Annotated in this window: 105 protein-coding genes (1 of these 105 running past the window's edge); 69 read left to right on the top strand and 36 right to left on the bottom strand. The window is 69.9% G+C overall.

The genetic code is table 11. The features are described 5' to 3' along the window. A protein-coding gene (locus tag ACFYY8_RS00525; RefSeq protein ID WP_390035682.1) for a helix-turn-helix transcriptional regulator crosses the window boundary here: on the bottom strand, positions 1-103 show its 5' end (the start). It extends 815 nt beyond the left edge of the window; 103 of the gene's 918 nt are visible here — the first part of the coding sequence; the start codon lies at positions 101-103; the stop codon falls past the left edge of the window. A 190-nt stretch (positions 104-293) separates the two neighbouring features. Continuing rightward, complete coding sequence (locus ACFYY8_RS00520) at positions 294-1,136, bottom strand: SAM-dependent methyltransferase (protein WP_390035680.1); 843 nt, start codon at positions 1,134-1,136, stop codon at positions 294-296. A gap of 437 nt (positions 1,137-1,573) precedes the next feature. Here ACFYY8_RS00520 and ACFYY8_RS00515 point away from each other — a divergent pair, with 437 nt between their 5' ends. From ACFYY8_RS00515 to ACFYY8_RS00485, 7 genes are all read left to right on the top strand, one after another. Then, positions 1,574-2,884, top strand: a complete 1,311-nt coding sequence (locus tag ACFYY8_RS00515) for an ammonium transporter (protein ID WP_390035678.1) — start codon at positions 1,574-1,576, stop codon at positions 2,882-2,884. Then, a complete protein-coding gene (locus tag ACFYY8_RS00510; protein WP_184713272.1) occupies positions 2,881-3,219 on the top strand; it encodes a P-II family nitrogen regulator in 339 nt (112 codons plus the stop codon). Before ACFYY8_RS00515 ends, ACFYY8_RS00510 begins: the two co-directional genes overlap by 4 nt. Then, entirely contained in the window at positions 3,216-5,477 is a 2,262-nt protein-coding gene (locus tag ACFYY8_RS00505) for a [protein-PII] uridylyltransferase (RefSeq protein ID WP_390035676.1), read from the top strand. Before ACFYY8_RS00510 ends, ACFYY8_RS00505 begins: the two co-directional genes overlap by 4 nt. A 133-nt stretch (positions 5,478-5,610) precedes the next feature. Then, positions 5,611-8,556, top strand: a complete 2,946-nt coding sequence (locus ACFYY8_RS00500) for a nitrate- and nitrite sensing domain-containing protein (RefSeq protein WP_390035674.1) — start codon at positions 5,611-5,613, stop codon at positions 8,554-8,556. Beyond that, entirely contained in the window at positions 8,553-8,972 is a 420-nt protein-coding gene (locus ACFYY8_RS00495; RefSeq protein ID WP_352009561.1) for a roadblock/LC7 domain-containing protein, read from the top strand. The genes ACFYY8_RS00500 and ACFYY8_RS00495 overlap by 4 nt, the downstream gene beginning before the upstream one ends. A 24-nt stretch (positions 8,973-8,996) precedes the next feature. Then, positions 8,997-9,359: a DUF742 domain-containing protein gene (locus tag ACFYY8_RS00490; protein ID WP_352009560.1), complete on the top strand. Its 363-nt coding sequence runs from the start codon at positions 8,997-8,999 to the stop codon at positions 9,357-9,359. After that, positions 9,340-9,927 carry an ATP/GTP-binding protein gene (locus tag ACFYY8_RS00485; RefSeq protein WP_352009559.1) on the top strand — a complete coding sequence of 196 codons (588 nt, stop codon included), beginning with the start codon at positions 9,340-9,342 and terminating at the stop codon, positions 9,925-9,927. The genes ACFYY8_RS00490 and ACFYY8_RS00485 overlap by 20 nt, the downstream gene beginning before the upstream one ends. A gap of 61 nt (positions 9,928-9,988) precedes the next feature. Here the strand turns inward: ACFYY8_RS00485 and ACFYY8_RS00480 are convergent, their stop codons facing one another. From ACFYY8_RS00480 to ACFYY8_RS00465, 4 genes are read right to left on the bottom strand one after another with little or no spacing between them, the layout of a single operon-like run. Continuing rightward, positions 9,989-10,936: an ABC transporter substrate-binding protein gene (locus tag ACFYY8_RS00480; RefSeq protein WP_390035671.1), complete on the bottom strand. Its 948-nt coding sequence runs from the start codon at positions 10,934-10,936 to the stop codon at positions 9,989-9,991. After that, positions 10,933-11,892 (bottom strand): ABC transporter substrate-binding protein, encoded by a 960-nt coding sequence (locus ACFYY8_RS00475; RefSeq protein WP_390035669.1) that lies wholly within the window; start codon positions 11,890-11,892, stop codon positions 10,933-10,935. Before ACFYY8_RS00475 ends, ACFYY8_RS00480 begins: the two co-directional genes overlap by 4 nt. Next, on the bottom strand, positions 11,889-13,814 hold the full coding sequence (locus ACFYY8_RS00470) for an ABC transporter permease (RefSeq protein WP_390035667.1): 1,926 nt from the start codon (positions 13,812-13,814) through the stop codon (positions 11,889-11,891). Before ACFYY8_RS00470 ends, ACFYY8_RS00475 begins: the two co-directional genes overlap by 4 nt. A 23-nt stretch (positions 13,815-13,837) precedes the next feature. Continuing rightward, positions 13,838-14,914 carry a glycine betaine/L-proline ABC transporter ATP-binding protein gene (locus ACFYY8_RS00465; protein WP_390035665.1) on the bottom strand — a complete coding sequence of 359 codons (1,077 nt, stop codon included), beginning with the start codon at positions 14,912-14,914 and terminating at the stop codon, positions 13,838-13,840. A 353-nt stretch (positions 14,915-15,267) separates the two neighbouring features. Between ACFYY8_RS00465 and ACFYY8_RS00460 the strand changes: the two genes are divergently transcribed. Both ACFYY8_RS00460 and ACFYY8_RS00455 read left to right on the top strand, forming a co-directional pair. Continuing rightward, positions 15,268-17,709: a nitrate- and nitrite sensing domain-containing protein gene (locus ACFYY8_RS00460; RefSeq protein ID WP_390035663.1), complete on the top strand. Its 2,442-nt coding sequence runs from the start codon at positions 15,268-15,270 to the stop codon at positions 17,707-17,709. Between the two features lie 3 nt (positions 17,710-17,712). After that, positions 17,713-18,099 (top strand): DUF742 domain-containing protein, encoded by a 387-nt coding sequence (locus tag ACFYY8_RS00455; protein ID WP_352009553.1) that lies wholly within the window; start codon positions 17,713-17,715, stop codon positions 18,097-18,099. A gap of 6 nt (positions 18,100-18,105) precedes the next feature. Here ACFYY8_RS00455 and ACFYY8_RS00450 read toward each other — a convergent pair whose 3' ends face one another. Continuing rightward, entirely contained in the window at positions 18,106-19,077 is a 972-nt protein-coding gene (locus tag ACFYY8_RS00450) for an SIS domain-containing protein (RefSeq protein ID WP_390035661.1), read from the bottom strand. A 168-nt stretch (positions 19,078-19,245) separates the two neighbouring features. Next, positions 19,246-20,166, bottom strand: a complete 921-nt coding sequence (locus tag ACFYY8_RS00445; RefSeq protein ID WP_390035659.1) for a hypothetical protein — start codon at positions 20,164-20,166, stop codon at positions 19,246-19,248. 361 nt (positions 20,167-20,527) lie between these two features. Here ACFYY8_RS00445 and ACFYY8_RS00440 point away from each other — a divergent pair, with 361 nt between their 5' ends. The 4 genes from ACFYY8_RS00440 to ACFYY8_RS00425 are packed head-to-tail and all read left to right on the top strand — an operon-like array spanning position 20,528 to position 24,615. Continuing rightward, positions 20,528-21,655 carry a spermidine/putrescine ABC transporter substrate-binding protein gene (locus ACFYY8_RS00440; protein ID WP_390035657.1) on the top strand — a complete coding sequence of 376 codons (1,128 nt, stop codon included), beginning with the start codon at positions 20,528-20,530 and terminating at the stop codon, positions 21,653-21,655. Beyond that, entirely contained in the window at positions 21,652-22,527 is an 876-nt protein-coding gene (locus tag ACFYY8_RS00435; RefSeq protein WP_390035655.1) for an ABC transporter permease, read from the top strand. Before ACFYY8_RS00440 ends, ACFYY8_RS00435 begins: the two co-directional genes overlap by 4 nt. Then, complete coding sequence (locus ACFYY8_RS00430) at positions 22,520-23,293, top strand: ABC transporter permease (RefSeq protein ID WP_390035653.1); 774 nt, start codon at positions 22,520-22,522, stop codon at positions 23,291-23,293. The genes ACFYY8_RS00435 and ACFYY8_RS00430 overlap by 8 nt, the downstream gene beginning before the upstream one ends. After that, complete coding sequence (locus ACFYY8_RS00425) at positions 23,293-24,615, top strand: ATP-binding cassette domain-containing protein (protein ID WP_390035651.1); 1,323 nt, start codon at positions 23,293-23,295, stop codon at positions 24,613-24,615. The genes ACFYY8_RS00430 and ACFYY8_RS00425 overlap by 1 nt, the downstream gene beginning before the upstream one ends. On the opposite strand, the gene ACFYY8_RS00420 is transcribed toward ACFYY8_RS00425, so the two are convergent. Further along, positions 24,609-25,217: a TetR/AcrR family transcriptional regulator gene (locus ACFYY8_RS00420; RefSeq protein WP_390035649.1), complete on the bottom strand. Its 609-nt coding sequence runs from the start codon at positions 25,215-25,217 to the stop codon at positions 24,609-24,611. The two genes, ACFYY8_RS00425 and ACFYY8_RS00420, sit on opposite strands and share 7 nt — an antisense overlap. A 258-nt stretch (positions 25,218-25,475) precedes the next feature. Here ACFYY8_RS00420 and ACFYY8_RS00415 point away from each other — a divergent pair, with 258 nt between their 5' ends. The 6 genes from ACFYY8_RS00415 to ACFYY8_RS00390 all read left to right on the top strand — a co-directional run bounded on the left by ACFYY8_RS00415 (position 25,476) and on the right by ACFYY8_RS00390 (position 32,614). Further along, entirely contained in the window at positions 25,476-26,615 is a 1,140-nt protein-coding gene (locus ACFYY8_RS00415) for a glycosyltransferase (RefSeq protein ID WP_390035647.1), read from the top strand. 35 nt (positions 26,616-26,650) lie between these two features. Then, positions 26,651-28,057: an aldehyde dehydrogenase family protein gene (locus ACFYY8_RS00410; protein WP_390035645.1), complete on the top strand. Its 1,407-nt coding sequence runs from the start codon at positions 26,651-26,653 to the stop codon at positions 28,055-28,057. Between the two features lie 126 nt (positions 28,058-28,183). Beyond that, positions 28,184-31,240, top strand: a complete 3,057-nt coding sequence (locus ACFYY8_RS00405) for a nitrate- and nitrite sensing domain-containing protein (protein ID WP_390035643.1) — start codon at positions 28,184-28,186, stop codon at positions 31,238-31,240. Further along, positions 31,237-31,659: a roadblock/LC7 domain-containing protein gene (locus tag ACFYY8_RS00400; protein WP_184713289.1), complete on the top strand. Its 423-nt coding sequence runs from the start codon at positions 31,237-31,239 to the stop codon at positions 31,657-31,659. The genes ACFYY8_RS00405 and ACFYY8_RS00400 overlap by 4 nt, the downstream gene beginning before the upstream one ends. Positions 31,660-31,668: 9 nt before the next feature. Then, positions 31,669-32,067 carry a DUF742 domain-containing protein gene (locus ACFYY8_RS00395; protein WP_352009542.1) on the top strand — a complete coding sequence of 133 codons (399 nt, stop codon included), beginning with the start codon at positions 31,669-31,671 and terminating at the stop codon, positions 32,065-32,067. 7 nt (positions 32,068-32,074) lie between these two features. After that, complete coding sequence (locus ACFYY8_RS00390; protein ID WP_184713291.1) at positions 32,075-32,614, top strand: ATP/GTP-binding protein; 540 nt, start codon at positions 32,075-32,077, stop codon at positions 32,612-32,614. A gap of 97 nt (positions 32,615-32,711) precedes the next feature. Here ACFYY8_RS00390 and ACFYY8_RS00385 read toward each other — a convergent pair whose 3' ends face one another. The 5 genes from ACFYY8_RS00385 to ACFYY8_RS00365 form a co-directional block, all read right to left on the bottom strand. Further along, positions 32,712-33,779: a nitrilase-related carbon-nitrogen hydrolase gene (locus ACFYY8_RS00385; protein ID WP_352009541.1), complete on the bottom strand. Its 1,068-nt coding sequence runs from the start codon at positions 33,777-33,779 to the stop codon at positions 32,712-32,714. After that, positions 33,776-34,756, bottom strand: coding sequence for an ABC transporter substrate-binding protein (locus ACFYY8_RS00380; protein ID WP_390035640.1), 981 nt, complete (start codon positions 34,754-34,756; stop codon positions 33,776-33,778). The genes ACFYY8_RS00385 and ACFYY8_RS00380 overlap by 4 nt, the downstream gene beginning before the upstream one ends. Positions 34,757-35,368: 612 nt before the next feature. After that, a complete protein-coding gene (locus tag ACFYY8_RS00375; RefSeq protein ID WP_390035638.1) occupies positions 35,369-36,151 on the bottom strand; it encodes an ABC transporter ATP-binding protein in 783 nt (260 codons plus the stop codon). A gap of 9 nt (positions 36,152-36,160) precedes the next feature. After that, complete coding sequence (locus tag ACFYY8_RS00370; RefSeq protein ID WP_390035636.1) at positions 36,161-36,949, bottom strand: ABC transporter permease; 789 nt, start codon at positions 36,947-36,949, stop codon at positions 36,161-36,163. Continuing rightward, on the bottom strand, positions 36,946-37,737 hold the full coding sequence (locus ACFYY8_RS00365) for an ABC transporter permease (RefSeq protein ID WP_390035634.1): 792 nt from the start codon (positions 37,735-37,737) through the stop codon (positions 36,946-36,948). Before ACFYY8_RS00365 ends, ACFYY8_RS00370 begins: the two co-directional genes overlap by 4 nt. Positions 37,738-38,288: 551 nt before the next feature. On the opposite strand from ACFYY8_RS00365, the gene ACFYY8_RS00360 reads away from it, so the two are divergent. The 16 genes from ACFYY8_RS00360 (at position 38,289) to ACFYY8_RS00285 (ending at position 52,283) form a co-directional block, all read left to right on the top strand. Beyond that, positions 38,289-41,405, top strand: coding sequence for a nitrate- and nitrite sensing domain-containing protein (locus tag ACFYY8_RS00360; protein ID WP_390035631.1), 3,117 nt, complete (start codon positions 38,289-38,291; stop codon positions 41,403-41,405). A gap of 43 nt (positions 41,406-41,448) precedes the next feature. Beyond that, on the top strand, positions 41,449-41,862 hold the full coding sequence (locus ACFYY8_RS00355) for a roadblock/LC7 domain-containing protein (RefSeq protein WP_197048434.1): 414 nt from the start codon (positions 41,449-41,451) through the stop codon (positions 41,860-41,862). A gap of 126 nt (positions 41,863-41,988) precedes the next feature. Continuing rightward, entirely contained in the window at positions 41,989-42,345 is a 357-nt protein-coding gene (locus ACFYY8_RS00350) for a DUF742 domain-containing protein (protein WP_352009535.1), read from the top strand. Beyond that, positions 42,326-42,919 carry an ATP/GTP-binding protein gene (locus tag ACFYY8_RS00345; protein WP_012888558.1) on the top strand — a complete coding sequence of 198 codons (594 nt, stop codon included), beginning with the start codon at positions 42,326-42,328 and terminating at the stop codon, positions 42,917-42,919. Before ACFYY8_RS00350 ends, ACFYY8_RS00345 begins: the two co-directional genes overlap by 20 nt. A 396-nt stretch (positions 42,920-43,315) precedes the next feature. After that, positions 43,316-44,863 carry a signal recognition particle protein gene (gene ffh, locus ACFYY8_RS00340; protein ID WP_352009534.1) on the top strand — a complete coding sequence of 516 codons (1,548 nt, stop codon included), beginning with the start codon at positions 43,316-43,318 and terminating at the stop codon, positions 44,861-44,863. 494 nt (positions 44,864-45,357) lie between these two features. Beyond that, positions 45,358-45,810 (top strand): 30S ribosomal protein S16, encoded by a 453-nt coding sequence (gene rpsP, locus ACFYY8_RS00335; protein ID WP_352009533.1) that lies wholly within the window; start codon positions 45,358-45,360, stop codon positions 45,808-45,810. A gap of 1 nt (position 45,811) precedes the next feature. Beyond that, on the top strand, positions 45,812-46,054 hold the full coding sequence (locus ACFYY8_RS00330; protein ID WP_184713302.1) for an RNA-binding protein: 243 nt from the start codon (positions 45,812-45,814) through the stop codon (positions 46,052-46,054). A gap of 135 nt (positions 46,055-46,189) precedes the next feature. Then, on the top strand, positions 46,190-46,705 hold the full coding sequence (gene rimM / locus ACFYY8_RS00325) for a ribosome maturation factor RimM (protein ID WP_390035628.1): 516 nt from the start codon (positions 46,190-46,192) through the stop codon (positions 46,703-46,705). 1 nt (position 46,706) lies between these two features. After that, a complete protein-coding gene (gene trmD / locus ACFYY8_RS00320; RefSeq protein ID WP_390035626.1) occupies positions 46,707-47,495 on the top strand; it encodes a tRNA (guanosine(37)-N1)-methyltransferase TrmD in 789 nt (262 codons plus the stop codon). A 195-nt stretch (positions 47,496-47,690) separates the two neighbouring features. Then, positions 47,691-48,044, top strand: a complete 354-nt coding sequence (gene rplS / locus ACFYY8_RS00315) for a 50S ribosomal protein L19 (protein ID WP_352009530.1) — start codon at positions 47,691-47,693, stop codon at positions 48,042-48,044. Between the two features lie 153 nt (positions 48,045-48,197). Further along, a complete protein-coding gene (gene lepB, locus ACFYY8_RS00310) occupies positions 48,198-49,088 on the top strand; it encodes a signal peptidase I (RefSeq protein WP_390035624.1) in 891 nt (296 codons plus the stop codon). 9 nt (positions 49,089-49,097) lie between these two features. Further along, a complete protein-coding gene (lepB, locus tag ACFYY8_RS00305; RefSeq protein WP_390035622.1) occupies positions 49,098-49,724 on the top strand; it encodes a signal peptidase I in 627 nt (208 codons plus the stop codon). 64 nt (positions 49,725-49,788) lie between these two features. Next, complete coding sequence (locus tag ACFYY8_RS00300; RefSeq protein ID WP_390035620.1) at positions 49,789-50,475, top strand: ribonuclease HII; 687 nt, start codon at positions 49,789-49,791, stop codon at positions 50,473-50,475. A gap of 39 nt (positions 50,476-50,514) precedes the next feature. After that, a complete protein-coding gene (locus tag ACFYY8_RS00295) occupies positions 50,515-50,838 on the top strand; it encodes a DUF2469 domain-containing protein (protein WP_012888569.1) in 324 nt (107 codons plus the stop codon). Between the two features lie 129 nt (positions 50,839-50,967). Continuing rightward, positions 50,968-51,483 carry a murein hydrolase activator EnvC family protein gene (locus ACFYY8_RS00290; protein WP_390035618.1) on the top strand — a complete coding sequence of 172 codons (516 nt, stop codon included), beginning with the start codon at positions 50,968-50,970 and terminating at the stop codon, positions 51,481-51,483. A 401-nt stretch (positions 51,484-51,884) separates the two neighbouring features. Then, on the top strand, positions 51,885-52,283 hold the full coding sequence (locus tag ACFYY8_RS00285; protein WP_390035616.1) for a RidA family protein: 399 nt from the start codon (positions 51,885-51,887) through the stop codon (positions 52,281-52,283). Positions 52,284-52,514: 231 nt separating this feature from the next. Here ACFYY8_RS00285 and dprA read toward each other — a convergent pair whose 3' ends face one another. From dprA to ACFYY8_RS00270, 3 genes are all read right to left on the bottom strand, one after another. Further along, entirely contained in the window at positions 52,515-53,489 is a 975-nt protein-coding gene (dprA, locus tag ACFYY8_RS00280; RefSeq protein WP_390035614.1) for a DNA-processing protein DprA, read from the bottom strand. A 752-nt stretch (positions 53,490-54,241) separates the two neighbouring features. Further along, positions 54,242-55,813 (bottom strand): YifB family Mg chelatase-like AAA ATPase, encoded by a 1,572-nt coding sequence (locus ACFYY8_RS00275; protein ID WP_390035612.1) that lies wholly within the window; start codon positions 55,811-55,813, stop codon positions 54,242-54,244. A 33-nt stretch (positions 55,814-55,846) separates the two neighbouring features. Then, positions 55,847-56,209: a YraN family protein gene (locus tag ACFYY8_RS00270; RefSeq protein ID WP_352009521.1), complete on the bottom strand. Its 363-nt coding sequence runs from the start codon at positions 56,207-56,209 to the stop codon at positions 55,847-55,849. A 194-nt stretch (positions 56,210-56,403) separates the two neighbouring features. Here ACFYY8_RS00270 and ACFYY8_RS00265 point away from each other — a divergent pair, with 194 nt between their 5' ends. Then, on the top strand, positions 56,404-57,771 hold the full coding sequence (locus ACFYY8_RS00265; protein WP_390035610.1) for a CoA transferase: 1,368 nt from the start codon (positions 56,404-56,406) through the stop codon (positions 57,769-57,771). Between the two features lie 98 nt (positions 57,772-57,869). Next, entirely contained in the window at positions 57,870-59,216 is a 1,347-nt protein-coding gene (locus tag ACFYY8_RS00260) for an APC family permease (RefSeq protein WP_390035608.1), read from the top strand. On the opposite strand, the gene ACFYY8_RS00255 is transcribed toward ACFYY8_RS00260, so the two are convergent. Continuing rightward, positions 59,155-60,393 (bottom strand): MFS transporter, encoded by a 1,239-nt coding sequence (locus ACFYY8_RS00255; protein ID WP_390035606.1) that lies wholly within the window; start codon positions 60,391-60,393, stop codon positions 59,155-59,157. The two genes, ACFYY8_RS00260 and ACFYY8_RS00255, sit on opposite strands and share 62 nt — an antisense overlap. Before the next feature lie 113 nt (positions 60,394-60,506). On the opposite strand from ACFYY8_RS00255, the gene ACFYY8_RS00250 reads away from it, so the two are divergent. From ACFYY8_RS00250 to ACFYY8_RS00225, 6 genes are all read left to right on the top strand, one after another. Further along, on the top strand, positions 60,507-61,109 hold the full coding sequence (locus ACFYY8_RS00250) for an ArsR/SmtB family transcription factor (protein WP_390035604.1): 603 nt from the start codon (positions 60,507-60,509) through the stop codon (positions 61,107-61,109). A gap of 227 nt (positions 61,110-61,336) precedes the next feature. Beyond that, positions 61,337-62,266 carry a 30S ribosomal protein S2 gene (rpsB, locus tag ACFYY8_RS00245; RefSeq protein WP_390035602.1) on the top strand — a complete coding sequence of 310 codons (930 nt, stop codon included), beginning with the start codon at positions 61,337-61,339 and terminating at the stop codon, positions 62,264-62,266. Positions 62,267-62,375: 109 nt separating this feature from the next. Then, positions 62,376-63,209: a translation elongation factor Ts gene (tsf, locus tag ACFYY8_RS00240; protein ID WP_390035600.1), complete on the top strand. Its 834-nt coding sequence runs from the start codon at positions 62,376-62,378 to the stop codon at positions 63,207-63,209. Positions 63,210-63,334: 125 nt separating this feature from the next. Beyond that, a complete protein-coding gene (gene pyrH / locus ACFYY8_RS00235) occupies positions 63,335-64,033 on the top strand; it encodes a UMP kinase (protein WP_390035598.1) in 699 nt (232 codons plus the stop codon). A 305-nt stretch (positions 64,034-64,338) separates the two neighbouring features. Then, a complete protein-coding gene (gene frr / locus ACFYY8_RS00230; RefSeq protein ID WP_352009513.1) occupies positions 64,339-64,896 on the top strand; it encodes a ribosome recycling factor in 558 nt (185 codons plus the stop codon). A gap of 68 nt (positions 64,897-64,964) precedes the next feature. Next, positions 64,965-65,795: a phosphatidate cytidylyltransferase gene (locus ACFYY8_RS00225; protein WP_390035595.1), complete on the top strand. Its 831-nt coding sequence runs from the start codon at positions 64,965-64,967 to the stop codon at positions 65,793-65,795. A gap of 3 nt (positions 65,796-65,798) precedes the next feature. Here ACFYY8_RS00225 and ACFYY8_RS00220 read toward each other — a convergent pair whose 3' ends face one another. Continuing rightward, complete coding sequence (locus ACFYY8_RS00220) at positions 65,799-66,878, bottom strand: suppressor of fused domain protein (protein ID WP_390035593.1); 1,080 nt, start codon at positions 66,876-66,878, stop codon at positions 65,799-65,801. A gap of 75 nt (positions 66,879-66,953) precedes the next feature. Here ACFYY8_RS00220 and rlmN point away from each other — a divergent pair, with 75 nt between their 5' ends. Continuing rightward, positions 66,954-68,084, top strand: a complete 1,131-nt coding sequence (gene rlmN / locus ACFYY8_RS00215) for a 23S rRNA (adenine(2503)-C(2))-methyltransferase RlmN (protein WP_390035590.1) — start codon at positions 66,954-66,956, stop codon at positions 68,082-68,084. Positions 68,085-68,243: 159 nt separating this feature from the next. On the opposite strand, the gene ACFYY8_RS00210 is transcribed toward rlmN, so the two are convergent. The 3 genes from ACFYY8_RS00210 to ACFYY8_RS00200 all read right to left on the bottom strand — a co-directional run bounded on the left by ACFYY8_RS00210 (position 68,244) and on the right by ACFYY8_RS00200 (position 70,331). Further along, on the bottom strand, positions 68,244-68,906 hold the full coding sequence (locus ACFYY8_RS00210) for a hypothetical protein (protein ID WP_390035588.1): 663 nt from the start codon (positions 68,904-68,906) through the stop codon (positions 68,244-68,246). Positions 68,907-69,018: 112 nt separating this feature from the next. Continuing rightward, entirely contained in the window at positions 69,019-69,729 is a 711-nt protein-coding gene (locus ACFYY8_RS00205) for an ATP-binding cassette domain-containing protein (RefSeq protein ID WP_390035586.1), read from the bottom strand. Positions 69,730-69,836: 107 nt separating this feature from the next. After that, on the bottom strand, positions 69,837-70,331 hold the full coding sequence (locus ACFYY8_RS00200) for an Lrp/AsnC family transcriptional regulator (protein WP_352009507.1): 495 nt from the start codon (positions 70,329-70,331) through the stop codon (positions 69,837-69,839). Between the two features lie 197 nt (positions 70,332-70,528). Here ACFYY8_RS00200 and ACFYY8_RS00195 point away from each other — a divergent pair, with 197 nt between their 5' ends. The 10 genes from ACFYY8_RS00195 (at position 70,529) to ACFYY8_RS00150 (ending at position 81,542) form a co-directional block, all read left to right on the top strand. After that, a complete protein-coding gene (locus ACFYY8_RS00195; protein WP_390035584.1) occupies positions 70,529-71,986 on the top strand; it encodes a gamma-aminobutyraldehyde dehydrogenase in 1,458 nt (485 codons plus the stop codon). A 26-nt stretch (positions 71,987-72,012) separates the two neighbouring features. Beyond that, positions 72,013-73,167 carry an ABC transporter ATP-binding protein gene (locus tag ACFYY8_RS00190; RefSeq protein WP_390035582.1) on the top strand — a complete coding sequence of 385 codons (1,155 nt, stop codon included), beginning with the start codon at positions 72,013-72,015 and terminating at the stop codon, positions 73,165-73,167. 14 nt (positions 73,168-73,181) lie between these two features. After that, positions 73,182-74,426 carry a spermidine/putrescine ABC transporter substrate-binding protein gene (locus tag ACFYY8_RS00185; RefSeq protein WP_390036903.1) on the top strand — a complete coding sequence of 415 codons (1,245 nt, stop codon included), beginning with the start codon at positions 73,182-73,184 and terminating at the stop codon, positions 74,424-74,426. 12 nt (positions 74,427-74,438) lie between these two features. Continuing rightward, entirely contained in the window at positions 74,439-75,290 is an 852-nt protein-coding gene (locus ACFYY8_RS00180; protein WP_390035580.1) for an ABC transporter permease, read from the top strand. Next, positions 75,287-76,093, top strand: a complete 807-nt coding sequence (locus ACFYY8_RS00175; RefSeq protein ID WP_390035578.1) for an ABC transporter permease — start codon at positions 75,287-75,289, stop codon at positions 76,091-76,093. The genes ACFYY8_RS00180 and ACFYY8_RS00175 overlap by 4 nt, the downstream gene beginning before the upstream one ends. Positions 76,094-76,264: 171 nt before the next feature. Then, positions 76,265-77,659 (top strand): NAD(P)/FAD-dependent oxidoreductase, encoded by a 1,395-nt coding sequence (locus ACFYY8_RS00170; protein WP_390036901.1) that lies wholly within the window; start codon positions 76,265-76,267, stop codon positions 77,657-77,659. Between the two features lie 71 nt (positions 77,660-77,730). After that, entirely contained in the window at positions 77,731-78,627 is an 897-nt protein-coding gene (locus tag ACFYY8_RS00165; protein ID WP_390035575.1) for an alpha/beta hydrolase, read from the top strand. 128 nt (positions 78,628-78,755) lie between these two features. After that, the gene (locus ACFYY8_RS00160; RefSeq protein WP_390035571.1) at positions 78,756-79,934 is read left to right on the top strand and encodes a DUF418 domain-containing protein; all 1,179 of its coding nucleotides are present in this window, start codon (positions 78,756-78,758) and stop codon (positions 79,932-79,934) included. A gap of 8 nt (positions 79,935-79,942) precedes the next feature. Continuing rightward, positions 79,943-80,248: a hypothetical protein gene (locus ACFYY8_RS00155; RefSeq protein ID WP_390035569.1), complete on the top strand. Its 306-nt coding sequence runs from the start codon at positions 79,943-79,945 to the stop codon at positions 80,246-80,248. A gap of 91 nt (positions 80,249-80,339) precedes the next feature. After that, entirely contained in the window at positions 80,340-81,542 is a 1,203-nt protein-coding gene (locus tag ACFYY8_RS00150; RefSeq protein ID WP_390035567.1) for a cation:proton antiporter, read from the top strand. A 6-nt stretch (positions 81,543-81,548) separates the two neighbouring features. Here the strand turns inward: ACFYY8_RS00150 and ACFYY8_RS00145 are convergent, their stop codons facing one another. Continuing rightward, a complete protein-coding gene (locus ACFYY8_RS00145) occupies positions 81,549-82,484 on the bottom strand; it encodes a carbohydrate kinase (protein WP_390035565.1) in 936 nt (311 codons plus the stop codon). A 76-nt stretch (positions 82,485-82,560) separates the two neighbouring features. Here ACFYY8_RS00145 and ACFYY8_RS00140 point away from each other — a divergent pair, with 76 nt between their 5' ends. Then, positions 82,561-83,493, top strand: a complete 933-nt coding sequence (locus ACFYY8_RS00140) for a phosphotransferase family protein (RefSeq protein ID WP_390035563.1) — start codon at positions 82,561-82,563, stop codon at positions 83,491-83,493. Between the two features lie 5 nt (positions 83,494-83,498). Here ACFYY8_RS00140 and ACFYY8_RS00135 read toward each other — a convergent pair whose 3' ends face one another. Next, positions 83,499-86,177 (bottom strand): PEP/pyruvate-binding domain-containing protein, encoded by a 2,679-nt coding sequence (locus ACFYY8_RS00135; RefSeq protein ID WP_390035561.1) that lies wholly within the window; start codon positions 86,175-86,177, stop codon positions 83,499-83,501. A gap of 165 nt (positions 86,178-86,342) precedes the next feature. Between ACFYY8_RS00135 and ACFYY8_RS00130 the strand changes: the two genes are divergently transcribed. Next, a complete protein-coding gene (locus tag ACFYY8_RS00130) occupies positions 86,343-87,578 on the top strand; it encodes an NAD(P)/FAD-dependent oxidoreductase (RefSeq protein ID WP_390035559.1) in 1,236 nt (411 codons plus the stop codon). 60 nt (positions 87,579-87,638) lie between these two features. Here ACFYY8_RS00130 and ACFYY8_RS00125 read toward each other — a convergent pair whose 3' ends face one another. The 8 genes from ACFYY8_RS00125 to leuE form a co-directional block, all read right to left on the bottom strand. Further along, entirely contained in the window at positions 87,639-88,571 is a 933-nt protein-coding gene (locus ACFYY8_RS00125) for an acyl-ACP desaturase (protein ID WP_390035557.1), read from the bottom strand. Between the two features lie 36 nt (positions 88,572-88,607). Beyond that, complete coding sequence (locus tag ACFYY8_RS00120) at positions 88,608-89,327, bottom strand: DUF998 domain-containing protein (RefSeq protein WP_390035555.1); 720 nt, start codon at positions 89,325-89,327, stop codon at positions 88,608-88,610. Then, positions 89,324-90,532, bottom strand: a complete 1,209-nt coding sequence (locus ACFYY8_RS00115) for a glycosyltransferase (protein ID WP_390035553.1) — start codon at positions 90,530-90,532, stop codon at positions 89,324-89,326. The genes ACFYY8_RS00120 and ACFYY8_RS00115 overlap by 4 nt, the downstream gene beginning before the upstream one ends. 10 nt (positions 90,533-90,542) lie before the next feature. Next, entirely contained in the window at positions 90,543-91,370 is an 828-nt protein-coding gene (locus tag ACFYY8_RS00110) for a DMT family transporter (RefSeq protein ID WP_390035551.1), read from the bottom strand. A 258-nt stretch (positions 91,371-91,628) separates the two neighbouring features. After that, positions 91,629-92,258, bottom strand: a complete 630-nt coding sequence (locus ACFYY8_RS00105; protein ID WP_390035549.1) for a DedA family protein — start codon at positions 92,256-92,258, stop codon at positions 91,629-91,631. Positions 92,259-92,497: 239 nt separating this feature from the next. Next, complete coding sequence (locus ACFYY8_RS00100) at positions 92,498-92,971, bottom strand: TspO/MBR family protein (RefSeq protein ID WP_390035547.1); 474 nt, start codon at positions 92,969-92,971, stop codon at positions 92,498-92,500. A 67-nt stretch (positions 92,972-93,038) separates the two neighbouring features. Then, positions 93,039-93,674, bottom strand: coding sequence for a VC0807 family protein (locus tag ACFYY8_RS00095; protein WP_362909688.1), 636 nt, complete (start codon positions 93,672-93,674; stop codon positions 93,039-93,041). A 128-nt stretch (positions 93,675-93,802) separates the two neighbouring features. Then, positions 93,803-94,477, bottom strand: a complete 675-nt coding sequence (leuE, locus tag ACFYY8_RS00090) for a leucine efflux protein LeuE (RefSeq protein ID WP_390035544.1) — start codon at positions 94,475-94,477, stop codon at positions 93,803-93,805. Positions 94,478-94,612: 135 nt separating this feature from the next. On the opposite strand from leuE, the gene ACFYY8_RS00085 reads away from it, so the two are divergent. After that, positions 94,613-94,771 (top strand): hypothetical protein, encoded by a 159-nt coding sequence (locus ACFYY8_RS00085; protein WP_390035542.1) that lies wholly within the window; start codon positions 94,613-94,615, stop codon positions 94,769-94,771. Beyond that, complete coding sequence (locus ACFYY8_RS00080) at positions 94,771-95,886, top strand: YeiH family protein (RefSeq protein ID WP_390035540.1); 1,116 nt, start codon at positions 94,771-94,773, stop codon at positions 95,884-95,886. The genes ACFYY8_RS00085 and ACFYY8_RS00080 overlap by 1 nt, the downstream gene beginning before the upstream one ends. A 173-nt stretch (positions 95,887-96,059) precedes the next feature. Here ACFYY8_RS00080 and ACFYY8_RS00075 read toward each other — a convergent pair whose 3' ends face one another. Continuing rightward, complete coding sequence (locus tag ACFYY8_RS00075) at positions 96,060-96,542, bottom strand: Lrp/AsnC family transcriptional regulator (protein ID WP_390035538.1); 483 nt, start codon at positions 96,540-96,542, stop codon at positions 96,060-96,062. A gap of 127 nt (positions 96,543-96,669) precedes the next feature. Between ACFYY8_RS00075 and ACFYY8_RS00070 the strand changes: the two genes are divergently transcribed. The 9 genes from ACFYY8_RS00070 to ACFYY8_RS00030 all read left to right on the top strand — a co-directional run bounded on the left by ACFYY8_RS00070 (position 96,670) and on the right by ACFYY8_RS00030 (position 110,562). Continuing rightward, the gene (locus tag ACFYY8_RS00070) at positions 96,670-97,347 is read left to right on the top strand and encodes a nitroreductase family protein (protein WP_390035536.1); all 678 of its coding nucleotides are present in this window, start codon (positions 96,670-96,672) and stop codon (positions 97,345-97,347) included. Between the two features lie 287 nt (positions 97,348-97,634). Further along, complete coding sequence (locus ACFYY8_RS00065) at positions 97,635-98,108, top strand: hypothetical protein (RefSeq protein WP_390035534.1); 474 nt, start codon at positions 97,635-97,637, stop codon at positions 98,106-98,108. A 154-nt stretch (positions 98,109-98,262) separates the two neighbouring features. After that, complete coding sequence (locus ACFYY8_RS00060) at positions 98,263-100,107, top strand: cellulose binding domain-containing protein (protein ID WP_390035532.1); 1,845 nt, start codon at positions 98,263-98,265, stop codon at positions 100,105-100,107. Between the two features lie 137 nt (positions 100,108-100,244). Beyond that, positions 100,245-102,059: a cellulose binding domain-containing protein gene (locus ACFYY8_RS00055; protein ID WP_390035530.1), complete on the top strand. Its 1,815-nt coding sequence runs from the start codon at positions 100,245-100,247 to the stop codon at positions 102,057-102,059. Between the two features lie 99 nt (positions 102,060-102,158). Next, positions 102,159-103,556, top strand: coding sequence for a cellulose binding domain-containing protein (locus ACFYY8_RS00050; protein ID WP_352009479.1), 1,398 nt, complete (start codon positions 102,159-102,161; stop codon positions 103,554-103,556). Beyond that, positions 103,553-105,508, top strand: coding sequence for a fibronectin type III domain-containing protein (locus ACFYY8_RS00045; RefSeq protein ID WP_390035527.1), 1,956 nt, complete (start codon positions 103,553-103,555; stop codon positions 105,506-105,508). The genes ACFYY8_RS00050 and ACFYY8_RS00045 overlap by 4 nt, the downstream gene beginning before the upstream one ends. After that, positions 105,505-107,790 carry a carbohydrate binding domain-containing protein gene (locus ACFYY8_RS00040; protein ID WP_390035525.1) on the top strand — a complete coding sequence of 762 codons (2,286 nt, stop codon included), beginning with the start codon at positions 105,505-105,507 and terminating at the stop codon, positions 107,788-107,790. Before ACFYY8_RS00045 ends, ACFYY8_RS00040 begins: the two co-directional genes overlap by 4 nt. Positions 107,791-108,102: 312 nt before the next feature. Continuing rightward, positions 108,103-109,233 carry a glycoside hydrolase family 19 protein gene (locus ACFYY8_RS00035; protein ID WP_390035523.1) on the top strand — a complete coding sequence of 377 codons (1,131 nt, stop codon included), beginning with the start codon at positions 108,103-108,105 and terminating at the stop codon, positions 109,231-109,233. A gap of 129 nt (positions 109,234-109,362) precedes the next feature. After that, a complete protein-coding gene (locus ACFYY8_RS00030; RefSeq protein WP_390035521.1) occupies positions 109,363-110,562 on the top strand; it encodes a nitrate/nitrite transporter in 1,200 nt (399 codons plus the stop codon). On the opposite strand, the gene ACFYY8_RS00025 is transcribed toward ACFYY8_RS00030, so the two are convergent. Beyond that, complete coding sequence (locus tag ACFYY8_RS00025; protein ID WP_390035519.1) at positions 110,519-110,770, bottom strand: lipopolysaccharide assembly protein LapA domain-containing protein; 252 nt, start codon at positions 110,768-110,770, stop codon at positions 110,519-110,521. The genes ACFYY8_RS00030 and ACFYY8_RS00025 overlap by 44 nt on opposite strands. A 124-nt stretch (positions 110,771-110,894) precedes the next feature. Between ACFYY8_RS00025 and ACFYY8_RS00020 the strand changes: the two genes are divergently transcribed. Then, the gene (locus ACFYY8_RS00020; protein ID WP_390035517.1) at positions 110,895-112,283 is read left to right on the top strand and encodes a hypothetical protein; all 1,389 of its coding nucleotides are present in this window, start codon (positions 110,895-110,897) and stop codon (positions 112,281-112,283) included. A gap of 15 nt (positions 112,284-112,298) precedes the next feature. Further along, positions 112,299-113,066: an arylamine N-acetyltransferase gene (locus tag ACFYY8_RS00015; RefSeq protein WP_390035515.1), complete on the top strand. Its 768-nt coding sequence runs from the start codon at positions 112,299-112,301 to the stop codon at positions 113,064-113,066. On the opposite strand, the gene ACFYY8_RS00010 is transcribed toward ACFYY8_RS00015, so the two are convergent. Both ACFYY8_RS00010 and ACFYY8_RS00005 read right to left on the bottom strand, forming a co-directional pair. Beyond that, positions 113,056-113,718 carry a DUF6597 domain-containing transcriptional factor gene (locus ACFYY8_RS00010; protein ID WP_390035513.1) on the bottom strand — a complete coding sequence of 221 codons (663 nt, stop codon included), beginning with the start codon at positions 113,716-113,718 and terminating at the stop codon, positions 113,056-113,058. The two genes, ACFYY8_RS00015 and ACFYY8_RS00010, sit on opposite strands and share 11 nt — an antisense overlap. 9 nt (positions 113,719-113,727) lie before the next feature. Beyond that, positions 113,728-114,804 (bottom strand): AI-2E family transporter, encoded by a 1,077-nt coding sequence (locus ACFYY8_RS00005; protein ID WP_390035511.1) that lies wholly within the window; start codon positions 114,802-114,804, stop codon positions 113,728-113,730. Between the last annotated feature and the right edge of the window lie 539 nt (positions 114,805-115,343).

The raw sequence follows: 115,343 nt of genomic DNA, 5'->3' as shown, positions 1-115,343 counted from the left end.
GCCGGACGCCCAGCAGCATCCGCAGGACGGTCGGTCCGCTCCCGAAGGGGGAGTCGTCCGTGATCCGGCTGTCGGGCCGGTCCTGCACGGTCTCGATGTTCATGTTCAGTCACTTTCTGGCGACGGTCGCCGACGTCGGACCGCGGCGCGCCGGTCTCGGGAACACCGGAGCACGGCGACCGTCCACCGTCCCGCGCGGGGATCCCGTACGGGGTGGGGGCGGTCACCGTGTGTCCGGGAGAGGCCACCGCGGACCGTCACGGCGCGGTCCGCGCGAGGTGTGGTGGAGAGACCTACCTCTTACGGGCGACGCCGCCCAGCGCGTCCACGTCGGCGACCGGGTCGAGGAGAGGCACCTCGGGCCGCCAGTGTGTGATCGGGACGACACCGGGTTCCAGGAGGTCGAGGCCGTCGAAGAAGCCGGCGAGTTCCTCCGGGCTGCGCAGGTGATAGGGGGCCGCGCCGCTGTCGTTGTACTGCTGCGTGGCCGCGAAGTTCTCCGCGTTGGTGTCGACGCTGTCGTTGAAGGCGAGGAAGCTGCCCGAGGGCAGGGCGTCCATGAGCCGTCTCACGATGGCGTGCGCCTCGCCGGTGTCGCGGACGTGCCCGGTGATCTGCATCAGCACGAGCGCGACGGGCCGGGTGAGGTCCAGCGTCTTGGCCGCGGCGGCCAGGATCGTGTCCGGGTCGTACAGGTCGGCATTGATATAGGTGGTCATGCCCTGGGGGGTGCTGGTGAGCAGCGCGCCCGCGTGCACCAGGACGAGGGGGTCGTTGTCGACGTAGACGATGCGGGAGTCCGGGGCCACCCGCTGGGCCACCTCGTGGGTGTTGTCGACGGTCGGCAGGCCGGTGCCGATGTCGAGGAACTGGCGGACCCCCTCCTCGCCGGCCAGGTGCCGGATCGCGCGGGCGAGGAAGTGCCGGGACGCGCGGGCGAGTCCGGCGATGCCGGGGAAGACCTCGGTGAACTGTTCACCGGCCTCGCGGTCGACCGGATAGTTGTCCTTGCCGCCCAGCCAGTAGTTCCAGATCCGGGCCGAGTGCGGGACGGTGGTGTCGATTTCTGGTTTCTGCTGGGAAAGCTTCCATTCGGAAGGATTCTGCGGGGAGGAAGGTGAATCATCACGTTTCACCACAGGGGAGGGTCTCCTGTCGTACGCGTATTCCGCTGTCGTCACACACGATAAGGTCGGCGATCCCGCTCGTAGTCAGTTATTGATGATCTTGTCGATATTTGCTGACGTTCGTCCGTTTTGTGAGTAAGGGGATGGTGTCACCGTCCCAGCCTGTGGCGATGTGCCGGGCATTCTCTTTCGCGGTCTTTCGTGGGAAAACCGGCCCGTACGGCGGTTGGTTTGGGATGGATCACGGCCTTGGGGGTCTCTGTCCGAAACGTGGCTGAAACACCGTGTCGTGGAGTTTCACAGATCCGAAACACATCGTGCGGCGCCGTGAAACCACCGGGGAACACGCTGGGGCGCATCGTCAGTGCGCACGGTCGACGGAGCCCGGAGGCGTTCACTGCGACCTGAGACAGGCACGCGCCATTCGTAAGGGAGGGTCGCTTCGAATGAAGATCGACAGCGGCACCACTGCCTGGATGCTCACGGCCACCGCGCTGGTGTTGCTGATGACTCCGGGGCTCGCACTGTTCTACGGCGGCATGACCAGGGCCAAGAGCGTCCTGAACATGATGATGATGTCGTTCGCGAGCATCGTCACCGTCACCGTCGCCTGGGTGCTCTACGGGCACTCACTGGCCTTCACCGAGAACGGCAGCGGGATCGTCAACGCCTTCGTCGGCGGGCTGGACGCCCTGGGGCTGCAGAGCCTGGTGGGCACGGCGACCAGGGCCGACGGCACCGGGATGCCGAGCCTGGTCTACTCCGCCTTCCAGCTGACCTTCGCGGTCATCACCGTCGCCCTGATCAGCGGCGCCATCGCCGACCGCGCCAGGTTCGGCGCGTGGGTGCTGTTCACCGCGGTCTGGGCGACCGTGGTCTACCTCCCGGTCGCCCACTGGGTCTGGGGTGGCGGCTGGCTGTTCGACCTGGGTGTCGAGGACTTCGCGGGCGGCACGGTCGTCCACATCAACGCCGGGGCCGCGGCGCTCGCGCTGACCCTCGTGCTCGGCAGGCGCGTGGGCTGGCGCAGGGAGCCGATGCGCCCGCACAACCTGCCCCTGGTGCTGCTCGGCGCGGGCCTGCTGTGGTTCGGCTGGTTCGGCTTCAACGCGGGCTCGGAACTGGCCGTCGACGGGACCGCGGGGCTGGCGTTCATGAACACCCAGATCGCCGCCGCCGTCGGCGCGGGCGCCTGGCTGGTCGTGGAGAAGGCGCGTGACGGCCACGCGACCAGCCTGGGCGTCGCCTCGGGCGCGGTCGCGGGCCTGGTCGCGATCACCCCGGCGTGCGGCTTCGTCGACCCCTGGGGCGCGGTCGTCATCGGCGCCGTCGCGGGCGCGGTCTGTGCCCTCGCCGTGGGCCTGAAGTACCGCCTCGGTTTCGACGACGCGCTCGACGTGGTCGGCGTCCACATGGTCGGCGGCGTGCTCGGCGCGGTCTCGCTCGGCTTCCTGGCCGCCTACCCCCTCCTCGGCCAGCAGGGCAAGGGGCTGCTGTACGGCGGCGGCCTCGGGCAACTGGGACTGCAACTGCTGGGCCCGGCCGTGGTCGCGGCCTACTCGTTCGCCGTCACCTGGGTCATCGCCAAGATCATCGACAGGGCCGTGGGCTTCAGGATCGGCGCCGACGACGAGGTCACCGGAATCGACATCACCTCCCACGCCGAGACCGGCTACGACCTGGGCACCGTGCACGCCTCCGGCGTCACGGTCAGGACCCCGGCGACCGGCGGCGCCGCGAAGAAGGTGGACGCATGAGACTCATCACCGCCGTCATCAAGCCCTTCAAGCTCGACGACGTGAAGGCCGCGCTGGAGCAGTTCGGCGTCAGGGGCATGACGGTCAGCGAGGCCAGCGGGTACGGCCGCCAGCGTGGCCACACCGAGGTCTACCGGGGCGCGGAGTACCAGGTGGACCTGGTGCCCAAGGTCCGGCTTGAGGTGCTCGCCGAGGAGGACGACGCCGACGACGTCATCGACGTCATCGTCAAGGCGGCGCAGACCGGCAAGATCGGGGACGGCAAGGTCTGGTCCGTCCCCGTGGACACGGTCGTGCGGGTCCGCACCGGGGAACGCGGCCCAGAGGCGTTGTGAACCGGCGTTCCTACGCCGCGGCCCGCAGGGAGCGGACCGCGGAGGTCGACCGCTGGCTGGCCGGACTGCTGAGGAGCGCCCGCGGCGCGCCGTACGGGAAGGACGGCGCCGGGAGCGAGGAGCGCGAGACGTCCGGGATCGCGCTCGTCGCGGTCGGCAGCCTGGGCAGGGGCGAGCAGGCGCCGGGCAGCGACCTCGACCTGGTCCTGCTGCACGACGGCAGGCACGACGTGGCGGCCGTCGCCGACCGGCTCTGGTACCCGATCTGGGACTCGGGAGCGGGCCTGGACCACTCGGTGCGGACGGTCGAGGAGGCCGTCGCGGTCGCCGGAGACGATCTGAAGGCGGCGCTCGGGCTGATCCAGGCCCGGCACGTCGCGGGCGACCCGGAGCTGACCAGGGCGGCCAGGGAGGGTGTGCTGGCCGGGTGGCGGGCCGACGCGCGGCGCAGGCTCGCCGAGCTTCGCGAGGCCGCGGGCCTGCGGGCGGCGGCCCGCGGTGAGCTGGCCTTCCTGCTGGAACCCGACCTCAGGGACGCGCGCGGCGGCATTCGCGACGTGCAGGTCATGCAGGCGGTCGCCGCGGCCTGGGTCGCCCCGGCGCCGGGGCCGAGGGTCAGGCAGGCCCACGAACTGCTGCTGGACGTCCGGCACGCCCTCCACCTGGTGACCGGGCGGGGAGGCGACCGGCTGGTGCTTCAGGAGCAGGAGGCGGTCGCGGGTGTTCTCGGCCTGCTCGACGCCGAGGCGCTGATGCGCGCTCTCGCGGAGGCGGGGCGGACCGTCACGCACGCCTTCGACACCACCTGGCGCGCCGTCGACCGGCTGGTCGGCGGCCCCGCGCCCAGAGGGCGCCGCCCGCTCGCCGACGGCGTGGTCGAGCAGGGCGGCGAGGTCGTGCTCGCCCGCGACGCGGACCCGCGCGCCGATCCGGTGCTCGTACTGCGCGCCGCCGCGGCCGCCGCCGAGGCGGGGCTGCCGCTCGCGCAGGCCACCGTGAGCGTGCTCGCCGCCCAGTCGCCGCCGTTGCCCGTCCCCTGGCCCGCCGCGGCGCGCGACGCCCTGGTCGGGCTGCTCGGCGCGGGACGGGCCGCGGTGCCGGTCTGGGAGGAACTGGACCAGGCGGGCGTGGTGGTCGGCCTGCTGCCCGACTGGGAACGTGTACGGCACCGCCCGCAGCGCAACCCCGTGCACCGCCACACCGTGGACCGGCACCTCATCGAGACGGCCGCGGGGGCGGCGTCGTTCACCCGCGAGGTGGCCCGGCCCGACCTGTTGCTCATCGCCGCGCTGCTGCACGACCTCGGCAAGGGATGGCCCGGGGACCACTCGGTGACCGGGGCGGTCGTGGCTCGGGATATCGGCGCCCGGATGGGACTCTCCGCGCCAGATGTGGAGACCCTGGAGCGGGTGGTCCGCCACCACCTGTTGCTGCCGGAGACCGCGACCCGCCGCGACCTCGACGACCCGGTGACGATCTCCAGGGTGGCCGAGGCGGTCGGATCACGCGAGGTCCTGGAGCTGCTGGCCGCGCTCGCCGTCGCCGACGGCCGCGCCACGGGACCCGCCGCGTGGAACTCCTGGAAGGCGTCCCTGGTCGCCGATCTCGTGCGCCGGGTGCGCTCGGTGCTGTCCGGAACCCCCGTCAGGCCGGCCCCGGTGCTCTCCGCGGCCCGGACGTCCCTGGCCAGACACGGTGGCGGCGCCGTACGGGTCAACGGGGGAGCGGTCACCGTCGTCGCCCCGGACAGGGCCGGGCTGCTGTGGAGCGCGGCCGGGGTGCTCGCCGCGCACCGGATGGTCGTCCGCGCCGCCTCGGCCGCCTCCGCGGGGGCGACGGCGGTGATCGAGTTCGCGGTCGTCCCCGAGTACGGCTCGCCGCCCGATCCGGCGACCCTGGAGGCTGACCTGCGGCTCGTTCTCGCCGGACGGCTCGACATCGGGCGGCGCCTGGCTCGAAGGGCCGCCTCGGTCCGGCCGCCCCGGGTGCCGGTCGCGCCACCGCGGGTCACTATTGTTGACGACGCGTCCAACACCGCAACCGTGGTGGAGGTGCGCGCACGGGACCGACCGGGACTATTGTGGCGAATCGGCAGGGCTTTTGGAGACTGTGGTCTTGACGTGCGAGCCGCACGTGTAGAGACTCTCGGCGCAGAGGCGGTGGATGTCTTCTACGTTGTCGATAGAGCCGGGCGTCCTCTGACTGACGAGGCCCAGCGGGCACTGGTGCGGGACCAGGTGCTTGCCGCCTTGCGATAACCATAGGAAATCGTTCTCTCGTCACCTTCGTAACGATTGCGTCCGGTTTGTCGGCTTTGTCGATTGCGTCCCGTGACCATGTGGTCTGATGAGGGCCACCTATGTCGTGATGGTGAGAGGTAGAGCGAGAGCGGTGACGACGGCGACAACCGAGGGCGGCGGTACCGCGGCACACAGCCGCGGCAGGCGCTTCGCCGCCCGGTTCGGTTTGCGGAACTGGCGTGTGCGGACGCGCCTCACCGCCCTGATCCTCGTGCCGACCGTGGTGGGCGTGGTGCTCGCCGGAACGCGCGTGGTCGCCTCCATCGACAGCGTGGCCGGATACCAGCGGACCGCCTCGGCGGCCGAGTACTCCGGATCGCTGCGAGAACTGGCGCAGGCCCTCGGTTTGGAACGTGACCGTGTCGCCTGGGCCGCCTTCCAGCCCTCGAACCAGGGACTGCAGGACGCGGCGGCGGCGCAGGCGAAGACCGTCGACGCCCTGGTCGGCCAGGTCAGGCTCGACCTGCAGAACATCGACGACAGCTACGGCCAGCGCGCCGCGGAGGCGGCCAGGGACGTGGGCTACCAGCTCGCGGGCCTGGGCGAGCTGCGGCAGCTGCCCGGGACGAACCGGGCCGAGCGCTACAGCATCATGATCGCCCCGCTGCTGCAGCTGCACGAGGAACTCACCCTGGTCAGCGACGACCCCGAGATCGTCGGCAACACCCGGGCGCTCAGCGCGCTGGCCCGCGCCAAGGAGGAGGTCTCCCGGCAGCGTTCGCGTCTGCTCGCGGGCTACTACGCCCCCTCGCAGATCACCGCCCAGGAGATCGAGAAGTTCATCGCCTCCAGGTCGCGCATGGAGGAGTACAAGGCCGACTTCACCATCGAGGCGAGCGGCGCCAACCGCCAGCTCCTCGTCAAGGCCCTGATGGACGAGAAGGTCTACCGGGCCGAGCTGACCAAGGCCAGGGCGATCGTGCTGGCCAGCGGCTCGCAGCCGCAGGGGCGCCTGCTGACCGACTTCGCCGCCGTCAAGCAGTGGTTCGCCGACAACACCACGATCCTCGACCGGATGGGGAAGGTCGAGACCCAGGTCGCCACGGCCGTGATCACCCGGGCCAGGGAGCTTGAGGACACCGAGCAGCGCAACGCGATCATCGCCTCCGGGCTGATCCTGCTCCTGCTGATGCTGATCCTCGGACTGACCGTCCTCATCGCCCGCTCGATGGTCCTGCCGCTGCGCCGTCTGCGCTCCGAGGCGCTGGACGTGGCGGGCTTCAAGCTTCCCGAGGTCGTGCGCAACCTACGGGTCTCGGGAGACACCAGGGCGCCGGACATCGCCCCGATCTCCGTCGACTCGAAGGACGAGATCGGAGAGGTCGCCAAGGCCTTCGACGAGGTCCACCAGCAGGCCGTACGACTGGCCGCCGAGGAGTCCGAGCTCCGCTCCAACATCAGCGCGATGTTCGTCAACCTCTCCCGCCGCACTCAGACCCTGGTCGAACGGCAGATCTCGCTGATCGACGGTCTGGAGAAGGGCGAGGAGGACGGCGGACGGCTCGCCGACCTGTTCCGGCTCGACCACCTGGCCACCCGCATGCGCCGCAACTCGGAGAACCTCCTGGTCCTGGCGGGCCACGAGCCCTCCCGCAGGCGCAGCCAGCCGGCCAAGCTCGTCGACGTCGTGCGCGCCTCCCTGTCGGAGGTCGAGGACTACGAGCGGGTCCAGGTCAAGGTGCACCGTACGCTCTCGGTCTCGGGAAGCGCGGCCAACGACGTCGTCCACCTGATCGCCGAGCTGGTGGAGAACGCCATCCAGTTCTCCCCGAGGGCCAGCCAGGTCGTGGTCTCCAGCAGCATGATCGAGGGCGGCGGCGCGCTGCTCGCGGTCAGCGACGCGGGCATCGGCATGACCAACGAGGAGTTGATCGAGACCAACCGGCGGCTGGCGGACCCGCCCGTGGTCGACGTCTCGGTCTCCCGGAGGATGGGCCTGTTCGTGGTCGGCCGCCTGGCCCTGCGCCACGGCGTCCGGGTCCAGCTGCGCCCGCAGGAGTCGGGCGGCCTCATCGCCATGGTCCTGTTCCCCGCCGCGCTCATCGTCGAGACGGTCCAGCCGAGCCAGACCCCGTCGTGGGGCGGGGAGTCGCAGAGCCAGAGTTCCTTCGGGCAGAGTTCCTTCGGACAGAGCTCGTTCGCGGGCACCTCCCTCAGCCGGACCTCCTTCGGGCACACCTCCCTCGGGCAGGGACACCCCTCGTTCCCGCAGGCCGACCCCTTCAGCTCGGTGTCCTTCCCCGACGAGCACCCCATCCCCGCCGACCAGCCCATCGCCTCGGGCTCGCTCGGCGCCCCGTCCGGCACGGCCTACCCGCTGCCCAAGCGGCCGGTCCCCGGGGCGGGCGGTGGCGCGGCGACCGGCGCCCCCGCTCCGCCGAGCGGCTTCTCCGCCTGGGGGCACAGCTCCCACGACGCGCTCGAAGCCCAGGACGACCCGGCGACCGCGTCGATGCCCGCCGTACGGATCTCCCCCCTCGAACCCGAGCAGGAGGAGTTCCTGCCGATCTTCGCCTCCGTCGAGTCCGCCTGGTTCCGCAGGACCGAGGCGGCCGCCGGGCACGGCGAGGCGGCCGACGAACCTCATGAGACCGAGGAACCGGAGGAGGCCGGCCAGACGTCACAGGCCGTCAAGCAGGCCCTCCCCGGACCGGAGACACGTGACGACTCACAGGAGGCCGAGGCCGGCGATCCCGGCCAGGCTCCCGAGCCCGTCGCACGACCGCTCAGGCCGCGGACACCCGCCCGCGAGCCGGAGAACTGGGAGGCAGCGGCCGACGCCGGATGGCGGGCCGCCCAGGCGGCCAGCGACCCGGCCCTCGGCGGGATCACCGCCGCGGGCCTGCCCAAGCGCACCCCGAAGGCCAACCTGGTCCCGGGTGCGGCCGCGGCCGCACCGTCGACTCCGATGCCGCCCCTCTCGCCCGAGCGGGTCCGCAGCCGCCTGTCGAGTTTCCAGCAGGGGGTACGGCGGGGACGGGCCGAACTCAACGAGGACGCCGCCAGGACCCTGGCGGATAAGGAGGAGGGCTCGTGACGACCCTGAGCCACGAGGCAAGCAGGTTCGACTGGCTGATCACCGAGTTCGTCCGGGGCACTCCAGGGGTGGCGCACGCCGTGTGCGTGTCGGCGGACGGGTTGCGGCTGGCCAGCTCGGAGGGTTTCCCCGACGACCGGGCCGACCAGCTCTCCGCCGTCGCGGCGGGCCTGCTCAGCCTCACCGTCGGGGCGTCCCGCGTCTTCGAGGGCGGGGCCGTGACCCAGACGGTGGTCGAGATGGAGCGCGGGCTGCTGCTGGTCATGGCGATCAGTGACGGCTCGGTGCTCGCCGTCCTCGCCTCCCCCGAGTGCGACATGGGACTGGTCGCCTACCAGATGACCCTGCTGGTCGACCGTGCGGGTCAGGTGCTCACCCCCGCTCTGCGGGCCGAACTACAGGCATCCCGGAGATGACGATGAGGTTCACTGGAGGGGGCCGTGCTCGGGAGTGATGGAAGTGGGGACGAGGAACCCCTGTTCCGTCCCTACACGGTCACCGGCGGTCGCGCCGAGCCGCGCTACCACATGGCGATCGAGACCTTGGTCTCCTCCTCGTTCATCATGGACGAGGAGCTGGCCCTGCTCACCCCCGAGCAGGAGGCCATCATCAGGATGTGCCGGGCGTTCCGGTCGGTCGCCGAGATCTCGGCGCTGCTGAGGGTCCCGCTTGGCGTGGCCCGCGTGCTGGTGGCGGACATGGCGGACGAGGGGCTCGTCCGCCTCCACCAGCCGAGCCTCGACAAGGGACAACCGGATCTCAACATGCTCGAAAGGGTTCTCAGTGGACTTCGCAGGCTCTAACCGTGGCGGCCTGACGTCGACGAAGATCGTCGTCGCCGGTGGCTTCGGCGTCGGCAAGACCACGTTCGTGGGTGCCGTCTCCGAGATCCTGCCGCTGACCACGGAGGCGGTGATGACCGACGCCAGCGCCGGCATCGACGACCTCGGCCTCACCCCGAACAAGGCGACCACCACGGTCGCCATGGACTTCGGCAGGCTGTCGCTGGACCAGGAACTGATCCTGTACCTGTTCGGCACGCCGGGTCAGCACCGGTTCTGGTTCATGTGGGACGACCTCGTCAAGGGTGCCATCGGCGCGGTGGTCCTGGTCGACACCCGGCGGCTGGCCGACGGCTTCCCGGCGATCGACTACTTCGAGGAGGCCAAGCTCCCCTTCGTGGTCGGCATCAACGGCTGGGACGGCAGGTTCCTCCACACGGAGGAGGAGGTGCGCGAGGCCCTGGCGCTCGCCCCGCACGTCCCCATCGTGCGCACCGACGCGCGCTCCCGCGACTCCGTCAAGGGCACGCTCATCACGCTGGTCGAGCACGTCCTGCGGGTCCGCGCCGCCTACGGCATGCCGGTCTGAGACCGCGGGGCACGGCGCGCGGGAGGACCCCCTCCCGCGCTGCTCTCTCCCGTACGACCGGTCAGGCGGGGATCCAGTCCTTCCAGACGATCGCGTTCTCCCTGACCCACTTCTCCGCGGCCTTCTCCGGGGTCATGTTCGCGTTGACGATGTCGTCGGCCACCGCGTTCTGGTCGTCGTTGCTCCAGGTGAAGTTGCGCACCAGCTCGTAGGCCCTGCCGCCGGTCTCGGCGAACCTCGTGCTCACGACCTTGTCCAGCAGGTAGGGCGGGTAGTCACAGGCCACCTTCTTGGGGTCGGCGTCGCAGCCGATCGCGTAGGGGGGAAGGTTGATCTTGACCAGTTTGAGCCGGGTGAACAGCCACTGCGGCTCGTAGAAGTACATCAGCAGCGGGGTCCGCCGTTCCGTGGCGACCTCCGCGGCGTTGATCAACGCCTTCTCGCTTCCCGCGTAGACCACCTTGTAGTCGAGACGGAGATTACGCACCAGCGCCTCGTCATTGGTGACATAGGAGGGGTCGCCGTCGAGAACCTGCCCGGCGTCACCGGACTTCTCGGTTCTGAACAGTCCGGCGTATTTGTTGAGGTTGCGCCAGTCGGTGATGCCGGGATATCGCTCGGCCATCCACTGGGGCACGTACCACCCGATGACGCCCCTGTTGCCGTTGCGCCCGGCGGAGACCGCGACTTTCCTGTCCTCGATATAGGTTTTCTTCTCCGCCTCACGGCCCCAGTTCTCGACGATGACGTCGACCGTCCCCTTTTCCATTCCCTCCCATGACTCGGTCTCGTTGAGCGGCACCTTCCGCACCGTGTAACCGAGCTCCCGTTCCAGCAGCACCCCGAGGACGGCGGCGCTGGCCTCGTAGCCGACCCACGGGTTGACGGCGATCCGCACGAGGCCGCCGGTCACCGGCGGCCTCTGCTGCGGGGCGGAACACCCGGGCAGCCACACCAGCAGTACGGCCGCCGCCACGAGGCGGGTCAGCGGATGCGACAGGGCCCTCACTGGGGCATCCAGGAGGACCAGACGGACTCGTTGGCCTTGATCCACTTCTCCGCGGCGGCCTCGGCGCTCAGACCGTTGTTGACGATGTCGTTCGAGACGGCGTTCTGCGCCTCGTTCGTCCAGGAGAAGTTCTTGACCAGCTGGTAGGCCCGGCCGCCGGTCTCGGCGAACCTCCTGCTCACGACCTTGTCGAGGTCCAGCTCCGCGTAGTCGCAGGCGACCTTCTTGGGGTCGGCGTCGCAGCCTTCGGTGTGCGGGGGCAGGGTGACCCTGGCCAGGTCGATCCTGTCGAACAGCCAGTGCGGCTTCCAGAAGTAGAACAGCAGCGGCCTGCGCTGGCGCTGCGCCTGGGTCGCGGACTCGATCAGCGCCGCCTCGCTGCCCGCCACGACGACCTTCAGGTTCAGCCCGAGGTTCCTGATCAGGGCGTCCTCGTTGCTGACGTAGGACGGGTCGCCGAAGAGCAGCTGGCCCTTCCCGCCGGACTCCGAGGTCCTGAACAGGTTCGCGTACCTGTTGAGGTTGCGGTAGTCGGTGATGCCGGGATACTCCTTGGCCATCCAGGCGGGGATGTACCACCCGATGACGCCCTTGTTGCCGGTCGAACCGGCCTCGACGGCGACCTTCCTGTCCTGGATGAAGGTCTTCTTCAGGTCCTCGTGGCCCCAGTTCTCCACGATGACGTCGACGTCGCCCTTCTCGAAACCCTCCCAGGAGACCTGCTCGGCGAGGTTCTCGCGTTTCACGGTGTAGCCGAGCTTCTTCTCCAGCAGGTAGGCGAGCACCGCCGTACTGGCCTCGTAACCGGCCCACGGGTTGACGGCGATCCGCACGACGGAGTCCGCCGACGCCGGCGCCGCGGCCTGACCCGTCTCGACCCTGGCGCCCGCGCATCCCGCGGCCAGCGCGACGGTGAGGGCGCCGGCGAGCAGACGGATGCTGCGTCCGATCCTCATGAGATCCTCTTCTTTCCGGGAGACCATCGGGGGACCTTCCTGGCGGGGCGCCTCGCGGCGCCCCTGGTGATCCGGTCGAGTGCGACCCCGACCAGCACCGTCGCCACTCCGGCGGCGAGCCCCATGCCGAAGTCGGCACGCCGGGCGAAGCCGGAGACGACGTCGTAGCCGAGCCCGCCCCCGCCGACCAGCCCGCCGACCACGACCATGGCGAGTGTCATGACGACGCCCTGGTTGGCGGCCAGCAGGATCGCCCCGCGGGCCAGGGGCAGGCGGACCTTCCACAGCACCTGCCACTCGGTCGAGCCGCAGGAGCGGGCCGCCTCGACGGCCGCCGGGGAGACGGCGCCGATCCCGTCCTGGACCAGCCGCGCGACCGGGGGCAGGGCGTAGACCACGCAGGCCAGGACCGCGGTGAACCTGCTCGCGCCGAACAGGGCCAGCGCGGGCAGCAGGTAGACGAACGACGGCATGGTCTGCGCGGCGTCGAGCAGCGGGCGTAGCACGGCGGAGAAGAGGGGGGAGCGGGCCGCGGCGACGCCGAGCGCGAGCCCGGCGGCCAGGGTCAGCACCGTCCCGGTCAGTACGGTGGTCAGCGTCTCCATGGTGTGCCGCCACAGCCCGAGCGGGGCCGTGGCCAGCAGGCAGCAGGCGGCGACGACGGCGTCGCGGGGACCGGCGCGGCGCCAGGCGACCACCAGCACGACCCCGGCGACCAGCCACCAGGGGGAGGAGGTCAGCACCTCCTGCAACGGGTTGAGCAGGGCCTCGGTCGCGAGGTTCCTGACCGTGTCCGTGACGCCGTACCAGGAGAACTTCGCCCAGGTCACGGCGTCGTTGACCGGCCCGGCCAGGTGGAGTGTCCAGCCGGGAGGGAACCCGGTGCCCAGCAGCAGGGAGGCGGCGGCGCCGCAGAGCGTCAGGACCGCCGCGGCGAGTACGGCCCGGCGCGGTCGTCCTCCCGGTACGGCGCATGCGGTGACCGTCCGGTCGAGGACGACGGCCAGCACCACGACGGCCAGCCCGGAGGGGAGCATGAGGCCGACGTCGGCCCGGGACAGGCCGGTGACGATGCCCGAGCCGAGGCCGGGGGCCGCGATCAGCGCGGCGATCACCACCATGGACAGCGCCATCATGACGGTCTGGCCGACGGCCAGCGCGATCGTCGCGCGGGCCAGGGGCAGGTGGACCGTGCGCAGCGTCTGCCAGCGGGTCGCGCCGAGTGAGGCCGAGGCCTCGACCGCCGAGGGGGAGACCCGCTCGACGGCCAGGGCCGTGATCCTGATCGCCGGGGGGATCGCGTAGACCGTCGTGGCGACGACGGCCGCGGCCGGTCCTATCTGGAAGAACAGCACCATCGGCGCCAGGTAGGCGAAGGTCGGCATGATCTGCATCACGTCGAGGACCGGGTCGAGCAGACGGCGCAGCCGTACCGAGCGGCCGGCCCACACGCCGAGCGGCAGGCCGAGCAGCAGGGAGAGCAGGACCGAGGCGAGCACGAGCGCGAGGGTTTCGGCGCTCTCCGGCCACACGCCGAGCACCCCGAACGCGCAGAACCCGGCCAGCACGGTCACCGCGGTCCTCGGCCCACCGGCCAGCCAGCCGATCCCGCCCGCCAGTCCCATGGTCCCGGCCCAGCCGAGCTCCCGCAGGAGCAGGGCGAAACCGTCGTTCAGGCCGCCGGCCAGCAGGCGCACGTAGTTGACCAGGAACAGGAAGAGCGGGCTGGCGTTCCGGTTGGCGTCGACCCAGTCGCGCAGGTCGCCGATGAGGCGGAAGGACGCCGCGTCCTCGTCGTGCGGCAGCGTCGCGCTCCCCCTGAAGAGCAGGTGGCAGGCCACGACGGTCACCGCGGCCGCCACTGTGACCGCGGCCGTTGTGGTGAGCGCCGGTACGGCGGGCGGGGCCGGGGCGGCTCGCACGGGGGAGCTTAAGGGGGAGGAGGTCACACGCGGCCCGTTCCCGTCGCCGTTCCCGCGCCGGGCAGGCCGCTCATCGCGGACAGCAGGTCGAGCCGGTCGACGACGCCGACCGCCCGGCCGTCCTCGACGACGACGATCGGCAGCGCCGTCCCCATCGCGGTCGGCACCGCGTCGCGGATGACGGTCCCCGAGGACAGGGGCGGGCCGTCGAGATGCTCGCCGTCGCGCGGGCGACGGCAGATCCAGCGCAGCGAGAGCACCTCGCCCCTGGGAACGTCCCTGACGAAGGCGGCCACGTGGCCGTCGGCCGGGGTGCCGACCAGTTCCTCGGGGGTGCCGAGCTGGACGATCCCGCCGTCCCGCATGATCGCGATGCGTTCGCCCAGCCTGAGCGCCTCGGACAGGTCGTGGGTGACGAACACCATGGTCGTGCCGACCTCGCGGTGCAGGCGGGTGACCTCGGCCTGCATGTCCCTGCGGATCAGCGGGTCGAGCGCGCTGAAGGGCTCGTCGAACAGCAGCACCTCGGGTTCGCAGGCCAGCGCCCTGGCCAGGCCGACCCGCTGCCGCATGCCGCCGGAGAGCGTGTCGGGCCGGGCGTCGGCGAAGCCGTCGAGGCCGACCAGGGACAGCAGCTCCCCCGCCCTGCGCCGCCGCCTGGCCCTGGGGACGCCCTGGATCTCCAGGCCGTAGGCGATGTTGTCGAGGACCCCCCGGTGCGGCAGCAGGCCGAAGTGCTGGAAGACCATGCTCACCCGGTGCCGCCGCAGCTGTCTGAGCTGCGCGGGGGAGGCGGCGCGCACGTCCTGCCCGGCGATCGTGATCTCCCCGGCGCTCGGTTCGACCAGCCGGGTCAGGCACCGGATCAGGGTGGACTTCCCGCTGCCCGACAGGCCCATCACGACGAACGCCTCGCCGGGCCGTACCGAGAGGGTGACGTCCCTGACCGCGGCGACGCAGCCGGTGCGCTCCCTGAGCTCGGCAGGGGACAGGTGGGTGAGGAGGTCGCGGGGAAGGCGGTCGGCGCCGGGGCCGAAGACCTTCCACAGCCCGCGCACCTCGATCGCGGCACCGCCGGACGGGACCACTGACTCCTCCAACCTGACATCCGGATTCGGTGGGCCAAGGACGTAGTGAGTCAAGATATGAGGGAAATATCGCCAATTACAATGATGTGGCCTTCTGGAGATGTTTTGTGGTTTAAACGGCTGTCCTTAATTGTTGGCTGGAACGGTGTAAACGGTCAAGTGACGCATAAAAACGTAATGGATATATAAGGATGTCCGTAACGGGGATTCCAGTTTGGAAATGAGGATTGATACTTCCGGGGCGCGGTCCCATAAGTAGTCATTCATGAAGATGTGTTCGATTGGCCCAATAGGTTGAGATGTGCTCGAATTGCCGGGGCCGTGGGAAATTCGGCCGGTATTCGTCCACCGAGAGGCAGCGTTCGGTGAGTACACACAAGATCGAGGGGGCGGGCAGCGGCCTCCGCCTGCGGAACTGGCGGGTGCGCTCCAGACTCGTCGCGCTCATCCTGGTTCCCACGGCGGCGGCGGTGCTGCTCGGCGGGATCCAGGTCGCCGCCTCCCTGCGCGCCGCCACCGACTACCAGCGGGTCAACGACCTGGCCAGGCTCTCCGACCACATCGGGGCGCTCACCCACGCGCTGGCCCAGGAACGGGACCTGACCTCCTGGTACGTCGCCCAGGGCCGTCCGCAGCGCCAGACGCAGGCCGTACGGCGGCAGATGGAGGCGGTCGACGCCGAGGCGACGGGGGTGCGGGACGGCGCGGCCCTGCTCAGGACCGCGGTCGGCGGCCGGACCAGGGACGAGGTCGAGACCGTGATCACCCGGCTGGACGACCTCGGCCCGCTGCGGGACCGGGCGATGGGCCCCTCGCTGCTGCCGGACGCGGCCGTGGACGCCTACACCCTGGTCATGGGGGACCTGCTGTCCCTCCACGACGAACTCGGCAAGGGCAGCGACGACGACGCGCTGTTCGGCCAGGCACTGACCCTCGGGGCACTGGCCAGGGCGAAGGAGGCCCTGTCGCTGCAACGGGCGCTGCTGTCCGTCGTCCTGGTCGCGGGCCGGTTCGAACAGGACCAGATGGAGAGGTTCCTCGGCGCGCTCTCCGAGGAACGCAACGCGCGCCGGGCCTTCGCCGTCGAGGCCGGAAGCGAGGAACGCCGCCTGTTCGGCGAGACCGCCGACGGCCGTACCGCCGACCGGGCCGAATTCCTCCGCGAACTGGTGCTGCTGCGCGCCTCCTCCGGCGCCTCCCTCAAAGGCCTCGACCTGGCGAGGAAGGACGACGCCAAGGAGTGGTACGACGCGGTGACCGTCACGATCGACCGGATGCGCGAGATCGAGCGGCGGCACACCCAGGCCATCGTCGCCCGCAGCCAGGAACTCGGTGCCGCCGAGCAGAGCCGTGCCCTGCTGACGGCCGGAGGCGTCGCCGGTCTGCTGCTGGCCGTGCTCCTGATCACCACCGGGGTCGCGCGCTCGCTGGTCAAGCCGCTGCGGCGGCTGCGGAGGGAGGCGCTGCGGATCGCCGAGGACCGGCTGCCCGCCTACGTCCAGCAGGTGCGCGAGTCACGTGACGGCGAGGTCGCCGCCGAGGTCGTCCCGGTCGGTGTGCTGTCCCGCGACGAGATCGGTGAGGTCGCCCGCGCCTTCGACGAGGTCCACCGGGAGGCGGTACGGCTGGCGGGGGAGGAGGCCAGGCTGCGCACCACCGTCAACGCGATGTTCGTCAACCTCTCCCGCCGCAGCCAGACCCTGGTCGAACGCCAGCTCACCCTGGTCGAACGGCTCGAACGCGGCGAACGCGACGACCGGCGCCTGGCCGACCTGTTCAAACTCGACCACCTCGCGACCCGGATGCGCCGCAACAGCGAGAACCTCCTCGTCCTGGCCGGTCAGGAGGTCGCGCGGCGCTGGCGAACCCCCGTCGAGCTGATGGACGTGGTCCGCGCCTCGCTGTCGGAGGTGGAGAACTACGACCGGGTGGCGATCCGCGTCCAGGCGGAGGCCGCGGTCATCGGTCCCGCGGTCAGCGACGTGGTCCACCTGCTCGCCGAACTGCTGGAGAACGCGCTGTCCTTCTCCCCGAAGGAGAACCCGGTCGTGGTCTCCAGCGGCGTCATCGACGGCGGGGGTGTGATGATCTCGGTGGCCGACCAGGGCATCGGCATGACGCCGGAGGAACTCGCCGAGGTGAACCGGCGCCTGGCGGGCCCGCAGGGCGCCGACGCCTCGACCGCGCGCCGCATGGGCCTGTTCGTGGTCGGCCGTCTCGCGTTCAAGCACGGCATCCGCGTCCAGCTCCGCCCGCAGGAGACGATGGGCCTGACCGCCATGGTCCTGCTGCCCGAGACACTCCTGACCTCGGTCACCACGCACAACGGGGCGGCGGTCCTCGCGGCGCCCGCGGTCGTGTCCGAGGAGGCCGTCGCGCCGCTGCCCGGCACCGGGGTCCCGGCGCAGGCGGAGGAGTTCCTGCCGATCTTCGCCTCGGTCGAGTCGGGCTGGTTCCGCGCCGGAGCCGCGCCCCCGTTCTCCGGCTCGGCGTCGGCGGGAGGCCCGGCCTCGACGGGAGAGATCCCGGTCGTGACGGGAGAGCCGGGATCGTGGTCCTCCCCGGGGGACGACGGCTGGCAGGCGGCCAAGGTCGCCGACGACCCGGCCCTCGGGGGGACGACCTCCTCCGGCCTGCCGCGCCGTACCCCGCGGGCGAACCTGGTGCCGGGCTCCGTCGCGGGCCCCCCGGGTGGTCCGCCCCCGGCCAGGCACGCCAGGTCGGCCGACCTGGCGCGCACCCGGATGTCGAGCTTCCAGGACGGGGTGCGCAGGGCCCGCAACGAACTCCCGAAGCGGGAGAGCTGAGCCATGGCGGGACACGACCCCTGGTACGGCGAGCGGCCCGCCGAACCGGCCGAGGAGGAGAGTTCCCTGGTCAGGATGTACGCCGTGACCGGGGGAAGGACGACGCCCTCGGCCGGGCTCGCCATGGAGGCCCTGGTCTCCTCGGCCACCTCGGCCAGGCTCGGCCTGTCCTACGTCCGGGAGTACCGCGCGATCAGCGAGCTGTGCCACCAGGTCCGCTCGGTCGCCGAGATCTCGGCCCTGCTGGGCGTTCCCCTCGGCGTGGCCCGGGTCCTGATCTCCGACATGGAGGCGGAGGGGCTGGTGCGCGTGCACCGTCCCAGAGGCGAGGCGGGCGGCCCCGACCTGGCCACCCTCGAACGGGTCCTCAGCGGGCTGCACCGCCTCTGACCCGGCTCAGGCTTCCGCGAGGGCTCCCGCGAGCCACCAGCGCGCGGCGACCAGCTCCGCCACGAGGGTCTCGGTGAGCAGGGCGACGTCCCGGTCGTCGTCGTGCCGGTAGCGCACGCTCGCCCTGGCGCCGGGCACCTCACCGCCGACCGCCAGGACGGCCGAGCCGCGCCGGGTGATCCACTCCATCGCCTGGTCGTCGTAGCGCGAGCCGGGGAACAGCAGCGCGCGGTAGTCGAGGGTCTTGGTGAGGTAGACGTCCACGTGGGACCAGTCGCCGCTCTCGCAGGCGTCGGCCGCCCTGCGCGGTCCCTCCCGGAACATCAGCGCCGACTGCTCGGCCGAGGACAGGCGCTCGACGGGGGCGATCGTGTGGACGCCGTCCGGCCCGTCGAGCAACTCGGCCGCCGTCTCAAGCCACAGGTCACGGCGTTCGAGCAGGTCACCGGTCGCCTCGGCGGTACGGCGCAGCAGTGTGGGCAGACCGGTGCCGGTGCCGGTGAGACGGTCGCGCAGGGCCAGCAGCAGGGCCAGGGTGTGCTGGAAGGTCCGGCAGGCGACACCGCCGCGTTCCTCGCCCGCCGCCATCGGCACCACCAGGTCGGCCCCCTCGGTGACCGGGGAGCCCGGGGTGTTGGTCATCGCCAGCACGAAGGACCGTCCCCGGTAACGGGCCAGCGCGTCGAGGGTCTCCCGGCTGCCCCCGGTCGCGGAGATCGCGACGACCAGGGTGTCCGGGAGCGCCGGGGGCAGCAGGTCACCGGAGGCGTACTCGGCGACGGCCTCGACCCCCGCCGCCCGCAGCCGTAGCGCGGCGACCCCCGCGGCGTACCGTGAGCTGCCCATGCCCAGCAGGAGCACCCGCCCGATCCGGCCGGGGAGCCCGGCGAAGGGGTCGGTCTCGGAGAGGAGCCCGGCGAGATCGGCCAGCGCGGCGGGCTTGGCCTCCAGGTCGGCGAGGTACAGTTCGGGATTCACCACGTTCCTCCGGCATGGATGCCCCGTCCTTCAGGGCGGGGAGGAGATGCGGAACGGTCTCTCATGATGTTCTCCGGGTTCGCTCGGCGGGGCTTGCCACGGCGATCGGGCCGGCGATGACCAAGCCGGCGTCGCGTGACCGCCCCAGGGAGGACGGCTCGTACGGCGTCACGGGTAACGGGAGCGCAGGACGCCCATCGGGGCGTACCGCCAGCGGGGCAGGTGCCGGGCGGCGTATATCAGCTCCCTGCACTCCTGCTCGATCTCGAACGGGTGGAGCAGGGAACGGTCCAGCAGGCCGGCGTGGCCGTGCTCCGCCAGCCGGGTCAGGTAGACCTCCCCGAGAACGGCGACGGCCTCGGCCGCCCACCGGCCGGTCGCCGACGGGTCGGCGCCGCGGCGTCTGACGGCGACCTGCCCGGCGTGCTCCAGGCTGGTGGTGAGCTGGGCCAGGTCACGGGCCACGGGCTGGTGGACGTCCGCCTCGGCGACGGTGGGGTTGCCGTCGAAGTCGATCACCGCGTACCCCTCCCGCCAGCGCAGGATCTGTCCCACGTGCAGGTCGCCGTGGACGCGCACGAGTGGCGTCGGGCCGGCCGAGGCCAGCGGCGACAGCCCGGCGCGCAGCGCGCCGGCGTGCTCGCGCAGCCAGCGCCCGTCTGTGTCCCCGGTGTTCCCGGTCAGGGCGAGCGCCTCCCGCAGGGCCTTCTCGGCGCGGACGGCCAGGTCCCGCCCCGGGTCGTGCGCCCGCCGTACCGGGTCGGGGAAGGTCGCGGAGGGGGTGGCGAGCGCCGCGTGCAGGTCGGCGGCCAGCGCGCCCAGGTCGGCGGCGAAGGCCGTACGGCCCGCGGCGGCCTCGTCGACGCACCACTGCCAGCCGTCCACCGCGCCGGGGAGATAGGCGGTGACCAGGGCGAGCAGCCTCCCCTCCCGGCAGAGCGCCGCGTACGGCGCCGCGGTCGCGGTGAAACCGGTCTCCGCGAGATGGGCGAGCACGTCAGGAGCGGGCTGGGGGAGCGGGGCGGGCGGGGTGAACCACTTGACGACCACGCTCTCCCCGACGACCACCGAGTGGTTGGTCTGGTCCACGCCGACCCCTCGCTCGGCGCCGGAACCCATAACACGGGAGGCCGCTAGTTGAACTCCTGTTGAAAAGTCGGAGATCGGGGTGAAAGGGAGAGGACCGAATCGCCTGACCGTGAAGGGAGGGGGAATCTCGCTGCTCAGAGCCTCGACCAGCGCGTGACTGCGGCCGTCTCCCGCCTGTGGCACGGTGTTCAGCCGGGTCCAGATTGAAGTGGAGTGCAACAGGCGGACCAAACTTTCCAGGGGTGATGACGCGCAAAGTCTTGCCCAAGTTATGGTTGGCTGCAACACTCCTGGTTTGGTCTGCCGTGTCCGTAACGGTCGGTGTCCACCACTTATCCCGAAAACTGAAGGAGTAGCGGCCGTGTCCCGTGCCCGGTACCCCCGTCGTCTTCCGGCTGTCACCCTGGTGGCCGGTCTCGCATTAGCCGTATCGGCCTGCGGCGGAGGAACCACGGCAGCCCTTCCCGAGGCGACCCCCTCGGCGTCGGCGGAGCAGCTCAACCCCAACGCGAACCTGTCCAAGCAGAGCGTGACCATCTCGGTGTGGCCGGGTTACACCCCCGAGGACCTGGCCGCGCGGGTCGAGGAGAAGCTCAGGTTCAAGCTCAAGGTGGCCACGCACGACACCAACGAGATCATCATGGGCAAGCTGACCGGGGGCGCCGACACCGGCCTCGACGTGGCCTTCGTCTCCGGCCAGTACGCCCAGGCGCTCAACGCGGCGGGCCTGCTCGAACCGATCCACCCCGAGCTCATCCCCAACCTGGCCAACCTCTACCCCGAGGCCAAGGAGCTCGCCTTCGACCCGGGCAACGCCTTCTCCGTCCCCTACACCTGGGGGACGACCGGCATCTGCTACCGCAGTGACCTGCTGAAGACGCCGCCGACGAGCTGGAACGACATCCTCAGCCCGCCGGAGGACGCCAGGAAGAAGGTCACCATGATGACCACCGAGCGCTGGCTGGCACTGCCCGCCGTCAAGGCGCTCGGGATGTCCGTCAACACCCGCAACGACCAGGACCTGAACAAGGTCAAGGAGAAGCTGATCGCCGCCAAGCCGAACCTGCTCGGCTACGACGACGTCACCTTCGGCGACCGCCTCAAGAGCGGTGAGGCCGTCATGGTCGAGGCGTGGGACGGCTGGTGCCCCACCTCGGAGAAGAACATCAAGTTCGTGGTGCCCAGAGAGGGCAGCGACCTGTGGGTCGACACCATGGTCGTGCTGCGCGGCTCCAAGAACAAGGAGGCGGCGCACGCCTTCATCAACTTCATCCTGGACCCGAAGGTCCACGGCTGGGCCGCGCGGAACATCCTCTACAAGGTTCCGAACAAGGCCGCCATGGACGCGCTGCCCGCCGAGCTCAAGCAGAAGAACGCGCCGCTGCAGATGACCCCGTCCCAGCTGCTCGCCGGTGAGTCCATCGTCGACCTGGGCGATGACTCCGCGAAGTACACCCGACTCGCCACCGAGGTCAAGGCAGCGCAGTGACAGCCCCCGCCGTCTCCGGCGCGACCGTCAACTCCCGGTCGCGCCGGTCACGTCTGGCGGGGCGGCTCGTCTTCCTCGGGCCTGGGCTGGCCTACCTGATCGTCCTGCTGCTGATCCCGCTGGTGACGGTCCTGAGCTTCTCCCTTTTCCGCAGGGGGCGCTTCGGCGGGGTCATCTACGAGGCCAGTGCGGACAACCTCGTGCGCCTGGCCGATCCGATCTACCTCGACATCCTGCTCGGCTCGCTGCGGACGGCCCTGATCGCCACGCTGGTCGCGTTGCTGCTCGGGTACCCGACGGCGTACCTGATCGCCAGGCTCCCCGGGAAGTGGAAGACGGTCGCGCTGGTGGCGATCGTGCTGCCCTTCTGGACGAACCTGCTGATCAGGGTCTACGCCTGGATCGTGCTGCTGAGCGGTCCCGGGCTGGTCAACTCCGCCCTGGGCAAACTCGGTCTCGGCCCCTTCGAGTTCCTGTACAACCAGGGCACCGTCGTCGTCGGGCTGGTCTACTCCTACCTGCCGCTGATGGTGCTGCCGCTGTATGCGGCGATCGAGCGGCTCGACCCCCGGCTGGCCGAGGCCTCGGCCAACCTCGGGGCCAGGCCCGCCCGCACGTTCCTCTCGGTGACGTTGCCGCTGACGCTGCCCGGCGTCCTGACCGGCTGCCTGTTCGTGTTCGTCCCGAGCTTCGGGAACTTCGTCATCCCCGAACTGCTCGGCGGCGGACGTTCGATCATGGTCGGCAACCTGATCAGGGACCAGTTCCTCACCGCGCGGGACTGGCCGTTCGGGTCCGCCCTCACGCTGGCGCTGCTCGCGGTGCTGGTCGTCCTGCTCCTCCTGCAGGCATGGAGTGCCCGCCGTGCGTAGACCGCGTCTCCTCTACGTCCCCTTCTGGGCGACGTATGTGTTCCTCTACACGCCGATCGTCGTGCTCGTCGTCATGTCGTTCAACGCGGGGAGGTCGCCCTACTCCTTCACCGGCCTCAGCCTGAAGTGGTACGGCAAGCTCGCCGGGAACGCGCTGGTGCGTGAGGGCCTGGTCAACACGCTGATCGTGGCCGCGGGATCGACGGTGCTCGCGACCGTGCTCGGCACCCTGCTCGCCGTCGGCCTGGCCAGGTACACCAGGTCACGGGTGCTCGACACGCTCGGCGTGCTGCCGGCCGTACTGCCCGACCTGGTGCTGGCCATCGGGCTGCTGGTCTTCTACGCGGCGGTCAGGATGACGCTCGGCCTGCACTCGGTACTGCTGGCGCACACGGTTTTCGGCATGGCGTTCGTGACGGCGGTCGTGCGCACCCGGCTCACCCACGTGGACGACTCCCTTGAGGAGGCGTCGCGGGACCTGGGCGCCTCGCCGTTCACCACGTTCGTGCGTGTCACGCTGCCGCAGCTCGCGCCGGGCATCGTGGCGGGCGCGCTGCTGGCGTTCACGCTCTCCGTCGACGAGTTCGTGATCGCCTTCTTCACCGCGGCGCCGACCACGCCGACCCTGCCCATCGTCATCTACTCAATGGTCCGCTTCGGGGTCACCCCGGAGATCAACGCGCTGGCGACGCTGCTGCTGGCCGTGAGTTTCACGGTGGTGATCGCGGCCCAGCGGATGACCCGACTGACGGAGTCACTGTCCTGATGCTGCAGATCACAGATGTCAGCCGCCGTTTCGGCGACGTCACGGCGCTGTCGGGGGTCTCCCTGGAGATCCGCCAGGGTGAGTTCTTCGCGCTGCTCGGCCCGAGCGGCTGCGGCAAGACCACCCTGCTGCGGATCCTGGCGGGCTTCGAGACGCCGGACGCGGGCACCGTCACCCTCGACGGCGCCGACCTGCTCACCCAGGCCGCGCACCGCCGCCCGGTCAACCTCATGTTCCAGTCGTACGCGCTGTTCCCGCACATGACCGTGGCCAAGAACGTCGCCTACGGTCTTGAGCGGGAGCGGCTGCCCAAGGCCGAGATCCGGGAGCGGGTGGCCGAGGTCCTGGAGAAGGTCGGCCTGGCCGAGACGGCGGGTCGCAGGCCGGACAAGCTCTCCGGAGGCCAGCGGCAACGGGTCGCGCTGGCCCGGGCGATCGTGAAACGGCCCAGGCTGCTGCTACTGGACGAACCGCTCTCCGCGCTGGACAAGAAGGTCCGCGCCGAGATGCAGCTCGAACTCAAGCGGCTCCAGCACGAGGTCGGGATCACCTTCGTCGTGGTCACCCACGACCAGGAGGAGGCGATGTCGCTCGCCGACCGGATCGCCGTCCTGTCCGCGGGCCGGGTCGAGCAGGTGGACGCCCCGGTCACGCTGTACGAACGGCCCGCGACGCCGTTCGTCGCCGGGTTCGTCGGGGCCAACAACCTCTTCACGGGTACGGCCTGCGCGGGCGGGCTGACCTGCGAGGGAATCGGTGTGCTGGCCGGGCCGGACGGGCTGCCCGAGGGGGCGGCGGCGCTGCTGGCCGTACGGCCGGAGCGGGTCAGGCTCGCGGAGCTCGCGGCGCCGGATCCGGGTGACGCCGTCGAGGGCGTCGTCGAGAGCGCTGTCGAGAGCGCCTCCAGGAGCGACGACGGCGTGAGCGAGGACGTGGGAAGCGGCGCTGAGCGGCTTTCTGAGAGCGGCGGTGACGACGTCTCCGGGACCGACGGGCAGGAGAACGCCTCCGGTGACGCCGGGCAGGTGGCGGAGGAGGCCCTGGAGGACGCTGAGGCCGTCACTGGGAGCCAAGGGACGGCATCCGCTGACAAGGACCCGGATGTGGACAATACGCCTTCTGAGGCCACTGAGGCCGCAGGAGCGTTGCGGGGGAGGGTGGCCGATGTCAGCTTCTACGGCGGGGTGTCACACGTCTCGGTTCTCGTACCCGGTCGCGACGACGTGGTCCTGGTGGCGACGCAGGGGGCGACGCGGGTCCAGGTGGGGTCTTCGGTGACCCTCACCTGGGCGGCGGAGGACGGGGTGCTGATCCCTCAATGAGACGTCTTGAGCGGGTTGTTCGTGGCGGTCCTGGCGTAGGCGAGGATCAGCTCCGCCGCCTCATCCGGGCCGATCACCGGGTGGCGGGCCGTTATGCGGTAACCGTACGCGTCTTCGAGCGCGACGAGGTTGCGCGAGATGACCAGGGAGTCGTCGGACAGGGTGAAGGTCCCCAGCGCGGCTCCGGTCTCCAGGATGCTCTGGTACATCGAGACCTGGCGGTCGTAGAGCGTGGTGAGCAGCAGGGCGTACATCCTGTTGCGGGGCGCGGCTCCGCCGAGCTCGTTGAGCAGCCGGACCTCCGGATCGTCGGGACCGTGTGGCAGGCCGGATCGGATGGTCACGACAAGCTTCTCGACGGGGTCGCGCATGCCGCTGATCCGCTTGATCCGCTGCTCGTAGAAGCGCTCCATGCCGGCGTGGTGCGCGTCGACCAGCAGTTCGCCGAGCTGGGGGTAGTGGTACAGCACGGCGCCGGAGGTCAGACCGGCCTCCTCGGCGACGTGGTTGAGGTGCACCCCCTCGGTGCCGTGCCGGATGATCGCCCGGTGTGCGGCGGCGATGAGATCGAGGCGCCGATCCGCCCGTCTCTTGCGCGTCATATTCCCCCACTCGTTCGGGACCCGGTTCAGTACCGGGGTCCATAGTGACCGTTTCCTAGCGTTTTAGCTAGAGCAAGTATTGAATCATTCTTCAAGCCGCATAACTCCCAGTCACTTGGAGGCGTGATGTCACTCACGATCCTGTTCATGCCGGAAAGCGCCTACGGACCCACGAACAACTGCATCGGCATCGGTGACATTCTTCGCAAGCGCGGCCATCGAGTCGTTTTCGCAGCTGAAGCTTCATGGAAAGGGAAATTGACCGCTCTCGGATTCGAGGAGGACCTGGTAGACCTGGCGCCCCCGGCCGAAGAGGAGCAGGACCCGGGGCAGTTCTGGAAGGACTTCATCCGGGACACCGCGCCGGAATATCGCAAGTCGACCGCCGAGCAGCTTGAGACGGTGACCAAGCCGATCTGGGACGCGCTCATCGACGGTGTGAAGTACTGCGAACCGCGGTTGAAGGAGATTATCGAGCGCGTCAGGCCGGACGTGATCGTAGAGGACAATGTGATCACTTTTCCCGCACTGCTCACCGCGGGCAAACCGTTCGTCAGGATCGTCTCCTGCAACCCGCTTGAGGTGCGCGGCGAGGGCGTGGCGCCGGTCTTCTCCGGGCTGCCCGCCGGCGACCGCTCCGAGTGGGAGGCCTTCCGCGCCGAGTACGACAGGACCCACCGTGAGGTGTGGACCTCCTTCAACGAGTGGGTCGTCGCCCAGGGGGCGCCGCCGCTGCCCGACCTGGACTTCGTCCACGAGGGCGACCTGAACCTCTACGTCTTCCCCGAGGTCCTCGACTACACCGGCGACAGGCCGCTCGGCGACACCTGGCACCGGCTGGACTCCTCGGTGCGCGAGACCGACGAGGACTTCACGCTGCCCGAGCCGCTGGCCTCGGGGGAGGGCGCCCTCGTCTACTTCTCGCTCGGCTCGCTCGGCTCGGCGGACGTCGCGCTGATGCAGCGGGTGATCGACGTGCTGGGCACGACGCCGCACCGCTTCGTCGTCTCCAAGGGCCCGCTGCACGAGGAGATCAAGCTCGCGGAGAACATGTGGGGCGCGGAGTTCCTGCCGCAGACCAGGATCCTCCCGCTGGTCGACCTGGTCATCACCCACGGCGGCAACAACACCACGACCGAGGCGCTGCACTTCGGCAAGCCGATGATCGTGCTTCCCCTGTTCTGGGACCAGTACGACAACGCCCAGCGCGTCGACGAACTGGGCTACGGCGTGCGCCTGGCCCCCTACACCTTCACCGAAGAGGAGCTGACCGGCGCGCTGGACAGGCTGCTCGGTGACACCGCGCTGCGTGAGCGGCTCGCCGCGGCGGGCGAGGAGATCCGCCGCCGCGACGGCCTGCGCCGGGCCGCCGACCTGATCGAGCGGGCCGGAGCCTGACGCCCCCGGCACCATGACATGACGAGAGAAGTTCCATGAGCACGTTGATCAACCCGGCGACCGGGGAGTTCCTGTCCGAGGCGCGTGACACCCCGGTGGCCGGGGTCGCGGCGGCCGTACGGCGGGCCCGCGAGGCCTACGAGGAGTGGAGCGGGGCGACCGCGGCCGAGCGGGCCAGGGTGCTGCTGCGCTTCGCCGACCTGGTCGAGGCCGACGCCCAGGAGCTCACCCGGCTTGAGGTCGGCGAGACGGGCAAGCCCGCCTCGGTCTTCCGTGAGGGCGAACTGCCCTTCGCCGTGGACAACCTGCGCTTCTTCGCCGGGGCCGCGCGCTCGCTTGAGGGAACCGGGGCCGGGGTGCTCAGCCCCGGCTACACCTCGGTGCTGGTGCGCCGTCCCGTCGGCGTCGTCGGCGCGATCGCGCCGTGGAACTTCCCGCTGGTGATGGCGGTGTGGAAACTCGGCCCCGCGCTCGCCGCGGGCAACGCGGTGGTCGTCAAGCCCGCGCCGCGCACGCCGGGCACCACACTGCGGCTGGCCGAGCTGTTCGCCGGGGCGGGAGCGCCCGACGGGCTGCTCCAGGTCGTCCTCGGCGGCGCGGAGGTGGGCCAGGCGCTGGTCACCGACCCCGGCGTGGACCTGGTGAGCGTCACCGGCTCGACCGAGACGGGCCGCGCCGTGATGCGCGGTGCGGCGGGCCTCCCCAAGCAGGTCCACCTGGAACTCGGCGGCAAGGCGCCCGCGCTGGTCTTCGGTGACGCCGACCTGGCCGACATGGCCAGGGGGGTCGCGATGGGCGCGACCTACAACACCGGCCAGGACTGCACCGCCGCGACCCGCGTCTACATCGCCCGTGAGGTGTACGGTCAGGCCGTCGAGGCGCTGCGCGCGACGCTTGAGGGGATCAGGACGGGAGACCCGTGGGACCCGGCGACCGACATCGGCCCGCTGATCTCCGGTGAGCACCGCGAACGCGTGCACGGCTTCGTCGAGCGGGCGGTCGCCGCGGGCGCCTCGGTGGCGCTGGGCGGCGTCCCGGAGGAGGGGCCGGGCTTCTACTACCCGCCCACGCTGGTCACGGGAGTGACACAGGACAGTGAGATCGCCCAAGAAGAGCTTTTCGGACCGGTCCTTCTGGCTCTACCGTTTGACGACGAGGACGAGGCGGTACGGCTGGCCAACGACACCAGGTACGGTTTAGCCTCTTCGGTCTGGTCCACGGACGTGGCGCGGGCACTGCGCGTCTCCCATCGACTCGACGTGGGTGTGACCTGGGTGAACGACCACCTGCCCATCGCGTCGGAGGCCCCGCACGGCGGGGTCAAGGGCAGTGGCTTCGGCAAGGACATGAGTCAGGAGGCGGTCCAGGCGTACTCGGTTACGCGCCATTTGATGATCAAGCACCAGGTTCCGGAGGCCAGAGAATCCTTCCGGCCCTCGTGAGGTTTGTCGCCAAATATCCCTTTTGTAGGGATTTAGCGGCACATACTCCATTCGAAGTGACATAAAGGATGTGCTCAAATTGCTACCGCCGTATCCAAAACCGGCGAGGGGTTACGTAGGCCAGTGATGACACAAGACCGCCGCAACCACCGTGAGTCAGCGGTGGGCAGTCGCTTCCTGCCCTCGAACTGGCGCGTGCGTCCCCGTCTGGTCGCGCTGATCCTGCTCCCCACGGCCGCGGCGGTGGTGCTGAGTGGACTCCAGCTCACCAACTCGCTGACCGGCGCCACCGAATACCGCAAGAACGCCGAGGTCGCCTCCCTCATCGAGCAGCTCACCGACCTGTCCTATGAGATGGCCGACGAGCGTGACCTCACCGCCTGGTACATCGCCGACCGGCGCAGGCAGGCACGTCTGGCCAGGGTCAAGGACATGCAGGGCCGGGTCGACCTGACCCGCACGAAGGTGCTCACCGCGATCGACGCCCTGGGCGACGACCAGGAGCCGCGCATCGTCGCCGAGGTCGCCCAGGTCCGCAACTGGCTCAACGGTCTGTTCAGCCTGAGAAAGTCGCTCACCAGCGGCGACGTGCTCCCTCGTGCGGCTCTCGGCATGTACACGCGCATGATCGCCGACTTCATGACGCTACACGACGATCTGGGCCGCAGCGCCCGTGACCAACGTCTGGTCGGTGACGTCCTCGCGCTCGGCGCCCTCACCCAGGCAAGAGAGCAGGTCGCGAGGCAGCGCGGCATTCTGCTCGTCGCCCGCATCGAGGGTCGGTTCGACTTCGACGACCCCGCCGACTTCCTGGGCGCCTACAAGGGCCAGCTCAACGCGATGTCCACCTTCCGGTCCACCGCGTCGACGACGGACATCAAGCGTCTGAACGACGTGCTCACCGATCCGAAGATCTCCAAGGCCGACGCCATGCGCGCCCTGGTCATCTCCCGGATGCGCGAGAACCTGGGCCTGCCCAGGGAGATGGGCATGAACGCCTGGTACGAGGCCTCCTCGGCCCTCGTCGACGGACTGAACGCCGTCGAGCGAAGCCTGGCCGCCTCGGTCACCTCCCGAAGCCAGGAACTGCAGGCCGCCGAGGAGCAGAACGCCATCGTCACCGGTGCGACGATCCTGGTCCTGTTGATCATGATCCTGCTCGTCACCGCCTGGGTGGCGGGAACGCTGGTCAGGCCGCTGCGCCAGCTGCGCAGCGAGGCCCTGGAGGTGGCCGGCAACCGGCTGCCGGAGACCGTCCGCGTGCTGCGGGAGACCGGCGAGGCCGATCCGAGCGTGGAGGTCTCCCCCATCGACGTGGACTCCCGCGACGAGATCGGGGAAGTCGCCCGGGCCTTCGACGAGATCCACCGCGAGGCCATCCGCCTGGCGGGCGACGAGGCCAAGCTGCGTAACAACGTCAACGCGATGTTCATCAACCTCTCCCGGCGCACCCAGTCGCTCGTGGAACGGCAGATCGACCTCATCGACGACCTGGAGCAGGGCGAGCAGGACGACGCCCAGCTGGCCAGCCTCTTCAAGCTGGACCACCTGGCCACCCGCATGCGCCGTAACTCCGAGAACCTCCTGGTCCTCGCGGGTCAGGAGCAGAGCCGCAGGTGGAGTGAGCCGGTTCCGCTGAGCGACGTCGTGCGAGCCTCCCTGTCGGAGGTCGAGAACTACGAACGCGTCGGCCTGCGGGTCGAGGCGGGTACCATGATCGTTGGCTCCGCCGTCAACGACATCGTCCACCTGATCGCGGAGCTCGTCGAGAACGCCATCTTCTTCTCGCCGCAGGACACCAAGATCATGGTGAGCAGCAACGCCAACGAGACGGGGGCCATCATCCTGGCGGTCACCGACTCGGGAATCGGCATGAGCGACGAGGAGCTGGCCGAGGCCAACCGTCGTCTGGCCGAGCCCCCCGCGGTCGACCTGTCCGTCTCCCGCAGAATGGGCCTGTTCGTGGTCGGCCGGCTGGCCATGCGTCACGGCATCCGGGTCCAGCTGCGCCGTCCCGAGACCGGCGGCCTGAGCGCCGTCGTGCTGCTTCCCCCGCAGGTCGTCGCCCAGTCGCCGCTCATGCCGCAGCTGGCCATGGCCGGTCAGAACGCCCCCTCGGCCCTGTCCGGCAACGACCCGTTCAGCGGGGCGCCCAGCTCCGACCCGTTCGGGAGCGTTCCCTCGATGGGCGCCGTCAGGCAGGCCCCGCCCGCTCCGGAGCCCTCGATCCCGCAGACCCCGGCCCCCTCGGTCGCGGACCTGTGGTCGGCGCCGGTCGTCTCCGCGGCGGCGGTCGAGGATCTGTGGGCCTCGCCGCTCACCCCGTCCCCGCCGTCCTTCCCGCCGGCGCATCCGTCGTTCCCGGCGGGGGACCCGTCCTTCCCCACGGCGCAGCCGCCGCGTCAGTCGGAGTCGTCCTTCCTGGCCGAGCCGTCCTTCCCTGCGGCACCGCCGTCCTTCCCGGCCGAGCCCTCGTTCCCGGCCGCCCACCCCTCCTTCCCCGCCGACTCGTCGTTCTCCACGGCGCAGCCGTCGTTCCCGGGAGGCGAGCCGAGGGGCGGGCAGCCGCCCGCCTGGCCGGAGATGCCGCCGGTCGACCCGTGGACGCCGCCCAGGCGCGAGGTTCCGGACCACACCCAGGCCCTGCCCGCGGTCGAGGTGTCGCCGACGGAGCCCGAGCCGGAGGAGTTCCTGCCGATCTTCGCGGCGGTAGGATCGGACTGGTTCCGCAACACCTCCGCCGAGCTCGTGGCCGACCCCGAGGCCGAAGCCGAGCCCGCGAAGGAGGAAAGGCAGGAGACACCCTCACCGGAGCGGTCGCTCCAGGAGGAGTCGCCCGTGCTGCCCATCAGGCGGCCGGGGCGCCAGGGACCGCCTCCTTCGGAGGAGCAGCCGGAGAGGCAGCCGTGGAGTTCCCCGTCCGACCAGGGATGGGCCGCGGCCGAGGTCGCGAAGAAGCCCGTCGAGGGCGGTGTAACCGGTTCGGGTCTGCCGAAGCGGGTGCCGAAGGCCAACCTCGTGCCCGGAACGGCCGCCCCGGCCCCGAGCACTCCGGTGGCCCCGCTGCCCCCGATATCGGCGGAGCGGGTGCGTAGTCGTCTGTCCAGTTTCCAGCAAGGCATACGGCAGGGCCGCGCCGAGATGATCGAGCGGTTGAACGCCGCTGAGGGAGAGAACCAGTGAACCACCAACTCAGTCAGGCCGCCCGAGGCTTCAATTGGCTGATCACCGAGTTCGTCAAGGAGATGCCCGGCGTGGCCCACGCGGTGATCGTCTCCGCGGACGGTCTTCCGCTGGCCTACTCGCAGGGCTTCCCGAAGGACCGCGCCGACCAGCTCGCCGCGATCACGGCCGGTCTGATCAGCCTGACCCAGGGAGCCTCCCGGGTCTTCGAGGGCGGTCCCGTCGCGCAGACCGTGATCGAGATGCAGCGGGGTCTCCTGCTGACGATGTCGATCAGCGACGGCTCCGCGCTGGCCGTACTGGCCTCGCCGGACTGTGACATGGGCCTGGTGGCCTACCAGATGACCATGCTGGCTGAGCGCGCGGGGCAGGCGTTGACACCTGCTCTTCGGGCCGAGTTGCAGTCGGCTCAGCGATAGGGAGGTGATATGGACGCACCAGGTTGGCGCCCGGGTGAGGAACCCCCAAGCACGCCTCAGGCCAAGAGCGGACGTAATCGTCTGATTCGTCCGTACGCTGTGACCGGAGGCAGGACGGCGCCCCGCATGCAGCTCGCTTTGGAGGCCCTGGTCTCCTCGGCGACCTTCATGAGCGTGGACACCGCCACGCTCTCCACGGAGTACCAGGCGATCATCTCGTTGTCCCAGCAGGTGCGCTCGGTGGCGGAGTTGTCCGCCCTGCTGCGCATGCCACTGGGCGTGACCCGGGTGCTGATCGCGGACATGGCGACCGAGGGCCTGGTGCAGATCCACCAGCCGTCGCTGGATGCCGGAAAGCCGGATCTCAACTTGCTTGAAAGGGTGCTCAGTGGGCTTCGCAGGCTCTGACGCCGGAATGACGTCAACGAAGATCGTTGTCGCCGGAGGATTCGGTGTCGGCAAGACGACCTTCGTCGGAGCGGTCTCCGAGATCATGCCGCTGACCACGGAAGCGGTTATGACGGAGGCCAGCGCGGAGGTCGACGACCTCTCGCACATCCCGACCAAGCGGACCACCACGGTGGCCATGGACTTCGGCCGGGTTTCGCTGGACCGGGACCTGATCCTGTACCTGTTCGGTACGCCGGGTCAGCACCGGTTCTGGTTCATGTGGGACGACCTCGTCAAGGGCGCGATCGGTGCGATCGTGCTGGTCGACACCCGGCGGCTGGCCGACAGCTTCCCGGCGATCGACTACTTCGAGGAGGCGGGGCTGCCGTTCGTCGTCGCCCTCAACGGCTTCGGCGGTACGCACTTACACGGTGAGGAGGAGGTGCGGGAGGCTCTGACGATCTCTCCGCACATCCCCGTCGTACGGACCGACGCCCGTTCGCGGGACGCGGTCAAGTCGACCCTGATCACCCTGGTCGAGCACGTTCTGACGCTTCGCGTCTGATCTTTCTCTCCCGGTGTGGGACCCGCCACGACGGCGGATCCCACACCGGGCCGGCCTCACCGGCGAGCCGGCCCGGTCACACCGGTCTTTCTCTTCCCTACTTCTCCGGGCGAACCCAGACTCCGCGCTCGTGCATCAGCTCGATCTGCCTGTCGATCACCTCGGTGCGGAACTCCGTGTGGTTGTACGGCTTGCGGTCGAGGTAGAGGTTCTTCGGGTAGATCGGCTTCTCGTAGATGAGCTGGTACTGCTCGGTCTTGAGGTCCTTGATCCAGTTGTCCCACTGCGCGTTGGCGCGGAACCTGCGCAGGGCCTCGATGTCGATCGTGCCCGAGACCCAGGAGGAGGCGCCGCCGTAGTCGTGGCGCCCGACGATCTGCCCCTTGTAGTCCACGACCATCGAGTGGCCGCCGAAGGTGTCGATCGGGACGTCGGAGTCGGGGGTCAGGTAGTAGGTCCCGACGTTGCAGGCGATCAGGTAGCAGTTGTTGTCCAGCGCCCTGGCCTGGTTCTGGATCGCGTAGAGCCCGTTGCCGACGTGCGGGTGCGGGTACGGCCCGCGGTAGATGATCTCCGCGCCGTTCATGGCGAGGCCACGGGCGTTCTCCGGGTAGGAGGCCTCGTTGGCCATGAGCACGCCGATCCTGCCGATCGCGGTGTCCGCGACGGGGTAGAACGCGTCGAGCGTCTTGCCGTACAGCTCGACCCAGCGGTCCCAGACATCGTGCGGGGTCACCGAGTGTTCGACGGGCAGCAGCGGGACCGTCTTGTAGTGCGTCATGACGATCGCACCCTCGGGGTCGATCACCAGGCCGACGTTGAAGAAGCGTCCGGGGAACTCGGGGTGCAGGGCCTTGGCCTGGGCGACGATGTAGGTGTTCCACTGGCGGGCCAGCGCGCCGAGCCGGTCGGTCTCAGGACCGGGCACCTCGATCGCGACCTCCCTGGCGAAGTCCTCGTGGTCGAGGTCGAGGACCTCGTCGTTGAACCCCTGCAGGGCGCCCTCGGGAATCGCGATCAGGCGGACGGGCAGGTCGAGGCTGGACAGCCAGGAGGCGGCCTTGACCAGGTGTTCGATGTGCTCCAGGTTGATCTGGATCTCGTCCCGGTTGCGGACGCCGCGCATGGTGGGGACCAGGCCGACCGCCTGGTATGCCTCGATCATTTCTGTCCTCCGAGCAGGAGAGAGTTGACGTCGAACGGCTTGGTCAGGTAGCCGTACTCAAGCATCAGGTCGGAGACCCGCTGCAGCCGTACGGCGTTGGTCGTGATGGGGAAGCCGGGCAGCTGCATGATCTGCGCGGTCTGAGCGTTGATCTTGGTGTACTGGGGGATCGCCTCGGCGACGGCCTTGCGGTCGTTCGCCGCGACCGTCTGCGCCTTCAGCAGGGCGCGCTGGAAGGCGGCGACGGTCTTGGGGCTCCTGCTCGCGAACTCCGAGGTGACGAAGTAGCCCGCGATCGGGAAGCTGTCCGTGGGGCCGGCCATCGTGTCGGCGAGCTTCACACCGCCGTCGGCGGCGGCCGCGCTCACGAACGGTTCGGGCAGGAAGGCCGCATCCACCTGACCGCTCTTGAGGGCCTGCCACATGTTGGGGAAGGGCACCTCGATGAAGTCAATCTTGTCGCGGACGACGTCCAGGCCGTGTACCTTCAGAGTCACGCTGGTCGCCAGCGTGGCGATGTTCTTCTTCGTGTTGACGCCGACCTTCTTGCCCTTGAGGTCCTCGACCTTGGTGACGTTCGAGTTGGGCGCGGTCAACAGGACGAAGGAGCCGGGCGTCGCGACGGTCGCCTCCGCGATCACCTTCAGGTCCGCGACGTTCTGCGCGGAGGCGGTGAAGGCGGAGACGTAGTTGCTGTGCAGCACGTCGAACCCACCGCTGAGCAGCGTGGGGAGTGCGGCCGCGCCACCCTCGATGAGGGAGAACTTGACGTTGAGGCCCTCTTCCTTGAAGAAGCCCCGGCTGATGGCGATCTGAACCGGTGCCACCTCGGGGAGCGGCAGCATACCGATGGTGATGTCGGTCTTCTCCAGGCCGTTCGCCGCGCTCGTTGTGCTTTTCCCACTGCTGCAGGCGGTGGCGAGAACGGAAAGAGCGACGATGACCAGGCATGCTCGTGTTAGTGGACGGAACCTCATATGTGGCTCCTCGAAGAGGTGAGGGAATGCGGCATGAGTTGGACGTCCCGGAATCGGGGAGAAGAGATCAAGGAGCGATCGTAGATGCTCTCAAATCCAGCAGCAACCCTTAACGTCGGGTTTAGCGACAGTCCATAATTTATGTCCCTATATAGCATGTTTTGTTGCTGTCAGGGATGATTTACGGGGTTAGTGAAGTGCCTACTTGACGGAATTGAGGCTCCTGTTGCAGGGGGTTGCCGGTTTCCGGCCCTCCGTATGTAGGGGGTTGACGCCGCCAGATCGGGCGTCGCGGCCGTTTCGGGCCACCGGAACGTGTGGGGCTTGACGCTGATATGGCATTTTCTTTCGTACCCGTACGATATAAAATGGAACGCTCTAGGCATCTGAACCGGATTTACCGGAGCCTCGAAAATCTTTTACACCGATCTTCAAACGGGGCGGTCAAGGGGCGCGGCACCGGTGGCGTGCCCCCATGTCAGCGGTGGGGTGGCCTGTCGAGGCCCTGCCCGGGACCCTTCTGAAGGACCCTTCAACACCGGCCCCGTCTCCCGTGTCCCGGGCAGTGACCCGGGACACGGAAGGGCTCTCGCGGCGTCTCTCACAGGCCTCTCACAGCGACGACGTCTGCGCGGGACGCACACCGCGCACCAGACGGCCGACCTCGCCGCGCAGCCGTACGAAGTCGGGGTGCTCCCTGGTGCCGATCTGGTCGCGGGGGCCTGGCAGGTCGACCCGGAGGTCGCCCACCACCCTGGCCGGGGCCTTGGAGAGCACCACGACGCGGTCACCGACGTAGACGCTCTCGTCGATGTCGTGGGTGATGAGCAGGATGGTCATGTTGTGCAGACCGCGGACCAGCAGGGTCAGGTCCTCCAGGTCCTCACGGGTCTGGGCGTCGACGGACCCGAAGGGCTCGTCCATCAGCAGCAGTTTCGGCCGGTAGGCCAGGGCGCGGGCGATGGAGACGCGCTGCTGCATACCGCCGGACAACTCCCAGGGATACTTGCTCCCCGCCGAGGCCAGGCCGACCTGTTCGAGCGCCTCGGCTGCCGAAAGCGCCCGCTGTTTCCTGCCCTGGCCCTTACGGCGCAGCGGCAGCGAGACGTTGTCGGCGACCGACATCCAGGGGAACAACGAGCGGCTGTAGTCCTGGAAGACCACGGCCAGGTCGTCCGGGATCTGCGCGACGGGGGTGCCGTTGAGGGTGATCCGGCCGCCGGTCGGGCGCAGCAGCCCGGCGATGGAGCGCAGCAGGGTCGACTTGCCGGACCCGGAGGGCCCGACGATGCACACCAGTTCGCCCTCGGCGACGCGCAGGTCGACACCGCCGAGCGCGTTGTGGGCGGAGGGGCCGTTTCCGTAGGTGTGGGTCAGATTGGAGATCTCAAGCACGGGGGTTCCTCAGGTTGTCTGCTTGGCGGCACGGTGCCAGGACAGGACCCGTCGCTCGGCGGTGAAGAACGCCAGGTTCAGCACGTAGCCGAGCAGGCCGAGCACCACGAGGGAGCCCCACAGGCCGGGCGGGTCGAAGGCGCGCTCCGCGTCACGGAGCTGGAAGCCGATCCCGTTGGTACTGCCCACCAGCTCGGAGACGACCATGAGGATCAGGGCGAGGGAGAGGCTGAGCCGCAGGCCCGCGAAGATCTTCGGGGTCGCGGAGGGCAGGATGACCCGCCAGAGCCGCTGCCCGCGGGAGAACCCGAAGACCCTGGCGGTCTCCACGTGCTGGCGGTCCACGTAACGGGCGCCCTCGACGGTGTTGAGCAGCACCGGCCAGACGACGCCGAACACGATCGTGGTCAGCTGCATCGGGGTGCCGATGCTCATCAGCGGGATCAGCAGCGGCAGGAGCATCGGCGGCGGGACCGCCCGTCCGAAGTGGACGAGCGGATCGACGAAACGCGCCAGGACGACCGAGCGGCCCAGCAGCACGCCGAACACGACGCCGACGACCCCGGCGAGGATCCAGCCGGCGAAGAGCCTGGCCAGGCTGGGCGGGAAGTTGTCCAGGGCGGCGTCGCTCAGCCACAGGCGACCGGGGGGACCGGTGAGCCACAGCTCCCGCATCCTGACCGCGATCGTGGTCGGCGGCGGGAAGAAGGGGTTGTCCGCGGCCCGGGTGCCCACCTCCCACAGCACCAGCGCGACGGGAACCGGCCACAGGCGGACCAGGGCGCGCCGTACGTTCACGCGGCCACCCCCGCCCGTGCGGTGTGCCAGCGGAACAGTCTCCGCTCGGCCCCGATGAACAGGCTGTTCGTCACCACACCGAGGATTCCCGCCCAGACGGTCGCGGCGATGATGAACTCAAGGCCGTCGGGGCTGCTGCCCGCCTTGAGGACGTAGGCGCCGATGCCGTCCGAGCCGCCCGCGAGCAGTTCGGCGCTGACGGCCAGGATGAGCGCGATGCCGCCCGCGAGCCGTACGCCGGTGGCGATGAACGGCGCGGTGCTCGGCAGTGAGACTCGCCACAGTACGGCCAGCGGCCCGAAGCCGAAGCTGCGCAGGGTCTCCTTGGCCACCGGGTCGACGTCCCGCAGGCCGTACATCGTGTTGATCAGGATCGGCCAGCACGAGGCGTAGAAGATCACGGCGATCTTGAGGTCGAGCCGGTCGGGGAAGAGCAGGATCGCCAGCGGGATGAGGGCGACGGAGGGGATCGGGCGGAGGAACTCGATCAGCGGCCGAGCCGTGGCCTCCAGTCTCGGCAGGCTGCCGAGCAGCAGCCCGAGCGGGACCGTGACGGCGACGGTGAGGAGCAGGCCGAGGGTCCAGGCGAGCATGGTGGCCGCCACGTTGGTCAGGAACTCCTCGTCGACGGCGAGTTCGGCGGTCCTGGTCAGGATCGTCGAGGTCAGCGGCAGGACGTCCGGGTCGGTCAGGCCCGCCCTGCCCGCGGCCTCGGCCAGGAGCAGCAGCGCCGTGACCCCGAGCGCGCCGCAGAACACCCTGTTGCGCAACAGGGCCCGACCGCTCACCCGACCTGCTCCGCGTGAGACGTCCGGCTGATGGGTCCGAGGCGCATGAGGTCTCCTTAGGGGGCGATTGACCGTGCGGGCCTGATCCGCCGGAAGCCGTCATGCGATGGAGATGGTCCAAGAAAGCGCAGGATGAGGGGGCTCCCGGCCGTGCAGCAGCGTAGCGGAGGGGGTGTGCTTAATCGCAAGTATTGGCCAATAGGGGTAAATCGGACAAATATGGACTTTCGATGTCGGGTTTTCGGATGGGCCGGTGGCGAATCGGAGCGTTCCAAAATCTCCGGCCGAAGGGGCGATGACATGTTGTGAAAGAGTGGGCGCCGGGGCGGATATCCCCGTATAAATCTGCTCGGGAGGCCCGGTGGGGGTTGCCCGGTTGCAAGCATCTAGTCCCGATTGCCCATAAGTTGCGACTTATGGGCTATTGGCCGAACTGTTCGGGCTATGCTCCAATAACCCTCGCCCCAAGGATGCATCCGCGTCACGTGAAGATCAGATGCATGACAGGATTCCCCTCCAATCAGACAAACGAGGAGAGGTAGCGGAGGCCAGTGAGGACGGCAATCCCCAGTGAACGCGAATCCGGGCTGGTTGCTGCCCAGGTCTTCGGCGAGACGGAGGCGCAGGAGGACGGCGCCGAGGCGGTGAAGGCCACCAAACGCGGGCGGCGTGACAGCACCCGTGAGAACGGCAGCAGGTTCGCGTTCAGGAACTGGCGCGTGCGATCGCGACTGATCGCGCTCATCGTCATCCCCACGACCGCGGCGATCGTCCTCGGCGGGCTGCGCGTGGTCGCCTCGGTCAACAACGCGGCCGAATACGAGCAGGTCAGGGTGACCGCGGAGCTCTCGGCCGACCTGAGCGGCCTGGTGCACGGCCTGCAGCTCGAACGCGACCTGGCCGCGAGATACGTGGCCCAGGGCCGTCTCCGTGGCGCCCGCGCCAAGCTCGACGACCAGTACGGCGTCGTCGACAAGATCATCACGGTTGTGCGCGAACGGCTGCGCATCGCCGCGGCCGGCGACTTCGCCTCCCGGGAGCGGGAGGACATCGCGCAGATGAGCACCCGCCTCGACGAGCTCGCCAACGTGCGCAAGACCGTCGTCGGCAGCGCGCTGCCCGCCCAGCCCGTCATCCAGACCTACTCCCAGACGATCGGCGACCTGCTCGCGCTCCACGAGAAGATCGTCCAGGTAGACGCCGACCAGTCCCTCAGCAGCAGCGCGGCGGCCTTCGCCGCCCTGGCAAGGGCCAAGGAACAGGCCTCAAGGGAACGGGCCGAACTCGCCGTCGCCCTCGCCAACAGGCAGTTCAGCACCGAGGGCCTCGACGACTTCATCGTCGCCCGCGCCCAGCGCGACAGCGAACTGGCCGCCTTCAGGGGCGAGGCCTCACTGGACCAGCGCCAGTTCTACGACGACACCGTCAGCGGCCAGAAGGTCGACCGAGCGGAGTTCATCCGCCTCAGGTCCCTCGTCCTGGCCACCGCCAACGCCCCCCTCGTCAGCGTCAGCGCGACCGGCACCGGCGCGGGCGACCAGACCCAGTGGTTCGACGCCTCCAGCGTCATCATCGACAAGATGCGCACGGTCGAGAAGGCCATCGCCGACTCGGTCATCACGCAGAGCCGTACCCTCCAGGAGGCCGAGCAGCGTGGCGCGATGATCGCCGGAGGCGCCAGCGGCCTGCTGCTCCTGCTGGTCCTCATCGTCACCACGATCATGGCGCGCTCGCTGGTCAGGCCGCTGCGCAGGCTCCGCACCGAGGCCCTGTCCGTGGCCGAGCAGCGCCTGCCGGAGACCGTCCAGTCGCTGCGAGAGAGCGGCGACGCCGACTCGGTCAAGGTCCAGCCCATCGGCGTCAACTCCGACGACGAGATAGGTGAGGTCGCGCGCGCCTTCGACGAGGTCCACCGCGAGGCCGTACGGCTCGCGGGCCAGGAGGCCACGCTGCGCAGCAACGTCAACGCGATGTTCGTCAACCTCTCCCGCCGCAGCCAGACCCTGGTCGAACGCCAGCTGTCCCTGATCGAGAGCCTGGAGCAGGGCGAACAGGACGAGCATCGTCTCGGCAACCTGTTCCGCCTCGACCACCTCGCCACCCGCATGCGCCGCAACAGCGAGAACCTGCTGGTCCTCGCGGGTCAGGAACCCGCCCGCAGGTGGAGCCAGCCGATCCCGCTCATCGACGTCGTGCGCGCCTCGCTGTCCGAGGTCGAGAACTACGAGCGGGTGGCCCTGCACCTGTCGGCCGGCGTCTCCGTCGTCGGCACCTCGGTCAACGACGTCGTGCACCTCATCGCCGAGCTGGTGGAGAACGCGATCTCCTTCTCTCCCAAGGAGACGAAGGTCGTCGTGTCCAGCAACCGGATCGACGGCGGCGGCGTGATGGTCTCGGTCGCCGACGTCGGCATCGGCATGACCGCCGACGAGCTCACCCAGGCGAACTGGCGTCTGGCCAACCCGCCCGTGGTCGACGTCTCTGTCTCCCGCAGAATGGGCCTGTTCGTGGTCGGCCGCCTGGCCCTGCGCCACGGTATCCGCGTCCAGCTCAGGCAGCAGGACAGCGGCGGCCTGACCGCCATGGTGCTGATCCCGGAGAACCTGCTCTCCGACGCGGACTCCCGTCAGGCGCCGGTCACCAACGGCGGCGGCGACTGGTCGGCGGCCATGGGCCCGCAGGAGCGGGCGGTGATGGACCGCCCGCCGCTGCTGGCCAGCCCGACCCTCGACCCCACCCAGTCGGCCTTCGCCTCCTTCGACGTCACCCAGAGCCCCTTCGACCAGTTCGACGTACGGCAGCAGCTCGCCTCCTTCGAGGCGCCGAACAGCCCCGCCGGGATCGACCACTTCAGCCAGTCGCCCTTCGACAGCGTGTGGTCCGGTCAGGTGCCGCAGCAGGGAGGCGGTCCGAGCTGGTCGAACCTCTCCTCGGACGCGACCGCCTGGTCCGGCTCCCCGCGCCCGGGTGAGCCCGGCGGGCCGGGAGGCTGGCCGATCGCCTCCCAGCCGGACACGAGCGTGTGGCCGGACGCGCCCGCGCGCGGCGACTCGGGCATCTGGAGCAGCACCCCCGCCAGGGAGAACGACGGCTCCTGGCCCGGCCCGCCCGGCCAGAACGGACGCCTCTTCGACAGCAGCGTGTTCGAGCCCTCGGACAACACGGGCCCGCTGCCCGTCGTCCCCGAGCCCTCGCTCATGGAGGAGGCGAAGGAGGAGTTCCTGCCGATCTTCGCCGCCGTCGAGTCCGACTGGTTCAAGAAGGTCGAGCCCACTCCCGGGAAGCCGGAGAAGGCGGAGGAGCCCGGGGTCGTCGTTCCGCCCCCCGTGGCCCCGCCCTCCGACGTCTGGTCCTCGCCCGCCGACGCGGGCTGGCAGGCGGCTCGGGCGGCCAGTGAGCCGACCCTCGGCGGGATGACCGGAGCCGGGCTGCCCAAGCGGGTGCCCAAGGCGAACCTGGTTCCCGGTACGGCCGCGCCCGGCTCGGCCGCGGCCCCCCAGACCCCCGCGTTCAGGCCTTCCGTCTCCCCTGAAGCGGTACGCAACCGCCTGGCGAGCTTCCAGCAAGGAGTACGGCAGGGCCGCGCGGTCGCCAGGGGCGAGGTCGGTGAGGGACAGCCCTATCCCGACTTCAGCCGTGACGTTGAAGGAAACGAGGAAGACCGGTGAGCGAGCTTGCCCCGGTCGCCAAGGAGGATGACACGTGCGCGAAATGAGCCAGGCCGCCCGGGGGGTCAACTGGCTGATCACCGACTTCGTGAACAACGTCCCAGGCGTTGCCCACACGGTCGTTGTGTCGGCCGACGGCCTGCCGTTGGCGTATTCCGATGGATTCCCCAGGGACAGGGCGGACCAGCTCGCGGCGGTCGCCGCCGGGCTGATCAGCCTGACCCAAGGTGCCTCCAGGGTCTTCGAAGGCGGAGCGGTCACCCAGACCGTGGTCGAGATGCAGCGAGGACTGCTGCTCATCATGTCGATCAGCGACGGCTCCTGCCTGGCCGTACTGGCCGCGGCCGACTGCGACATGGGTCTCGTGGCCTACCAGATGACCCTGCTTGTCGAACGAGCGGGCCAGGTGTTGACACCGGCGGTCCGCGCCGAACTCCAGGCCTCACACCCCCGGTGATGGCGACGACCATAGGAGGATGCCGTGGCAGGCCGCGGCTGGCCCGGTGAGGGGGACCCGCTAGGCGGGCCTCCCTACCAGTCCATGGACGACCCCCACCGGCAACAGGGTGGTCCTTCACATCTCATGCAACCGGCACCCGTGGAGCAGAGCTCCCTGGTCAGGCCGTACGCCGTCACCGGAGGGCGGACCGCCCCCCGGACCCAGCTCGCCATGGAGGCCCTGGTCTCCTCGGCGACGTCCGCGCACCACGATCTGTCCAACCGCACGCCGGAGTACCAGGCCATCAGCGCCCTGTGCCGGCAAGTGCGCTCGGTCGCCGAGATCTCCGCGATGCTCCGCATCCCGCTCGGCGTCACCCGGATCCTGGTCGCGGACATGGCGGCTGAGGGACTGGTCCAGCTGCACCAGCCGCAACTGGACGCGGGCAAGCCGGATCTCAACCTGCTGGAAAGGGTGCTCAGTGGACTTCGCAGGCTCTAGCCGCGGCGGCGGCCTGACATCGACGAAGATCGTCGTCGCCGGTGGCTTCGGTGTGGGCAAGACCACGTTCGTGGGAGCGGTCTCCGAGATCCTGCCGCTGACCACGGAGGCGGTGATGACCGACGCCAGCGCCGGCATCGACGACCTCGGCCTCACCCCGAACAAGACGACGACCACGGTCGCGATGGACTTCGGGCGCGTCTCGCTGGACCGGGACCTGATCCTGTACCTGTTCGGCACGCCGGGTCAGCACCGGTTCTGGTTCATGTGGGACGACCTCGTGCGCGGCGCCATCGGCGCCATCGTGCTCGTCGACACCCGGCGGCTGGCCGACAGCTTCCCGGCGATCGACTACTTCGAGGAGGCCAAGCTCCCCTTCGTCGTCGCGGTCAACGGCTGGGACGGGACCTACCTGCACGGCGAGGAGGAGGTGCGCGAGGCGCTCACGCTGGCGCCGCACATCCCGATCTCGCGCACCGACGCGCGCTCCAGGGACGCGGTGAAGGCCACGCTCATCACACTGGTCGAGCACGCCCTCACCATGCGGATGGCCGTCCCCGGCTGGGGCCGCTGAGACAGTCCCGCCCGGCCGGGGCACCCGGGACCCGAACCGTAACCGGAGGTCCCGGCGTCTCGTCATGTCCACTGTGCGTCACGGTGCGTTCGCTGTGCGTCCACCGTGTGCCCATCGCGCACCCACGGTCGTCACGGCCGCCGTGCCATGCCCGGGTGTTCCCTTGGGGACGTCCCGGCCCCGGACGTCCCGGCGTCCGTGCTCCCTGCCCGGTTCCGCGAGAGCGGGCGCGGTCTCCCGCGGGACCGGGCAGGGAGCGCGGGCGTGCCGTCGCCGCCCGCGCGACCGGTACGTCGCGGGCATACCACCGTCTCGCGAGGGCGTGTTCCGCCCTCTCCAGCGGATAGGCTGGGATGTCGAGTCGCAGACCCGAGAGCGCAGAGGCTGGCCAATCACGTGTTCGAGACGCTTTCCGACCGGCTGACATCGGTCTTCTCCTCCCTTCGTTCCAAGGGGCGCCTGTCCGAGGCCGACATCGACGCGACCTGCCGCGAGATCCGCATCGCGCTGCTTGAGGCCGACGTCGCGCTGCCGGTGGTCAGGACGTTCGTGGCCCAGGTCAAGGAACGGGCCAGGGGCGCCGAGGTGTCCCAGGCGCTGAACCCGGCGCAGCAGGTCGTCAAGATCGTCAACGACGAGCTGGTCGAGATCCTGGGCGGCGAGACCCGGCGGCTTCGCTACGCGAAGAACCCGCCGACCGTCATCATGCTCGCGGGTCTCCAGGGTGCCGGTAAGACCACCCTGGCCGGCAAGCTCGCCCGCTGGCTGCGTGAGCAGAACCACACGCCGCTGCTGGTCGCCGCCGACCTGCAGCGTCCCAACGCGGTCCAGCAGCTCTCGGTCGTCGCCGAGCGCGCGGGCGTCGCGGTCTACGCCCCCGAGCCCGGCAACGGCGTCGGCGACCCGATCGCCGTGGCCCGCCAGTCGGTCGAGCACGCCAGGCGTCAGCAGCACGACATCGTCATCATCGACACCGCGGGCCGCCTGGGCATCGACCAGGAGCTGATGAAGCAGGCCGCCGACATCCGCGACGCGGTCTCCCCGGACGAGGTCCTGTTCGTCGTCGACGCCATGATCGGTCAGGACGCGGTCTCCACCGCCCAGGCCTTCATGGAGGGCGTCGGCTTCGACGGCGTCGTGCTCACCAAGCTCGACGGCGACGCCCGGGGCGGTGCCGCCCTCTCGGTGCGTCACATCACCGGCAAGCCGATCATGTTCGCCTCGACCGGTGAGAAGCTTGAGGACTTCGACGCCTTCCACCCGGACCGGATGGCGTCCCGCATCCTCGACATGGGTGACATCCTCACCCTGATCGAGCAGGCGCAGAAGACCTTCGACGAGCAGGAAGCCGCCAAGATGGCGGGCAAGCTCACCTCCGGCGAGGGCTTCACGCTCGAAGACTTCCTTGAGCAGATGATGATGGTCCGCAAGATGGGCCCCATCAAGAACCTGCTCGGCATGATGCCCGGCATGGGGCAGATGCGTGACCAGATCAACCAGGTCGACGACCGTGACCTGGACCGCGTCGCCGCCATCATCCGCTCGATGACCCCGGGCGAGCGCCAGAACCCCAAGATGATCGACGGCTCCCGCCGCGCCCGCATCGCCAAGGGCTCCGGTGTCAGCGTGACCGAGGTCAACAACCTGGTGGTCCGGTTCTTCGACGCGCAGAAGATGATGAAGCGCATGGCGGGCGGCCTGGGCATCCCCGGCATGCCGGGCGGGCGCAAGAACAAGGGCGCGCAGAAGAAGGCCGCCAAGGGCCGCAGGGTCAGCGGCGACCCGCGCAAGGCCGCGCTTGGCAAGAACGCCTCCGCCGCGGCCCCCGACGCCCCCGGCGCGGGTGGCGCCCTCGGCAGGCTCGGAGCCGGTCAGCTTCCCCCCGGCCTTGAGCTCCCGCCGGGCTTCGACCCCTCGAAGTTCAAGCTTCCCGGCCAGAAGTGACCGAAGACGACCGGTTCCATCGGCGGGCCAGGTGGATCTGGGTGGCCATCATGGTCGGATTCATCATCGTGACGGCCCTTGAGCTGCTGGGGGTGCGCCCCCGGTGAACGTCCTCCCCGGCCTTGGCCGGGGAGGAGGGCCGGGACCCGCGGTGACGGTCGCGCCCGTGCTCCTTCCGGCTGAAACGGGTCCGAGGACGGCCGCCGCGCCGGTGGCGGGGGTCTCGTGGTGGTCGATCGGCGCGGAGAAGCGGGCCGTCCGCCCACCGGGCACACGCGGATTACCGAGATTTGCCGTCCGCGTGCCGTACGGGATGGGGCTTGGTTGGTCGGGCACCTCTGTGCGTCTGGCAGAATGACATGTTGGAACATCGTGGTCACGTGGGTGCCCTCTCACCCCCGCGTGCCGCGCCTGTCCCCTGAACGGTCCTCTCCTCGTACCCCACTCGATGAGACGCCGCTCACCCACGCTCTAATGCAGGAGAGACCACACCCGTGGCAGTCAAGATCAAGCTCAAGCGGCTCGGCATGATCCGCAACCCGCAGTACCGCATCGTCGTCGCCGACAGCCGCACCAAGCGTGACGGCCGGGCGATCGAGGAGATCGGTCTGTACCACCCGAAGGAGAACCCTTCGCGCATCGAGGTCAACGCTGAGCGTGCGGCCTACTGGCTGGGTGTCGGCGCGCAGCCGACCGAGCCCGTGCTGAAGCTCCTCAAGCTCACCGGCGACTGGCAGAAGTTCAAGGGCGAGGCCGCTCCGGCTCCGCTCAAGGTGGCCGAGCCCAAGGCCGACCGCCACGCCCTCTACGAGGCCGCGGCCAAGGAGGCGCTGTCCCTGGACAACGCCACCACGCCGAGGAAGTCCGCCAAGAAGGCGAAGGCCGACGAGCCTGCCGCCGAGGCCCAGGAAACGGCCGCGGAGGAGAAGCCGGAAGGCGAGGCCTGAGGTGCTTGAGGAGGCCCTCGAGCACCTGGTGAAGGGCATCGTCGAACATCCCGACGAGGTCCAGGTTCACGCGCGCCGCATCCGCAGCGGTCGTGTGCTTGAGGTCCGGGTCCACCCCGAGGACCTCGGCAAGGTCATCGGCCGTGGCGGCCGTACGGCCAAGGCGCTCCGCACCGTGGTGAACGCCCTGGGCGACGGCAAGTACATCCGGGTCGACCTGCTCGACCTGAACGAGGCCCGTTAGAGGTCCCTCTCCCCGGGCGTTCCGGTCCGGGGAACGGGGTCAGGCACCCACATGAGATCCACCGGCGAACGGGTCACCCACCCAGTGTGGGTGGCCCGTTCGTCTTCTCACACACCACTATCTCGGGAGGCGGGCGTGCAGCTTGTCGTAGGCCGGATCGGCCGTCCCCACGGACTTCGCGGCGAGGTGTCCGTCGAGGTGCGCACCGACGACCCGGAGCGGCGCTTCGCTCCCGGGGCCGCCATCGCCACCGACCCCGCCGCCGCGGGCCCGCTCGTCGTCCGGTCGAGCCGCAGCCACGCCGGGGTCCTGCTGGTCAGGTTCGAGGGCGTTGACGACCGCGACCGGGCCGAGGGGCTCAGGGGCACCATGCTCGTCATCGACTCGGCGGACATCCCGCCCTCCGACGACCCGGACGAGTTCCACGACCACCAGCTCATCGGCCTGACCGTGCTCACCCCCGACGGGGAGCGTGCCGGTGAGGTGTCCGACGTGCTCCACCATGGGCAGGACCTGCTCGTGGTGCGCAGGCAGGGCAGGGAGGTCTACGTGCCGTTCGTCAAGGCGCTGGTGCCCGTGGTCGACCTGGAGAAGGGGCACCTCGTCGTGGACGCGCCCGCGGGCCTGCTCGACCCGGACGAGGCCGTCTGACATGCGCGTCGACATCATCTCGATCTTCCCCGAGTACTTCGCGCCGCTCGGCGTCTCCCTCATCGGCAAGGCGCGTGAGCGCGGCATCCTGGACGTGCGCCTGCACCAGCTGCGCGACTGGGCCCACGACGTCCACCGCACCGTGGACGACACCCCCTACGGCGGCGGCCCCGGCATGGTCATGAAGCCCGACCCGTGGGGAGAGGCCATCGACGCCGTCCTCTCGACCGGCCAGGACGCGCCCGCCCGGATCATCGTGCCGACCCCGAGCGGTGTGCCCTTCACCCAGCGGCTCGCGATGGAGTACGCCGCCGAGCCATGGCTGCTGTTCACCCCCGCCCGCTACGAGGGCATCGACTCCCGCGTCATGGCCGAGTACGGCACGCGGACGCGGGTCGACGAGGTCAGCGTCGGCGACTACGTGCTGGCCGGTGGTGAGGCCGCGGTGCTGGTGATGGTCGAGGCCGTGGGACGGCTGCTGCCCGGGGTGCTCGGCAACGTCTGCTCCGCCGTGGACGACTCGTTCGCGCCGGGGGCGATGGAGAACCTCCTTGAGGGGCCCGTCTACACCAAGCCCCCCGAATGGCGGGGACACGAGGTCCCCGAGATCCTGCTGTCCGGGCACCACGGCCGGATCGCCAGGTGGCGGCGGGACGAGGCGCTGCGCCGTACCGCGAGAAACCGGCCCGAGCTGCTGGCCGAGCTCGACCCGGGGGGCCTGGACAAGCACGACCTGAAGCTCCTGGCGGAGCTGGGACAGCCCGCTCAGGAGGGCGACCACCCGGTCTGACGTGTTGATTTCCGGTCGGTCGGAGAAATATGGCAAACTGAAGCGTTGCCGCTTGCTGTCCACGGGTTGGCGCGCGCAACCGGGCGGACGGCCCGGTTCTCAGACACATCCAATTCAGCACGTGTGTCCATCGCGATGCCGCCCGCCGCGGCCGGATGAACCTCCACGTGCTCATCTAGACGAGGTACCACTGTCATGCACACGCTGATCAGCGAGATCGAGAAGGCCTCGCTCCGTTCCGACATCCCGGCCTTCCGCCCCGGCGACACGCTTGAGGTTCACGTACGGGTCATCGAAGGCAACCGGTCCCGTATCCAGGTGTTCAAGGGCTTCGTCCTGCGCCGCCAGGGTGGTGGCTCCCGCGAGACCTTCACCGTGCGCAAGGTCAGCTACAGCGTCGGCGTCGAGCGCACCTTCCCGGTGAACAGCCCGGTCATCGAGAAGATCGTCGTGGTGACCCGTGGTGACGTCCGCCGCGCCAAGCTCTACTACATGCGCGACCTGCGCGGCAAGGCCGCCCGCATCAAGGAGAAGCGCGAGGCCCGCTGACGCGCCCGCATTCGAACGTTCTGGCCCGCTCCGCCGTCGGTGGTGCGGGCCATTCGTATGAAGGAGGGTTTGACCTCCTATGGCGGACCCATAGCTGTCAGGTAACCCGGCGGGCGGCTGACCGGCGCTTTCCATCATCTAGGCTCGTCACCGATGACTAGCGAAGACCGGGAGTCCGGCGCAGCCTCGCGTCGACCTGTCGAGGACGAGGTGGGCGTGATCGCCGGAGAGACCCAGACGAACGCCGAGGGCGGCCGGGACGAGCGGGCCGATGGCGAAGGCAAGAAGAAGGGGGCCTTCTGGAAGGAGCTCCCCGTCCTGATCGTCGTCGCGCTGGTGCTCGCGCTCGTCATCAAGACCTTCGTGGTCCAGGCGTTCTACATCCCGTCCGAGTCCATGGAGAACACCCTCCTGGTCAACGACCGTGTCCTGGTGAACAAGCTCGTCTACCGGGTCCGCGACATCGAACGCGGCGACGTGGTCGTCTTCTCCGGCGTCGACTCCTGGGACAGCGAGGTGAACATCGAGGAGCCCGCCAACCCCGTGGTCGCCTTCTTCCGGTGGGCCGGTGCCGCCTTCGGCGTCGTCCCCGGCGAGAAGGACTACATCAAGCGGGTCATCGGAGTACCCGGTGACACGGTGAAGTGCTGTGACGCCCAGGGGCGGGTCACGGTGAACGGGGTGCCGCTCGACGAGAAGGCCTACCTCTATCCCGGCAACGTCCCCTCCGACAGGACCTTCAGCGTGAAGGTCCCGCCGGGCCGTCTGTGGGTGATGGGCGACCACCGCTCCGTCTCCCTCGACTCCCGCCTGCACATGGGCGACCCCGGCGGTGGGAGCATCCCCATCGACAAGGTCATCGGCCGGGCCTTCGTGATCGTGTGGCCCTTCTCAAGGGCCGAGGTCATCCCCATCCCCAGCACCTTCAACCAGCCGGCCCTCAAGGCCGCCGTAGCGGCGGGGGAGGCAGCTCCCTTCGCGGCCGGTTTCGCGGGGGCCGTGCCCCTGGTGCTGTGGCGGCGCCGCCGGCGTTCGAGGCGGTAGCCGTACCCCATGACCGTGGAACCCGAGAACAGGCCCGTCACCCCCGAGGACGAGCCCTCCCCCCAGCCTGAGAAGAAGGGTTCGAGGAAGAAGAGTCTGATCGAGTCGGCGCTCCTGCTGCTGGGCGGCGTGCTCGTGGCGCTGCTGCTGCGCCTGATCGTCCTCGACTCCTTCGCCATTCCGTCGGAGTCGATGGAGAACACCCTGATCAACGGAGACCGGGTGTTCGTCAACAAGCTGTCCGGCACGCCCGATCGTGGCGACATCGTCGTCTTCAAGGGCTGGGACGGCGAGGACACCATCAAGCGGGTCATCGGAGTACCCGGTGACACGGTGAAGTGCTGTGACGCCCAGGGGCGGGTCACGGTGAACGGGGTGCCGCTCGACGAGAAGGCCTACCTCCACCCCGACGACTTCCCCTCGGGTGAGAAGTTCGAGAAGGTCGTGCCCAAGGGGCGGCTGTGGGTCATGGGAGACCACCGTTCGGCCTCCGCCGACTCCCGGACGCACGAGGAGCAGGAGGGAGAGGGCACGATCTCGGAGAAGGCGGTCATCGGCCGGGCCTTCGCGATCTACTGGCCGTTCTCCAGGGTAGGACTGCTCTCCACGCCGGAGACCTTCACCAAGCTGAGATAGCGGTACCGAATGGTCCGGATGGGGCGTACTCTCTGCTCATGGTCGCTATGTCTGCCGTGGTGCGATGACGATTGCGTTCCGTCCCACGCCCAGCGTGGTCCGGCGCGACTCAGGCCTGTACGGCTATGAGCGGGCTCTGGCACGCCGTGGCCTGGGCCCGGTGGCCGGGGTCGACGAGGCGGGCCGGGGAGCCTGCGCGGGGCCCCTGGTGATCGCGGCGGTCGTCCTCGGACGCAGGATCGAGGGACTCGGCGACTCCAAGACGCTTACGGCCTCCCGGCGGGAGGCGCTGTACGACCGGATCATGATGACGGCCCGGGCGTTCAGCGTGGTGACGATCTCTCCGAAGGAGATCGACAGGCGCGGCCTGCACAAGTCGAACATCGAGGGAATGCGCCGTGCCGTCGCGCGGCTTTCCTTCCATCCCGGCTACGTGCTCACCGACGGCTTCCCCGTCCCCGGCCTGCCGGTTCCCTCGCTGGGCGTCTGGAAGGGGGACCAGGTCGCCGCCTGCGTGGCGGCGGCGTCGATCGTGGCGAAGGTGACGCGCGACAGAATGATGATCGCGCTCCACGAGCGCCATCCCGTGTACGGCTTCGCGGAGCACAAGGGGTATGGCACCGTGGATCATCGCAGAGCACTGGAGATGTACGGTCCGTGCCCCGACCACCGTTTCTCGTTCGCGACGGTGGCGAGGTCCAGGCCGGGTGAGGTGATGGGTGAAAATGAAATGGGGGCCGGTGTCGTCTGATCAGACGGCCCGGGAAGGGCGTGCGACAGGAGGACCGGTATGAGCGCAGAGGATCTCGAAAAATATGAGACCGAGATGGAGCTGCAGCTTTACCGTGAGTACCGTGACGTCGTCGGTCTGTTCACCTATGTGGTCGAGACCGAGCGGCGCTTCTACCTCACGAACTCGGTCGATCTGGACGTCCGTACCGCCGAGAACGGTGACGTGTTCTTCGACGTGAAGATGCAGGACGCCTGGGTCTGGGACATGTATCGGCCCGCGAGGTTCGTCAAGAACGTCCGCGTGGTCACCTTCAAGGACGTCAACGTCGAGGAACTCGCCAAGCCCGACCTGGAGATGCCCAAGGAGGGCTTCTCGAACTGAGCCCGTTTGTTGCCCTCCCGGTGCCTTCGCCGGGACCTCCTCTGATGCCTTCGGCTCCCGGGGACGGCGTCTGTCCACAGAACGCCGTTCGGTCCGTCGTCTCCGGCTGGAAACGCGCATCCTCGACGCGTGAGATCTTTTCTCGTCATTCTGCTGGTGGTGCCGCTGTTCGCCCTCCCGGCGGCCGGGGGCACCCGCGGCGCTTCCCCTGACACCGTCTCCGCCCGGTGGGGCCTGCCGCTCGTGGGGCGTCCCGTCGTGCTCAGGGGGTTCGACCCTCCGGCCCGGCCGTGGCTGGCCGGCCATCGGGGGGTCGACCTCGCCACGACCCCCGGTGCGGAGGTGCACGCGGCCGGTGCGGGGACGATCGGTTACGCGGGGCCGCTCGCCGGACGGGCGGTGGTGACGGTGCTTCACTCCGGCGGCCTGCGGACGACCTACCTTCCTGTCCGCCCCTCGGTACGGCGTGGCCAGCGGGTGGACCGGGGCGAGGTCATCGGGGTCGTCCAGGATGTTCCCGGCCACTGCCGTGCGGCCTGTCTGCACTGGGGCCTGTTACGGGACCGCTCCTACCTCGACCCGCTCCTCCTGCTGGGACGGGGACGGGTCAGGCTGCTCCCGATCTGGCCCGTGGGACCCCGGTGATCCGGTGCCCCGTCGGCCGGCGGATCGCCCGTGCCCGGGGTCATGGAGACAGCGGGCCGTTCATGTCCGGAAGGGGGTGACGGGTTGCCCCGGCTTCGACGGTCAGTGGGGTGTGGTGGGGCCTGTCCGGGGCCAACCGGGGCGCGGTGGGGTCATCCGGGCCTGACGGGGTACCGGGTCTGACGGGGTGCGGCGCGGGAAAACCCGGATGACACCGGAGCCGGAGACGGCGATCATCATGCCGGGGCGCCAGGAGACCGACATATCAGGAAACCGGCGCCTCGGGAGGCCGGAGTTCCGGAAAGGCGTCGTCAGGAGACCGGTATGTCGGGAAGCCCGCCTGCCGGGAGGCCAACGTGCCGGGGGACCGGCGTGTGGAGAAAACAAGCGTCAGGAGCGTGATGATCCATCGGATGACCGTCGCGGGGCTGTTCCCACCCCCGGACTACGCGCACGCGGCCGTGGTCGAGGCCGGTCAGCGGCTGGCTTTCATGGCCGGTGCCGTCCCGTTGGACGGTGACGGCGGCCTTGTCGGGGCCGGTGATCCCGTCGCGCAGACCCGGCAGGTGCTGGCCAATCTGCGGACCGCGTTGCGGGCGGTGGGCAGCGACCTGAGCCATGTGCTGTCCAGCACCGTTTACGTGGTGGCGGACACCCCCGAACCCCTCAGCCGGGTGTGGCAGGTCGTGCGTGAGTCCGGCCTCACGGAGGGCCCGCACACCTCGACCCTGCTGGGCGTCTCCTGCCTGGGATACACCGGCCAGCTCGTGGAGATCACCGCCGTGGCCGCGATTCCCTGAGCGCCGTCTCCCAGGGCAGGACGTCCGGAACGCGACGGAGGAGGGTAAGGGACGACGGGAGGTCTGGGGCGACGGTGTCGAGAGACCCGGTGGGGGCGAATACGACGCCGGCATACGACAACCATGGTTCGCCCTTCACCGGTTTCGCCCGCGTTTTGGGCAGGGCCTCCTTCGCCTCGTGACGCGTTTCGCGCCGACCTCCTGGAAGCCCCTCATCGCGGAGAGAGGGACTCAGCCTCCCGGTGATCTGTTCGGACGTAGCCGCCAGCCTTTCGCGACACGCTCCACGTATCCGGCGGCGGCCAGGCCGCCCAGGCAGGACAGCACGGTCTCCAGATCGACGCCCGCGGCCGTCGCTATCACGGCCGGACCGGCTCCCGTACGGGCGGGTATGACCTCCAGGACCTGACGGGTCTCCGGGTCCAGCCGGTCACGGGGGAGCACGGGCCCCCTGGGCTCGGGGGCGAGATCGTCTCCCATCACCCCGACGAGCTCGATCATCTCCGCCGGGGTGGTGACACAGACCGCAGCCCCCTGACGGATCAGCCGATGGCACCCGGCCGACATCTCCGACGTCACGGGCCCGGGGACGGCGGCCACGACGCGGTTCAGAGAGGTCGCGTGTCCGGCGGTGTTCAGCGCCCCGCTGCGCACGGCCGCCTCGATCACCAGGCTTCCCCGTGACAGCGCGGCGATGAGACGGTTGCGGATCAGGAAGCGTGGCCGGGTGGGGCGGGCGCCCATCGGGCACTCGCTCACCAGGAGCCCCTGCGACCGCACGGCCGCGAACAGGTCGTGGTGCGCGCTGGGATAGGCGACGTCGGTGCCGCAGGCCAGCACCGCGACGGTCGGCGCTCCGCCTGCGAGGGCGCCACGATGAGCCGCCCCGTCTATGCCGTAGGCGCCCCCGGAGACGATGCTCCAGCCGCGTTCGCCGAGCCCGGCGCCGAACTCCGCGGCCATGTGCGTGCCGTACGGCGTGGCCGCCCTGGAGCCGACGACGGCGACGGAACGCAGGCAGGAGAAGCGGAGGTCCGCCTCCCCGTTGAGCCACAGGCCGTACGGCGCGCGCTCTTGGAGGTCGTTCAGCTGGGTCGGCCATTCGGGATCTCCCGGAACCACCAGTCTGGCCCCGAGCCGTTCTCCCGAGGCCAGATCCTGGGCGGGATCGGCTGCTTCGAGACGGGCCGCCCATGAGGAGAACATCCGGCGGAGCCGTTCAACGGCCCGTTCGCCGCCCGCGCGGGACGAGGAACCGTGGCGCCGGATCGGCGAACCCCCGGACGTGGTGAGATCACCGGGGGAGCGGCCGTCGTGAGAGCCCCCCGGAACACCCGGGTGGTCGCCCCGGACGTGGGCGCCGCACGTGCTGGAAACGCTCCGGAGGCCGTGTTCCCCCGTGCCCACCCCAGGAACATCATCCGGCCCCGGATGGACACGATCACCCCTCGCCCGGTCCAGCGGCTCCTGACCGGCTCGCCTCCCAGGAGGGTCATCATGGCCGTCCGGCAGAGCGGCGCATGCCCTGTGGGAGCTCTCCGGACCGAGAGGAACGCCAGCAGCCCGGCTCTCCGGCCCCGTGGCGCGTGGCCGAGGAACGCCGCTCGCCCCAGGACGGACACCGTGGCCATCCGGCTCGAAAGCGGCCCCGGAAGTGGCATCGTCATCCCCTGTTTCGTTCGTCGGCGGTTTGCCGGTGAGGTGTCCGGTGCCACCGGGTGGGTGGGCGGCGTGATCGTTCCGATCGCCGGAGACCGGCCGGACGGGGCGGGAGCCCCGTGCGTTCGGTGAGGCAGGACGGCAGGTGTCGGCGAACCAGCGGACGAGCTCCGGATCAGGACGGCCACGGCGGATCCGCCTGACGGCGGCCTCGGCGCCGACGGTGGCGACGAGACGGCCGACCACGGGGTCGCCGGGCTCCGCCACCCGCATCAGCGTGACTCGTGCGAGACGGTCGTTCATCGTGCCTCCCCAAGCCACAGGCCGAGCGCCGCGTTGGTCTCGGTGACCTCGGGCGTGTTCTTTCCCGCGAGATCGGTGAGCGTCCAGGCGACCCTGAGCGTTCGATCGAGCCCCCGGGCGCTCAGCTCTCCGCTGTCGAGACAGCGGAGCAGCGGGGCCATCGCCTTCGAGGCCGGACGGTAGCCGGTGTGCAGCGCCTGGGCCGACACCTCCGCGTTGCACCGCCACGGCGTGCCCGCGAACCGTTTCGCGGCCCGTTCTCGGGCGGCCAGGACCCGCTCGGCCACCACCCGGCTCGGCTCGATGAACCGGCGGTCGGCGAGAAGTTCGCGGCGGCTTGAACGGTGCAGTGTGATCTTGATGTCGACGCGGTCGAGCAGTGGGCCGGAGAGCCTGGAAAGGTAACGCCTGCGGGCCATAGGGGTGCAGCGACACGGGTCGGCGGGCCCCGAGGGACGCGCGCACGGACACTGGTTGGCCGCGAGAATCAGGATGAACCGCGCGGGGAACGTCACCGAGCCCATCGCCCTGGACACCGTCACGGTGCCGGACTCAAGCGGCTGCCTGAGAGAGTCGAGAACGGTCGCCGGGTATTCGGGGGCCTCGTCGAGGAAGAGGACCCCTCGGTGGGCGAGCGAGACCGCGCCCGGCCGGATCGCCCCGCTGCCTCCGCCGATGACGGCCGCCACGGTCGCGGTGTGGTGGGGCGCGACGAACGGCGGCCGGACCAGCAGGGGGCGATCCTCGGGCAGCGCCCCGGCGACGGAGTGGATGGCGGTCACCTCCAGGGCCTGCTCGCGCTCCAGGTGGGGAAGCAGGGTGGGCAGGCGCTCGGCGAGCATCGTCTTGCCGGTGCCCGGAGGCCCCAGCATCCAGAGGTTGTGCCCGCCCGCGGCGCAGACCTCAAGCGCGCGGCGGGCGAAGGGCTGACCGGCCACGTCGCCCATGTCGGGGGTGCCCGCTCTCCGCTCGGTCGCGGAGGAGGCCCACGGCCGTACGGACTCGCCGGTCCTGTCCGGGGCGGGGTCGAGGGTCGCGGGCACGTTGGTCTGGTCGTCGTCGCGCAACCAGTCGACCAGCCGGCTCAGGGTGGAGACGGGGACCACCGTCACACCGGGCACGAGTGCGGCCTCGGCGGCGTTGCGGGACGGGACGACGACGGTGCGGGCACCGGCCGCGGCGGCGGCCAGCACGGCGGGCAGCACTCCCCGCAGGGGTCTCAGTGAGCCGTCCAGGCCGAGCTCGCCCAGGAAGAACGGGTCGGCGACCCGCGCCACGGGCACGACTCCGGCCGCGGCCAGCAACGCGACGGCGATGGCGAGGTCGAACATGCTGCCCCGTTTGGGGAGACTGGCGGGGAACAGGCTGATGGTGATGCGGGCGTCCGGCCAGGTGTGGCGGCTGTTGACCACGGCGGAGCGGACCCGGTCGCGGGCCTCGCTGAGCGCGGTGTCCAGCATGCCGATGAGATGCGTGCCCGCGACGCCACTGCCCACGTCGGCCTCGACGTCGACGGGATGACCGGTCACTCCGAGCAGGGCGACGCACCGGGTGCGCGCGACGGTCACTTCTCACACCCCCTGTGATGGTTTGAGGGACATTCAGCACATCCCTCGTTCGTGACGGATGGTGAAGGCTCCGGCGAACCGTTCGAGGGCGACGACGTCGACACGGATCGCGTCGAACCGTTCGGACGGGGCGCACCGCTCGTTCCGCCATTTGGCGATGAGTCTGCGCAGGCGGGCGACCTTCTCCTCGGTCACCGCCTCGAAGGCCGTGCCGTGGGTGCGCCCGGAACGGGTCTTCACCTCGACCGCGACGAGCGTGTGGTCCTCGCGGGCGACCACGTCGATCTCTCCGTCGGAACATCGCCAGTTGCGGTCGAGAACCCGCATGCCACGGGTCAGCAGGTAGGCGACGGCGAGTTGCTCGCCGTGCCTGCCGAGATCGTCCTTCGCGGCCATGGAAACCACCTCCGGTCCCAGACCTTCGCGCAGCTCTCCCCGCCCGCGCGGGACCGAATCCGGTTCTGTGGAAAACGGCACGCGGACCGGCCGGCCTGTGGAAAACCCATGCGGGAGACGACCCCGGGCGGTGTCCAGAGCCAGAACCCGCCGAAGGCCCGCGGATGGAAAGGCGAAGTGCGAGGCTTCGTCGCATGTGTGAGGAGAGAGAAGAGGTCGTCGAGGACCTCGTGCGGAGGCTGGGCGCCGAGGTAGGGGTCGAGCTGCCGCCTTTGCGGGTCACCGGCGCGGAGCCGGTGCTGCCGTCCGTCTTCCACGTCGACACGGCGGCCGCGGTCTCCGTCGGGGCCGCGACCGCCGCGGCGGCCGGTCTCGGGGGAGGTACGGGGGCGGAGGTGGACGTCCGTGAGGCGGCGGTCGCCTTCCTGGACGAGCGCCACTTCATGATCGACGGAGTTCGTCCCGCCGGGTGGGCGGCGCTCTCCGGCGACTACCGGACCGTCGACGGGTGGGTCCGGCTGCACTGCAACTTCGACCACCACAGGGACGCGGCCCTGGCCGCGCTCGGGCTGCCCACCGGCGCGGACGGCGAGGCCGTCGCCAGGGCGTGCGCGGGCCGTACCGCCTTCGAGGTCGAGGAGGTGGTCACGGCCGAGGGGGGATGCGCGGCCATGATGCGCAGCCGCGCCGGGTGGCGCGCACATCCCCAGAGGGCGGCGGTCGCGCGCTCGCCGCTCGTCGGCCTGACCGGGATCGGCGACGGTCCGGTACGGGTACCGGGCGGGTCGAGGGACAGGCCCTTGGACGGGGTGCGGGTGCTGGACCTGACACGGGTGATCGCCGGGCCGGTGGCCACCCGCACGCTCGCCGCCCACGGGGCGCGGGTGCTCAGGGTGGGGGCCGGGCACCTGCCGGAGGTGCCGGGACTGGTGGTCGGCACCGCTTTCGGCAAGCGCTCCTGCCACCTCGACCTGAGGACCGCGCGGGGGGCCGCGACGTTGCGTGACCTGGTCGCCGGGGCGGACGTGTTCGTGCAGTCCTACCGGCCGGGCGCGCTGGAGGCGCTGGGCTTCGGCCCGGAGGAACTGGCCGGGATCAGGCCGGGCATCGTGTGCGTCGATCTCTCCGCCTACGGCGCGCACGGCCCGTGGGCGGGCAGGCGGGGCTTCGACAGCCTGGTCCAGATGGTGTGCGGTATCGCCCACGAGGGTGGCGGCGGGGCCGGGCCGCGCCCGCTTCCCGCGCAGGCGCTCGACCACGCCACGGGCTATCTGGCCGCCTTCGGCGCGATGGCCGCCCTGACGCGCCGTTCGCGGGAGGGCGGCTCCTGGCGGGTCGAGGTGTCGCTGGCCAGGACCGCGCTGTGGCTCGACTCGCTCGGCCGCGCCGAGGCGGAGAACGTCACAGGGGAGGGGCCGCGGATCGCCGACCTGCTGAGCGAGATGGACAGCCCGTTCGGGAGGCTCACCTACGTCAGGCCGCCGGGGAGCGTCGACGGCGCCCGGCCGTACTGGGCGAGCCCGCCGCCGGGACAGGGGGAGCATCCGCCCGCCTGGTGGTGAGCGGTCCGATCGGAACCCCCGGCGGAGACCCCGGATGACAACGCCAGATGAGGGGATGGTCCAGGGACGAGTGCATCCTGCGCGGGGGGAGGGATGGCGTGGAGACACGGGCGAGGCTGCGCCGTACGCTCTCGGTCCGAGACCTGATCGTCTACGGGCTGCTGTTCATCGGGCCGCTGGCCCCGGTCGGTGTGTTCGGGGTGCTCGACGCGAGGAGCGCGGGGGCGGTCGGGCTCGTCTACGTCATCGCCACAGTGGCCATGGCCTTCACCGCTCTGTCGTACGCCGAGATGTCACGGGTCGTGCCGCGGGCCGGATCGGTGTTCGCCTACGCCTCGGCGGGGCTCGGCCCGGCGGCCGGGTTCCTCGCGGGCTGGTTGATCATGCTCGACTACCTGCTCATCCCCAGCGTGGCCTACCTGTTCTCCGGGATCGCGCTGCACGCGCTCTTCCCCGCCGTCCCCGCCTGGGCCTTCACCGCGCTGGCCTTCGCCGTGACCACCGCGCTCAACGTCTCGGGAGTACGGCTGGCCGCCCGGGTCGGCCTGGTCGTGCTGCTGGCCGAGATCGTGGTGATGGCGCTCTTCGTGGTGATGGCCGTGGCCGTGCTGGTCGCCGAGGGACCGGTCAGGCCGTGGGCGTCGCCGTTCACCGGGGTCGGCGGGACCACGACCACCCTGGTGATCGGGGCCGTCTCGGTCGCGGTGCTGTCCTTCCTGGGCTTCGACGCCATCGCCTCGTTCGCGGAGGAGACCACCGGTGACTCGCGCCAGGTCGGCAGGGCGGTACTGCTCTGCCTGGGGGTCGCGGGAGCGCTGTTCGTGCTGCAGACCTTCCTGGCCGGGCTGCTGGCCCCGATGAGCCCGGCGGAGCTGGCCGCTGACCCCGCCACGCAGGGCACGGCCTTCTACGACGTGGTCGAGCGGTCGGTCGCCCCCTGGCTGGCGGGCCTGATGAAGGTGGCCAAGGCGGTCGGGCCCGCGTTCGCCGCGATGACCGCGGTGGCCGCGGCCGGGCGGCTGCTGTACGGCATGGCCAGGGACGGCGGCCTGCCCCGGGCGCTCTCGACGGTCGATCCGGGCTCCGGGACGCCACGGGCGGCGCTGCTCAGCGCGGGGGCGGTGACGCTGGTCGTCTCGGTCTGGGCGGCGAGCAGGCCGGACGGCCTTGACGTGCTGGTCTCCGTGGTGGACATCGGGGCGTTGGCGGCGTTCACGATGCTGCACGGCTCCGTGATCGGATACTTCAGGGTTCGCCGGGGGAGCCATGACCTGTGGCGGCACCTGGTCGTGCCGGTCGCGGGCGGCCTCGTCGCGATCTGGATCATCATCCTGGCCGCTCCGCTCGCCAAGGTCGCCGGGCTCGTCTGGCTGGTCACCGGGGTCATCGTGTTCGCGGTGCGGAGGAACGGCCGAGGGGGGAGAGCCAGATCCACGGGATCGTGAGCGCGACCCCGGCCGCGCCGATCCACAGGACGGGTCGCAGCCCGAGCACCTGGCCGAGCAGGCCGCCCGCGATGCCGCCGAAGGCCAGCACGCCCTGGACGGCGAAGGCGTTGGTCGCGTTGACCCGGCCCCGCAGGTTGGCGGGGGTCTCCCGCAGGACCACGGCACCGAAGCAGACGGAGAAGGCGATGACGGCCGCGCCGCTGACCAGCCCGCCGGCGGCCAGGGCCAGGAAGGCGGCCCATGTGGACCCCGAGGCGGTCGCCGTGATCACGTAGTCGAACGGGAAGGCGATGACGGCGCACGCGATCACCCGGTGCTCGCCGTACTTCGCGGTCAGGCGCGGGATGAGGGCCGTGGCCGCCAGGCCGCCGACACCGAAGCTGGCGGTGAGCAGGCCGATCAGCCCCGCGGGCAGGTGAAGCTCGGAGAGTACGTAGATCACGAACACCGCCGTGTAGGCGGCCCCGAAGAAGTTGACGACGATCCCGCAGCCGCAGAGCGTCCTGAGCACGGGGTTGCCGGTGACCGCTCGCAGACCCTCGTTGATCTCGGCCAACAGACCGCGAGGGGGAGCCGGAACGTGATCCTCGGGGGTTCTGATCGACCGGACGAGGAACGCCGAGGCCAGGAAGGAGAACGCGTCGGCGACGATCGCGAACGGCGCGGTGAACAGCTGGACGAGCAGTCCGGCGAGGCCGGGGCCGCAGACGGAGGCGAGGGAGAAGACCGAGTGCAGGCCCGCGAGCGCCTCGGTCCGCTGCCTTTCGTCGACCACCACGGCCAGGTGGGGGAAGTTCGCCGCGCGGAAGAGTGTGGTGCCGGTGCCGACGACGAACGCCGCCGCGATCAGCCACGGCACCGTCAGCAGCCCGGCGAACCAGGCGAGAGGGATCGTGGCCATGGCCATCGCCGAGGCCGCCTCGCAGGCGACCATGACCGGCCTGTGCCTCCTGAGCCGGTCGGCGAGGGCCCCCGCCTGTAGCCCGAACATCAGGGACGGCAGCGAAGAGGCGGCGGTGAGCAGACCCATCTGGACCGGGGAGGCGCCGAGCAGGGCGGCGGCGGTCAGCGGCACGGCCAGCTTGGAGATCTCGGTGCCGATCTCGGAGACAGCGCGAGAGGACAGCAGCAACCGGTAGTCGCGCTGGGCACGCAACGGGACGGTCTGGAACACGGAGGGCCACCTTTGGGGGAGCAGGTGTGAAGGGAATGCTTCACAATTATGAAGGTAGTCCTTCATAGATGTGAAGGCAATCCTTCACATCGAATGGTGGGTACGGTTTGCACATGACCCAGGAACGTGAGCCGCTCACCGATCCCGTGGCGATGCGCGCCCTCGCCCACCCCGCGCGGCTGGCGATCCTGAACCGGATCCAGGTCGAGGGGCCCGCCACCGCGACCGAGGTCGCCGAGGTCGTCGGGATCACCCCGAGCGCGGCCAGCTACCACCTGCGCATGCTCGCCAAGTACGGCTTCGCCGAGGACGCGCCCCCCAGGGGCGACGGCAGGGAACGGCTCTGGCGCAGCTCCTCCAGGACGATGTCCGTCACGCGGAAGCCGGAAGACGGTCCCGAGGTGCGAACGGCCAAGGACCTGCTGATCAAGGTCATGCGCGACCAGGCCGCGGAGGAGGCCGCCCGCGCCCTGTCGGCGCTGGACCGGGAGCCGAGGCACTGGCTTGAGGCGACGGTGTTCTCCCGCACGATCCTGCTGGTCGACTCGGAGGAGCTGGGGGAGCTCGGCCGGCGGATCGACGAGCTGCTCGCCCCCTACCGGCTCACCGCGCGCAGCCGGGACGAGGCCCCCGCGGACGCCAGGGTCGCCGAGGCACAGGTCAACCTCTTCCCCCGGGCCGTACGGCGGCCGCACGGCCTTCCCCGCGACGCGTGAGGGGCCGCCGACGCGCCGAGGTCAGCGGGATGTCCGGCTGAGGGTACAATTTTCGATGGCCTGTGTCTCACGGGCCGACTTCGCATGCCCCATCAGGAACCACATCCATCGGTCCGGGTGAGAACCCGGCTGGAGACGGTTCGGAGCATCAGGGCGACGGTCGCGGACCGTCGCGTCAACCGAGAACAGCGCCCAGAGACGGGCGCTCCGACCTGGAGGACAATCACATGTCCACCCCCGTCGTCACCATGCGGCAGCTGCTTGAGAGCGGCGTCCACTTCGGTCACCAGACCCGTCGCTGGAACCCGAAGATGAAGCGCTTCATCTTCACCGAGCGCAACGGCATCTACATCATCGACCTGCAGAAGTCGCTGTCCTACATCGACAGGGCCTACGACTTCGTCAAGGAGACCGTCGCGCACGGCGGCACGATCATGTTCATCGGCACGAAGAAGCAGGCGCAGGAGGCCATCGCCGAGCAGGCCGCCCGCGTCGGCATGCCGTACGTCAACCAGCGCTGGCTGGGTGGCATGCTCACCAACTTCTCCACCGTGCACAAGAGGCTCCAGCGTCTGAAGGAGCTTGAGGAGCTCGACTTCGACAACGTCGCGGGCTCGGGGCTCACCAAGAAGGAGCTCCTCATGCGCCGTCGTGAGAAGGAGAAGCTGGAGCGCACCCTCGGCGGCATCCGTGACATGTCCCGCGTGCCCAGCGCGGTGTGGGTCGTGGACACCAAGAAGGAGCACATCGGGATCAGCGAGGCCCGCAAGCTCAACATCCCGGTCGTCGCGATCCTCGACACCAACTGCGACCCGGACGAGGTCGACTACCCGATCCCGGGTAACGACGACGCCATCCGCGCCGTCGGTCTGCTGACCCGCGTCGTCGCCGACGCCGTCGCCGCCGGCCTCATGGCCCGCGCGGGCGCCAACCGTGGCGACGACAAGCCGGCCGTCGCCGGTGGCGCCGAGCCGCTGGCCGAGTGGGAGCAGGAGCTGCTCGCGGGCGCCGAGGCCACCGCCCCGGCTGAGGCCGCTCCGGCCGCCGAGGTCACCGAGACCGCTGAGGACGCCGAGACCGCTGAGGCCACCGAGGTCGAGGCCGAGGCCGCCGCCCCGGCCGCCGAGGACGCCGAGGACGCCGACAAGCAGGCCTAGGCCCACCTCGTACGGCCCGGCCGTACGACCCGCAAGGCTCTTTCACGGGTGGGTGCGCCAGCGCGGGGCACCCACCCGATCCACGACGATTCCCACGAGGAAGAAGACAATGGCTTCCGTGAACATGGCCGACGTCAAGCGGCTTCGTGAGCTGACCGCCGCCGGCATGATGGACTGTAAGAAGGCTCTTGAGGAGTCCGAGGGCGACTTCGACCGCGCCGTCGAGCTCCTGCGTCTCAAGGGCGCCAAGGACGTCGGCAAGCGCGAGGCCCGCACCGCCTCCAACGGCCTGATCGCCCTCAAGCAGGACGGCGACTCCGCCGCCGCGCTGCTCGAGCTCAACTGCGAGACCGACTTCGTCGCCAAGGGTGAGCGCTTCCAGGAGCTCGCGGCCCAGGTCGTCGAGCACATCCTGGCCACCAAGCCGGCCGACGTGCCCGCCCTGCTCGACTCCGAGCTCGGTGGCAAGTCCGTCAAGGAGCAGCTGGACGAGGCCAACGCCGCGCTCGGCGAGAAGATCGAGATCCGTAGGTTCGCGGTGCTCGAGGGCGGCTTCATCGGCGCCTACATGCACAAGACCGACCCGCAGCTGCCCCCGGCGGTCGGCGTGCTGGTCCAGCTCGACACGGCCAACGCCGAGGTCGCCAAGGACATCGCGCAGCACGCCGCCGCGATGGCTCCGAAGTACCTCGACTCCGCCGCGGTCCCCGCGGACGTCATCGAGAAGGAGCGCGCGCTCTTCGAGGAGATGACCCGCGAGGAGGGCAAGCCCGAGGCCGCCATCGGCAAGATCGTCGATGGCCGCATCAACGGCTGGTACAAGGACTTCACCCTGCTTGAGCAGGCTTTCGTCAAGGACAACAAGAAGTCCGTCGGCAAGTTCGCCACCGAGAACGGCGTTCAGGTCCAGGCCTTCGTCCGCTACAAGGTGGGCCAGGCTTAAGCTTGACCCAGCTTCTCTCACCAGAGCGTTAGAACAACGAGGAGGCCGCCGCCGTGCAGGAGAAATCAGACCCCGCTACGTCGGCGGTTTCGTCGTACGCGGGCCCGCTTCGCTGGAAACGCGTCATGTTGAAACTCTCCGGTGAGGCGTTCGCCGGGGGTGAGGCGCTGGGCATCGACCCCCGCGTCGTCGGGCAGCTGGCCGACTCGATCGCCGAGGCGGTCCACGAGGGCGTCCAGGTCTCGGTCGTGGTCGGCGGCGGCAACATGTTCCGCGGCGCGGCGATGTCCGAGCGTGGCATGGACCGGGCCAGGGCCGACTACATGGGCATGCTCGGTACGGTCATCAACTGCCTGGCCCTCCAGGACTTCCTGGAGAAGCGCGGCATCGACACCCGCGTTCAGACGGCGATCACCATGCAGCAGGTCGCCGAGCCCTTCCTGCCCCGCCGCGCCATTCGCCACCTGGAGAAGGGGCGCGTGGTGATCTTCGGGGCCGGGCTCGGCTCGCCGTTCTTCTCGACCGACACCTGCGCCGCCCAGCGCGCGCTCGAGGTCGGCGCCCAGGCACTGCTCAAGGGAACCCAGGTGGACGGTGTCTACGACGCCGACCCCAGGAAGAACCCCGACGCCGTCAGGTTCGACCACCTCGAATATGGTGAGGTGCTGACCCGCGGTCTCGGCGTCATGGACGCCACCGCCATCAGCCTCTGCATGGACAACGGCCTGCCCATCGTGGTCTTCGACCTCATGGGCGAGGGCAACATCCTGCGGGCCGTACGCGGTGAGAAGATCGGCACGCTGGTGAGCCCGGCAGGGAAATAGGGAACGAGCCCGGCGGAGCGAGCGGAGCGGTGGGCGACGAAGGAGTCTCCCGTGAAGTGAGTGAGTCGGGTGAGTGACCTGGAGGTAGGGAACGAGCCCGGCGGAGCGAGCGGAGCGGTGGGCGACGAGAACGCCTGGTGCGAAGTGAGTGAGTCGGGTCGGTGACCCGGAAGACGGGGAGCGAGCCTGACCGCGGTGAGCGGAGCGGAAGGCGGCACCGGCCATATGGAGGAACCCCTCCGGATGGTACGGCGTTCCGCGAAGCGGGTGTGGAATGGTGAGTGACCGAGAAGGCAGGAGCCGCTGTGATTGACGAAACTCTCTTCGAAGCCGAAGAAAAGATGGAGAAGGCCGTGGCCGTGGCGAAGGACGACTTCGCCGGCATCCGCACGGGCCGGGTCACCCCGTCGATGTTCAACAAGATCAGCGCTGAGTACTACGGCGCCCTCACGCCCATTCAGCAGCTGGCCTCGTTCCACGTCCCCGAGGCCCGTATGGTCGTGATCCAGCCCTTCGACAAGGGCTCGATGGCGGCGATCGAGAAGGCGATCCGCAACTCCGACCTCGGCGTCAACCCGGGCAACGACGGTCAGGTCATCCGGGTTGCCTTCCCCGAGCTCTCCGAGGAGCGCCGCAAGGAGTACATCAAGGTCGCCCGCACCAAGGCGGAGCAGTCCCGGGTGTCCGTCCGTAACATCCGCCGTCACGCCAAGGAGACCCTCGACAAGATGGTCAAGGACGGTGACGCGGGCGAGGACGAGGTGCGTCGCGCCGAGAAGGAGCTCGACGACCTCACCCAGAGGCACGTCGCCAAGATCGATGAGCTGCTCAAGCACAAGGAAGCCGAGCTGCTCGAAGTCTGAGCCTGTGATCCTTGTCCCGCCCGGCCTTCCGCGCGGGACAAGGATTTTTCGCATGAGAGTAGGGCCTCGTGGAACCTGCGACGGGCGGTAGCCGTACCGGCCGGAATCTCCCCGTCGCGATCGCGGTGGGTGCCGGTCTGGGAGCGGTCATCATCGCCTCCCTCTATTTCGTCGAGTGGCTCTTCCTCGCCGTGGTGATCGCGGCGGTGGGCATCGGCGTGACGGAGCTCGTCAAGTCGTTCGCGGCCAGGGACGTCAACGTCCCGGTGGTCCCGGTCCTGGCCGGGATGGCCGTCATGGTCTGCGGCGCCTACTGGGGCGGGAGGGACGGGCCCGCGTGGCTCGTCGGCGCCTTCGCGATGACCGTGCTCGTGCTGATGATCTGGCGGATGTTCCAGGGCACGGAGGGCTACGTCCGCGACATCTCCGCGACCCTGCTGGTGACCGTCTACCCGTCGTTGCTGGCCGGGTTCGTCGGGCTTCTTCTCGCCGGTGACCAGGGGCCGGACCGGGTGGTCGTCTTCGTCGCGACCACGGCCGCCAGCGACATCGGCGGTTACTTCGCGGGCATCCTGTTCGGCAGGCACAAGATGTCGCCGCGGATCAGCCCGAAGAAGACCTGGGAGGGGCTGGCAGGCTCCGCGCTGGCCTGCATGGCCGTCGGTGGTTGGCTGGTCGCGTGGCTGCTCGACGGTGCCGTGTGGAAGGGCGTGCTGATCGGCGCGGTCGCGGTCGCCTTCGCCACGCTGGGAGACCTCGTCGAGTCGGTGATCAAGCGGGACCTCGGCGTCAAGGACATGGGCAGTGTCCTGCCGGGTCACGGCGGCCTGATGGACCGCCTCGACTCGTTGCTGGCCGCGTTGATCCCGATCTGGGCGCTGCTGACGCTGCTGGTGTGAGCCTCAGGTCCCGGTGATCCGGGCGGAGGAGAGACGGGGTAGGAGCGCCCGGTGGCCCTCCTCGCCGACCAGGTCGAGTTCCTCGGCGGTGATCGGGACCAGCCACAGCCACTCGACGTCGTCCCCGCCGAAGGCGAAACCCGATAAGTCGGGCAGGCCGGGCAGGCCGCTCAGCATGATGACGCCCCCGTAGGGGGAGCCGAGCGGGAAGGTCTCGGGGCGGTGGTACCACCGGGCGGTGTGGCCGTGTCCCAGCCAGGTGACCGAGTGCCAGGGGTACTGGGCCAGCCACAGGAAGAGCCTGGCGGCCTCACGCGGGTCGCCGGGGGTGGCGACGGCGAGTTCGATCCTGGTGCGGGCCTGGGGCCGTTCGACGTACTGCTCGACGGTCGGCATCGGCTGGCAGCTCATCCCGACCGTGGACAGGACGGTGTACTCGCGTTGCCCCTCGGGAGGCCGTTCCGTGATGCCGACCGCAGGCAGCCGGTCGCCTCCGGCGTCCCAGAACCTGCCCGCCGTGCCCACCGTCCTGTCCAGGTGGCCCATCACGAACTGCTGGAACGTCGCCCAGGCCCCCTCACCCGTCCGCCAGTCCCAGTAGGCGCGGGCCCTGGCCAGCCTGGGGGCCAGCCCCTCCAGGGCCTCCTCAAGCGACCAGGCGAACGGGAACTCTCCGACGGCGTCGAAGGAGTAGCCCGGCATGCCGCGGCTCATGTCGGCCCAGCCAGGAATGACCGCCAGCAACTCGTCGTTCTCGTACAGGGCGACGCCGTCGCCCTCCTCGAACCACAGCGCCCGTAGCCTGCCCAGCGGCGCCCTGCCGTCGGGGTGCCCGGTGTTCGCCCTGGGCGCCACCGGGGGAAGCCCGGATTCGGGACGGGACGGGTCGAAGGCCTCGGGGGCGCGGCCGTGGTTGGCCAGCCACACCGCTCCGTGAACCGTGCCGTGAGGCCCGCGCAGGTAAGCTACCGAGGAGGTCTCGTCGCGTTCGACCACCAGGGTGCGGCTCCCGTAGGGATTGACGTCGGTGAACACGACCTCGACGTCGTCTCCCCGCTCGCCCGTGGAGCGGATTGTCGCCATACCTCCGGACTCTAGATCAGGGGCGAGCACCGCTTCCGAAGTATTCGCGTAACCGTCGAGAGAAGGCTTTGCACCGTGTCCACTGCCAGCCAGAGCCAGAGCCGGACCCCCGCTCCCGGCCAGCTCACCTTCGTGGCGCCCCGCCGGGCGAAGCCCGCCCGTCACCTGGCCGATCTGACCATGGCCGAGCGCAAGGCCGCGGTCACGGAGCTCGGTGAGAAGGCGTTCCGTGCGGACCAGCTCTCCCGGCACTACTTCGAGAAGCTCAACGGCGACCCGGCCCTCATGACGGACCTGCCCGCCGCGGCCAGGGAGAAGCTCGCCACCGCGCTGTTCCCGAAGCTGCTGACGTCGGTCAGGGAGCTGACGACCGACAGGGGCACGACCCGTAAGACGCTGTGGCGGCTGTTCGACGGAGCGCTGGTCGAGTCCGTCCTGATGCGCTACCCGGACCGGACGACCATCTGTGTCTCCTCACAGGCGGGCTGCGGGATGAACTGCCCGTTCTGCGCGACGGGCCAGGCGGGTCTGACCCGTAACATGTCCACCGCCGAGATCGTCGAGCAGGTGGTCGCGGGAGCCAGGGCTCTCGCCTCCGGCGAGGTTCCGGGAGGGCCGGGCCGGATCAGCAACGTCGTCTTCATGGGCATGGGCGAGCCGCTGGCCAACTACAAGGCCGTGATCGGGGCCGTGCGCAGGCTGGTCGAGCCCGCCCCCTCGGGGCTGGGCATCTCGGCGCGCGGGGTCACGGTCTCGACCGTCGGACTGGTCCCGGCGATCGGCAAGCTCGCCGAGGAGGGGCTGCCGGTGACGCTGGCGCTGTCGCTGCACGCCCCGGACGACGAACTGCGCGACACCCTGGTGCCGATCAACACCCGCTGGAAGGTGGCCGAGGTCCTCGACGCCGCCTGGAAGTACGCGGCGAAGACCAAGCGCCGGGTCTCGATCGAGTACGCGCTGATCAAGGACATCAACGACCAGGAGTGGCGGGCCGACCTGCTCGGCAAGCTGGTCAGGAACAAGCTCGTGCACGTCAACCTGATCCCGCTCAACCCCACCCCGGGCTCGAAGTGGACCGCCTCCCGTCCGGAGGACGAGCAGGCCTTCGTCCGCCGCCTGGAGTTCCACGGCGTCCCGGTGACGGTCCGCGACACCAGGGGCCGCGAGATCGACGGAGCCTGCGGCCAGCTCGCCGCCGCCGAATAACCGTCGAACGGCCACCGAGCAGCCCGGAACGACCCTTCCCGGCCCTACGGCCAGGCCCCCCGGCCGCCGCCCGCCGTACCGGCCCGCCCCCGCATCCGGCGCCCCCCGCCGCGCCCGGTCCTCGCCGTCACGCCTTGACACGCCGAAGGGCGGCGTCCGTCAGGGGCGGGAGCGGCGCAGTCTGAGGTAGGCCAGCACGCCCGCCGCGGACCACAGGAGTGTCGCGGCGGCTATCGGGAGCAGGACCTCGTCGAGCCTGCCCGAGTTGGTCGCCCGCATCCACGGCATGATCGGCACCAGGAAGGAACCGATCGGAGTGAGGCTGAGCAGCAGCATGGCCGTGTAGCCGCCGAACAGGGCCACCAGGGAGGTGGCGGGGGAGGGCAGGATCGGGGCACTGGCGAGCGCGCCGAGCGCGATGCCGACGCACACCCCGAGCAGGTGGAGCCCGACGCCGCGCGCCAGGTCGCCCGGCGCGGGCAGGACGCCGAAGCGGATGATCAGGGGGGCCACGATCGCGATCGCCGCCAGGCCGAGGTTGACGGCGAAGGCGGCGACCAGGCCCGAGGCGACCTCCCGGCCGGGGTTTCCCGCCGCCGTCATCGAGATCAGCCGCTGGGTCGGCGGCTCGGTGTCGAGCAGGCTCCTGGCGGCCCAGGCGAAGACGACGATGAGCAGCGCGGCCGAGTCGCTGTAGCTTGGGAGGGCGGGCCCCGGCGACGAGTAGAAGATCGCCAGCATCGCGAACAGGGCGATCACCGGCTGGAGCAGGCGGTGCGACCGGGTGTAGGCGGCCAGCTTGAAACGGACGAGGGGGATCATCTGGCCTTCCTGGGCGTTGAGGCCGCCTTCGGGTGGGGGAGAACGCCGTACGTAGTGATCATGTGGCTCGTATGGCCGGGCCCGATGCCAGGAGGACGTGACGCGGAGGAGGTCACAGGGCCCGCCTGGTCGTGTAGCCGTCGGCGTGGAGCTTCTGTTCGACCTCGTCGGCCTCCGCGGCGTCGACGAGCACCTCGATCACGACCTGCTTGGGGCGCTCGCCCGTCTGGGTGGTCACCGTACCGCCCGCGACCAGCCAGTGGTCGGCGCCGGGGAAGTTCTCCAGCTGGTTCTGGTGGTCGCTCACCACGACCGTCCCGCCGTTCGCGGCGATCTCGCCGATCATGGCGGGCAGTTCGCCCCGGGTGTGCGCGTCGAGCCCGGCGAAGGGCTCGTCCAGGATGAGCAGGTCCGGCGGGTCCAGCAGCGACTGGATGAGCCCGATCTTCTGGGCGCTGCCCTTCGACAGGTCGCCGAGGGGCTGTTCGAGCAGGTGCGTCGCCTCAAGCCGTTCGGCGAGGCGTCCTATGGCCTCGGGGGAGACCCCCCGGATCTCGGCCATGTGGGTCAGGTAGGCGATGACGGTGAACGGCTGGCCGATGGGGAAGACGTCGGGGGCGTAGCCGACGACGCGGGGCCGTTGGGCGACGGTGCCCTTGGAGGGCGGGACGATCCCGGCCAGCAGGCGCAGCAGGGTGGACTTGCCGGCTCCGTTCTTGCCGGTGACCTCGATGACGGAGCCGGGCCGTAGCGTGAGGTCGATGTCCCGCAGCACCCACGGACCGCGTCGCGAGTATCTGAAGGACACCTTGGAGAGCCGCATGCCTGGTACCACTTTCGTGATCACCCGTTTCCGTCGCTGAGGCGCGCGTGTGGTCGCGGGGGAAACGCTAGCAATTAGGAAATAAAGTTAACAGAAAGCGCGGCGGGTCAGCGGGTTCCCCAGGAATAGGTCTGCTTGTGGAGCTTGAGGAAGACGAATGTCTCCGTTCCCCGGACCGCGGGAATGGCGCGGATCTTGCCCAGGATCTCCAGCAGGTGCTGGTCGCTCTCGCAGACCGCCTCGACCATGATGTCCATCGCGCCCGCGGTCAGCACGACGTAGTCGAGCTCGGCGATGAGGGACAGCTCCTGGGCCACCGCCTCCAGGTCGCCCTCGCACTTGATGCCGATCAGGGCCTGGCGGGAGAAGCCGAGGGTCAGCGGGTCGGTGACCGCGACGATCTGCATGACGCCGCCGTCGATCAGGCGCTGGACCCGCTGGCGCACCGCGGCCTCGGACAGGCCGACCGCCTTGCCGATCGCCGCGTACGGTTTGCGCCCGTCCGCCTGTAACTGCTCGATGATCTTCTTTGAGATCTCGTCGAGGACGACGGTGCCGGGTCTGGCGTCGTTCTCGCGGCGTGCCTTGGACGGGGTCGTCATGCGCGCTCCCTGAGACGTCCTGATGCGTGTGTGGCGCCGGTGTTCTCGCGGCTCTGGTGCGACATCGTGTCAGTTATTACGTCTCTGTCAAGCGATTTCGTAGCAATTTGATATCTTAACAACGAAATCCCTTGTCGAGGGTCTTCTCCTCTGTAAGAGTCTCGACGACTCAGCTCGAAAGAACTAGGAGGTCAACGGTGACCACCCCGGTTGAGAACCGTGAATCCGCCCGGCTGCGCAACTACGTCGACGGTGAGCTCGTGGACGCCAGAAGCGGCAGGTTCTCCGACGTCGTCGACCCCTGCACCGGGGAAGCCTACCTTCAGGCCCCGGTCTCCGGAGCCGAGGACGTCGACGCCGCCTACGCCGCCGCAACCGCCGCCTTCGAGTCCTGGAGCCAGACCACCCCGGGCGAGCGCGCCGGTCTGCTGCTCAAGGTCGCGGACGCGATCGAGGCCAGGGCGGATGAGCTGAACGAGGCCGAGTGCCGCAACACCGGCAAGCCGCTCGCCCGCATGGCCGAGGACGAGACCCCGGTGGCCGCCGACCACTTCCGGTTCTTCGCGGGCGCCGCGCGCACGCTTGAGGGGCCGACGTCGGGTGAGTTCCTCGCCGACCACACCTCCGTGATCAGGCACGAGCCGATCGGCGTCGTCGGCCAGGTCACGCCGTGGAACTACCCGCTGATGATGGCGGTGTGGAAGATCGCACCCGCGCTCGCCGCGGGCAACACCGTGGTGCTCAAGCCCTCCGACACCACCCCGGTCTCCACCGTCAAGCTCGCCGAGATCATCGGTGAGATCCTGCCGAAGGGCGTCTTCAACGTCGTCGTCGGCGACCGCGAGACCGGCGCGCTGGTCGTCGGCCACCCGTCGGCCCAGATGGTCGCGATCACCGGTTCCGTCGGCGCGGGCATGGCCGTGGCCAGGTCGGCGGCCGACGACCTCAAGCGGGTCCACCTCGAACTGGGCGGCAAGGCCCCCGTGGTGGTCTTCGACGACGTCAAGGACCTCAAGGCCGCCGCCGAGGCCATCGCGACCGCCGGGCTGTACAACGCGGGTCAGGACTGCACCGCGGCCTGCCGGGTGCTGGTCCAGGAGGACGTCCACGACGCCTTCGTCGCGGCGCTCACCGAGGCCGCGGCCGCGACCGTCACCGGTGACCTGTCCGTCGAGGACGCCCTGTACGGCCCGCTCAACAACGCCGCCCAGCTGGAGCGGGTCGCCGGCTTCCTTGAGCGCGTCCCCGGGCACGCCAAGGTGCTGACCGGCGGCGAGCGGGTCGGCGAGCGGGGTTACTTCTTCGCCCCGACCGTCGTCGACGGCCTGCGCCAGGACGACGAGATGGTGCAGAACGAGGTCTTCGGCCCGGTCATCACGGTGCAGACCTTCTCCGACGAGGCCGACGCGGTCGCCAAGGCCAACGGTGTCAGGTACGGCCTGTCCAGCTCGGTCTGGACCTCCGACCACGGCCGGGCGATGCGGGTCTCCAGGAGGCTGGACTTCGGCGTCGTGTGGGTCAACACCCACATCCCGTTCGTCTCGGAGATGCCGCACGGAGGGTTCAAGCACTCCGGATACGGTAAGGACCTGTCGGTTTTCGGCCTTCACGACTACCTTCGCGTAAAGCACGTCATGCACTACATCGGCGAGTAGCCGCAGACAGAGAGATTAAGCCTGGTATGACCGAAATCCAGGCGGGCTCAGCAGAGGAGGGGACGGCCGCGGCCGTCCCCTCCTCCCCCCAGGTGCCCGCCATCGAGCTCTCCGGAGTCGTCAAGGAGTACCTCGCCCAGGGTGAGGTCGTCCAGGCGGTCAAAGGGGTCACACTGAGCATCGCAGGAGGCGAGTTCTTCTCCCTCCTGGGCCCCTCGGGCTGCGGCAAGACGACGACCATGCGGATGATCGCCGGGTTCGAGGATCCCTCACGCGGCACGGTCAGGCTGCACGGCCAGGACGTCACCGGGGTGCCGCCGAACAGGCGCGACGTGAACATGGTCTTCCAGTCCTACGCGCTGTTCCCGCACATGAACGTCTGGGAGAACGTCGCCTTCGGCCTGCGACGCAGGAAGGTCGCCCAGGCCGAGATCAAACGGCGCGTCGGGGAGATGCTGGAGATCGTCGACCTCACCGGGCGGGAGAGGCGCCGCCCCAGGGAGATGTCCGGCGGCCAGCAGCAGCGCGTCGCCCTGGCCCGGGCCCTGGTCAACAACCCCCGCGCGCTCCTGCTCGACGAACCGCTCGGCGCCCTGGACCTCAAGCTCCGCCAGGCCATGCAGATCGAGCTCAAGCGCATTCAGCGCGAGGTCGGCATCACCTTCGTCTACGTCACCCACGACCAGAGCGAGGCGCTCACCATGAGCGACCGCATCGCCGTCATGAACGACGGCCTGGTCGAGCAGCTCGCCCCGCCCCGCGAGATCTACGAGCGTCCGGCCACCGCGTTCGTCGCGGGCTTCATCGGCACCTCCAACCTCCTCGACGGCGTCGTCGAGGAGACGGGCGCCGGGCGGGCCGTACTGCGGGCCGGACACGGAGGGCGCGTCCTGGTCGAGGGGGACGCCCACGTCACGGGGGACCGCGTCGCGGTCACCGTGCGCCCGGAGAAGATCACGATCTCCGCCGAGGAGCCGGAGGGCGACCTCAGCGCGGTGCGCGGCACCGTTTCCGAGGTCGTCTACCTGGGGCTCTACAACAGCTACACGGTGCGCCTCGCCGACGGCGCCGAGATCACCGTCTTCCAGCAGAACGCGCTCGACAGCACGAGCACGGCCGAGCGTGGCGAGGCCGTCTGGTTGTCGTGGCAGGCACGCCACTCGTACGTGATCGGAAGTTGACGTTGACCACAGCCATGGACCCCCGCTCCAACCCCGCGCTGCTGCGGGGCCTGACGCAAAACCGCTCGGTCACCCGCCGCGACGCCCTGCGTCTGGCCGGGCTCTCGGCCGCCGGGCTCGCCCTGGCCGGTTGCGGCATCCAGGGCAAGAAGCCCGTGGCCACGCCGAAGAAGGACGCGGTCGCCGACTTCTGGACCGGTAAGAAGCGCAACGGGACGATGCGGTTCGCCAACTGGCCGCTGTACATCGACAAGGACGGCAAGAGGTATCCGTCGCTGGAGATGTTCACCGCCGACACCGGGATCAAGGTCTCCTACCAGGAGGTCATCCAGGAGATCCCGTCCTTCTTCGGCAAGATCCAGCCGCTGCTCGCCGCGGGCAACGACATCGGCCACGACCTGATGGTGCTGACCAACGGCATCCACCTCGGCCGGGCCATCCAGCTCGACTACCTGGCCCCGCTGGACCACTCCAAGCTGCCCAACTTCGCCGCCAACGCCGCGCAGAAGGTCAAGAACCCGACGTGGGACCCGGGCAACGCCCACACGATCCCGTGGACGGTCGGGCTGACCGGCATCGCCTACAACCCCAAGTACGTCGACGAGGTCAAGAGCGTCGAGGACCTCTGGAACCCCAAGTACAAGGGCAAGGTCGGCATGATGACCGACAGCGAGGAGATCGCCAACGTCGGGCTGTTCTCCCTGGGCATCGACCCCGACACGTCGACGGAGGCAGACTGGCGCAAGGCGGCCGAGCGGCTCCAGGCGCAGCGCGACGCGGGGCTGGTGCGCAAGTACTACGAGAACGACTACGTGGACGCGCTCGCCAGGGGCGACGTGTGGATCACCATGGCCTGGTCGGGCGACATCTTCCAGCAGGTCGCCGAGGGCAAGGATCTCAAGTTCGTGGTCCCCCAGGAGGGCGGCACGATCTGGACCGACAACATGTGCATCCCCAGGACCGCGCAGAACCCGGTGGACGCGCTGACGTACATGGACTACGTCTACCAGCCCAAGATCGCGACGACCCTGGTCGAGGCCATCAACTACATCACGCCGGTCCCGGCGACCAAGGACCTGGTCCTCGCCGACGCGGCCAAGCAGTCCGGTGAGGACAAGGCGGCGCTCGAACAGCTGGCGAACAGCCCGATGATCTACCCCTCGGACGCCGACATGGCCAGGCTGCGTTCCTACGTGACGCTCGACGGGGCCAAGGAGAAGACCTTCGAGTCCATCTTCCAGCCGATCACCCAGGGTTGACGGAGGGCCCCGGTGAAGCGCCTCGCCCCCTACCTGCTCATCCTGCCGGGCGGTCTGTGGTTACTGATCTTCCTGGTGGTGCCGATGGTCTTCATGGCCTCGGTCTCCACCCAGGAGGGCGACATCCTGAACGGCTTCGTCCAGACCTTCGACTTCTCCGTGTACGGCGACGCCCTGACGCGCTACCGGACGCAGTTCCTGCGCTCGGTCGGGTACGGCCTCGTGGGCACGGCCATCTCCATCGCGATGGCCTATCCGGTGGCGTACTGGATCGCCTTCAGGGGCGGTTCCCGCAAGTCCACCTACCTGCTGCTGGTGCTGCTGCCGTTCTTCGTGTCGTTCGTGCTGCGCACGGTCTCGTGGAAGTTCCTGCTGGCCGACGACGGCCTGCTGCTGTCGCCGTTGAAGGCGATGGGCCTGGTGGCCCAGGACTTCCACGTCCTGCAGACCACGGTCGCGGTGATCGGCGGCCTGGTCTACAACTACCTGCCGTTCATGATCCTGCCGATCTACGTGGCGCTCGAACGGATCGACCCCCGGGTGGTCGAGGCGGCCCAGGACCTCTACGCGGCCAGGAGCCAGGCCTTCACGAAGGTCGTGCTGCCGCTCTCGCTGCCCGGGGTCTTCGCCGGGGTGCTGATGACGTTCGTCCCGATGACCGCCGACTACGTCAACGCCGGGATCCTCGGCGGCCCGGCCAACACGATGATCGGCAACATCATCCAGACCGAGTATCTCGTCAACGCCGACTATCCGACCGCGGCGGCGCTGTCGTTCACGCTGATGGCGGTGATGCTGGTCGGCATCTTCGCCTACGCCAGGGCGCTGGGCACCGAGAACGTGCTTGAGGCGGCGGCCCGATGAGCGCACCGGAGATCACGAGGCCCAGGGTCAGGTTCGGCGAGCGGCTGCTGTGGGGTTACGTCTGGCTGGTCATCGCCTGGCTTTTCCTGCCGATCGTGGTCATGATCGTCTTCGGGTTCAACGACACCGCGAGCAAGTCGAACGTCACCTGGCAGGGCTTCACCCTCAGGTGGTGGGGCAGGCTGGGCGACTATCCCGAGCTGATCGGGGCCGTGGGCAACTCGCTGAAGGTCGCCCTGCTCGCCACGCTGATCACCACGGTGATCGGCACGCTCATGGGGCTGGCGCTCGGCCGTTACCGCTTCCGCGGGCAGGGCGCGACCAACCTGGCGCTGTTCGCCGCGATCGCCTCACCCGAGCTCGTCATGGGCGCCTCGTTGCTGTCGCTGTTCGTCAGCGCCGGAGTGGACACCGGGTTCTGGACCGTGGTCGTGGCGCACGTGCTGTTCTCGCTGTCGTTCGTGGCCATCACGGTGCGGGCCAGGGTGATCGGGCTCGACAGATCGGTCGAGGAGGCGGCCAGGGACCTGGGCGCCTCCACCTGGACCACCTTCTGGCGGGTGACGTTCCCGATGATCCTGCCCGGCGTCGTCTCCGGCGCGCTGCTGGCCTTCGCGCTGTCCATCGACGACTTCGTGATCACCCAGTTCACCAGCGGGGCCATGGAGACGTTCCCGCTGTGGATCTGGGGGGCCACCAGGATCGGCATCCCGCCGCAGGTCAACATCCTGGGGACGCTTATATTCGCGGTAGGCGTCGTGATCGCCGTGGTCAACACGGTGACCGCCCGCCGCCGCACTTGACCGTCGCCTGAGCCCGTGCCACCGCCGGTGGCACGGGCTCAGGCGCATCAGGATCCTCGACAGAGAACAGGGAGGCGAGATCGGACTCAGGCGGGGGGAACCCGCGCGTGGCCCCCAAGGCCCCGCGACACACACAAAGACTCTTTGACTCACCGTAGGGAAGTGAGATTTGTGGATCCGCTGAAGGCTCTTGCTGACGCGGAGCGCAAGCCGTACTGGCTCGACAGTCCGGCGAAACCTGAGCCGCTGCCGCGGCTCTTCGGAAACACGACCGCCGGGCTCGCGGTGGTCGGAGGCGGCTTCTCAGGGCTGTGGACGGCCCTGATGGCCAAGGAACGGGACCCGTCGCTGGACGTCGTCCTGCTGGAGGGAAAGAAGATCGGCTGGGCGGCGTCCGGCCGTAACGGCGGATTCGCCATGGCGACGCTCACCCACGGCATCGCCAACGGCCTTGAGCGCTGGCCGGAGGAGATCGCCCTCCTCGAACACATGGGACTGACCAACCTCGACGAACTCGGCGAGACGGTCGCCAGGTACGGCATCGACTGCGGCTACGAGCGGACCGGGGAGCTGCACGTGGCCACTGAGCCGTGGCAGCTCGCGGAGATGCACCAGAGCGTCGAGGTCGCCAGGGAGCTGGGTGTCCGTTTCGACGTCCTCGACCAGGACCAGGTCAGGGCGGAGGTGAACTCGCCCACCTATGTGGGAGGCCACTGGGAGCGCGACGGCTGCGCCATGCTCGACCCCGCCCGGCTGGCCTGGGGCCTCAGACAGGCCTGTCTCTCGCTGGGCGTGCGCGTCCACGAGCGCACGCCGGTCAGGCACATGCGGGACGCCGGGACGCACATGGAGCTGCTCACCCCGCACGGCACGGTCAGGGCCGGGAAGGTGGCGCTCGGCACCGGGGTGTTCCAGCCGCTGCTACGCAGGCTGAAGCACTTCCTGGTGCCGGTCTACGACTACGCGCTGATGACCGAGCCCCTGTCGGAGGAACAGCTGGCCTCGGTCGGCTGGCACAACCGGCAGGGTGTCGGCGACTCGGCCAACCAGTTCCACTACTACCGGCTGACCTCGGACAACCGCATCCTCTGGGGCGGCTACGACGCGGTCTACTACAACGGCGGGAGGATCAAGCCGGAGTACGAGCAGCGTGACGAGACCTTCGTCAAGCTGGCCGAGCACTTCTTCACGACCTTCCCGCAGCTGTCGGGGCTGCGTTTCACCCACCGGTGGGGCGGCGTCATCGACACCTGCAGCCGTTTCAGCGCCTTCTACGGCACCGCGCACGGCGGACGCCTGGCCTACGCCGCCGGGTACACCGGCATGGGGGTCGGCGCGACCAGGTTCGGGGCGAACGTCATGCTCGACCTGCTCGGCGGCGAATCGACCGAGCGGACCGAGCTGCGGATGGTCAGGGAGAAGCCGTTGCCGTTCCCGCCGGAGCCGGTCCGCTCCGCCGGGATCCAGATGACGCGCTGGTCGATCGCCCAGGCCGACCTTCACCAGGGCCGTCGCAACCTCTGGCTGCGCACCCTGGACAAGATGGGTCTCGGGTTCGACTCCTAGCCGTCGTCCCCGGCCCTCGGCGCGCACGACCGAGGGCCGGGGACGTTCGCGGAGCCGTACAGTCTGGGGGCATGAGCGAGAGGGTTGAGTTCGAGGCCGACGGGATCACGCTCGTCGGCGACCTGCGCGTGCCCGAGGGGCCGGGACCGGGGACGGGGCCGCGTCCGGCGCTGGTGCTGACCGGGCCGTTCACCGGGACACGCGGCCAGGTCACCGGCCGCTACGCCGAGGCGCTGACCGGGGCCGGCTACGTGACGCTGGCCTTCGACCACCGCAACTGGGGCGAGTCGGGCGGCACGCCGCGCGGGCACGAGGATCCGCAGGGCAAGCTGCGAGACCTGCGGGCCGCGGTCTCGCTGCTGCGCTCACGTCCCGAGGTGGACGGCGGCCGGATCGGCGCGGTCGGGATCTGCCTCGGCGCGGGTTACGCGCTCAGGTTCGCCGCCCTCGACCCCCGGGTCGGGGCCTTCGCGGGCATCGCGGGGTCCTACGGCAATCCGTACGGCGCGCGCGCCACGATGGGGGCGGGTTACCGGGAGGCGCTGGCCCGCCACGCCGAGGTCATGGAGCGTCAGGACCGGGGCGGGGAGGTGGAGTACCTGCCCGCCGTGGCGCAGGAGGGCGAGGCGGCCATGCCGGGGCCGGAGCCGTTCGGCTACTACGGCACAGGGCGGGGCGCCTGCCCGCACTGGCGCAACCGGGTCACCAGGGCCTCCCTGGGTGAGCTGCTCACCGTGGACGACATGACCGGCGCCGACTTCCTGTCCCCGACGCCGGGTCTGGTCGTGCACGGGGTGGTCGACCGGATGAGCTCCCCGGAGGGCGCCGAGGAGGTCCACCGGCGGATGGAGGGGCCCAAGCGACTCGTCTGGGTGGACGCCCGGCGGCACACCGACCTCTACGACGTCGAGCCCTGCGTCTCCCGGGCGGTCGAGGCCACGGTGGAGTTCCTCGCCGAACACCTCTGAGGGCGACATATCCGGATTTGTCGGTCTGGAGATCGCCCCAGCGAGGGAGGGGCTACATAGATCGATGTAGCGGACGGATGGGTCCGCGCGACGATGTCCCGCGGGCCCGGGACGGCGATCGTTGAAGGGTGACGACGCGACGCATCGACGTGCTCGACGTGCTCAGGGGCATCGCCATCATGGGCACGCTCGGCACCAACATCTGGATCTTCACCGACCCCCTGGGGCCGGCCGGGGTCATGGACGCGCTTTCCGGGAGCGGGACGGCCGAGATCTTCCTGCACTTCCTGGCCAACGGCAAGTTCCTGGCCCTGCTCAGCCTGCTGTTCGGGGTGGGCATGGAGCTGCAGTACCGCTCCGCCGTACGGCGTGGCGTCACCTGGCCCGGCCGGTACCTGTGGCGGGCGGCGCTGCTGTTCGTCGAGGGACTGCTCCACTACGTGCTGATCTTCGAGTTCGACGTGCTCATGGGCTACGCCGTGGTCTCGGTCCTGGTGGCCTTCCTCATCGGCAGGAGCGACCGGGTGGTCAAGGCCTGGATGATCGCGACGGGGACGGTGTTCACCGCCGTGATCGGCCTGGTCACCCTCGCCCTCCTGTACGGCGTCGCCGGTCTGTCCTCCGGGGCCGCGCCGTCGAGACGGTTCGCCGAGGGCGGCTACCTCGACCAGGTCACCGCCAGGATCGTCAACATGGGCACCTACCGCTTCGAGGCCGTGTTCATCGTCCCGCTGGGCGTCGTGCTGTTCCTGCTCGGCTCCCGCCTGGTGCGGGCGGGGGTCTTCGAGGACTCGGAGCGCGGCGTCGTCCTGCGGCGCAGGCTGATGGTCCTCGGGCTCGGCGTCGGCGTGCCGCTGAACCTGCTGACGGCCTTCTCGGGAGAGGGCTGGTTCCTGGTCGACCGCTACCTGCTGCCGCCGCTGGTCGCGCTCGGCCTGCTGGGACTGGTGACGGCGGTCGCGCTCAGGGCGGGGGACGTTCAGGGCCGGATGCGCCGGGGGCTGACGGCCGTCGGCAGGACGGCGCTGAGCTGTTACGTCTTCCAGAACCTGGCGGGGGCGGTGCTCTGCTACGGCTGGGGGCTGGGCCTGGCCACGCGGTTCGAGGAACTGCGGCCGTGGTGGACGGTCGGTGCCTGGGCGGCCATCTGCGCGGCGTTCATGGCGCTGGCCACGCTGTGGCTGCGCCGTTTCGAGCGGGGACCACTCGAAATCCTCTGGCAGCGGGCGTATCTGATGCCATGGCGCCCGGCCCGGGAAACGACGGTGACAGATGATAAAATAACGGACAATTCGCCTCAGGGTTAGGGTCCGGTTTGCAGAAGAGGGTCGTCGGCACGGTCGCCTCCCTTCTGTTCGTACTGCTCACCGTCATCCACGCGCCGCTCCAGGCGCACCACGGGCTGCGCCACGAACCAGGCGTCGCCGTGGCCCTGGCGAGCGGCGCGATCCTGCCCCCGGCCTCGCCGTACAAGGCGGGGCACGGCCTGCCTCCGCCCACGATCCGGCACGCCGGTCCGGCACGGGTGGTGTGGCTGCGCCCCCGGCCGCCCGTCGCCGTCGTCACGCGGGCCGTGCGCGGCCCGTCCGAACCCCGGGCACCTCCGTCCGGCGATCTCTGACGCACCAGATCGAGATCGTCCGACGGAGGTTTTTTCATGTTCTACGAATGCGCTTTCACCATGCCCGGAATCAGGCCGGAAGGAGGCCACCGTGGCACTGGGTGACGCTCTCATAGCCCTCGGCGGCTCCTTCCTCGCCGCCGGGATCATCGCCAGGCTCGGCGGCCGGATCGGGCTGCCGACGATCCCGCTGTTCATGCTCGCGGGCATCATCTTCGGGCCGCACACCCCCGGGCTCGCCCTTGTGGAGAACCCGGCCGACCTGAAGGTCATCGCCACGCTCGGTCTGATCTTCCTGCTGTTCTACCTCGGCCTGGAGTTCTCCCTCGACAGTCTCATCGCGGGCGGCAGCAGGCTGGTACTCGCCGGGACCGTCTACATCCTGCTCAACGTCGGGGGAGGCCTGATCTTCGGGTTCACCCTCGGCTGGGGGACGAGGGAGGCACTGGTCCTGGCCGGGGTGGTCGGGATCTCCTCCTCGGCCATCGCGACCAAGCTGCTCGTCGACCTCGGGAGGATCGGCAACCCGGAGAGCCGCCTCATCCTGGGAATCATCGTGGTCGAGGACATCTTCCTCGCCCTCTACCTGGCGGTGTTGCAGCCTGTGCTCAGCGGTGCCGACTCCTTCGCGGCCGCCGCGCTCTCCTTCGGCAAGGCCTTCGCCTTCCTGATCGCGCTGACCGCGCTGGCCAGGTGGGGCACCCGGCTGGTCGACAAGCTCGTGACCACCAAGGACGACGAGCTGCTCGTGGTGATGTTCACCGGACTGGCGATCCTCACCGCGGGCGTCGCGGAGGAACTCGGCGTCTCCGACGCCATCGGGGCCTTCATGATCGGCCTGATCCTCAGCTCGACCAAGGTCGCGCCGCGCATCCGCCGGCTCGTCCATCCGCTCAGGGACGCCTTCGCGGCCCTGTTCTTCTTCGCGTTCGGCCTGTCCATCGAGCCCGGGGACATGCTCTCCGTCGCCTGGCCCGTCGCCATCGCGGTCGTGCTCACCCTGGTGCTCAACGTGGCAGCGGGGGCGCTGGCCGCCAGGATGAACTCCTTCGGCGCGGCACAGGCGGTGAACATCTCACTGACCGTGCTCTCCAGAGGGGAGTTCGCCCTGGTCCTGGCGACCATGGCCGCGGCCGCCGGCCTCGACGGCAGGCTCGCGCCGTTCATCGCCGGATACGTGCTCATCCTCGCCCTGTTCGGGCCGTTGATCGCCAGCCGCTCGGAGTGGTTCGCCCGCCTGCTGCCCGGCGGGCGCGAACGGGCCGAGGCCCTCTCCACGGGACCGAGGAGCTAGCGAGGCTCACAGGTCGCCTGCCCACGGAGGGTCGGCTCCGGGAACCGAACAGGTACGGGCGGCGGCCCCGGCCGCGAAGGCCGCCGCCCGCCCGGCCGCGTCCAGGTCGAGGGCGTCGAGCCGCCCGCCGAGCAGGCCGTCCGCGCGCAGCCGGTGCAGGAACGCGGCGGTGAAGGAGTCACCGGCCCCGACGGTGTCCACGACCCGTACGGCGGGCGCGGGCACCCTCACACGCAGGCCGTCCAGGGAGACGAGCGCGCCCCCGGGACCGAGGGTCACGACGACCAGCCGGGCGCCCGCGGCGTGCCAGGCGTCGCAGGCGTGCTCGGCCGTCTCACCGGGGCGGATCAGCTCCAGGTCGTCGAGGCTCAGCTTGACGACGTCGGCCAGCGCGCACCAGCGGGGCATCGCCTCCCGGTAGCGTTCGAGGGGGACGATGCCCGGCCGCACGTTGGGGTCGATCGAGACGGTCGCCCCGGCGGCGGCCCGCGCGAGCAGCTCCTCGATCCGCCCTGCCCCGGGGTCGTGGACCAGGGCGAGGGAGCCGGTGTGCAGGCAGACGGCGTCGCCGACCCGTTCGCCGGTCAGCTCCGCCGCACTCCACCGCCAGTCGGCCGCTCCCTCGGCGTGGAAGGAGTAGGCGGCCCGTCCCGCCTCGTCCAGGGTGGCGACGGCCAGGACGCTGGGCTCCGCCGCGCTCACGCAGCCGGTCAGATCGACGCCGGAGGCGTCCAGGTGGGCGCGGAACAGCTCCCCGAAGGGGTCACGGGAGATCCGCCCGAGAAAGCGGACGGGCGTGCCGAGACGGGCCAGGGCCACGGCGGTGTTGGCGGGACCGCCGCCGGGCAGGACCCGCAGGGCGAGCCCGCCGCCCGGCGCCGCACCGGTGACGAAGGCGTCGGCGACACACTCGCCGAGCACGGCGATCCGATCACGGGACACGTGACGGTCCTTTCCCGAGGCGACCCACCGAGCCGATTCTTACAATCGGGCGGGGAACGGGGACAGGGGGGACGTCGTGTTGCGCGGTCTGGAGATTCCCGACGAGGAGCGGCTCGCCGGGCGGATGGCCCGGCAGCTGGCCGGCCGGCTGCCGCCGGGGTGCGTGATCTCGCCCTGGCGCAGGGGCGCCGACTACGCCGCGCTGCTCGTCGAGGCGGACGGCGAGCGGCGGTTCGTGCTCAGGGTGCCGCTGCGGGAGGTCACCCCGACGGCCTACGACGGGACGGTCGACTTCGGGGCCGTTCTCGAACGCGAGGTCCTGGCGCACGGGGTTCTCGCCGGGGCGGGCGTGCCCGTCGCCGCTCTCAGGGGGTGGCGGCGCGCCCGGGACGAGGGGGAGCGGTCGTGGATGCTCCTGGACCTCGTCCCCGACGACGGGGTCGCCGAACTCGGCGAGACGCGGCTGCGCCGCCTCGGTGAGGTCCTGGCGCGTGTCCACACGACGGACGTTCCGGCGTCCCGGCGCGCGGGACTGGGCGCCGACTGCGCCCCGGAGGCGATGGCCAGGCGCATCGAGACCCGGGTGGGCGCGCTGGCCGCCCGCGTCCCCCTCGGCGGGCACCGGGCGCTCGTCGAGGCGGCCACGGCGGTGGCCGGGGAGCGCGCCGGGCGGGCGCCGCTGCGGCTGCTCCACATGGACCTGCGCCGGGAGAACCTGTGCTTCCACGGGGACGACCTCGTCGCGGTGCTCGACCTGTCCAACTGCACGATGGGCGACCCCGCCGCCGAACTCGGCCGGATGAGGGCCTACGGCCTGCTGGAGGGGCCGCTGCTCGCGGGGTACGGCCAGGCCGGGGGAGAACCGGCCGACGAGCGGACGGTCGCCGCCTACGCCGCCGACACCTTCGCCCTGCTCGGCCTGCTCGGCACGGACGAGTTCGCCGACCAGGCGCTGGTCGACCGGGCCGTGACGGGCCTCAGGTGGTGCGGGGAGGTGCTGTGCGGATGAGCGCCTCAGGTGAGGGTCACCGTTCCCGAGGTGCCGTCGACCGTGATCCGCAGGCCGGTGACGACGTGCTCGGTCGCGTGGGCGACGCCGACGACCGCGGGGATGCCGTACTCCCTGGCCACCACGGCGCCGTGTGAGTTGGCCCCGCCCATCTCCATGACCAGGCCGCCTGCGGTGAGGAACAACGGTGTCCAGCCGGGGTCGGTCGAGGGGCAGACCAGGATCTCCCCGGGTTCGAGGTGGGCCCCGACGGGGTCGAGGACGACCCTGGCCGTCCCGGTCACCGTCCCCGCCGAGGCGGGGGTCCCGGTCAGCGCGCCGTCGACCGGCTCCGCCGTGGCGACGGCCTCGGGTTCGGTGCCGTCGGACAGCACGACCCTGGGCAGGTGCCTGCGCAGCCGTTCCCTGTCCGCCTGGGCGCGCCGTTCCGCGACACGTGGCCGGGGGTTGCCCGCCGAACCGGACAGCAGGGCCCTGACCTCGACGATCGTCAGGAAGAAGACGTCATCGGAGGAGTCGAGGACGCCGCGGGAGGCCAGTTCGGCGCCGACGGCGGCCAGTTCGGCGCGCATCGCGGCAAGCACGGTCACCACGAGGAACTTGGGCAGCTCGCGCAGCCCGGCCAGGGCCCGCGCCCTGCCGAGGGCGAAGCGGACGAGCGGCCCGCGAAGGCCACCGGCCCGGGCGGCGAGTGTCCTGATCATGACGGCCGCCTCCGCGGCGCCCCTGGCGAACACCTCGTCGGGAGCCTGGGAGAGGTCGTCAAGGCGCAGGTAGTTGGCCAGCACGCCCAGGACGTGCGTGGGGTCCTCCGACCAGCGGGGCACCCCCAGGTCGATCTCGGCGACCGCGCGGACACCGTAGTCCGCGAGGAACTCCCGCAGCTCCCGCTGGACCGTCCGCGGCAGCGTCCCGTCGTGGAAGCGCCGGGCCAGGTCGGCGGCGGGGACGGCGAGCAGCAGGGCGGCGGCGTCGGCGTCCCGCCTGATCCGGCCCGCCAGCCGCCACAGGGCCAGGTCCATCTCGGTGGTGACGTTGTGCGGCAGCCCGCGCAGCACGGTCGTCAGCTCTCCGGGCCGCGCCCGCCCGCCCAGGAGACGGGCGGCCAGGCCCAGCATGGCGAACCCGGCGATGGGGCCGGGCACGATGCGGGGAAGCAGGGGGACGGTCCGCGCGCTCAGCGTGCGCTCGACCCGGTCGAGCCGCTCAAGCGGGGTGGCGCTCTCCGGCAGCGGCGCCAGCTCGGCCCGCAGCCGTGACCTGAGGCGTTCGACCCGCCCCCGCGTGGCCTCGGGGCTCAGTACGGCCCGCACGACGTTGGAGGGGACGCGGAAGCGGCGTGCGATCCGCAGCACCCGCCGTAGCGCGGGCAGTACTGAGCGCCGGGTCACCCCGAAGCGGGGGTCGTCGAACAGGCCGCGCAACACCACCGCCGACCTGGCCTCCATCACGTCCAGCAGCCGAGGCACGACCGTACGGCCGGCCCGCCCGCGCATGACGCCGGTGACGTCGAGGAACAGCCGCCCGGCCGCCTCGGTCAGCTGCGGGGCCCCGGCGGTCACGTCGGCCACCGGGTTCCCCGCCAGCGCCGAGATCGAGGAGGAGATCAGCCGGAAGGCCGAGACGCCCATCGGGGTGAACGGCGCGTAGACGCCCTGCGCGACGCTGAAGGAGAAGTAGATCCGGGGGCCGCCCTCCGCCCGCGCCGCGGCGCTCTCGGGGACGGGGAAGAGGGTGGTGATCGGTCGCGACTGGGTCAGCCACAGCGCGCCGTCGGCGTCGATGGCCCATTCGGTGTCCTGCGGGCTCCCGTAGTGTTCCTCGACCCGTCCGCCCAGCGCGGCCAGCGCCCTGACCTGGTCGTCGGTGACGCAGGCCGACCCCGTGCCGTCCCCGAGCCCGACACGCTCGACGCCGCCCCCGGGCAGCGGCCGCACGGCCAGCAGCTTGTCGCCGGGGCGCCGCCCGGTGATCCGGCCGGTCACGATGTCCACCACGAAGTGGTCGGGGTTGACCGAGCCGGAGACCACGGCCTCGCCGAGTCCGGGACCGGCGTCGATCACCGCCTCGTGCCGCCTGCCGGTGACGGGGTTGGCGGTGAACATCACCCCGGCGACCTCGGAGGAGACCATCTCCTGGATCACGACGGCCAGCAGGACGGACCGGTGGTCGACGCCGTTGGCCGCCCGGTAGGCGACCGCCCTGTCGGTCCACAGCGAGGCCCAGCAGCGCCTGACCGCGTCGAGCACGGCCTCCTCGCCCACCACGTTGAGGTAGGTGTCCTGCTGCCCGGCGAAACTGGCGTGCGGCAGGTCCTCGGCGGTCGCGGAGGAGCGCACGGCGACCGGGCCCGCGGGACCGCCGGGGCCGCGCACGCCGTGCCGTACGGCCTCGGCGACCTCGGGGGGCACCGGGGCGGCGAGTACGAGGGCGCGGGCCCTGGCGGCCAGCTCGTTCAGGGCCGTGACGTCCCCGGCGGGGGTGGTGGCCAGCGCGTCGAGCACGTCGCCGAGGCCCGCCCGCTCGGTGGCCGCGCGGTAGGCCCGAGTGGTGAGGCAGACCCCGGGCGGGACGGGGAAACCGGCCCTGGTGAGCACGCCGAGGTTGACGGCCTTGCCGCCTGCCAGGGGGAGAGCCTCCGCCCCGATGTCGGAGAACGGCAGGATCAGCGGGCTGGCGGACATCGGCGAGCCTCCACAAGGCCACGGGCGGTGATCGGTGTCTTTCCTCCGCAAACGTAGGTCGGCACGACCAGAAAGTCAACAAGTGATGAAATAAAGGGGAACGCCGCCGGGGCGGATCACGTCAACCGATCGATGGCGGGGCGGTAATCCGATAAGAAGAGGAGCATGACCACCGAGCAGACGTACGTCATCGTTGGGGCGGGCCTCGCAGGCGCGAAGGCCGCCCAGTCCCTGCGGGAGGAGGGTTTCGACGGCAGGATCACCCTTGTCGGCGCCGAGTCCGAGCCGCCCTACGAACGTCCTCCGCTGTCGAAGGGCTACCTCCTGGGCAAGGAGGACAAGGCCAAGGTCTACGTCCACGACGAGGCCTGGTACCGCGAGCACTCCGTCGAACTGGTGTCCGGCAGCCAGGTGACCGACCTCGACCGGGGCGCGCGCAGGCTGGAGCTGGACGGCGGAGGGCAGATCGGCTACGACAAGCTGCTGCTCGCGACCGGCGCCTCCCCGCGCCGTCTCGACGTGCCCGGCGCCGGACTTGAGGGCCTGCACTACCTGCGTGACCTCGGAGACTCACAGCGGCTCCGCGACGCGATCAAGGGCGGTGGCCGGGTCGTCGTCGTCGGAGCGGGCTGGATCGGCCTTGAGACGGCGGCGGCGGCCCGCGGGTACGGCTGCGAGGTGACCGTCGTCGAGCCGCGCCCGGTGCCGCTGCAGGCCGCGCTCGGGCCGGAGATGGGCGGTTTCTTCGCCGACCTGCACCGGCGGCACGGGGTCGACCTGAGGCTCGGCCGCCAGGTGACCGGTGTCCTCGGCGACGGGCGTGTCAGGGCCGTCGCGACCGACGACGGGGCGGAGATCCCCGCCGACGTCGTGATCGTCGGCGTGGGCGTGCGGCCCAACGCCGAGCTGGCCGTACTGTCCGGTCTGTCCGTCGACAACGGCGTCCTGGTCGACGCCGCGCTGCGCACGGAGGACCCCGACGTCTACGCGGCCGGTGACGTGGCCAACGCCTTCAACCCCCTGTACGGCACCCGTGTCCGCGTCGAGCACTGGGCCAACGCGCTCAACGGCGGCCTCGCCGCGGGCAGGTCCATGCTGGGCCAGGAGGTCGTCTACGACAGGCCGCCCTACTTCTTCAGCGACCAGTACGACGTGGGCATGGAGTTCTCCGGCTGGTTCGAGCCGGGTGGTTACGACTCCGTCGTCGTCAGGGGCGAGCGGGAGGAGCAGGCCTTCTACGCCTTCTGGCTCAGCGGGGGCCGCGTCGTGGCGGGCATGCACGTCAACCTGTGGGACGACGGCATCGGCCCGGTGCAGAACCTCATCCGCTCGGGCGTCGCCGTGGACGCCGGGCGGCTCGCCGACCCCGGGGTCCCGCTCGCGGACCTGGCGAAGCCCTGATCCGCGCGTCCTTTCGCCGGGGGCCGCTTCCCGAGCCCCCGGCGGAAGGCGCGAGAAGGTTCAGGAACGGGCGGCCTCGCGGGCGCGGCGGGCCTCGCGGCGCTCGACGAAGCGGGAGGCGGAGACCTCCAGACGGGCGAGGAACTCGGCGAGCTCCTCACGGGCCTTCTCGCCCTCGCCGTCGAGGTCCTTCACGTCGAAGACGGCCCACTGCCGCAGCACCGGCATGAGGACGTCGTCAATGTGCAGGCGCAGGTCGTAGATCCCGGCGTTGGCGATGATCATCGCCTTGCGGCTGAAGCCCTCGATGCCGGTTCCCGGCATCTGGAAGGTGGTCACCACGTCGGTGACGGCGCGCATCGTCTGGCTCGGGGCCAGCTTGAAGGCGGCGTCGAGAAGGTTCCGGTAGAAGAGCATGTGCAGGTTCTCGTCGGCGGCGATCCTGGCCAGCAGCCGCTCGCAGTTCGGCTCGCCGGAGGCCCTGCCGGTGTTGCGGTGCGAGATGCGGGTGGCCAGCTCCTGGAAGGAGACGTAGGCCAGCGAGTGGAGCACCCCCTCGTAGGAGTTGGTGAACCCCTCCTCCATGTGGAACATGCGGGCGCGTTCGAGGGCGACCGGGTCGACCGCGCGGGTGACCGTCAGATAGTCGCGCAGGGCGACGCCGTGCCGGGCCTCCTCCGCGGTCCACCGGTGCACCCAGGTGCCCCAGGCGGCGTCGCGGCCGAATGCGGTGGCGATCTCGTAGTGGTAGCTGGGGAGGTTGTCCTCGGTCAGCAGGTTGACGATGAGGGAGACGCGCGCCTCTTCGGGCAGTTTCGAGTCGTTCTCGACCCAGGCCTCGCCGCCGAGCACGCCGTCGAAGTCCCTGCCCTCGGACCACGGGACGTATTCGTGGGGGAACCACTCCTTCGCCACCTTGTGATGCCGGTCCAGCTCCCCGGCGACGACGGGCTCAAGCTCAAGCAACAGCTCGGTCTGGCTGAACTCGCGCATTGCGGTCTTCTCCCTCACAGACTACGGAACCGTAACCTACGTTAGCGTAGGTACCCCGAGGGTGGGTACGCGAGATGTCTCACCTCTGCCGCCCAGACCGAGGGCGGCGAGGAGGACGACCAGGGCGTCGCTCAGCACCAGCAGGCGCTGGAGCAGACCGTAGTAGCCGGGACCCTCGATGAGGGAGGAGACCAGCGAGCCCGGGTGGGCGGCCAGGAAGGCGGCCAGGAGTACCACCGAGAGCACGCTGACGACCGAGAGCAGCGGGTTCCTGAACCTCCTGCCGAGCAGCCAGCCCGCGCAGGGCAGCGCGGTGAAGACCACGGCCGCCGACCAGCGGTGGATCTCCCCGCCCGCCGAGACGGCCCCGGAGGCGGTGTCCGTGGTGAAGGCCGCGGTCAGCAGCAGGCCGACGGCCCCGGCCAGGAACAGCACCCGGGCGGCGGCGCTGCGCGCCGGGTCCACCCGGGCCAGGCCGTAGGAGACCCAGACCGAGCCGACGGCGAGCGCGATCGTGCCGAGGACCATCGCCGGGGCACTGGCGCCCAGCAGCGCGTAGTCGCTGATCAACGTCGTCATCGGATCGACCTGGCCCGCGGCCACGTGCGCGTAGAGCGTCGCGGCGACGGCCAGCAGTGCCGCCGCGACCCCCGGCCAGCGCCACACGGCGCGCGTGCCCGCGTTCTCCTCGTTCACGCCTCCTCCGCTTTCCTTTCCCGTGCCGACGGCGCCCCTGCCCAGGGCGCCCGCGCTCACCGCGCCACCTCCTGATAGATCGCCTCGAACCTGGCCAGGGAGGCCTGGTGGTCGTGGGTCAGCGCGATCGAGCGGCTCACGGCGCCCATGGAGGCGCGTGCCTGCGGGCTGCGCAGCAGGTCGCCCAGGTGCTTGGCCAGCCCCCGCACGTCGCCGGGGGCGAACAGGTGGCCGTTCTCGCCGGGCCGTACGAGGTGGGGCAGGGCCATCGCGTCGGCGGCGACGACCGGCAGGCCCGTCGCCATGGCCTCAAGCGTCGCGATGCTCTGCAGCTCCGCGATGCTGGGCATCGCGAACACGTCCGCCGCGGCGTACACCTGCGGGATCGTCTCGTCCGGCACGAAACCGAGGAAGATCACCCGGTCGCCGACCCCGATCCGGTGCGCCAGCCGCTCCAGCGTCGCCCGCTGCCCGCCGGTGCCGACCAACGCGATCTGCGCGTCGGTCTCGTTGAGGACGTACGGCAGCGCGCGGACGAGGTCCTCAAGCCGCTTCTCCTCGTCCAGACGCCCCACGAACAGCACCGTGTCCCGGTCGGGCAGGTCGAAGGCCTTGCGCGCCCACGCCCTGGGCTCGGCGTGCGGGTGGAAGCGGGCGAGGTCGATGCCGCAGGAGACGGCCTCGACCGAGCGGGTGAAGCCCCGGCCGGTGAGCAGCCCGGCGGCGATCCTGGTCGGCGTGGTGACCCGGTCGACACGGGAGAAGATCCGGTTGAAGTCGCGCCAGGCCAGCCGGGCGACCTGCTCCCGCAGCGGCCCGGGGACGTGCGCGAACTGGAAGAGGTTGTCGGGCATGAAGTGGTTGGTCGCGACCACCGGGACGCCGCCGCGCCTGGCCGCCGAGATCGCGGCCCTGCCGACCACGAAGTGTCCCTGGACGTGGAGCACGTCGGGGGCGATGTGCCGTACCAGCCGGTCGAGCCTGGAGGGGAGGGAGACGCGCATGGTCGGGTGGACCACCAGCGGGGCGGAGCGCAGCCGGTGCACGGTCACCCCGTCGAGGGACTCGGTCCTGGCCGGGCCCTCGTCGGAGCAGCAGATCACGTGGACCTCGTTGTCCCGTCCGGCCAGGCCACAGGCCAGGCGGTGGGTGAAGTAGGAGGTGCCGTTGACGTCCGGCGGGTAGGTGTCGGTGGCGATCAGAACCCGTCTCGGCCTCTGGGGAAGGGGGGACGGGGCGAGGATCGGGGCGGCTGAGGTGACCATCGATACTCCTTCATCGATCTAATCGGACGTTGGGGGACAGTGGGGTCGTGCGGGCCAGTGCGACCGTGCCCGCGGCGGTGAGGCAGGCCGCGGCGAGCGCGGTCAGCGTGCTCACCGCTCCGGTCGGCAGCGGTTCGCCGAGCAGCAGGGCCCCGAAGACGACGGCGGTGAGCGGGTCCGCCACCTGGAGCGCGGCGAAGGCGACGCCGAAGTGGCCGACGGCGTAGGCGCGCTGCAGCAGGACCAGCGCGACCAGGCAGGGCAGCGGTACGGCGAGTACCAGCCAGAGGTTCCAGTCGCCGTAGACCAGGACCCTGGTGAGGGTGGCGGTCGCTCCGTAGAGCACGCCCGCGGCCATGGCGAGCAGCCCGGCCCGTCCCGCCGGCGGAGTCCGCAGGGAGGCCGCCCACAGGGCCAGGGCGGTGATGGCCGCCCCCGCGAGCAGGGCCACCACCCCCATCGTGCTCAGGTGGGGGTCTCCGGTGCCCTGGGGCACGACCAGCACCAGGCCGCCGAGCCCGACGGCGATCACCGCGGCGGCGGACAGTTCGCGGGACGTGGGCCTGCGACCGCCGAGGGCGGCGGCGCAGGGCAGGGCGAACAGCAGGCTGGCCACGCCCATCGGCTGGACGACGGTGAGCGGGCCGTACCTCAGGGCGAGGACGTGCAGGCCGGTTCCGATCCCGATGGACAGCCCGCCGAGCAGCCATCGCGGGCGCCGGAACAGACGGCCGATCGTGGGCCGTTCCGCACCGGCCGCCTCGTGCTGCTGCAACGCGGCTCCGAGCGCGAAGAACAGCGATCCCAGCAACGCCAGGCCGACGGCCAACACGGTCATGCGCACTCCTTCCACTGCAGATGAAGACATGGCGAGATGGCCGAGACACCTCAAGGAGGCGACCGGTTGGGGTCTTCCGGTGAACCAGTGGCAGCGTCTCGCGGCACGGACCCCGGAACCATCGGGGTTCTCCCTGACTCCCCGGGGAATTCCCCGGGGTCGGGCTCGGGGGCGTCAGGGCCTCGTGGCCGGGGCGACGGGCCTTCTCCGAGGTGACGGAGTTCCCTCCCCGCCGGCGCGGGGGAAAGGAGGTAGGGGTCAGTCGCGGACCCCGGCCGCGGTCCGCTCGCGCCGCTCGGCCGTACGGCGCCGCCGGGTGAAGCGGACCACCTCGACCACCGCCGTGATCGACAGGGCGATGCCGAGGCCGAGCAGCAGCCCCTTGATCGGGTCGTTCTCGAAGGCGGCGCCGCCCACGAAGCCGATCAGCCCCGAGTAGATCGCCCAGGACACGGCGGCCAGGGCGTCGAAGAGGGCGAAGGAACGCCGGGGGTAGGCGACGGCGCCCATGGTGAGGGTGCACGCGGTCCGGCCCGCGGGGATGTAACGGGCCACGACCAGGACCAGCCCGCCGCGCTCGGCCAGGGCCCGTTCCGCCCAGGCGATCGCCTTACCGCTGCGCTTTCCGCCCCTCAGACGGCTGTTGGTCGTGCGTCCGATGGCGTACGAGATGTGGTCGCCCGCGAACGCTCCGAGCGCCGCGACCACGATCACCAGCCACAGGCTGGGCGCGCCGGTCGAGGCGGCGAAGACACCGGCCGTGATGACGGCCGTCTCCGCGGGGACCACGGGAAAGAAGCCGTCGAGCATGGCCAGCGCGAACAGCGCCAGATAGATCCACGGCGAGGACATCGCCTGGTGGACGGCGTCGAGGATGGCCTGTGTCACAGCCGCACTCCTGTAGGTATCGGGAACCGCACACAGCACGGTGCCGGGCGGCCCGCATGTCGGGCATCAGGGGGAGTCCCCGAGCTTTCGGGGAGCGCCCCCTGAGGGCCCCTCAGGGGCGCGTCATCTCGACCCTAGGAAGCAGAAGGCGGTCGGCACATCCCGCGTTCGGTCGTGGTGACCCCCTACTTTCGTCATGTGCCCTCCTGTTCCGGCAGGAGATCCCGCGGCGGCGGGGGTCAGTTCATCAGCCAGACGGCCAGGTTCAGCGCGCCCGCGTAGGTGACCCACAGCGCGTACGGCACCAGCAGCCAGGCGGCGGGGCGGCTGATCGGCCGGAACATGACGACGGTGGCCACGATCGTTCCCCAGAGCACCACGATCTCGGCGAAGGCGACGCCGTACAGGTGGGCGCCGAAGAACAGCGGGGTCCAGAGCGCGTTGAGGACGAGCTGGACGGCGTAGACACCGAGCGCGGGGGTCAGGCCGCGCGCCGACCAGGCCAGCCAGCCCGACAGCGCGATCATGATGTAGAGCACCGTCCACGCGGGACCGAACAGCCACCGCGGCGGTGCCCACGCGGGGCGGTCGAGCATGAGGTACTCCCCGCCCGCGTCTCCCGCCGCCAGCGCCCCGGCCGTGGCGACCAGGGCGAGGGCGAGGATGAAAATGGGCAGCACGAGCCAGCGTTTCGGATTTTCCGCGATGTCCATGAGGTCCTCCCTGCCCCTGTCTTCGTGGCTCAGACGAGGACGGTTTCCCCGGCGGGGAGGGAAACGCTCAGGCGGGGGCCGGGTCGTGGTGCAGGCGGCGCAGGACGCGACGGAAGGCGTAGACGGAGACGGCCGCGGCGAGACCGCTGATCAGCGCGACGACGCCGGTGCGGACCAGCAGGTAGGTGCCGATCGACTCGTGCAGCAGGAGCCAGATGCTCACCGAGGAGTTGGCCAGCAGCACGAAGGCCCACAGCAGGGTGATCCGGGCGAAGAACCGCCGAACCCGCTCGTGCCTGAGCACCGCGGAGGGCAGGTGGATGTAGTCGAGGGTGAGCTTCTGCGCCAGGGGCCGGTTCAGCCGCACCGAGGCGAGGAAGGCCATGCTGATGCAGATGGTGCCCAGTTCCGGCTGGAGGAAGTAGACCACCGCGCTTCCGCTCCACAGCCCGAGCAGCGCCCGCACGGTGATGGCGATGGCGGCCAGCACCATCGTCCCCGGCACCCTGACCCGCCGTACCAGGCGCCAGCCGACCCCCGCGTAGACCCAGCTCACCGCCGCGATCAGGGCCCCGTTGAGCCCGAGCACGGCCAGAGCGGCGTAGAAGACGGCCAGGGGGGCGACCACCCCTTCGAGGAGCTTGGGCACGGCCTGCCGGACCAGGGCGGTGAGGCGGGGCAGGACGACGGGCGGATGGCTCATGACGCTCCCCAGGGGATGGCCGCCGGACGTCTCGGGTCGGGGGACGGCGGAGACTCCCGTGCCGGACGGCGATTCACCGTATCCGAGCCGGGTGAGTGCCCGAGCCGTCCCGCCGGGGCCGGGAGACGTCAGCCCATGGAGGCCGTGGCCAGCTTCGCGCCGAAGCCGAGGAAGAGCGCGCCGACCCCGGTGGTCAGCCCTGCGGCCAGCTTGCGGCGCGTCCTGAACTGGGCGGCGAGGAACGTTCCACCGAAGATCAGCAGAGACAGGTAGAGCATGCTGAACACCTGGCAGATGACGCCCAGGATCAGGAACGACAGCGCGGGCATGCCGTAGGCCGGGTCGACGAACTGGATGAAGAAGGAGATGAAGAACAGGATCGCCTTCGGGTTCATCAGGCTGATCACGAGAGCCTTGCGCAGGGGGTTCTCCCCGCCGCGCCGGGACGCGGTCCGCGTCGTCCCTCCGGCGGCCTGTACGGCCTGGGCGTCCTGTGACGTCCGCCAGGAGCGCCAGGCGCCGCGCAGCATCTGGAAGCCGATCCACGCCAGGTAGGCCGCGCCGGCGTACTTGACGACGTTGAAGAGGATCGGTGTCGACTTCAGCAGTGAGGCGACCCCGGCGGAGGCGAGCACCATCAGGACGCTGTCGCCGATGAACACCCCGGCGGCCGCGCGGTATCCCTGGCGTACGCCGCGCTGCGCGGCGGTGGTGAGCACGTAGAGCGAGTTCGGGCCGGGCAACAGGATGATGAAGAAGGCACCGAGGACATAAGTCCATATGTCGGTTATGCCGAAGAACATGGTCGTGCTCCAGGGGGACGTTACGTGACCCGTCACACGCTACCGTCACGCTTCGTGCCGCTTTACCTTTAATCCCTATCGAATTACCATGGAAATGACTCGGGGGTGACGTCGGACGACGAGTGAGGTCGTGAGATGAGCGAGACCGATCCCCCTGCGGAGACCCCCACGGGAACCCCGGTGGAGAGCGAGGGCCGCACGGCGGTCAACGAGGACTGGGCGGCCACGATCGTGGGCCTGGTGCTGCTGGCACTGGTCCTCGTCGGTGTGATCCCCGTAGGGCTGGTGCCCTGATGAGCATCGAGGAGACGAACGTCGTGTCCCGGCGTCAGGGCGGCGCCGGATGGGCGCTGTCGGGCGTCCTGGTCGTGCTGCTGCTTGCCGCGGCGACCCGCTATCTGGACCAGAACGTCCCCGAACTGCTCAAGGGGACCCCGCTCGGGAGCATCGCGGCCACCGTCGAGTACCCGGTCTACGCGATCGTCATCGGGCTGGTCGGCAACGCCGTGCTCACCCTGGCCGGGGTGCGAGAGCGCCTGTCCGGCGGCTTCAGGACCGAGTTCTTCATCAAGACCGGCCTGGTCCTGCTGGGCGCCTCGATCAACCTCAGGGTGATCGTCACGGCCGCCGGTCCCGCGATCGTCCAGGCGATCGTGCTGATCACCTCGGTGTTCCTGTTCACCTGGTGGCTCGGCGGCAAACTGGGTCTTGAGGAACGGCTGCGCGCGCTGCTGTCGGCCGCGGTCTCGATCTGCGGGGTGAGCGCGGCCATCGCCGCGGCGGGCGCCGTACAGGCCAGGCGTGAACAGCTGGCCTACAGCGCGAGCCTGGTGATCGCCTTCGCGCTGCCCTCGATCTTCGTCCTGCCCTGGCTCGCGGGCGTGTTCGGGCTCAGCGACGAGGTCGCCGGGGCGTGGATCGGCGGCAACATCGACACCACCGCGGCGGTGACGGCGGCGGGCGCGATCGTCGGCGACAACGCGCTGGCGGTCGCCAGCATCGTCAAGGTCACCCAGAACGCGCTGATCGGCGTCGTGACCATCGGGCTGACCGCCTATTTCGCCTTCCGGGTCGAGCGGCGCCCCGGCACGCGCGGGCCGGGTCTCGGCGAGTTCTGGCGGCGCTTCCCGAAGTTCGTGCTCGGCTTCGTCGCCGCCTCGGTGATCGCCACCTGGTGGCAGGGCACGGTCGCCGTCACGCAGGCCAAGGCGGTCATCGGGGAGGTGAACGACCTGCGGGTCTGGTTCCTGATCCTGGCCTTCGTCAGCATCGGCCTGGAGTTCAGGGTCGCCTCGCTGCGGGAGGCTGGCTGGCGTCCGGTCGGGGTCTTCGCCGCCGCGACCCTGGTCAACGTGGTCGTCGCCCTCGGGCTTGCGCTGGCGCTGTTCGGCGGGTTCAGCGCCTCCTGAGATCGGAGTCCGGTACGGCGGGCCGTCGCGACGGCCCGCCGTTCGTCCTGTCGTGACCTTCCGGCCCGGTCCACGGCTCGGCGGTCCGCCTCCGTGTCACACGGCGTCGCCGGCATGCTCGTCTCCGGACCGCCGGGCGGGGGAGGAGGCGGTTGTTCCCGGGAACCGGCGTCTCAGCCGCGGTCGGCCAGGGGCTGGACCCGGTGCGGGACGACCGTGGACAACGTGATCACCGTGCTGCTGCGCCGTACCCCGGGGATCGTGAGGGTCTCGTCGATGACCTCCTGGATGTGCTCGTGGTCGCGGCCCGCGATCCGGCACCAGACGTCACCGGGGCCGGTGACGATGTGGGCCTCCAGGACCTCGGGGATCGCGGTGAGAGCGGCGGAGATCTCGGCCCTGGAGACCTGCTCGACCTCCAGAGTGGTGAAGGCCTGCACCGGGTACCCCAGCGCGCGGGGGGAGAGGTTGGGGCCGAAGTCGGTGATCACCCCGTCGGTGACCATCCGGTCGAGGCGGGCCTGGACGGTGCCCCTGGCGACGCCGAGGAGACGGGAGATCTCCAGCAGCCCGGTCCTCGGGCGTTCCCTGATCAGGTGGAGCACCTTGCGGTCGAGCTCGTCCAGGCCGTTCCGCCGTGCTGCCAATCTGTCCACCTCCGAAGTGCGCGCCGTGCCCTTCACTGACGATCTGGCAGTGAAACGGCGGGTGTGTTGCCCAGTCTGGGACTGCCAATCACACTACGCCTGCATATATGGCATATACGGCAAAGATGGAGGAGAAATGGCACGCGAGCATTCCCACCCTTTCATTCCTTACCGGCCCACGCGGTACCCCGAGGCCGAGATGGTGGAACGGGGCCGCAGGTTCTACGAGCACATGGACCGGCGCAGGAGCGTGCGCTTCTTCAGTGACGAGCCCGTGCCCCGCGAGTGCGTGGAGCTGGCGATCAGGGCCGCCAACACCGCGCCGTCCGGAGCACACCAGCAGCCCTGGAAGTTCATCGTCGTCGGCGACCCGGAGACCAGGAAGCGGATCAGGGAGGCCGCCGAGACCGAGGAGCGGCAGAACTACGAGGGTGGCCGGCTGACCGCCGAGTGGCGCGAGGCCCTGGCCCACCTGGAGACCACCTCGGACAAGGGCTACCTGGAGACGGTGCCGTGGCTGGTGGTCTGCTTCGCGGAGAAGTACGGCGTCCGCCCCGACGGCACCCGGGTCAAGCACTACTACGTCAACGAGAGCGTCGGCATCGCGTGCGGGTTCTTCATCGCCGCGCTGCACGAGATGGGTCTGTCGACGCTCACCCACACCCCGAACCCGATGGCGTTCCTGACCGATATCTGCGGGCGTCCCGGCAGCGAACGACCTTACATTCTGTTCCCGGTCGGTTACGCGGCCCACGACGCGGAGGTTCCCGATCTCACCCGTAAACCGCTGTCACAGGTGCTCGGCGAGGAGTGAACGGCGCGCGGAGGCGGAAAGGAGGGCGGATTTTGGAACGTGCCTAGCTGGATCGTTGAATCCTTGAGCTTTTGGGCCTTGTGGCAAATCTCTGTCAAGGCTACGATCGCGACAACTCTTAGGAAACTTTCCTAAAAGAAATGAGGAGACGAGACGACGATGGTGCGCCCCCCACCGCCTTGATCGATCGCGAGCTGCGAGAACGCCAAGACGGCAGTCATCACCATGTGAAGGTCCGGCCGTTCGGACGACTCCACCCCCCAGGTTCCCCTGTCAAGGGAGCGATCATGTGGCGTACCCTTCCCTTACTCGTCCTGACTGAGGTTGCAAGCTCCCCACACGGGGTGTTCGCGCCAGGTGGCACCACCACCGCCACCCTCGTCCGGCCTTGTGGCCGGTGGTCGGGGCCACGGGGCGGGCACACGCCCAAGGATGTCACCATCGCGGTTCCCGCGCACCGGCAAACCCGGCGCGAGAACACGCCGCCCACCGGTCACGGGCGGCATCTCGGCTCCATCATCGCCTTGACCAGCGTTTCGACCAGCGTGAGCCGTAACGACGCGGCCACGCGGAACACCCCGGGCGATCCGCGCGTGTCCGCACGGGCCGAACACACCGTCGGCCGGACTCCGCGGGTCGGCGTACAGCCGGTCATCACCGGTGAACACCAGAAGACCGGGCACGCGACCGGTACGGCGAACCAAGAGACGACCAGCGACGGCGCCTCTTCGTTCGGCGTGCCGGGCGACGGCCTGCGCTGAACCACGGCGTGGACCCGGCCTTCCTGCGGCCCCGGGACCGCGCCCTACCCGCCGTACGGCTTGCGCTCCGCCTCCTCGCCGCCTGCAGAGGAGCACCCCCCAAAAAGGAGCGCGAGCCGTACGGCCACCCCCCCACCGAATGCATGAGGTTAACGTGAGATTTCGCGTCATAGCCGGATCGCTCGTCGCCGCGGCGGCCCTCGCCGCGGCGGCGACGGCGGTCGCACTCCCAGCACAGGCCGCCTCGGCCACCGCGACCTTCGTCAAGGTCGGTGACTGGGGGTCGGGCTTCGAAGGCAAGTACACGATCAAGAACGACAGCGGCACCGCCATGAGCAGCTGGAAGGTCGAGTTCGACCTGCCCGCCGGTGTCAGCGTCGGCTCGTTCTGGGACGCCACGCTGACCAAGAACGGCCAGCACATCACCTTCAGCAACGTCGGCTGGAACGGCAGCGTCCCCAGCGGCAGCAGCGTGAGCTTCGGCTTCCTGGGCACTCCGGGTGGCGCCAACTCCGTGCCGCTGAACTGCAAGCTCAACGGCGCCGACTGTGGTGGCGGCAGCACCGAGACCGCCCCGGGCAAGCCGGGCGCGCTGACCGCGACGGGTGGCCGGAACGGCATCGCCCTGTCGTGGAGCGCCGCGAGCGGCACGGTGACCGGCTACAAGGTGTACGAGGGCACGACCCTGCGGGCCACCGTGACCGGCACCTCGGCGACGATCTCCGGTCTGGGCGACTGCGAGTCGCACACCTACACCGTCGCGGCCTACAACGCGGTCGGCGAGGGTCCGAAGAGCGACCCGGCCAGCGCCACCACGAACAACTGCGGCCCCGGAGTCCCCCAGAAGACGGGCGGGCTCACCGCGACCGGCGGCGCCAACAGCGTCGCGCTTTCGTGGAACGACGTCACCGGCCCGATCTCGGGATACAAGGTGTACGAGGGCACGACGCTGAAGGCGACCGTGACCGGCACCTCGGCGACGATCTCCGGTCTGGGCGACTGCGAGCCGCACACCTACACCGTCGCGGCCTACAACCCGGCAGGCGAGGGACCGAAGAGCGACCCGGCCTCCGCCACCACGACCGGCTGCACCACCACCCCGCTGCCCAAGCACTTCCTCACCGGCTACTGGCACAACTTCGACAACCCCGCGGTCGAGCTGAAGCTCGCCTCGGTGCCGAAGGAGTACGACCTGATCGCCGTCTCCTTCGGCGAGGCCAGCTCCACCGCGGGCGAGGTCGTCTTCGGCGTCGACCCGGGCCTGTCGGCCTCCCTGGGCGGCTACACCGACGCCCAGTTCAAGGCCGACGTGCAGACCGTGCACTCGCGCGGCCAGAAGGTCATCCTCTCGGTCGGCGGTGAGAAGGGCCGCGTTCAGGTCTCCAGCTCGGCCGCGGCGACCAGGTTCGCCGACAGCGTCTACGCCCTGATGCAGAACTACGGCTTCGACGGCGTCGACATCGACCTGGAGAACGGCCTCAACGCCACCTACATGGGCCAGGCCCTGCGGTCGCTGCGCGCCAAGGCCGGCTCCGGCCTGATCATCACGATGGCGCCGCAGACGATCGACATGCAGTCGCCGGGCGCCGAGTACTTCAAGCTCGCGCTGAACATCAAGGACATCCTCACCGTTGTCCACACGCAGTACTACAACTCGGGCTCCATGCTCGGCTGCGACAAGATGGCGGCCTACTCGCAGGGCACGGTCAACTTCATGACCGCCCTGGCCTGCATCCAGCTTGAGAACGGTCTGCGCCCCGACCAGGTCGCGCTCGGCCTGCCCGCGGGCCCCGGCGCCGCAGGCGGCGGCATCGTCGCGCCCTCCATGGTGAACCAGGCGCTGACCTGCCTGGCCACCAAGACCAACTGCGGCTCCTTCGTTCCCCCGAACGCCTACCCCGGCATCAGGGGCGCGATGACCTGGTCGATCAACTGGGACGCCAGCAACAACTGGAACTTCTCCAAGACCGTCAAGCCGCACCTCGCCACTCTTCCCTAGGGAAACACCTCCCAGGGCACACAGCCGGTACGGCCCGCGTCTTCCGCCCCCGGGGCGCGGGCCCTACCTAGGTCACGACGAAGTGACACCCCCCAGGTAAGACCGCACTTCTCGCACCTCTTCCCCATGGAGGGAACATGCGTCCTCTTCGTATTCTCGTGGCGGCGGCCATCGCCGCCTCGGGTGTACTGCTCGCCTCATCCCCGGCCAGCGCGGCCGGGGTGACGGCGACCTTCACCAAGACCTCAAGCTGGGGCTCGGCCTTCGAAGGCAAGTACACGATCAAGAACGACAGCGGCGCCGCCCTGAGCAGCTGGAAGGTCGAGTTCGACCTGCCCGCGGGCGGCAACGTCAGCTCCGCCTGGGACGCCAGCCTGACCAAGAGCGGCACCCACTTCACGCTCAGCAACGTCGGCTGGAACGGCAGCCTCCCGTCCGGGAGCAGCGTGAGCTTCGGCTTCATCGCCTCCCCCGGTGACGCGACCCCGACCGGTTGTAAGGTCAACGGCGCCGACTGTGGCGGTGGCACCTCGGAGACCGCCCCCGGCAAGCCCGGCGCGGTGACGGCCACCGGCGGTTCCAAGAGCGTGTCCCTGTCGTGGGGCACGGCGTCCGGCACGGTGACCGGCTACCGCGTCTACGAGGGCTCCACGGTGAAGGCGACCGTGACCGGCACCTCGGCGACGATCTCCGGTCTGGGCGACTGCGAGGCGCACACCTACACCGTCGCGGCCTACAACGGCGCGGGCGAGGGTGCCAAGACCGACCCGGCCAGCGCGACCACCACCGGCTGCTCCACCGGCACCCCCGGTGCCCCGGCCAACGTGACCGTGAGCGGCACCACCGACACCTCCATCTCGCTGTCGTGGGGCGCCTCCTCGGGTACGGTGACCGGCTACCGCGTCTACGAGGGCTCCACGGTGAAGGCGACCGTGACCGGCACCTCGGCGACGGTCTCCAACCTGGGCACCTGTGAGCCGCACACCTACACGGTCAAGGCCTACAACTCTCAGGGCGAGTCGGCCGCCAGCGCCGCCGTCACCGGCACCACCACGGGCTGCACCAACCCGAACCCGGCCAAGATGCCCGGCGCGCCGTACCTCTACATGGGCTGGGGCAACCCGCCCAGCGTCACCACCGTCATGAACGCCACCGGCATCAAGTCCTTCACGATGGCCTTCATCCTCGCCCAGAACGGTTGCAACCCGGCCTGGGACGGGCAGCGTCCGCTGACCGGTGGCACCGACCAGGCCGCGATCAACGCGGTCAAGGCCGCGGGCGGCAACGTCCAGATCTCCTTCGGCGGCTGGAGCGGTAACAAGCTCGGCCCGAACTGCTCGACCCCGCAGGCCTTCGCCGGCGCCGTGCAGAAGGTCATCGACGCGGTCGGCCCGGCCGTGGTCGACTTCGACATCGAGAACACCGACGAGTTCGAGAACTACACCGTCCAGGACCGCATCCTCAACGGTCTCAAGATCGTCAAGGCCGCCAACCCGAACGTCAAGATCGTCGTGACCTTCGGCACCGCGACCACCGGCCCGACCAGCCACGGCGTCCGCCTGATCAACCAGGCCAAGGCGCTGGCCGTGCCGATCGACAACTACACGATCATGCCGTTCGACTTCAACGGCGGCGCGAACATGTACCAGAGCACGGTCAACGCGGCCGAGGGCCTGAAGAACGCGCTGAAGTCCGCCAACGGCTGGACCGACGCGCAGGCCTACGCCCACATGGGCATCTCCGGCATGAACGGTCTGTCCGACCAGCAGGAGGTGACCAGCCCGGCGACCTGGCAGCAGATCACCGACTACGCCAAGTCCAAGGGTCTGACCCGCCTGGCCTTCTGGTCGACCAACCGTGACCGCCCCTGCCCCGGCGGCGGCGTCCAGGAGACCTGCAGCGGCGTCGCGCAGGCCGACTGGGAGTTCACCAAGATCACCGCCGGCTTCTAGCCGGTACGGCCCGCGGCCCCGTGCACCGGGCCGCGGGCCGTACCTCCATGACACCCCATGACACCCCCCACACCCCCCAGAAGTCCCATGAGGCAGGTCATGAACCAACGATCAACACGAGTGCGGCTGTCGACGCTCGCCGTCGCCGCGGCGCTCGCCTGCGGAGCGACACTGCTTGTCAACGCGCCCGCCCAGGCGGACACCGCGACCTTCACCAAGGCATCGGAGTGGTCGGGCGGTTACACCGGCCAGATCACCGTGAAGAACACCGGTACCACCACGCTCAACGGTTGGACGGTGGTCCTGGACCTGCCCTCGGGCACCGGGGTCGGCTCCTACTGGGACTCGCTCATGACGCAGTCCGGGAGCAAGTACACCTTCAAGAACCGTGACTACAACGGCACGCTCGCGCCCGGCGCGACCGCCACCTTCGGCTGGGTCTCCACCGGCACCGGCTCGCCGACCGGCTGCACGCTCAACGGCAACCCCTGCGACGGCGGTTCCACCCCCACGCCGACGCCGACCGTCACGCCCACTGTGACCCCCACTGTGACCCCCACGGTGACCCCCACCGTGACCCCGACGGTCACCCCCACCGTGACCCCGACGGTCCAGCCGGGCGGGAACCTGTGGATGGCCCCCTACGTCGACATGGGCGCCTGGCCGACGCCGGTCCTGTCCGACATGGTGACGGCCTCCGGGGTCAAGAACTACACCCTCGCCTTCATCGGCGCCGGGACCTGCAAGGCCACCTGGTTCGGCGCCTTCGACCCGCGCTCCGGGTGGGCCAAGGACCAGATCGACGCCATCAGGGCGGCCGGCGGTGACGTGAAGATCTCCTTCGGCGGCGCCAGCGGCGTCGAGCTCGCCCAGGCCTGCACCGACGTCACCGCGCTCTACAACGAGTACAAGATGGTCGTCGACACCTACGGCCTGAAGTACATCGACCTGGACATCGAGGGCGCGGCCACCCAGGACACCGCCTCCGTCAACCGCAGGTCGCAGGCGCTGGCCAAGCTCCAGCAGACCTACCCCAACCTCAAGATCTCGCTGACCCTGCCGGTGCTTCCCGAGGGTCTCGTCGAGAGCGGCATCAACGTGGTCAAGTCGGCCAGGGACGCCGGGGTCAACCTCGACCTGGTCAACGTCATGGCCATGGACTACTACCGTGACGCCGACTACGGCGACGCGGCCATCCAGGCGGCCAACAGCACGTTCAACCAGCTCAAGACCCTCTACCCGGCCAAGAACGACGCTCAGCTGTGGAGGATGCTCGGCGTCACCCCGATGCTCGGCAAGAACGACGACGGCCGGGTCTTCGACCAGGCCGACGCCCGCCAGCTCGTCGCCTTCGCCAAGTCCAAGCACCTGGGGATGCTCTCGTACTGGGAGGGCACGCGGGACCGCAACGCCTGCAACGGCCCCCTGTACAAGTGCACCAACATCCCCCAGACGCCCTACGAGTTCGCCAAGATCTTCGTCGGGTACAACGGATGAACCTCAGGAAGCTCGCCGCGGTGGCCGTGCTGGCGGTGGGGGGCACGATGCTCGCCGCCACGCCGGCCCACGCCGCCAACATCGCCACCAACCCCGGCTTCGAGAACGGCCTGACCGGCTGGACCTGCTCGGGAACCTCGGGGGCCACGGCGGTCTCCTCGCCGGTGCACGGCGGGTCCAAGGCCCTGCAGGCCACGCCGCAGGGATCGGACACCGCGCGCTGCCAGCAGACGGTCAGCGTCAAGCCGTCCTCGTCCTACTCGCTGTCGGGCTGGGTGCGCGGCGGCTACGTGTTCCTCGGCGTGACCGGCACCGGCACGACCGACCAGAACACCTGGACGTCCTCACCGTCGGCCTACTCTCAGCTGACCCGGACCTTCACCACCGGCGCGTCCACCAAGTCCGTGACGATCTACGTCAACAGCTGGTACGGCCAGGGCGCCTACCAGGCCGACGACATCGTCCTGGACGGCCCGCCCGGTGACGACACCCCGCCCCCGGACACGGTCCCGCCGACCGTCCCCGGCAACCTGGCCGTCGGCGGCGCCACCAACAGCACGCTCAGCCTGAGCTGGTCGGCCTCGACCGACAACTCCGGCAAGGTCGACCGTTACGAGGTGTCGCGGGACAACGGGGCCCCGGTCAGCGTCGGCGCGAACCTGAGCCACACCGCGACCGGCCTGACCGCCAGCACCACCTACGGGTTCCGGGTCCGCGCCTGCGACGGCTCTGACAACTGCTCCGCCTACACCTCCGTGGTGAACGGCACCACCACCGGCGGCCCCGACACCACCCCGCCGACCGTGCCGACCGGCCTGACCGTGAGCGGTCCCACGGCCAACTCGCTGAACCTGGCGTGGTCGGCCTCGACCGACGACTCGGGCAAGGTCGACCGTTACGAGGTGTCGCGGGACAACGGGGCCCCGGTCAGCGCGGGGGCGAACCTGAGCCACACCGCGACCGGCCTGAACCCCGACACCACCTACGGCTTCCGGGTCAGGGCGTGCGACGGATCGAACAACTGCTCCGCGTACAGCCCCTCGGTCAGCGGCAAGACCAGCGACGACACCGTCCCTCCGACCGGTGAGATCCGCTACGCGCCCTACATCGACATCACGATGCCGACGCCGTCCCTGGTCAGCGCGTCCAACGCCACCGGGGTGAAGAACTACACCCTGGCCTTCGCCCTCGGCGACAGCACCGGTTGCAACCCCGCCTGGGGCGGCACCATCCCCATCGACGAGCCGCGCATCATCAACGACGTCAAGGCTCTTCAGGCGAAGGGCGGCCAGGTCATCGTGGCCACCGGTGGCGCCCAGGGTCCCTACCTTGAGCACACCTGCGGCACCTCCGCCGCGCTGCTCACCGCCTACAAGAAGGTGCTCGACACCGTCGGCACCAACCACCTCGACGTCGACGTCGAGGCCTCCATCGACGTCAACAAGGTCAACACCGCGCTGAAGCAGCTCCAGACCGAGCGCGGCACCGTGATCAGCTACACGCTGCGCATCCAGGGCGCGGACTACGGTCTCGACCCGTTCTCCGTGTCGATCCTGCAGGACGCCGCGGCCAAGGGCCTCAACCTCATCGTCAACCCGATGCTGATGGACTTCGGCTACAGCGGCAACTGGGGCGCCGCGCTGATCAGCGCCGCCCAGGCGACCCTCAACCAGATGAAGGGCGTCTGGCCCGCCAAGACCGACGCGCAGCTCAAGAAGATGCTCGGCCTCACCCCGATGATCGGCAAGAACGACACCGGGTCGACCACCACCCAGGCGGACGCGCGCTCGCTGCTCAACTGGGCCAACAGCAACCACGTGGCCTACATCGGCTTCTGGTCGGCCGGCCGCGACAACGGCGGCTGCCCCAACGGCCAGGTCTCGCCCACCTGCAGCGGCATCTCCCAGTCGCCGTGGGAATTCACCAACATCTTCAAGGGATTCACCGGATGAACCTCAGGAAACTCGCGGCGGCCGCCGTACTGGCGTTGAGCGGGACGATGCTCGCCGCCACGCCCGCCTACGCCGCCAACCTCGCTGGCAACCCCGGTTTCGAAGACGGCCTGACCGGCTGGACCTGCCCGGGGACCACCTCGGGGGCCACGACGGTCTCCTCGCCGGTGCACGGCGGGTCCAAGGCCCTGCAGGCCACGCCCGTCGGCAACGACACCGCGCGCTGCCAGCAGACGGTCAGCGTCAAGCCCTCCTCGACGTACACGCTGTCGGGCTGGGTGCGCGGCGGCTACGTGTTCCTCGGAGTGACCGGCACCGGCACGACCGACCAGAGCACCTGGACGTCCTCGCCGGCGGCCTACTCCCAGCTGACCCGGACCTTCACCACCGGCGCCTCGACCAACTCGGTGACGATCTACGTCAACAGCTGGTACGGCCAGGGCGCTTACCAGGCCGACGACATCGTCCTGGACGGCCCGCCCCCGCACGGGATCCCGGCGCGGCCCATCATCCAGAAGGTCACCAACACCCCCAGCAGCGCCACACTGGACTGGACCGACTCCGAGTGGGCGACGAGCTACAACGTCTACCGCGACGGCGTCAAGGCCGTCACGACCACGACCAGCAACTACACCGACGTGGGCCAGCCGGCCGGCCCCCACGTCTATGAGGTGACCGCCGTCAACGCGGCCGGTGAGTCGGGCAAGTCCGACCCGGTCACGGTGATCTTCGGCAACGACACCCCGCAGGTGCCCGCCGCCCCCACCGGCCTGACCGGCACGGGCAGCGTGACCACCGCCACGCTGAAGTGGAACGCCTCCGAGGGCGCCACGAGCTACAACGTCTACCGAGACAACGCCAAGGTCGGCTCGGCCACGACGACCACCTACGCGGAGAGCCCCCAGCCCGGCAGCCACGACTACCAGGTGACCGCGGTCAACTCGGTAGGCGAGTCGGCCAGGTCCGCCACGGTCTCGGTCACGGTCGGCAACGACACCCCGCCGCCGCCCGGAACCCCGACCGGCCTGGCCGCCACGGTCAACGGCGGCACCGTGACGCTGAGCTGGAACCCGGGCTCGGGCAGCGTGACCGGATACAACGTCTACCGGGGCAACACCAAGGTCGGCACGACGACGACCCGGAGCTTCAGCGAGACCCTTCCGGCCGGCACCTACGCCTACCGGGTCAGCGCCTTCAACCCCGTCGGTGAGTCGAGCAAGTCCGGCGAGGTCTCGGTCACCGTCGGCGACAGCCCGCCGCCCAGGAACAAGGTGCTGGTCGGCTACCTGCACGCCTCCTTCGCCAACGGCTCCGGCTACGTGCGGATGGCGGACGTGCCCAAGGAGTGGAACTTCATCAACCTCTCCTTCGGCGAGCCGACCTCGGTGACCTCCGGTGACATCCGCTTCGTGCGCTGCCCGGTCGCCGAGTGCCCCAGCGTGGAGTCCGACGCCGACTTCATCGCGGCGATCAAGGCCAAGCAGGCCCAGGGCAAGAAGGTGCTGATCTCGATCGGCGGCCAGAACGGCCAGGTCCAGCTCACCACGACGGCCGCGCGTGACAAGTTCGTCGAGTCGGTCAGCGCCATCATCGACAAGTACGGCCTTGACGGCCTCGACGTCGACTTCGAGGGTCACTCGCTCTACCTCAACGCCGGTGACACCAACCTCGCGTCCCCGACCACCCCGGTCGTCGTCAACCTGATCTCCGCGCTGAAGACCCTCAAGGCCAAGTACGGCGCCAACTTCGTGCTGACCATGGCCCCGGAGACGTTCTTCGTCCAGCTCGGCTACCAGTTCTACGGTCCCGGCGCGAGCGGCTCCGCCGACCCGCGGGCCGGGTCCTACCTGCCGGTCATCCACGCGCTGCGTAACGACCTGACCCTGCTGCACGTCCAGGACTACAACTCCGGGCCGATCACCGGTCTTGACAACCAGTACCACACGATGGGCAACGCGGACTTCCACGTCGCGATGACCGACATGCTGCTGGCGGGCTTCCCGATCGCGGGCAACCCGAACAACGTCTTCCCGGCCCTGCGCCCCGAGCAGGTCGCCATCGGCCTGCCCGCCGCGCAGTACGCGGGCAACGGCTACACCTCGGTGGCCGAGGTCCAGAAGGCCTTCGACTGCCTGAGCAAGGGAACCAACTGCGGTTCCTACAAGCCGAAGGGTGTCTACCGTGGCCTGCGGGGCCTGATGACCTGGTCGATCAACTGGGACAAGTACAACAACTTCGAGTTCTCCCGCAACCACAGGGCATACCTTGACGCCCTGAGTTGACAGGCCCCTCGCCGCCGGGGGAGACGGACCCCCGGCGGTGAGGTCTCCATCGCCGGAGGAGGAGACGGACCTCCGACGGCGAGGTGTACATCGTCACCGAGGGAGACGGACCCTCGGAGGCGAGGTGTTCATCGCCGCCGGGGGAGACGGACCCCCGGCGGCGAGGTTCCCATCGGCGCCGGGGGAGACGGACCTCCGGCGCCGATTGTCTTTGCCGGTCCCCGTGTCTCCGCCCCAGGACATCACCCCAGGGACTCCCCCAGGAGTCCGCGCAGGACTCCACCCAAGGACTTCTCCCCAAGGAGTGAGCAAGTGACGAGACTACGCATCATGGCGTCCATCGCCGCGGCCGCGGTGACAGGCGCCCTGGCGGTCGTCCTTCCGGCGGCCTCCGCCTCAACAACCGCCACCACCTTCACCGCGGCCGCCGCCTGCGCGGACCCCTGGAGTTCCTCGAAGGTCTACACGGGCGGCAACACCGCCTCCCACAACGGCCACAACTGGTCGGCCAAGTGGTGGACCCAGAACGAGACCCCGGGCGTCGCCATCGTGTGGGCGGACCAGGGAGTGTGCGGGAACGGCACGCCGACCCCCACGCCGACCCCGACCGTCCCGACCTGTGACCACCCCGACTGGGTCGCGGGCAGGAACTACGTCACCGGCGACATCGTCAGGTACACCAACGGCCGCTACTACCAGGCCACCCACGACAACCCGGGCTACGACCCCGTGATCAGCACGTGGTACTGGTCGCCGTACGTCTGTCGCCCCTCCGGCACCCCGACCCCCACGCCCACCCCGACGTCGACGACGCCGAACCCGGGGGGCTTCGTGGTCAGCGAGGCGCAGTTCAACCAGATGTTCCCGAGCCGCAACCCCTTCTACACCTACAACGGCCTGGTCAACGCGCTGAGCGCCTACCCGGCGTTCGCGGGCACCGGCAGTGACACGGTCAGGAAGCAGGAGGCGGCGGCGTTCCTGGCCAACGTCAGCCACGAGACCGGCGGACTGGTCTACGTCGTCGAGCAGAACACCTCGAACTACCCGCACTACTGCGACGCCAGTCAGCCGTACGGCTGCCCCGCGGGCCAGGCCGCCTACTACGGCCGGGGCCCGATCCAGCTGAGCTGGAACTTCAACTACAAGGCCGCCGGCGACGCCCTGGGCATCGACCTGCTGCGCAACCCCAACCTGGTGCAGAACGACCCGGCCGTGGCCTGGAAGACCGGCATCTGGTACTGGATGACCCAGAACGGCCCCGGCACGATGACCCCGCACAACGCGATGGTCAACGGCGCCGGATTCGGTGAGACGATCCGCAGCATCAACGGCGCCCTGGAGTGCAACGGAGGCAACCCCTCCCAGGTGCAGAGCAGGATCAACAGCTACCAGAGGTTCACTCAGATCCTCGGTGTGACTCCGGGCGGCAACCTTAGCTGCTGAGTTTCCGCCCGGCGGACGGATTCCGGCCAAGGTCGCAGGCCGGAATCCGTCCATCTTCCTTTTCGCGGGCCGTACCCCTTGTGAGTGATCCATCACAGATGGTTACCATTTGTGATGTCGGGGGTGCGCATGCCGAACGAACTTCGCCGGGGCCAGGTCGTCAACCTGGTGCTCGCAACGACCGCTTTCGCCATCACCTTCTGGGCGTGGAACCTGATAGGGCCCCTCGCCGGGAGCTACACCAGGCAACTCGGCCTGTCGCCACCCCAGACCTCCCTGCTGGTCGCGATCCCGGTGCTGGTCGGCTCGCTCGGCCGCATCCCGGTCGGCGTGCTCGCCGACAAGCTCGGCGGGCGGCTCATGTTCGCCGTCGTGTGCTTCGTGACCATCGTCCCGGTGCTCGGGGTCGGCTGGTCCGGCTCCTACGGTTGGTTGCTGCTGTGGGGCTTCCTGCTCGGCCTCGGCGGCACCTCCTTCGCCGTCGGCATCCCGTTCGTCAACGCCTGGTACCGGCCGGAACGACGCGGCTTCGCCACCGGGGTCTTCGGCATGGGCATGGGCGGCACGGCCGTCTCCGCGTTCCTGACACCCCGACTGGTCGAGTGGCTCGGCAGGGCCCAGACCCACGTGCTGATGGCCGTGCTCCTGGCCGTGATGGGCGTCGTGATGCTGTTGGTCAGCCGGGACTCACCCGAATGGCGACCCGCGACGGCGCCCGCGCTGCCCCGGATGCGCGAGGCCGTCAAGATCAAGGCGACCTGGCAGTGCGCGTTCCTCTACGCGGTCTGCTTCGGCGGGTTCGTCGCCTTCTCGACGTACCTGCCCACCCTGCTGCAGGTCGTCTACGGCTTCACCCAGACCGGAGCGGGCCTGCGCGACGCGGGGTTCTCGATGGCCGCGGTCCTCGCCAGGCCGGTCGGCGGCGCGCTGTCCGACCGGATCGGCGCGGCCAGGGTGCTGCTGGTCTCGTTCGCCGGGACCGCGATCATGGCGGTCGTGCTGGCCTTCGAACCGCCCGCGGAGATCCCCGCCGGAGTGTGCTTCGTGCTGACGGCCCTGTTCCTCGGCCTCGGCACGGGCGGCGTCTTCGCCCTGGTCGCCAAACTCGTCGAGCCGTCCAGGGTGGGAACGGTCACCGGCCTGGTCGGTGCGGCGGGTGGCCTGGGCGGCTACTTCCCGCCCCTGGTCATGGGGGTCGTCTACTCCGTGGCCCACGCCTACACGATCGGCTATCTCCTGCTCGCCCTGACGGCGCTGGGCGCGCTGCTCTACACCAGGAAGGCCTTCACCTCCGCCGCGCCGACCGGCGACGGACCAGCACCCCGATGAGCACGCCGACGACCAGCATCACGAGCAGGGCCAGCCACAGCGGCCAGGTCACGCCGAAGACCAGCCAGCGGACCCTGACGGGCACCCGGTTCTGCGCGATGAAGCTCACCCCGAGCACCAGCAGGGCCAGCGCCACCCACGCTCTCCTGGGCAGTTCGGAGATCCACTTGCCGAACGACCAGGACCCGTCCCCAGGTGCCGATGCCATGCGCCCCCCAGTCGCTACTGTTTGTAATGATTGTAGCGCTTTGGGTGATGTAAGCTGAGAGACAGGTCTCGTTTTTGAGACCGAGTGGGCGTGAGGCGACCGGTTCCGGCAGGCTGTTACCGTCATGGACTACGCAATTCTCACGGGGTTTGTCCTCGTCACAGGTGTCGTGCTGGCTCTGGTCGCCCAGTGGCGAGATTGGCGCCCATCTCCCATCCTCGTGCTCGTGGTGGGCATCGTGTTCCGGGTGCTGATCATGGTCCTGGCCGCGATGAGCAGATGGCAGCCGGTCGACTTCATGGAGAGCTTCAAGCCCGCGGGCGAGGCGATCCTCAGACGTCAGGACCCCGTGATCGGCAGTGAGGGCGGCTGGCACTTCCTGCCCACCATCCCCTACGTGTACGGCCTGCTGCTGTGGCTGGGCATCCCGTGGGAGATCGGCGGCAGGCTCGTCACCGTGGTCGCCGACATCGCGCTGATCCCGCTCGTCGGCAAGCTCGCGGGCGGCGGCAAGTCCTCCCTGCGCGCCTTCCAGTACGCCTGCAACCCGCTGGCCATCCTCGTCGCCTCGATCCACGGCCAGGTCGAACCCGTCGCCCTGCTCTTCGGTGTCGCCGCCTTCGTGGTCGCCCGTGGCCCCGGCGATCCCGAGCGCCCCGGCCTCAGGATCGACGTGTTCACCCTGGCGCGCGAGCGCGTCGCCGCCCTCGGGCTGGGCGGCGCCGTACGGGGCCTCACAGCGCCGGGCGGCGCGCTCGCCCCCGGCGGTTCGGTGCGTACGGCGCTCACCCCCCGCGACGGCGACTCGGTCGTCATGCGCCGGGCGATCATCGCCGGCCTGCTGATGGGACTGGCCCTGTGCGCGAAGAGCTGGCCGATCTGGCTGATCCCCGGGATGCTCCTGCTGCTGCCGACCTTCCGTTCCCGGCTGGCCGCGTTCGTGGCGACGGCCGTACCGCCGATCTTCTTCCTGGCCACCCTGCCCGTCTTCGCCGGAACCTCGCTGGATCAGCTTCCCGAGGTCATCCGCGTCATGGGAGACGTCAGACCGATCGTCGGTGAGTGGGGCTACAGCGCCATCCTCGTCGGCGGCGACTGGACCCTCCACTCCGGGATCGCGACCTTCGGCACCCGGCTGATCTACCTCACCATGCTGGTCGTGGCCTTCCTCTGGCGCAGGGCCGACCCGATCGACCTCACCACCGCCCTGCTGCTCGCCTTCATGGTCACCACGCCCAGGCTCGGCGCGCAGTACCTGCTGTGGTTCATGCCGTTCCTGGTCGCCCGTCCGACCCGCTTCGCCTGGCCGGCCATCATCGGCGTGTCCCTCTGGGCGGGCTGCGGCTACCTCTACCTGACCCAGTTCGACACCGACACCTGGTGGGCCATGCACTCGATCTGGTCCCGCGCCTCCATCGTCCTGCTGCCGATCCTGGTCATGGCCATGCCCTGGGCGCGCCGCGTCTCCAAGGCCCCGGATCCCCTGTCTCCCACGGCCCCGGCCGCCGCCTGAACGGGAAACACCCCGATGGACGAATACCTGGCGCGGATCGGCGCCGCCCGCCCCCCGCGTCCGGACGCCGGTGCACTCGGCGAACTGCACCTGCGCCACCTGCGGACGGTGCCGTTCGAGAACCTGAGCATCCACCTCGGCGAACCCGTCACGCTCAGCGAACAGGCACTGATCGACAAGATCGTCGACCGCCGCAGGGGCGGCTTCTGCTACGAGCTCAACGGTGCCTTCGCCGTACTGCTCCGTTCGCTGGGTTACCGGGTGACCATGCTGGCGGCCAGGGTGTTCTCCGGCGGTTCACTCGGCCCGCCCTTCGACCACATGGCGCTACGCGTCGACACCCCGGAGCCGTGGCTCGTCGACGTCGGGTTCGGCAGGTTCGTCAACCGCCCCCTCCGGCTCGACCTGCGCACCGACCAGGCGGACCAGGGCGGGGTCTTCCGGCTGGTCGAGGCAGAGGAGGGGGACATCGACGTGTTGCAGGACGGCGTGCCCCAGTACCGCCTGGAACGGCGTCCCCGCGTCCTGGCCGACTACGAGGCGACCTGCTGGTGGCAGCAGACCTCTCCCAAGTCCCACTTCACCCGTTCGCTCGTGTGCTCCCTCCTCACCGAGGACGGGCGTCTCACGCTCAACGACAGGCAACTCGTCCGCACCGTGGGGGACGAGCGCGAGGAGATCACCCTGACCACCGACGCCGAGGTCCTGGCCGCCTACCGCGACCATTTCGGCATCAGGCTGGACACTCCGCCCACACGGCCCGGAGAACGGGTCACCGGCTGAGCAGCCCGCCCAGGGACACCCCGGCCAGCCTCCGGACCTCGTTGGCCATGTGGGACTGGTCGGCGTACCCACTGGCCAGCGCGACCTCGGCCAGAGCCGTCCCCCGCCTGGCCAGCCCCAGCGCCCGCTGGAAACGCACCACCCGCTGCAGCGTCTTCGGCCCGTACCCGAAGGCGCGCAGCGACCGCCGATGCAGTTGCCGCTCCCCGAGGCCGAGCTCCCAGGCCGCCTGAGCGACGGTCCTGCCCGTCCGCAGCGCCTCGGCGATGGCCGGCGCCGCCGGATCGGGCTCGGGAACCTCACGCAACCGTACGGTCAGCGCCTCCTGCATGGTTCGGGGCGTCAGGTCCGGCAACACCCCCAGCTCGTCGAGCGGCACCCTGGCGTCACGCAGTGCCTCGACCGGGACGCCGAACACCTCGCCCACCGCTCCAGGCCGGAAACGGATCCCCGTGTAACGGTCGCCCCGGCGCATCCGCACCGGCATCGGCCCGGTGTCCGGCCCGGCGACGTGCGGGCCGTCCGGCCCCCAGATCAGGTCGACACAGCCGTCGGGAACCACAAGCTGTGTGGCCGCCGAGGCGGCGACGCTCGTCCAGACACAGGTCACCCGCCCGGCGATCTCCGGATCAGGGGCCCACTCGCGGTACATGCCTCCAGGCTAGGACGGCCCTGCGGGTTTCCGGTCCCGGCTGTCCTCGACGACTTTTCCCGAGATGAGCGCCGCGACCCACCGCCCCTCGGGGTCGCTGTCCACCAGCAGGGCGCGGGCCAGCAGGCTCAGCGGAATGGCGAGCAGCGCCCCGAGCGGTCCCAGCACGAACGCCCACAGGAGCAGGGACATCATGGTCACCGTCGTGGACAGGCCGACCGCGTCCCCGAGGAACTTGGGCTGGACGAGCGACTGGACCACGAAGTTGATCGCGATGTAGCAGACGATCACCAGGACCATGGTCTTGGGACCGCCCTGCAACAGGCCAAGGAGCGCCGGCGGGATCAGGCCGATGACGAAGCCGACGTTGGGGACGTAGTTGGTGAACAGCGCCAGCACACCCCACAGGATCGGAAGCGGGACATCGAGTACCCACAGCGCGATGACGTCCAGCACCGAGCAGACAAGCCCGAAGACAGTGGAGACGACCAGATAACGGCGGGTGTTGTGCGCGAAGCGACCGAGCGCGGTGACGAGTTCGGAGTGTTCCCGAGCCAGACGGGACGACAGGACGGACGAGATGGCCCGGGTGTCCAGACACATCGCCAGCACCACGATGACGATGATCACCAGGCTGGAGAAGACCCCCAGCAGGCCGGAGGCGAAGCCGCTGATGATCCCGAAGACCTTTCCCGGGTCGAGAGTCCTGATCACCTGGTTCATCTGCTGGTTGCCGACGCCCAGTCGCGCCGCGAACTGCTGTACCTGGACGACGAACTGGTCGAACTGCTGCCCGTAGGTGGAGGCGAGGGTCGTCAGCTGCGCGGCGGAGAGAGCGAGGACCGCGACCATGCTCAACAGCAGGAGAAGTACGAGAGCCAGGGGAGCCGCGACGAGCGTCCAGCCGGGCGCGCCCCGCTTTTCCAGTCTTGCCCTGACGGGGGCGACCGCCAGGACAAGAACCAGCGCGAGTAGAACGGGCCCGACGATCGACCCGGCTTCCCGTACTCCGGCAAGTGTGACCACCGCGCCCGCCGCGCAGAGCAGCACGACGAGAGCTCGGGGAATCCGTCTTTGCTCCGTCATATTGGATCTCTACCCATATGGGAAGAGAAGCGGTCTTGTGGGGTGGTCGTGATTCGTTCCCTGTTTTGATCACCGCTCCTATCGCCTCTTCGATCGCCGGTTGATCGTCGATTTGACGGCGACGGAGGCCTTACATAGAGTTCACAGGCCCGAGGGGGTCGGCGAAGATCGCCAAGGCCTCGGGACCCCTTCCACTGATCCACTTTCCCTGCATGACGCATGCGTCGCGCAGGGTGCCGGTTCGACAAGGCCCGGATGTTGGAGTAAGTTGGAAGGGTTGCTCCGGAGACGGGGCGGTCTGAAATTCCTCGGACAGGCTTTATCGAAGAAAATGGATCCGATCGGATCGGTTTGACACGAAAAAGCGGGTCTGAAAGAATAAAGACACAACGAAATGAACGAAACGAAAAGCCCCGGAATTCCGGCCGGTAAAACGGTTCGGAGGGACGGTGAACGCGTCCGTTTCTTGAGAACTCAACAGTGTGCTAAAAGCCAGTGCATGAAGCACAAACCCGTCCTAACGCGCGGACATGATCCGT

The organism is Streptosporangium sp. NPDC001559 (genome assembly GCF_042893955.1).
Classification (GTDB): Bacteria; Actinomycetota; Actinomycetes; order Streptosporangiales; family Streptosporangiaceae; genus Streptosporangium.
The sequence above is the reverse complement of the archived record's forward strand: the minus strand, read 5'-3'. Positions and strand labels throughout refer to the sequence as shown.

Excerpts from the sequence above, each read along its gene's own strand:
- ACFYY8_RS00285 (WP_390035616.1), top strand. The coding sequence starts at position 51,885 with ATGATCCATCGGATGACCGTCGCGGGGCTGTTCCCACCCCCGGACTAC.
- rpsB (WP_390035602.1), top strand. The coding sequence starts at position 61,337 with ATGTCCACCCCCGTCGTCACCATGCGGCAGCTGCTTGAGAGCGGCGTC.
- ACFYY8_RS00265 (WP_390035610.1), top strand. The coding sequence starts at position 56,404 with ATGTGTGAGGAGAGAGAAGAGGTCGTCGAGGACCTCGTGCGGAGGCTG.
- ACFYY8_RS00455 (WP_352009553.1), top strand. The coding sequence starts at position 17,713 with ATGGCGGGACACGACCCCTGGTACGGCGAGCGGCCCGCCGAACCGGCC.
- ACFYY8_RS00070 (WP_390035536.1), top strand. The coding sequence starts at position 96,670 with ATGGCACGCGAGCATTCCCACCCTTTCATTCCTTACCGGCCCACGCGG.
- trmD (WP_390035626.1), top strand. The coding sequence starts at position 46,707 with ATGCGCGTCGACATCATCTCGATCTTCCCCGAGTACTTCGCGCCGCTC.
- ACFYY8_RS00510 (WP_184713272.1), top strand. The coding sequence starts at position 2,881 with ATGAGACTCATCACCGCCGTCATCAAGCCCTTCAAGCTCGACGACGTG.
- ACFYY8_RS00130 (WP_390035559.1), top strand. The coding sequence starts at position 86,343 with ATGACCACCGAGCAGACGTACGTCATCGTTGGGGCGGGCCTCGCAGGC.
- ACFYY8_RS00210 (WP_390035588.1), bottom strand. The coding sequence starts at position 68,906 with ATGATCCCCCTCGTCCGTTTCAAGCTGGCCGCCTACACCCGGTCGCAC.
- ACFYY8_RS00010 (WP_390035513.1), bottom strand. The coding sequence starts at position 113,718 with ATGTACCGCGAGTGGGCCCCTGATCCGGAGATCGCCGGGCGGGTGACC.
- lepB (WP_390035622.1), top strand. The coding sequence starts at position 49,098 with ATGACCGTGGAACCCGAGAACAGGCCCGTCACCCCCGAGGACGAGCCC.
- ACFYY8_RS00050 (WP_352009479.1), top strand. The coding sequence starts at position 102,159 with ATGAACCAACGATCAACACGAGTGCGGCTGTCGACGCTCGCCGTCGCC.
- ACFYY8_RS00220 (WP_390035593.1), bottom strand. The coding sequence starts at position 66,878 with ATGGCGACAATCCGCTCCACGGGCGAGCGGGGAGACGACGTCGAGGTC.
- ACFYY8_RS00350 (WP_352009535.1), top strand. The coding sequence starts at position 41,989 with ATGCAACCGGCACCCGTGGAGCAGAGCTCCCTGGTCAGGCCGTACGCC.
- ACFYY8_RS00020 (WP_390035517.1), top strand. The coding sequence starts at position 110,895 with ATGGACTACGCAATTCTCACGGGGTTTGTCCTCGTCACAGGTGTCGTG.
- pyrH (WP_390035598.1), top strand. The coding sequence starts at position 63,335 with ATGTTGAAACTCTCCGGTGAGGCGTTCGCCGGGGGTGAGGCGCTGGGC.
- ACFYY8_RS00515 (WP_390035678.1), top strand. The coding sequence starts at position 1,574 with ATGAAGATCGACAGCGGCACCACTGCCTGGATGCTCACGGCCACCGCG.
- ACFYY8_RS00475 (WP_390035669.1), bottom strand. The coding sequence starts at position 11,892 with ATGAGGATCGGACGCAGCATCCGTCTGCTCGCCGGCGCCCTCACCGTC.
- ACFYY8_RS00390 (WP_184713291.1), top strand. The coding sequence starts at position 32,075 with ATGACGTCAACGAAGATCGTTGTCGCCGGAGGATTCGGTGTCGGCAAG.
- ACFYY8_RS00025 (WP_390035519.1), bottom strand. The coding sequence starts at position 110,770 with ATGGCATCGGCACCTGGGGACGGGTCCTGGTCGTTCGGCAAGTGGATC.
- ACFYY8_RS00040 (WP_390035525.1), top strand. The coding sequence starts at position 105,505 with ATGAACCTCAGGAAACTCGCGGCGGCCGCCGTACTGGCGTTGAGCGGG.
- ACFYY8_RS00205 (WP_390035586.1), bottom strand. The coding sequence starts at position 69,729 with ATGCGGCTCTCCAAGGTGTCCTTCAGATACTCGCGACGCGGTCCGTGG.
- ACFYY8_RS00055 (WP_390035530.1), top strand. The coding sequence starts at position 100,245 with ATGCGTCCTCTTCGTATTCTCGTGGCGGCGGCCATCGCCGCCTCGGGT.
- ACFYY8_RS00015 (WP_390035515.1), top strand. The coding sequence starts at position 112,299 with ATGGACGAATACCTGGCGCGGATCGGCGCCGCCCGCCCCCCGCGTCCG.
- ACFYY8_RS00045 (WP_390035527.1), top strand. The coding sequence starts at position 103,553 with ATGAACCTCAGGAAGCTCGCCGCGGTGGCCGTGCTGGCGGTGGGGGGC.
- ACFYY8_RS00200 (WP_352009507.1), bottom strand. The coding sequence starts at position 70,331 with ATGACGACCCCGTCCAAGGCACGCCGCGAGAACGACGCCAGACCCGGC.
- ACFYY8_RS00080 (WP_390035540.1), top strand. The coding sequence starts at position 94,771 with ATGAGCATCGAGGAGACGAACGTCGTGTCCCGGCGTCAGGGCGGCGCC.
- ACFYY8_RS00115 (WP_390035553.1), bottom strand. The coding sequence starts at position 90,532 with ATGGTCACCTCAGCCGCCCCGATCCTCGCCCCGTCCCCCCTTCCCCAG.
- ACFYY8_RS00095 (WP_362909688.1), bottom strand. The coding sequence starts at position 93,674 with ATGAGCCATCCGCCCGTCGTCCTGCCCCGCCTCACCGCCCTGGTCCGG.
- ACFYY8_RS00425 (WP_390035651.1), top strand. The coding sequence starts at position 23,293 with ATGCTGCAGATCACAGATGTCAGCCGCCGTTTCGGCGACGTCACGGCG.
- ACFYY8_RS00125 (WP_390035557.1), bottom strand. The coding sequence starts at position 88,571 with ATGCGCGAGTTCAGCCAGACCGAGCTGTTGCTTGAGCTTGAGCCCGTC.
- ACFYY8_RS00005 (WP_390035511.1), bottom strand. The coding sequence starts at position 114,804 with ATGACGGAGCAAAGACGGATTCCCCGAGCTCTCGTCGTGCTGCTCTGC.
- ACFYY8_RS00295 (WP_012888569.1), top strand. The coding sequence starts at position 50,515 with ATGAGCGCAGAGGATCTCGAAAAATATGAGACCGAGATGGAGCTGCAG.
- ACFYY8_RS00135 (WP_390035561.1), bottom strand. The coding sequence starts at position 86,177 with ATGTCCGCCAGCCCGCTGATCCTGCCGTTCTCCGACATCGGGGCGGAG.
- ACFYY8_RS00030 (WP_390035521.1), top strand. The coding sequence starts at position 109,363 with ATGCCGAACGAACTTCGCCGGGGCCAGGTCGTCAACCTGGTGCTCGCA.
- ACFYY8_RS00190 (WP_390035582.1), top strand. The coding sequence starts at position 72,013 with ATGACCGAAATCCAGGCGGGCTCAGCAGAGGAGGGGACGGCCGCGGCC.
- ACFYY8_RS00395 (WP_352009542.1), top strand. The coding sequence starts at position 31,669 with ATGGACGCACCAGGTTGGCGCCCGGGTGAGGAACCCCCAAGCACGCCT.
- ACFYY8_RS00300 (WP_390035620.1), top strand. The coding sequence starts at position 49,789 with ATGACGATTGCGTTCCGTCCCACGCCCAGCGTGGTCCGGCGCGACTCA.
- ACFYY8_RS00410 (WP_390035645.1), top strand. The coding sequence starts at position 26,651 with ATGAGCACGTTGATCAACCCGGCGACCGGGGAGTTCCTGTCCGAGGCG.
- ACFYY8_RS00355 (WP_197048434.1), top strand. The coding sequence starts at position 41,449 with ATGAGCCAGGCCGCCCGGGGGGTCAACTGGCTGATCACCGACTTCGTG.
- ACFYY8_RS00380 (WP_390035640.1), bottom strand. The coding sequence starts at position 34,756 with ATGAGGTTCCGTCCACTAACACGAGCATGCCTGGTCATCGTCGCTCTT.
- ACFYY8_RS00420 (WP_390035649.1), bottom strand. The coding sequence starts at position 25,217 with ATGACGCGCAAGAGACGGGCGGATCGGCGCCTCGATCTCATCGCCGCC.
- ACFYY8_RS00165 (WP_390035575.1), top strand. The coding sequence starts at position 77,731 with ATGAGCGAGAGGGTTGAGTTCGAGGCCGACGGGATCACGCTCGTCGGC.
- dprA (WP_390035614.1), bottom strand. The coding sequence starts at position 53,489 with ATGTTCTCCTCATGGGCGGCCCGTCTCGAAGCAGCCGATCCCGCCCAG.
- lepB (WP_390035624.1), top strand. The coding sequence starts at position 48,198 with ATGACTAGCGAAGACCGGGAGTCCGGCGCAGCCTCGCGTCGACCTGTC.
- tsf (WP_390035600.1), top strand. The coding sequence starts at position 62,376 with ATGGCTTCCGTGAACATGGCCGACGTCAAGCGGCTTCGTGAGCTGACC.
- ACFYY8_RS00065 (WP_390035534.1), top strand. The coding sequence starts at position 97,635 with ATGTGGCGTACCCTTCCCTTACTCGTCCTGACTGAGGTTGCAAGCTCC.
- ACFYY8_RS00100 (WP_390035547.1), bottom strand. The coding sequence starts at position 92,971 with ATGGACATCGCGGAAAATCCGAAACGCTGGCTCGTGCTGCCCATTTTC.
- ACFYY8_RS00175 (WP_390035578.1), top strand. The coding sequence starts at position 75,287 with ATGAGCGCACCGGAGATCACGAGGCCCAGGGTCAGGTTCGGCGAGCGG.
- ACFYY8_RS00110 (WP_390035551.1), bottom strand. The coding sequence starts at position 91,370 with ATGACCGTGTTGGCCGTCGGCCTGGCGTTGCTGGGATCGCTGTTCTTC.
- rplS (WP_352009530.1), top strand. The coding sequence starts at position 47,691 with ATGCACACGCTGATCAGCGAGATCGAGAAGGCCTCGCTCCGTTCCGAC.
- ACFYY8_RS00085 (WP_390035542.1), top strand. The coding sequence starts at position 94,613 with ATGAGCGAGACCGATCCCCCTGCGGAGACCCCCACGGGAACCCCGGTG.
- ACFYY8_RS00250 (WP_390035604.1), top strand. The coding sequence starts at position 60,507 with ATGACCCAGGAACGTGAGCCGCTCACCGATCCCGTGGCGATGCGCGCC.
- leuE (WP_390035544.1), bottom strand. The coding sequence starts at position 94,477 with ATGTTCTTCGGCATAACCGACATATGGACTTATGTCCTCGGTGCCTTC.
- ACFYY8_RS00385 (WP_352009541.1), bottom strand. The coding sequence starts at position 33,779 with ATGATCGAGGCATACCAGGCGGTCGGCCTGGTCCCCACCATGCGCGGC.
- ACFYY8_RS00185 (WP_390036903.1), top strand. The coding sequence starts at position 73,182 with ATGGACCCCCGCTCCAACCCCGCGCTGCTGCGGGGCCTGACGCAAAAC.
- ACFYY8_RS00405 (WP_390035643.1), top strand. The coding sequence starts at position 28,184 with ATGACACAAGACCGCCGCAACCACCGTGAGTCAGCGGTGGGCAGTCGC.
- ACFYY8_RS00270 (WP_352009521.1), bottom strand. The coding sequence starts at position 56,209 with ATGGCCGCGAAGGACGATCTCGGCAGGCACGGCGAGCAACTCGCCGTC.